Here is a 115,343-nt window from a genome sequence, read left to right on the forward strand (position 1 = left end):
CGCACCGGGTGTTATCACCAAACTTACCTGTTTCCGTAGTGTACCTACACCCCACTACTGGTATGACGGAGGATTCGGTGGAAACGGCGTCTACTTTAATTCGGGAAACGCTTACCTGGTAATTGTTGACATTGCATTGCCGGATTACAGCGCTATGCAAGTCCACTACTGGATTACGTATTAGAAAACTGAGTGTGGATTAACTGAAAGATGCTTTCTCCGTTTACAATTCCGTTCTGTTCAGCGACCGCGCATCTTCTACGCGTGTACCGCTGTGATAAAAGCCGTTAATCGACCGGCTGCGCCAGTATTTGGTAGAGTCGTAATAAGTTTTAGCGGGATCGATTTCTGAAAAGAGTAAGGCGGCTACATTCTTTTCGAGCCTGCCGGTAATTACACCATCCGGCCGTACCATGAAAGAGGCCCAGCAGCTTTCTTTGGCAGAACTGTTGGCACAACTGATCCACAGGTAATTATTGGCTGCGTAAGACACCATGGTGGCGGGCATCGTAATCTCGGGATAGGTATGCCCCGTATTCCATTTAAAGTTTTCCTCACCTACTTCGGCTTCCATCATCTTACGGCGATCGTGGTCCATATTAGCGGCATGATAAGAATGAAATATCACTTCCGCATTGCGCTGTTTGAGCTCGCGATATAATTCCGGGTAACGGTAGTCATGACAGATGAGCACCGCGCAGCAAATGCCCTTGATCTCGAACAAAGTGAAATGTGTACCTGGACTGTAGTGTGCCAGGTCGCCCGTTTCGCCGGACTCATCGCCGGCACAGAAAAGTTTGTCGTAACGGTCGGTAATAACGCCCTGGGGACTGATAATATAAAGGCTGTTATGCGGTTTATGTTCGCCGGTAAGCGGATGGCTGGAACCCAGCACTACCCAAAGGCCGAGTCTTCTCGCCGCATCCATCACGTCCAGCGTAGCGCTTTTCAGCGCAGCCCAGTCGAAGCCTGCGAAAGAGGGAAAATCGATGCCGGCGTAACCACTAAGGCTACCTTCGGGAAAATGAATCACGTCGCAGCCGTGCGTGGCGGCAATCTCCATCTGCCCAATAATATTTTCTTTATTACTGATAATGCTGCTGCTGACAGGAAACTGACTCGTGGCGATCTTAAGTGTCATATGCCGGGTATTAAACAACAATAACGCAAATATGCGAAAAAAAATCCGGCTAGATAAAAGTTCGTTGCCCCCGCTCCAGGTAAATCATGCGCTCCCGGGTAATCGGATCGGCTTCCAATATATGCTTTAAATGAGATTCAGATTCTTTGAAATGCGTCCAGCCGCGCTGGTGTACCGGAATGATTTTATTTGGCCTGATAACGCGCACTGCCCGCAACAGGTCAACACTATCCATCGTATACTTCCCCAAACCTGACAGGTACCTGAACTGCACGCTGCCCGCATGAAAAATGCCCACATCCACCTTAAACCGCTTCGCTACCTCGTCTATCCCTTTGAAATAAACCGTATCGCCTGAAATATAAATAACGCCGTCGGACTGTCCATCGTACTGTATCACAAAGCCTATTACCGGGCCGGAAATGATTTCCGGTATCCACCAGGGCCGGTGCTGCGCGGGTGTAGCAGTGATCCGCAGGTTGCTCACCTTTGGCGTGTTTACCGTATAGGTTTCCCAGTTGCTGAGCCCTATCACACCTGGTACCTCCCGGCTGGCCTTCCGGGTGGAAATAACGTTTGCTACGCGGCCGGTGAAAGCCTTACCCTGGGTATCGAAATTATCTTTATGCTGGTGATGACTTAGCAGTATCAAATCCACCTCCGGCAGTCCGCCCGCCGGCAGGGCCGGATCATCCGTTTTACGCGACAGCGCGCCGAAGCCGTGGTGATAAAGCTGCCCGCTTTTATCGAGCGTGGGATCAGTCAAAATCCGGAAACTGCCGATCTCCAGCAGGATGCAGGCGGTATCGATATGGGTGATGTGGATATGCATGCCCTAAAGTAAGGCTTCTGAGGGAGGCATGTTAGCATTGCCGTGAATGAGGCAACGCTTGCCGGGGATTATCCAAATAACAGAGCCTCCCAGGAATAGGAGGCCCGTCAATGTATTTTTTATGCAATAGAACGCTTGTTAGGGGCCAAACCTTTTGCTCGACTGCCGGCAAATCAGGGCGGGCTCCAGCACCAGCTTTTGTGGCTGGCCGTTGGGACTATGCCCCTTCCGCTGGATGTCGAAAAAAAGTTTGGCGGCCTCTTCCCCCATTACTACCGTTTGTTGATTCACGGTGCTGAGCGAGGGCGTGAGGTATTCGCCGAAGGCCTCGTTGGCAAAGCCAATCAAGGCAATCTCCTCCGGCATTTTTTTACCTGCGCTTTTAATGGCCTGCATGGCCCCAAGCGCAGTAAAGTCCTCCACGGCGAAAACACCATCCGGTACGTTGGTACCGGCCAGGAGGCGGTTCATACATTCGCGGCCTGATTCGATGCTCACTTTCCCGTACACAATCAAATCATCGTCCAACGCGATGTTGTGTACGTTCAGCGCATCGATGTAGCCTTTCAGGCGCTGATTAAAGATGTTCACATGTTGCTGTCCGCCGATATGGGCAATACGGCGGCAGCCTTGTTCAATAAGATGTCTAGTCGCATCAAACGCGCCCCGGTAGTCGTTGACTACTACGGATGAAACGCCCAGGCTATCGCTGGCACGATCGAACAATACCAGCGGAATGCCGCGTCGCTTCAACTCCGAGTAGTGATCAAGGTTGATGGTTTCTTTGGAAATAGATGCCAGTACACCATCCACCTGTGATTGTAAAAAGGTTTGTACTCCTTTCTTCTCGCTTTCATATAACTCGTTACTCTGGTAAATGAGCACGTTATAACCATTAATGTTCGCCACCTTTTCAATCCCATGAATCACTGAGCCAAAAAAGCTGATCTCCGCACTGGGAATGATCACCCCGATGATGTAAGACCTGCCCAACCGCAGCGATGAGGCGATACGGTTGGGCCGGTAATTCAGTTTTTCCGCCGTTTCCCGTACAATCTTTTTAGTCGCCTCTTTGATGGCGGGGTGATTGTGCAGGGCGCGCGAAACGGTTGCCGCGGTGATATTCAACGCTCTCGCTATATCTTCTATCGTCGTTTTGGATATACTTTGGCTCATCGGGGCAAAATTGATGAAAGGCGCTACTTGAGCTTATTTTCCAACACTTTGATAAAATAGCCGCCCACCACGCTGCGCGCCTGGAAGCCGACCTGTTTACCATTCGTTGTTTCGTGCCAGTCGCTCAAAGGCACGCGGCTGCTCGTTTCCAGTGCATACTTATACATTGGGTCCACCAGTGCATCAAATTCATTCTTTTTATCGGTGAGCACGGCGGTCCAAACAATCCAGTCAGATTTGGTATACGTTTTACGGCTGTCCAGCGGCAGACCGTATTGTTGTTGTTTGGTCAGGTAGTACTTAATTTCCTTCTCGTACACCGATTGTGGGAACAGGCCCATATGCAGCACCTTATCCCACACGAGGTTGTACTTCTGGCTCCAGGTGCCTTTTCCATCGAATGTGAGCGCATAGTGATCACCATCGTCGGCCATCGCCATCCATTTCGTAACCATTTCTTTTGTCATAGCGGTATACTTATCTGCCGTAGCCGTTTCGCCCAGCTGACGCGCCATTTGCGCATAACCGCCAAGTGCCACGATGGCTTTTACAGACAGATTCGCGTTACGCGCCAGGTGACCGGCAAAGTCGTCGGTACACAGCTGGTTCGCCGGATCTAAACCTTCTTTGGAAAGATATTCCGCCCAGGTAGTAAGCGTTTTCCAGTGCTGCTTCGCATAATCGGCTTTACCTTCTGCCTTTACGATAGCGGCGGTAAGGATGATCATATTGCCACACTCTTCCACCGGCATATCTTCACCATAAGTCTGGCCATTGGCGAGTGGATAAGTGCCAAGATCATGTGCAGCGAATGGTTTGGTCCATTTACCGCTTTCGCTGTAATAGAAGATACCGTTAAGCATTCCTTTCAGCAACTCCGGGTTGTATACGAGGTACAACGGCGCAGAAGGATAAGTTACATCCACCGTATTAATGGAACCATTGCTGAAGTTTTCTTTGGAGAAAAACAATGTTTCACCTTCCGGACTTTTCAGCAGTTTGTGCGCAGAAATGCTCTGGCGGTAAGACAGCTCACAGAGTTTAGCGTATTTCTCGCCGCCCGCCTGCAAGGCATCTTCCCGTAATTGTTTATTAAACGCCTCGCATTTGGCAATAACACTTTGATAATCCTTCGCCGCAGCTGCCAGTTCGTTTTCGATCGTCGTTGGCTGACCGAGCGTCCACCAGGCTTTCAGGTTTTTACCGAAGTACTGTACGCTGTAAATGTCATCGTAGCCTACCAGGAACGTTTGCTCTTTCGCCTCGTTGCTCACCTTTCCCAGGGAAGCTACGGTGCTGAGCATCAGCTGCCTGCCGGTTTGCGTAGCCTTCGCCGGCAACTGGAACGCCTGTGCAAAGTTTACGGGAGATGCCACCGTTTGTTTGATATTGGTCGCCGTGGGCACTGCTACATACATATACCCCCAGTCAATACGCAGATCGTCACCTTTTTTCTTCAGCACTTCCTGGGATACCGTGCCGGCTTTGAGGATAGACAAGCCTTTCGCAGTGTATAGATCGGCCTTTACCTGTTGTGCAGGCGTGTTCACGGCCACATCGGAAGACGCACCGAAATACACCTGCACGTCATGCGCCTCGCCGTCGTTGCTGTATGCTTTTACGTTCACGTACGACACCGGGCGGGAAAGTAAATGCAGGTCGGTCATCAGCAACGGACTGGTAAACGTCACCTGCAGGTTTGTTTTACCGGCAGCAAATTCATAGATAGTTTGCGTGGCATTAATGTCGACGCTCTTCTGTTCCGCCAGTTTGATCGTACCATCCGGAGCAACAATCTTTTCTTCCACGATGCCCGCATCGAGCCACTGTCCGCCGGCGGTGTTAGCCACATGCACGGCCAGTACGTTAGCACCCTTCTTTAATTGAGTAGTAATGGGAAAATACTGGTATTTGTTGTTCCATCCTTTGTGCGCATACACCTGTTCACCATTGAGATACACTTCCACGTTATCGTCATGGTTCAGTTTCAGGAACAATTTTCCTTTGGGCAGTTCAGATACATTAAAGCTTCTCCGCAGCCACAGGTCATTGCTTTTCCAGTAGGTTTTAGCCACCGAGCGGTTATCGCCGAACGGCGCGCCACCTTTCTTCCACTGCGCATCATTAAAGCCGGGCTTTTCCCAACCAGCTGCGGGTGTTGCTTCGGTGTACGCCGCCGTGTAGTTGCCATCATCAGCCGTCGGAGCGATCGCGTTCCAGGTTTTGTCTTCTTCCCCCAGGAAACGATACAGGCTGCCATCCACTTTTACGAAGCCTACCAATGATTGTGTAACGCCCGTCCAATGCCTGGTGGGCGATGCATTCAACTGATCGGTATTAGACCAGATACTGAAATAGGGATCGTGCGTGATAAGCGGGTAAGCCGGCGCCTTTCTCTCCTGTGCAGCTGCTGCGGCACAATGTATGAGCGCAACAGCTGCCATTACTACTTTCTTCATTCTACGTTTCTATGCTATGTTTAAAAAATCCTAGTACGTCACCTTTACCACCTGCGAAAACAGGCGATCTTCCACACCGGCGATCTTTATTCCTACCCTTGCGTACACGTAATTCTGCGTTACGTTATAGGTGGGAATGTTTACACTCAGCGCGATGTTATTCATATCGGTGATAGCACCGCCGGCGATCGTGGCAATGCCATCGTTATAATCGACCCCTTCGCCTACGAATTGCGTTTTATTCACGTACAGTGCTACGTTCTCCACGGCTTTGGCGGAAGTACCGGTAACGATCTGCTCCAGGCGGAACGTCGCGTTCACCTTACCGGCGGCGGCCGTAAACTGCGGCGTGCGCACCATGTAGTAAGGCATTACTTCGATATCCAGCTGCTGGCTTCCGGAAACAGTTATGTTGATGCTGTCGGGTTTACCGGAGGTAGCCTTTGGCACCCAGGGGCCTTGTGCAGCGGGTATTACAAGTTTGTACTCGCCGTTAAACAACAGCGTACTATAAGTGCCATCCTGCGCAAAAGTGTGCCCCATCGGGCCTACCTTACCAAATCCATATTGATACAATTCGAAGGAAACCTGGTTATGCTGCACGGCGATCGGTTCGCCCTGGTACACGACCCTGCCCGTCAGGGAAGAGCTGGGCGGATCGTAGTTATCTTTTTTACAGGAAAACAAGGAAGTACCGATAGCCAGTACGAGTATATAGGATGATCTGAATTTCATAACTGATAAGTTTTGCTTTTACTGGTTAGGTTGTCTTACAATCTTCGGGTTGTTGGCGCGGATATCGTCGCCGATGAAGGAGTAATAGTTACCCAGGCGGAACCTGCGCGCACCGGTTACACTGCTCAGCAACTTGCGCTGGAAGTACCATTTACCGTCGTTCGGGCTGCCAGGTTCGTATATTTTGTAAGGCCACAGTGCCCATGGCTGCGTGTTCCGGCGGGTAGCCGATCCCAGGTTGGTAGTCAGCTCGGCTTGTGAAAGCGGGTTACCATCCCATTTGATGTGTGCAATTCTCCAGCGTTTCATATCAAACAGCAGGTGGCCTTCAAACGCCAGTTCAACGCGACGCTCGTGCACAATACGATCGAACGTAACATCACCGCCAGTTAACGGCGTAACCAGACCGGCACGTACGCGCACCTGGTTCAGGTAGCCGGCAGCCACATCGGGCTGAGACAGTTCAAAAGCAGCTTCGGCGGCATTCAGCAGCACCTCTGCATAGCGGTAACGCATGTACGCCACTTCACTTTGTGTACCACGGGAGCCTGCGCCTGCAGTCGGATCGAGATATTTACGGATATAGAAGCCTGATTGCGCCACGTGTTCGAGACGATCGATCGGGCCATCCTGACCTACCACCTGTACGCCTGGTTTGCCGGGTAAGTCTTTGATTCCGCCGCGGGCATCGCTGGAAATGATGGTACCGTCGGCGAGCCTGTAACCAGCCCAGATGTCAACCGGCCGACCTTTAAACGCGCTGCCGGGGGTGATTACCGTACCGTGCAGACGGGCATCTCTGCCTTCGAAAAGCTGCTGCGGATTGGTGTACAAAATGGGAGTACCGTCTGCTGCATTTACCGGCAGTGGTGCAAAGGAATTATCCAGCCGCTCGAAAGCCTCTACAAAGTTGATAGATGGGTTGATGCGGCCACCCTCTTCTTCTTCTGACCCAAAGCGAGGCTGGTTAGCGATGGTAAACCCGTGAACGCGACCGCTTCTGAGTTTGTAATCCTCTACCCAAATGGCTTCCGGGTTGTTATTTTTATCCAGGAAAAGCGCTGCAAAGTTTTCAGCCAGGTTCGCATTCTTTTTATACAGGCTGTAAGGACCCACCTCTCCGTTAATGATCATCTCTGCGGCGGCCAGTGCTTTGGTATAATAGCCGTTCGCAAGGTTGGCCGGGATGCCCACTTCGCCGCCGGGTAAAGATACCTGTGGTGTGTTAACGCCGTATTTTGCGATAGAACCTGCGTACAGCGCGGCCCTGGCCACGACAGCAGTAGCCGCACCCTTTGTTACGCGACCAACGATAGCTGTGCCCGAAGCGGGACGTACAGGCAAATCTTCCCTGATGGCTTCCATTTCACTGATCACGAAATCATACATTTCAGACTCTTTCGCACGTGGATGTTGCAGATAGGTAGGATCGCCGCTGAAATCGTAGCGCATCGACTCCAGGATTAATGGAACACCGCCCATACGTTTAGTGAGTTCGAAATAAAAGTTAGCGCGCAGGAAACGGCCTTCTGCCAGCAGTCGTGCTTTATCGCCTGCAAGCAGTGTTTTGGACGCCTCGCAGCGCTCGAGGAACAGGTTCATCTCACGGATGTAACCATAATCCCAGTTGCCCCAGGTACCATATCCCCAGTCACTATCACGCACCATCCAGTCGGTACCGTTGTTAGAAGGATAGGCTTCACCAAAACCGGCAAAGTTTTCCCACGTTTCATCCAGCGGTGAAAAATCCAGTTGCCTGGTGTACAGGTTAGCAAGTACCGACAGTGCATCTGCCGATGTTCTAAATGCTTCTTCCGGTGTAATGATGGATGGCGGCTTCTGATCGAGAAAGTCCGCATCCTTGATACAACCGCTGGCACCCATGAGTGCGGCGATCGTTAATATGCTGATGATTTTTGTTTTCATAATCTGGAATCAAAGGGTTGATTAAAAAGAAAGGTTTACGCCCACGTTCACTACTTTGTTCTGCGGATACTGCAACCCGTTTTCTTCGGTCACTTCCGGGTCTACGCGGTATTGGTTAAGATTGCTGAAGGTGAACAGGTTGTAGCCGTTCACATAAAAGCGGCATTTCTCGATGCGAACCCGTGACAGAATGTTTTGTGGGATCGTGTAACCTAACTCGATGGTCCTGGCTCTCACGTAACGGGCATTGTGCGCAAAGAAGTCGTTACTGTTATTGTAGTTGGAGTGACCACCTTTATTGTAGCGCAGTGCAGGATATTTACCCGGGATCCATTTGCTGTTCGGGTCCCACATATCTTCGCGGTGCCACCTGTCGGTAAATAAAGTATTGAGGTTACCATTGTTCTGGAAAGGCCATTTCATTTCCCAGTTCTGGTACCAGGTGTAGCCCGCCGCACCAGAGAAGTCCGCGCGGAAGTCGGCACCTTTATACATCAAACCAATGGTGAAACCGAAGTTGATATTAGGCTGTGCACCAATACCCCAACCGATCGGACGCTCATCGTAGCCATCGATTTTACCGTCTTTATTCATATCCTCATAAATAAGGTCACCGGGCAGCAGGGTTACGTTACCCTGTCCGTCGATATTTACCGGGTGCTCATTGATCTGCTCCTGCGACTGGAACTGGCCAACTACGTGGCGCCCCCAGTTGGAGCGGGTAAGGCGCTGCGTTCTGGCAGTACGGTAGTGATCCCAGGAGTTGAAGCGCGTTTCGTTAAAAGGTTCCAGGAATTTGTAACGTGATATTGCAAAGTTGCCGGCCACCTGGTATTTTAGTTCGCCGATATTGTTGTTCAGCGCCAGCGAGAAATCTGCACCAAATTGCGCGTCGGATTCGAGGTTACTTTCCGGCAAGCCATAACCCAGTTCGTTTGGCACCAGTACATTGCCGGTCGCAGCCCTTAAACCGGTACGTTTACGATAATAGTACTCGGCGCTACCATTTAATTTTCCGTTGAAGAAACCGAAGTCCAGACCTACGTTCGACATTTTGCTTCTCAACCAGGTGATATTCGTTGTCGGCTCTCCGCGGTCGCGGGACCCAACTACCACGTTACCATCCAATACGGCTATACCCACATTGTAATCATACCCGGCCAGGTACCTGAATGGCAGCAGGCCTAATGCATCGCCATCATCACCCATCACACCGTAAGAACCGCGTAACTTTACCTCCGTAAGCGGGAAATTACCCAGCAGGTCTTTCATAAATTGCTCTTCGGTCAAACGCCAGCCGACAGATATACCGGGGAAGTAGCCTACGCGGTCAAGTTCAGGGAACAGGTAGGAAGCATCTCTACGTCCGTTCAGCTCCAACATGTATTTATCAGCGTAAGAGTAGTTGATACGTGCCGCGTAACCCAGCCTGGTCTGCCGCTCATCGCTATCGTTGTATTCATCCATGGTCGGGAAGTAAATCAGCGGCAGGGAGTTCGTAGTAGGCACAGCATGCAGGGTGTTCGTTAACCGCTGCCACCTGATACGTTCGGCAACAAAGGTGGCATTAATGTTATGCTTACCGAAAACACGTGCATAAGTGATCTGCCCCTGCATGTTTACGTTTTGTACTTTTTGCTGGATGCGCTGCCTGTAAGGGTTAGTACTACCGCCATATGGCGTGATGGTATCCTGTACAGGGTCGTAGCGGTAGGTCACGTAAGTGTACTCGTGGTTATTCAGCACCCGGTCGGCCAGGTAATAAGAATAAGCGCCGCGTAACGTAAGCCCTTTCACGTAAGGCACTTCATATTCCAGGTTGAAGTCATTCTGCAACACGCGCCAGTCCTCCCGGAATTTACCTGAGTTTTTATAGTTCAGGAACGCCCAGTTGGTTTCGTTGTGACCAATATCATTCAGGTAACGTGGATCATCGTTTGCATAGGGGCGCTCCATCGGTGTATTACGCATCAGCGCGAAACGGGCAACCCAGTAGTCATCGGGCTGCGGTACACCCGGGTTCTGCCGGCTTTCGATACGACCATTGATGTTCATGGAAGCCTTTAAACCTTCAGCGATCCTCGCTGTAATATTAGACTGTACGTTGTTCCTGTCGAAGCGGTACTCACGGCCCAAAACGGAGTTCTGGTGCAGTTTAGTGTAAGACAGGTAATACGTGATCCTGTCGGAACCACCGGAAGCATTCACGTTAAAAGAAGACAGGGGCGAATTACCTTTGATGATAAAATCTGTCCAGTCGAAACTTTTATAACCGTACTCGGTTCCTTGTTTGTATTTCTCCAGTTCTTCTTTGGTGATAGATGTACCGCCTTCGTTCAGTTCCGCTTCAGCCTTCAGGCGCATGTAGTCATAAGAACTGTTGAGTACTTCGGGGAAGGTGGTCCAGTTTTGCCAGCCCTGGTAAGCATTTATACCGATGGTATTACGGGAGTTGAGTTTACCCCGTTTGGTCGTAACCACCACAACACCGTTTGCTGCACGCACACCATAAATAGCCGCGGCAGCATCTTTCAGCACCGTAATCGACTCAATGTCGTTGGGAGCAATATTATTGAACTGACCGGCATCCTGCTGGATACCGTCGATTACGTACAGTGGGTTACCCATGTTACGGATCTGGATATTGGCGCTCGCACCGGGGCGACCGTCAGGCTGACGGAAAGTTACACCCGGCAGCTTACCGGCTAGTGTGGCGCTCACCGTGGAGTTACCATGCACACGATCGATATCATCGGAGGTTACCGACGCAACCGAACCAGTGATGGATACCCTCCTGGCCTGGCCATAACCCACTACCACTACTTCACTGATATCTTTATTCTGTCTTTCCATTCTTACGCTCAGGCTGCGTTGCGTACCTACCATTAATTCTTTTGTTGCAGAACCGATGGAGGTAAATACCAGCACAGCACTTTCGCCCGCTACATTGAGCGAAAACGATCCGTTGGCATCGGTATTGGTGGCATTTTTTGTACCCTTCTCCACGACGGTAACGCCTGGCATAATACCGCCTTCATTGTCCTGCACTACCCCACGCACCGTTATCTTTTCCTGCGAAAAGGCGGGCAATACGGTGGCAAGCCAGATAAAAAGGGTGAGCAAAAAAGGCAGGGGACGCCTGATAAGCACTGCCGAAACAGCATTACAGGCCCGGGGAAGCCTAGTAAATTTTCTCATAACGGGAACTAATTGTGGTTAATAAAATGAGCGTTTTTCACTGTGTGTAAACGTTTACATGCAATAATTTGTAAACAAGTACTACTTTTAAATCGTACTGTGAAGAAAGAACTTATTTAGCGATAGGGCCATTCACTACGTTTCATATTCTTTTCAAAATGTTTCATTTTTGGCTGCGGCTTACTTTAGGATGGTTGCTTTTGGCATCGGGCGCAAACGCGCAGCAATATTACTTTCGTCACTACCAGGTAGAGGCAGGCCTGTCTAACAATACGGTTTTCAGCAGCGTGCAGGACCAGCAAGGGTTTATGTGGTTTGGCACCAAGGAAGGACTGAACCGCTTTGATGGCTACCGCTTTAAACTGTATAGGCTGGATGATAAGAACGAGCAGCAACTCGACCAGATCTATAACTTATATAAGGACAGCCGGGGCACATTATGGATCGGTTCGCAAAAGGGTTTATATTATTTTGATGCAGTGAATGAAAAGCCGGTCAACTTTTCTGACACGCTGCGCGAAGTATGGAGCATTACCGAAGATGCCGCCGGGCAACTCTGGTTCATTGCACAAAACGCGGTGTGCCGTTATAATCCTGTCCGCAACAAAGTGACACGGTTCCCACATCCTACGGGCCGCATTCTCACCTCCGTTTGTATTACGGAAGATGGCACTACCTGGGCTTCTACGCACAGGGGCTTTCTGCAAAAGCTGGATACAGCCACCGGTGTCTATACCGGTTATAACTTATTCCCCGACCTGCCGGCAGGCAGCGGTTGCTACATTCACCGCGTGATGGCAGCAGGCAATCGTGTAATGGCCTGCACCTCCTGCCGGGGCGTTATCCAGTTTAATGCAAACGATTTCACAATTAAGAACCTGTTGACTTACAATGCCGATCTCACGAATGTATATGTGCATGATATCCTGCAGAACGGCCCCAACGAATTTTGGGTCGCCAGTGAATCGGGGGTGTTTATTTTAGATAGCGAAACCGGGCAAAGCATCAACCTGCATAAAAAATTTCTCGACCCCTATTCTATTTCAGATAATGCGGTGTACACCATTTCCCGGGATCGCGAAGGCGGCATTTGGGTGGGCACGTACTTCGGCGGCGTGAATTATTACGCATTTCCCTACACCCCTTTCCGTAAATACTACCCCGACTATTCCCCTAATGCGATCAGTGGCAGCGCCGTGCGCGAAATCCGGGAGGATAGTGATGGCATGCTGTGGATCGGCACCGAAGATGCCGGCCTCAATCGCCTCGACCCGAAAACGGGTGCGGTAACGAATTTTTCGCCGCTAAAAACGCCGAACAGTATAACCTACAGCAATATTCATGGTGTATTGGTAAACGGCGACGAAGTATGGGCAGGCACCCACGAACACGGCCTCGACATCATCCACCGGAAAACAGGAAAATTAATTCGGAACTATCGTATCGGCAGCGGCCCCAAGGACCTGAAGCACAACTTCATCGTTTCCCTGCTTAAAACGCGCAACGGCACTATTTACGTGGGTACCGGCGCAGGGTTACTCCGGTACGATGCGGCCTTCAAGGGTTTTGATCCTACCACTGCCCCTACCTTCGCGACCATCAGCAGCCTGGTGGAAGATCATGCAGGCGTTATTTGGGGCACTACTCACATGGATGGCGTTTTTTCCTACAACCCGGCCACCGGCGAAACCCATAAATTCGAGCACGATCCTGACAACCCGCAGAGCATATCCGCCAGCACCATCAACGCTGTTTGCGAAGACGCCGCGCACAACCTCTGGTTCGCTACAGAAGGTGGCGGCCTTTGTAAAATGGATACGCAGCGTAAAACATTCACCCGCATCAAAATGAAAGATGGGTTGCCCAGCAATTTCATTTTTAAGATCGTAGAATCGCGCGACGGGCAGTTATGGGTAAGTACCTCCAAAGGTTTGGTACAGCTGGACACTGCAGGTAAAGTACTGGCCGTGTATACGAAAGCCAACGGTCTGCTCAACGACCAGTTCAACTACAACTCTGGTTACCGCGACAGCACCGGACGCATGTACTTTGGTAGTATTAAAGGGATGATCAGCTTTAACCCGGAGGAATTTATCAGCAACACCTATCAGCCCCCGGTATACATTACCGGCTTCCAGGTGAATAATCGCGAATTGTCCATCAGCCAGGATAGCAGCGCACTTAAAAAGTCGATCCTGTTTGCGAACGAACTCACGCTCGATCACGACGCTTCCAGCTTCAGCATCGATTTTGCTGCCCTCAGTTTTAATGCGCCGGAAATTACCGCCTACAAATACATGATGGACGGCCTCGATCGGGAGTGGACCACCCTGCCTACGAATCGTAAAGTCTATTTCACGAACCTGTCTCCCGGCACGTACACCTTCAGGCTAAAAGCCTCCACCAATGGAAAATGGGGCAAAGCAGAAAAAACATTGACTATCCACATCCTGCCGCCGTTCTGGGCTACGACCTGGGCTTACCTGCTTTATTTTGTAGTAGGGGCTGCTATCTGTTATTATGTCACCATGTTTTTCTATCGCCGCGCGCAGGTCAGGAAAGAAAAAGAATTATATGAAGCGAAGATCCAGTTCTTCACCAATGTGACGCACGAAATACGTACGCCGCTGACGCTCATTAAAGGCCCGGTAGAAAACCTGCTGGAAAAGGCTGCAGAGGTGCCCGACATTAAACCGGACGTGGTAACGCTGGAACGTAATACGAACCGCCTCATCGCACTGATCACCCAGATACTGGACTTCCGGCAAACAGAAACACGCGGCTTTAGTTTAACGTTTTCGGAAGTGCGCATCGACCGGCTGCTGGAGGAGGAGTTTGAAAGCTTTATGCATCCTGCCACCAAAAAGAAATTACGCTACGAACTGGTAATGCCTCCAATGGCCATCAATGCGAGGGCAGACGAGGAGGCGATGCGTAAAATACTGAGCAACCTGATCAGCAATGCAGTGAAGTACGCTGCGCATACCGCTACTGTAATATTACATCCGCTATCGCCGGAAGATGTTACCTTTACGATAGAAGTCCGTAACGACGGGCATCTGATCGCTGCCGACATGAAAGACAAGATTTTTGAGCCCTTTTACCGCATGAAGGAAACCAGCAGGCAAACAGGCTCAGGCATTGGACTATCAATCGCTAAGTCGCTGGCCGAATTGCACCAGGGTCAACTATACCTGGGTGCGCAGGTGGATGGAATGAACGTTTTTATACTTAATTTGCCATTGCAGGCCGAATTGAAACAGCCGATAGCTAAAACTGGTAAAACCGCGAACAAATAGCACGTTATGCTGCCGACCGTATTAATTGTTGATGATAACGATGAAATCCTGGAATTTCTTTCCCGGACGCTGGCGCCTAAGTACACGGTGCTGACGGCGGAAAGCGGCGAGGCGGCCATGGACATCCTGCATACGGAGGCCGTTCAACTGGTGATCAGCGACGTGATGATGCCCGACATGGATGGCTTCGAACTGTGCACACTGATCAAATCCAACTTCGAATATTCGCACATTCCCGTGATCTTACTCACGGCCAAGAATACACTCACTGCCAAGATACACGGCCTGGAACTCGGTGCTGACGCCTATATTGAAAAGCCCTTTTCCAAAGAGCACCTGCAGGCACAAATGGCGAGTTTACTGGCAAACCGTAATATGGTGCGCGAATATTTTGCACAGTCGCCACTTGCACATATCAAGAGCATGGCACACTCTAAGGCCGATGAACGTTTCCTCGAAAGCCTCAACGAAACCATCTGCCGTAACCTGGAAGATGCCGAGCTGGATGTAGAGAAACTGGCCCGCGCCATGAACATGAGCCGTGTAACGCTGTACCGCAAAATCAAAGCAGTGTCGGACCTCTCCCCCATTGAACTGATCAACATTACCCGCCTGAAAAAGGCTGCAGAACTGCTCGCAGAGGGCGAATACCGCATTAACGAAATCTCCGACATGCTGGGTTTCAGCTCACAAAGCAACTTCTCCCGCAACTTCGCCAAACAGTTCAACATGACGCCCTCCGAGTACATTCATTTAAAAGGGCAGGAGCATAAAAAAATTTAGCCCTCCATGTAAACGTTTACATTGAATAGGTATCCTTATTTTTACGGCTTATGCGTAAAGAGGCTTTTTACCGAATGCAATACATGCTTTTGGATGGCGATGCCCGACTGGTGACTGACATCCTGAGCCTGTACCTGTACCCGCTGGAGAAATACCGGGTAACAGATGCAGTGAACCGGTTTAAGAAGATGGAACCGACCAAAGTGGCGGGTATACTCGAGCAATTACAACGCGCCCAGCTCGCCGCGCCTAATACGGCAGGCAACTTCGCCCTTGTGCCCGAGCTGGCCTTCCTGTTGTTCCCGCAAAACATTCAACGTGAAGAATACCAACGTTTGCTGCACGACGATCGCGGTAAACGCCCTTCCTTTTATAATACGAGCTTTAAACTGGCCGAATTACAGGAAACGCTGATGGCGTATTGCCTGGGTGATCTTTCCCTGATGTCGCTGCCGGTACGCAAAATTGAGCTGGACCTGGAAGATTTTCTTCCCTGGCTGCCTTACCTGCTGTACTACCCGGCTTACAAACAGCTGTTACAATTATTTTCAGAAGATAGTTTCCGGCGGATACAATCCCGCGCCATCTGGACTAACCTGTTAGAAATGGCCCCGCTGGCCGACCTGGAGGTATTCGACCGCGACACCAACGGCACTTCCTGCGAGCCGGCACTGTTACAGGGGCGCTTTCCCGAAACGGGCAGTGATTTTGAAATGGCCGTGACTCATCTGTACCGCAAACAGCCCGAACAGGCTTTCGCGGCGTTCGAACGTGGCATCAAACTGCAAAGGAAAACGGATAAAAAGAACATGTTGCCCGCCTCGCCGGCCATGGCCTTCTACTACGCCTACACGATCAGCCTGTTGCCACTCGCACAAACCAATATGCTGGTCGCGAAACTGATCGCCTTTTATGAAAAAAAACTCGCGCCGGCCAATATTCCCGCCATCTGCCTGCTCCACTATCACAGTGGCAAAAGAGAGCGTGCGGAAGATTTGCTGCGCATATTAATAGAAGCGCATGCTTTACCCGGCGGTAAAGACCTGCCAACGCTGCTGGCGCTGTTATGTCTGCGAGGATTTCATGCAAACAGCAAACTACTCGTACACCACGCCCATCTCTCCGAAAAGCTGTTAACGAAAGCCCTCGAGAACGGCTACCTGTTGCCTGCCTACGAATACCAGTTCCTGCTGGAAGATGACCGGTCGCAGGATATTTATGAAGTACTGAAAAGCAGGATCAGCGAGCCGCCTGCTTTTGCACAGATGCAGAAAATACCCGAATGGGAACGGCTGCTCGACTTACTACTTGCTCCCGAACGCCCGAACGCTAAAAAGGATAAGGCGACTGGAACCAACCGGCTCGTTTATCTCGTAGACTTCGACCGACTGAAGGTACAGCCTATGCTGCAAACGATGCAGGCAAGCGGTTGGAGCGCAGGCCGCATGGTAGCGCTAAAAAAGCTGAAAGAAGGCGCCGTACCTGCCATGCTGCCGCACGACCAGCGCATCGCACAAACCATTCTGAAAGAAACACACTTCAATTATTACGGTGGCGAGCAATATGTTTTCGACGATAACATCTGGACGGAACTTGCCGGGCACCCATACCTCTTCCTGATGCACGAGCCGACTATGCCGGCCGAAATCGAAAAGGGAGAGGTAGAGCTGGCGATATCCACCACCAACCGCGGGTACATCTTTAGCGCTAACATCACCGAAGCCAATGGCGACTTTGTTGTGCTGAAGGAATCCGAAACGAAGATGAAGATCATCCGGTTGAACCAGCAGCAGCGGTTTGTACTGAACACACTGAAACAGTTGGGCACTGTACCCGCGGAAGGAAAAGAGAAATTGCTGGAAGCGATCAAAAAAATGGGCTCGCATATTACGATCCATTCCGACCTTGATGAAAGTGCTATCAGCATCCGCCGCCTCAACAGCGACAGCCGCATCCGCATTCAGCTGCAACCGGTCGGCGACGCGCTGAAGGCCTCATTCTTCGTGAAGCCGCTGGGCGACAGTCCGCCGTATTGCCGTCCGGGTACGGGGGCGCGGAATATTATAGGCATTGTGAATGGCGAACGTTGCCAGGCCTCCCGCGACGTGGAGCAGGAAAAGGCGAATATGCAATTGCTGATGCAGCAGATACAACAGCACCTGGTGCAGGAAGTGCAGGAAGACGATGTGATCGTTTTCGAAGATCCTGCCGACTGCCTGCAACTGCTGGAAATCATACAATCGCTGCCTGACATCACCGTGGTGGAGTGGCCGGAAGGCACACGCTTCCAGCTACGCGGCAAAGCGGGATTGTCCGACCTGCGACTGATGGTCAAGGAAAAAGGCCACTGGTTCGCGATGCAGGGCGAGCTGCAGATTGACGAACGCACCGTTATCAACCTGAAACAAGTTTTAGATATACTGCCCAAACGCAGCAGCCGGTTCATTGAACTGGATAATGGTCACTTCCTTGCTCTGAGCGCAGACCTACGCGCCCGGTTAAACGAAGTATTGAACATCGGGGTGGCAGAAGCACAGGAAATTAAAATACCTTATTTCGCCGCGCATTTGCTGGACGAACTCCTGTCGCAGGCGGGCAGCGTACGAACGGATACGCCGTGGAAACAATTCAAAAAGAAGAAATCGGATGCCGCATTGGTGAAACCGGCCGTTCCTGCGGGCTTACGTCAGGTCCTGCGACCTTACCAGGAAGACGGCTTCCACTGGATGGCCCAACTGGCTGCCTGGGGTGCCGGCGCCTGCCTGGCCGACGATATGGGCTTAGGAAAAACCATACAGGCGATTTCGATACTGTTGCATCGTGCGGCAGACGGTGCGGCGCTGGTCATTAGCCCTGCTTCGGTACTGCCGAACTGGGCAAACGAACTGGCTCGTTTTGCGCCGGAACTCAACGTAATACAGCTGCAGCCGGGCAGCCGAGAAAAGCAATTACAACAGGCTGCCGCGTTTGATATCGTAATTACGACTTACGGCATCTTACAATCGGAAGCGGAGGCGTTTGAAAACATCACCTGGAACACTATTGTGCTGGACGAGGCGCATACCATTAAAAACTACCAGACGCGCACGTCGCGGGCGGCGATGAAGCTGACGGGCAACTTCCGGCTGGCATTAACGGGTACGCCTATACAAAATCACCTGGGCGAGATATGGAACTTGTTTACGTTCCTGAACCCCGGCTTGCTGGGCGATCTGCCATCCTTCCGTAAGCAGTTCGTAACGCCATCTGCCAATAACCCGGAAAGTATGGCCAAGAAGCACCTGAAAAAACTCATTGCACCTTTTATGCTGCGGCGTTTAAAATCAGATGTATTGGAGGAATTGCCACCTAAAACGGAGATCGTGAAACTCGTAACGCTTTCCGTAGCGGAGGCAGCGTTTTACGAAGCTATCCGCCGCCAGGCTTTGCAACATATGCAGGAGCGAGACTTGCTCAGCGCCGGGCAGCAGCATATTAAAGCCTTACAGGAGATTACCCGGCTGCGCATGGCCGCCTGTAACCCACAGCTCATCGAGGCCGAAACAGACATTGAATCGTCTAAAATGGCCGCGCTGAAAGAGATCGTAGAAGAACTAACGGCCAATAATCACCGCGCACTGGTGTTCAGTCAATTTGTAAAACACTTGTCGCTGGTAGCAAAAGCACTGCATAGCTGGGGCATTCCTTTCCTTTACCTGGATGGCTCCACGCCTATTCCTGCGCGCGAAAAGCTTGTGAAATCGTTTCAGGCAGGCGAAGCGCCACTGTTCCTGATCAGTTTGAAAGCAGGTGGATTGGGGTTAAATCTGACAGCGGCCGATTACGTTATCCATCTCGATCCCTGGTGGAACCCGGCGGTGGAAGAACAGGCGTCCGACCGTGCGCATCGTATGGGACAAACCCGGCCAGTAACCATTTACAGGCTGGTCGCGCAACATACGATCGAGGAAAAAATTATTGAATTGCATCACAACAAGCGAGACCTGGCCGACCAATTATTGGAAGGGACCGACCAGAGTGTGCACCTGAGCGTGCAGGACCTGGTGGCGCTGATTTCAACCAGTTAGGCGGTTACAACGCCGCCAGGTCCAGGCGCACCCGCTGTTCCTGCATTTCGGGCATGGCGATAATGAACGTAGCACCCTGGTTAATTTCGCTGGCAGCTGAAATTTGTCCCTGGTGCTGTTCCATGATCTTTTTACAGATAGATAGCCCGATGCCGGAACCTTCTATTTCGTGGTAGCTGTGTAGCCTTTTAAACACCACGAATATATCCGTCAGGTATTGCTGATCAATACCAATACCGTTATCCTTTACATAGATGTGATACCGCTGTCCGCCGTTTTCCGCCGCTACCTTCTCCGCATAAATGTGTATGTTCGGCGCAACTTCTTTCTTGCGGAACTTTAACGCGTTCCCGATCAGGTTGTAAAACACCTGCTGCATCAAAGTAGGAATGGCCTGCAGGGAAGGCAGCCTGTCCACCGTAATTACCGCACTGCATTGCTGCACCTGCACATCCAGCTCACTAATGGCACTGCGCACCACCTCGTTCAGGTCCACCTGCTCAAAGTCGCCGCCCTGTACGGAATGGCGCGAGAAGCGTAACAGGTCGTTTACCAGTTGCTGCATCCGTGTAGCCGCGTTAGTTATTTTCTGTATATGGCGGTGAACCTCCTCCGGGTCGGCGCGCTTTTGTAAGATCATGTCACTGAAAACGCGAATCTTACGCAGCGGCTCCTGCAAATCGTGGGAGGCGACGAATGCAAAGCGGTCCAGTTCTTCGTTTACCGCTTTCAGGTATACGTTGTTCTGCGTCAACTGCATGTTCAGCTCACGCACTTTTCGTTCGGAAGCCTCGCGCTCTTCAATTTCGCGCTGGAGGGTGGCGTTAATGTTCAGCAGGTTTTTTTCCTGTTCAACGAGCGACTGCGTTTTGCGGTACAACTCTACGAACAAGCCCACTTTCACTCTTAATAACTCCGGGTTGATGGGTTTGTAGATAAAGTCTACCGCCCCTACCTTATATCCTTTAAAGATCGCCTCATCCTCATTATGAGCGGTAATAAAGATGATCGGAATGTTTTTGAGTTTGTCCCGCTCGTAAATGAGCTCAGCCGTTTCGAAACCGTTCATGTCCGGCATCAGTACGTCCATCAGGATAAGGGAAAAATCATACTCCTGTAAAAGCACTTTTAACGCGGCGCGGCCGGAGTTTGCTTTTACGATATTATAATTTTCCTTTTCCAGTATGGATTCGATAGACATTAAGTTGTCAGGTCTATCGTCTACCACGAGGATCTTTATTGCGTCTTTTGCCTGCAAAGTGATTTATCTTTTTCTATTGCTATTGATGATTTACCTATACAACCACACCCTCATTAATGACAATAACTGGTCGATTTTCAGCGGTTTGGTGATATAATCGGATGCTCCGGCCTCCAGGCATTTTTCCCTATCACCCTTCATGGCCTTGGCCGTAACGGCGATAATCGGCAATGCGCTGTTCTTATGTTCGCGGCGTATCTTCTGCATTGTTTCATAACCGTCCATTTCGGGCATCATGATGTCCATCAGCACAATATCGATCTCATTATTTTCACTCAGGATGTTCATGGCTTCCTGGCCGCTTTCTGCCGTAATCGTATTAATATGATAACGTTCGAATGCCGTAGTCAGGGCAAACAGGTTACGTACGTCATCATCCACCACCAGCACATTTTTATGGCTTAACACATCCCGCTGTGAGCGCAGGTCTTCTATCAGCTTCCGTTTCTCGGGCAACAGGCTTTCATGATGAATATGCAGTTGCTGTACCGTTTCTTCCAGTAACAGATCGAGTGAATTTACATCTTTCAGCAGGATCTTGTTGGCATATTGTTTCAGCTTCGATTTTTCCTTACTTGAAAAATCCTTTGCCGAATATACGATAACCGGTGTAGAATTATAGCGGTTGATGGATTGAATGTTCGAGAAAAGATCGGCACCCTCTACATCAGGCAGCATGTAATCGGCGATAATACAATCGTAGGACCCATGTTCCAGCCGCTGTAACGCCTCTTTCCCGTTATCGACAAAATCCAGTTCGATCAGTTCCCCGTTGTCCAGTATCCTTGCGATCTGGGAAGCATCCGGTTCGTTATCCTCCACGATCAGTACACGCTTCTGTTTACGTAAGTGCTGCTCGATCACATTGTTGAACAATACAGACAGGTCTTCGTTCTTCAACGGTTTCAGGTTAAAGCTTCTTGCACCCCGATGCATGGCCAGCAGACGGTTTTCCTCGCCGGATATCAGGTGAATAGGGATATGACGAAGGTTAACATCGTTCTTGAACAGATCGAGGATACGCCAGCCGCTCGCATCGGGCAGCTTCACGTCGAGTGTAACCGCGATGGGCTGAAACTTGTTCGTCAGGTTGAACACATCGCTGAAGCCCGTCGCCACTACTACCTTCAGGCCTACCTCATGCGCTTTTTCCTGCATGATTTTCGCAAAACGCACATCATCTTCTACGATCAGCAACACCTTATCCGTATCGATCACATTGTTACGATCATCACCAATATCGTTGATGATTTCATTAATGCCTTCCAGGTCCTTTGTGTCAGACACTTTCACTGTTGGGACAGAAGCGCCCTCGCTGAGGTGATACTCAGACACGGTTAAACTGCTTGGCTTCTCTTTTTTAATCGCACCCGGATTGTAATGTAATGGCAGGTATAACGTAAACGTACTACCCAAACCAGCCTCACTTTCCAGTTCGATGGAGCCACCTAAGAGGTCGGCTAGACCACGGCTGATCGAGAGACCAAGACCCGTACCGCCATACTTACGGCTGGTGGAACCTTCCGCCTGTTGGAACGCTTCGAAGATGATGCCTTGTTTATCTTTCGAGATGCCGATACCCGTATCGCGGATTTCAAAGGCTACTACACGATCTGCACTGTCCAGACTATCGTTCAGCATTTTCCAGTTACGCTGCGCTTCGTAGATACGCAGTTTTACTTCCCCCTTCTCGGTGAACTTAAATGCGTTCGACAACAGGTTTTTCAGGATCTGGTTCAAACGCTGTACGTCGGTTTCCAGTGTTTGCGGCAGTTTATCTTCCACTTCAATACCGAAGCGCAGGTTTTTGCTTTCCGATATATGTTTGAAGGTAGTTTCCACGAACGCAATTACCTCGTTGAAACGTACTTTGATAAAGTCGGTAGAAATATAACCGGATTCGATCTTCGACAGGTCGAGGATGTCGTTGATCAGTTGGATAAGGTCATCACCACAACTGTGAATGGTTTTTGCGTAGCGTACCTGTTTCTCGTTCAGGTTACCGTCGTGATTTTCATAAAGTTGTTGCGCGAGAATGAGCAGGGAGTTCAGCGGCGTACGTAACTCGTGCGACATGTTCGCGAGGAACTCCGATTTATACTTGGAGGTCAGCTGTAGCTGTTCGGCTTTTTCTTCCAGTGAGCGGCGGGCTTCTTCCACCTCCTTGTTCTTCTCTTCCACTTCCTCTTTCTGCTTCACGAGCAGGTGCGCCTTATCCTGCAGCTCTTCGTTCGTACGACGTAATTCATCCGCCAGTGACTGCGATTGCTCCAGCAGGTCTTCGGTACGGGAGTTCGCCTCGATCGTGTTCAATACGATACCGATACTTTCTGTGAGCTGGCTAAGGAAGTCCAGGTGGGTTTCAGAGAAGGTATCGAATGAAGCCAGTTCAATTACTGCTTTAATTTCTGTTTCGAACAATACCGGCAGTACAATCAGGTTTACTGGTGGCGCCTGGCCAATGCCGGAGCCGATTTGTACATAATTGCCCGGCACATTCGTAATAAGAATACGTTCCTTTTCTACCGCACATTGTCCTACGAGCCCTTGTCCCATGGCGAACTCGCGGGAAGCTTCTATTTCGTCGCCGAATGCATACGCTGCAAACAGTTTCAGTTTCGGGTTCTTCAGTTCTTCTTCCTGTTCGAGGATGTAGAACATACCTTTCTGCGCATTTACCACCTGGGCCAGCTCCGAAAGGATACGTCGCGTTACCGTGTTCAAGTCTTTTTGTCCCTGCAGCATTTGTGTAAATGTTGCAAGGTTCGATTTCAGCCAGTCCTGTTCCTGGTTACGCAGGGTCGTTTGTTTCAGGTTGGCGATCATCTGGTTAATGGTATCTTTCAGCTCTTCCACCTCACCTTTCGCTTCCACGCGGATCATCTGTGTAAGATCACCTTTCGTTACTGCGGATGCTACTGCCGAAATCGCACGTACCTGTGTGGTCAGGTTTTCTGCCAACTGGTTTACGTTTTCTGTCAGGTTTTTCCAGATACCGGAAGCGCCGGGCACACTGGCCTGTCCCCCCAATCGTCCGTCAACACCCACCTCACGGGCCACCGTGGTTACCTGGTCGGCAAACAGTGCCAGCGTATCGATCATTTCGTTGATCGTTTCTGTCAGCTGTGCCACCTCACCACGCGATACGATGGAGAGTTTCTGTTTCAGGTTACCTGTTGCTACCGCGGTTACCACTTTCGCAATACCACGCACCTGGTTGGTGAGGTTGGAGGCCATCATGTTCACCGAGTCGGTAAGGTCCTTCCAGGTACCACCCACACCCTGCACTTCTGCCTGGCCACCCAGCTTACCTTCCGTGCCTACTTCACGCGCCACACGCGTTACTTCGAAGGCGAAGGAGTTCAGCTGGTCCACCATTGTATTGATCGTATTTTTCAGATCGAGGATCTCTCCTTTTACGTCGATCGTTACTTTTTTACTTAAGTCACCGGAGGCCACCGCTTTGGTTACCTCGGCAATGTTACGCACCTGCGAGGTAAGGTTACCGGTCATCTGGTTCACCGAGTCGGTAAGGTCCTTCCAGGTACCGGCAACACCCGGTACAAACGCCTGGCCGCCAAGTTTACCATCCGTACCCACCTCACGGGCCACACGCGTTACTTCCGATGCGAAGGCACGCAGCTGGTCCACCATCGTGTTCAGCGTTTCCTTCAGCTGCAGGATCTCGCCACGCACGTCCACCGTAATCTTGCGGCTCATGTCACCGTTCGCCACGGCGATCGCCACATCCGCAATGTTACGCACCTGGTCGGTCAGGTTACCGGCCATCTGGTTCACGGAGTCGGTCAAGTCTTTCCAGGTACCACCAACGCCGGGCACGTGTGCCTGTCCGCCGAGTTTACCTTCGGTACCCACCTCACGGGCTACACGCGTTACTTCGGAAGCGAATGCACGCAGCTGTTCCACCATCGTGTTGATCGTATTCTTCAGCTCCAGGATCTCACCTTTAACGTCCACCTCGATCTTACGGCTAAGGTCACCGTTCGCCACCGCCGTCGTTACTTCCGCGATGTTACGTACCTGCGAGGTAAGGTTAGAGGCCATGATGTTCACAGAGTCGGTCAAGTCTTTCCAGAGACCTTCCACGCCCGGTACATCGGCCTGACCGCCGAGCTTACCTTCCGAACCTACTTCCCGCGCTACGCGGAACACTTCGGAACCGAAGGCGTTCAGCTGGTCCACCATTGTATTGATCGTACTTTTCAATTCCAGGATCTCACCTTTAGCATCCACCGTAATCTTACGCGACAAGTCACCTTTTGCCACCGCTGTGGTTACTTCGGCGATGTTACGAACCTGGTTGGTCAGGTTCGATCCCATCTGGTTTACAGATTCAGTCAAATCCTTCCAGGTACCGCCCACACCCTGCACTTTCGCCTGGCCACCAAGTTTACCTTCGGTTCCTACTTCCAATGCCACACGCGTTACTTCGGAAGCGAATGAATTCAGCTGGTCCACCATCGTGTTGATGGTCTTCTTCAACTCCAGGATTTCTCCTGCCACATCCACCGTAATCTTTTTAGAAAGATCACCCAGAGCCACCGCCGTCGTTACCTCCGCGATGTTACGCACCTGGTTGGTAAGGTTGGAAGCCATCTGGTTTACGGACTCTGTAAGGTCACGCCAGGTACCTCCCACACCCTGTACTTTCGCCTGGCCGCCCAGCTTACCTTCCGTACCTACTTCCAACGCCACACGCGTTACTTCGGAAGCGAACGAGTTCAGCTGGTCCACCATCGTATTGATCGTATTCTTCAGCTCAAGAATTTCTCCTTTTACATCCACTGTAATTTTACGGCTCAAGTCACCGTTAGCTACCGCAGTGGTTACATCCGCGATGTTACGCACCTGCGCCGTCAGGTTACCACCCATCTGGTTTACCGAATCCGTCAGGTCTTTCCACACGCCACCAACACCTTTTACCGTTGCCTGTCCGCCCAGCTTACCTTCCGAACCCACCTCACGCGCCACACGCGTTACTTCCGAGGAGAACGAGTTCAGCTGGTCCACCATCGTGTTGATTGTATTTTTCAGCTCCAGGATCTCTCCTTTTACGTCCACCGTAATCTTACGGCTCAGGTCCCCTCGCGCCACCGCCGTTGTTACCTCCGCGATGTTACGCACCTGGCCGGTAAGGTTCGCCGCCATCTGGTTCACCGAGTCCGTCAGGTCTTTCCAGGTACCACCTACACCGGGTACGTGAGCCTGACCGCCCAGCTTACCATCCGTACCCACCTCACGCGCCACGCGCGTTACTTCGGAGGAGAACGAGTTCAGCTGGTCCACCATCGTGTTGATCGTATCTTTCAGTTCCAGGATCTCACCCTGTACGTCTACCGTAATTTTTTTAGACAGGTCACCCTTTGCTACTGCGGTCGTTACGTCCGCGATGTTACGCACCTGCGCGGTAAGGTTACCTGCCATCTGGTTCACCGAGTCGGTAAGGTCTTTCCATACACCCGCCACATCTTTTACCTTGGCCTGTCCGCCCAGTTTACCTTCGGATCCCACTTCCCTCGCCACACGCGTTACCTCACGGCTAAACAGGTTCAGCTGTTTCACCATGCCGTTCACCTCCGTGGCGATACGTGCAAACTCGCCCTGCAATACGTGCCCTTCGATCTGCAACGTCATTTCCTGCGACAGGTTACCTTTTGCTACGGAACTGATTACGTGTGCAATCTCGATCGTGGGATGCACCAGGTCGGATATCAGTGTATTAATAGAACTTACCGCTGTATTCCAGGAGCCTCGGGCCGTCCTGGGCAGTGTAACGCGGTGGTTAAGCTTTCCCTGGATGCCAATGGTGTTGCGGGCCAGGTTCAGTTCTTCCACCAACGTTTCGTTCAGTGATATAATGTCATTAAGGGTGTCGCAGATTTTGCCACTAATGCCTAAGCTGTCGATGGGCATGCGGGCGGAGAAGTTGCCGTTTTTTACCTCGGCCAGTACCTGCAATAAAAGGCGCAGGTCCAGCTCGTCGGTTAATATTTCGGGCACAGGCTTCATGGGTTGACGGTCGGGCGTTGTGGATTTTTGTGGAGCAATTTCCACAACTTCCGCAGGTGAACCGTTCTTCCCCGGAACTTTCTTACGGCTATTCATGATGGGCGATTATTAGCGTATGAGGATTTTACGATATCAGTTTATATGTATGATGGCAATCAACTTCAAATACGGTCATTGGCTTAAGCAAGAGTTTTTACCTTTCTGGATAGGAATTATTACTTTTGATTCAAACTCTACCTATACATGCAATTTTTAGGCCATTCGAACAGGCTGATCCTTTTGGCGGAAGATGATACCGATGACCATGAATTATTGAAAAATGCCTTTAATGAGATAGACCCTGCCTGGCAGGTGCACTGTATCGCCAACGGAAAAAAATTCGTTCAACACCTCGATACGATTCAAGATGATCAGCTGCCTGCGTTATTAGTGCTGGACTATAACATTCCGGAACTTACGGGCGTCGAGATCGTGGAAGCACTTAATCACCGCGGCCGTTATCTGGGCATACCGAAAGTGATATGGAGTACATCCGCCAGCCCTGTATACAAAGCGAAAAGCATTGAACTGGGCGTGGCCGATTATGTAATCAAACCCAGTGACATCGCCTCTTTCCGCGATATCGCGCAACACATGTTATCTTTCATCAAAAGCTGATTTGTCCATATCACCGATTTTGTTGCCTGCATACGCGCGGTCCCGCTTAATATGGCTGGAATAGTGCACCTTTGCAGGAATACAAATACAGGGCAATGCACAGCAAACAAATTATTACTGCCGGCACGCCGCTGGCTTCTGCTAAAAAAGCGCTGATCATGATACATGGTCGCGGAGGCTCCGCACAGGACATCCTCTCGATTGCGCAATACCTTAACGTGAACGACTACGCGCTGATAGCGCCGAAAGCGACCAACAATACCTGGTACCCTTTTTCTTTTATGGCTCCTCTTGGCCAAAACGAGCCCTGGCTCAGTTCCGCGCTGCAGGTGTTGGAAGATGTGGTGGATGAAGTGATTGATAGCGGCATTCCAAAAGAACATATTTACTTCCTCGGATTTTCACAGGGCGCCTGCCTTACGCTGGACTTCGTTACTCGCCACGCTGCCCGTTTCGGTGGTGTTGCTGCGTTCACCGGCGGATTGATCGGCGATAAGATCTATCCCGAACATTACACGGGCGACTTCGCACAAACCCCGGTATTCATTGGCACCAGCGATCCCGATCCGCATGTTCCGGTGGAGCGTGTATATGCGACCGTTAATATCATGAAGAATATGAACGCCGAGGTAACGGAAAAGGTATATACGAATATGGGCCATACGATCTCTCAGGATGAAATCGACCACGCTAACAGATTAGTCTTTAAATAGGATGGAACACGCTTACCCGGTTACCCGTATTTACAGCGACGCCAACGGCGACAGCCGTTTCGAGGATGTCACCGTACCAATGAACGATGCCGGCGAGATCGGCTGGATGTCGGCTCAACTGCCTGTCAAGTCGATCATCTTCCGCGAGGTGGAGCCATCGTACGATTACGATTTTCACAACGCACCGCAGCGCCAGTACCTGGTGATGATCGACGGTGAGATAGAGATTACCACCTCGCTAGGTGAGATCAGGACGTTCAAAGGCGGTGATGTGTTGTTACTGGAAGATACGGAGGGCAAGGGTCACCGTACGCGGAATTTGCAAGCGATACGCAGGAAGTCAATTTTCGTGACGTTGTAGGCTGCAGCGAAGCGAAGACCAACGCGAAAAGTTTGCTTCACCGCGGTCGCCATTACTAATAAACAAGCGCCTATTCCTCGTCGCCGTGGTGATGAAATGAAGCAAACTTCGTGTGTAGTTACGTCACCCGCCCACCCGCTTCTTCATACAAACACTATCCTTCGAATCCACATACTGCCCGTACCGCGGAATGTCTTCGTACTGGTGTTTGCGATACAGACTAACAGCATCAGGCATAAAACTGCCCGTCTCCAATATACACTCGTCGTACCCGGATTCTGCTGCCCAGGTTTCCAATGCTTTTAGCACCTCACCCGCAACACCCTGACCACGATACCGGGGATGCGTAAACATCCTTTTAATTTCGGCCATGCCCTCGTACGGTTTGAAAGCACCACAACCCACCGGCACCCCATCTATATATGCTACGATCACGTGCTTAAGCTGGTCGATTTTATTGTAAGCCGCGAAGAAGTCGTTCTGTTCGCCATTTACGACGGCCAGGTATTTATCTAATTGGATCACCAACTCCCGGAAGTCGGCATTATCGGAATCGGTGCGTTTAAAAGAAATCATGTTCCCAGTTTTGTAGTCAACAAAAAAGCTGATGCAATATGCACCAGCTTTCTGTCATATTGAAAGGCTGAGTTAATCTTTTAATCCGAGATACGCTTTCACGGCTGCATAATTATTCCAGTCGATCGGCGATTTCCTGGCCGTAGTGCCGCCCGGAATCAATATATACCTGTACTGTTGGTATTTTGCACCCTGGTCCGTAACGGTGCCGAAGTTACCATTCGCCCATACGGTGATTTTATTCAGCGAGAATGTCGTAGTAATGAAAATACCGAAGAAGGCATCTGTCAATGGCAGCGGATCGATTTGCGGCGCTGCGGCGGTTCCCCAGTTTACAAACACTTTCATTTCTCCTGAAGTCAGTATTTCCTGCGTAAGTTTCGGCGCCGGAATATCTACCCCGTAAGCAAATACGCCGCCGGTATCATCCGGGATAGGCGCGTAGGTAACATCTAACCAGGCAGAATAAATAACATTCGCCGTTCCGGCTGCACCTGGCGCGCCAGCAGGGCCGGCAGGACCAGCGGGACCAGCAGGACCGGCAGGACCCTGATCGCCTTGAGGGCCGGCACTTCCATCTTTACCACATGAACTTAGAAAAGCGGCAACCGCAAATACCATCATGGGGATATATAAAATCCTGAGCGTGATTCTTTTCATAAAAACAAGTTTAGATATTTGATGTTAGTGTTAAACGTATTGATTATCTCACCCAGGTAATCCACCTCCGCGAGTCTGCAGCGCTCACCATGTCATAGCTGCCGGCACTGGTCTGAACAAGGTAGTAGCCCTGTGTACTTAAGAACTGTAGACGGGTATTATCGAAGGGCGCTCTGTTTGCCGGGATATTCGCTGCTCCCAGCACCCCGAAATTGGTAAAATAGATCCGGCCATTGTTGAAAACAGGCGGTTGAAATGCAGGACCATAATACAAGCCAGGCCCCTGACTTCCATTCAAATAGAATCCAGCCAGGTCAACGAATAAACCGCCTCCTACATCCTGGTATTCCGAGAAGAAAATGATAAACTGGAAACCAGGCAACGTTTTCACACCAAATGCATCCGTTATTCCATTCGCCCTGAACCCGTCAAAAGATCTCCAATAACCCGCTCCGGTTGCGCCATTCCACCAGCGCAGCGGGGCTCCGGCATCATTCGCCACCGGCGCGTTCGCACCGGCAATCGTACCGGCCAAATTACCATTCGCATTCACCTGGAAAATGCCTGTACCGGTATTCCAGCTAAGGCCTGACAGGTAACGGATAGTCGTATTGCCATTCACCAGCGGCTGCGTAAACTCGATACCGGAACTGGAGAAGTAGTAGGTCGTTGTAAATGCCTTCGGTGTTCCCCCATCAATCCAAATGAAAGTAATGGTGCGCGTAAGTGGGTTGATGCGGATCTCATACGGCGTGCCGCCTACGGTTAATACTTTAAAGTATTGCTGAATGAACGCCGAGGTAGACTGGAACAGGATCGATGAACGCCAGGTACCGCTGGTCCACGCCTGCAAATCAGCCTGGGTCGATTTCCGGAGGATTAGTTTACTACCCTGCTGGCGGCCTGTCAGTTTGATGCTGTCTGCTGTCAGCGTATCGAGACTAAACTCGAAATCGGAATACAGGCCGGCTCCATAATCACCGCCATTTACAGCTGCATCCGGGTCGGCCAGGATGTGCAGGTAAGTGTAAGTATCGAATAACAGGCAGGGTTGCTGCAAGGCTTTTAACCGGTAGCTGCTTTCTTTTTCAACAGATGCGGTGGTCGTATCAATATCGCTGAAGGTCTTAACGCGGTTGGCGTTATTGAACGAGAAATGGAAGTTGTAGATGCCTCCCTGCGAGGTGACCAGTTGCGCATTCCAGCCATACTGCGAGGTTTCCAGCGCCTGCTGGTAACTGGCCAGGGCCGCGTACATGCGTTCGTTGGCCGACTGCTCAAACAGGTTGTTATCGTCCTTATCACAGCCGGAGAAGGCCAGTAAAGCGGAGAGCGCGTATAATAAAACTCTTTTCATTCGTCTTTGATTTAATCGGTTACTTGATCAGGCGTTCCACAGCAGCACGTGTACGGGCTTGCAGACTGTAAAAATCAATGCTCCAGGTATCTTTGAAGTAAGACACCACGATCGCTTCCTTCTGGCGCAGTTTAGCCCTGGCCTGGTCTGGCGTAGTGCCGTTGGGACCATTCGTTGTGATGCTGGCGAGTAAGTTGTTAAATCCTCCCCTGCCTTCTATGAGCATCAACGATATCATTTCTACAAAATCTTCATCGGGACTGCTCATCGCATAAGCGCTGATAAAGCCATCTGCCTGTGCCTGCCTGTCACTGATATTGTTCCAGTTGGAAGTATACATGCCCACCGAAATACGTTTAAAGTCCGGCGTGTACAGGATGTTCTGATGCAGGATGTGCCCAAACTCGTGTTCGATCGTATGGAACATCTCCTTCACGTTGAATGAATCCGAAGGTACATATCCCGTCATCCCCCTCACCCGGAAGTCATTGATAACATACAGCAGTACGCGGCGGCCACCTTCTGCAGTACCCAGCGTAATCGTACCATCCGTATTGTAACTTGCACTTCCCACCAGCACAAAGAACTTTGGCACCAGGCGTTTTACGAAAGGCAGGCCTGCTTCGGCGATATAAGTATCTAACCACACGCTGCGAATAGTGCTTAATACGGGGATGATATTTTCCTCTTTGGGAGGTACCAGGTTCTTGCCAAAATCAAGTTCGGCCTGGTCCCATTTGTATTTCACAGCCACATTGTAGTTTTTTGTGAGGCTGTCGCGAATCCAGACGTCTATCGGTCCGTCGGCCCATGTATCCCTGCCGAGGCCGGGAATATCGGCATCACTGAGGTCCTCCTCCTTGCAGGCTACAAAAGCACTGCAAAAAGCCAGAAGTAATATTGCCAGGTATTTAGTATTCATACGAAACATCTTTAATTGGGTTAGCGGGGATTTAATTCAATGCCTGAAATCTTGGCGGACTGCGGTATCTGGAACAGCCGGCGTTTATCGTCGCCCGTCAGTTCTTCGGTTTCACCTTCTGCCGTGTTGTGGATTACAGGAATGTGATAACGCAGGATATCGAGCCAGCGCATACCTTCCTGCGCGTACTCGGCACGTTTGAAGTCCAGGATTGTCTGGATAAGCGCGAGCTGCAGGTTATTGGTGCCGTAGTAAGTGCGTAACCTTTGAGCCGTAAGCGTGTGCGCGGCCGGGTTGTAATCATCGATCCTTGTAGATGCGTAGATGTTAAGGTCTGCCAGAGCCGCATCCGTTAAACCGAGATAAGTATTAGCTTCTGCACGATTAAACAGTACTTCTTCGGCCGTGAGCGCAGGCACAACGACGTTAGCCGTACCAATATCTGCGTTTACGGATGAGCGGATGAAATGCTCGTTCACTTTCGGGATCAGGTAATTATTGGTACCGACCGTATACGTCTGATTTTCGAATGCCCAGCCGCCACCAGTCGGGTTGCTGGCGAATATTTCATCCCTTACATCAGCATCCATCGAGTAACGGAAGGTGTAATAGTAACGGCCCCAGGTGGATGGTGTGTGAATGAGCAACAGGTTGGCCGGTTCGGTCGCTTTCGCATACACCGCCCACAGCTCGTTATAAGTAAGGGTTTTGTAAGTCGTATTCCACGGGCGCAGCATACCGGCGATGTTGCCGGATGAAAATACTACGCTGGCATAACTTGCGCAGGTGGTCCAGTCCTGCTTAAACAGGTAGAAGCGGGCCGCAAATGCATTGGCCGCCGCCTTATTAAAGTGATAACGCGGCACCGTGTACAGGTTATCGTTGATCAGCGGCAAACCAGTCAGCAAATCCTTTTCGATCATCTCGTATACGTAAGCGACGGTTTTACGCTCGTATTGTTTGATCACTTCCTTTTCAGGCGTGGTTACATATGGTATGCCCGGGCTGGAAGCTGCCGTAGCCGGATCATAGGTTTCGCAAAACACGGTTGCCAGCATGAAATGTGCGTATGCGCGTGCCAGCAGCGCCTCTCCTTTTTGCGCGGCGTAATCGGCGGGTTTCTCTGCTTTCGAGATGGTTTCCAGCGCCTGGTTGGCCGCAGCGATGGCCGTATAACAGGCGTTCCAATAATACTCGGGAGAGTCTTCCTGGTCTTCCCGCACATCCTGGAAGAGGTAGGCGTCTACGTTAGTATTCTCCGTATAAAAACCAAATCCTTTATCGTTCGCGTTATCAGAAGCCGATTCAAAAAAGCACATGTAATTCGCCCGGGGATAAGCGGTTCCTAGCAATTGCGCCACCTGTTCAGGCGTTTCGAGGGAAGCGCGGTTGTCGGGCGACTGCTCCAGGAACTTCTTACAACCGGTAGCTGTAAGGCCGAGTGCAATGAGTGTATATAGCGTTAATTTCTTCATAGTCAAATCGATTAAATACCAACTTTCAGCGACAGGGTATATTGTTTCTGGATAGGCAGTGCAACACCGCCGGCGTTAAAGAACTCGGGATCCTGGCCGTACAGGCGGCTGTCCGAGTAAATCAGCCAGGGGTTAGTGGCCACGGCGCTTACACTAGCGCTGTTCAGGTGAATGCGGTTCAGGAATTTCGGCGGCAAGGTGTAAGCCAGCGAAATTGTTTTCAACCTGATGAAATCACCTTTTGCCACCCGTTGCGTAGAATAGTTATAGTTGTTATATGGATACACACCACCGCCTAAACGGGCCTGTGAGTAAGCATCCAGCAGCGAAGGCACAGTGGTTACTTTTTCATCGCCACTCAACACCCAGCGGTTCTCAAATTCACGCGGTAACGCATCCAGGTCGGAGTAGGTAGTCTTAAATACCGGGTTCAGACGAATGGTATTACCCCATTGATAAGTGATAAAGAAGTTGAACGAAAAGTCTTTATAGTTGAAGGTGTTAGAGAAACCGCCTGTCACGGTCGGATCCACTTGTCCTTCATGCTGCAGGTAACTGATGTTCTGGTCCTGCAGGTACACCGCATTATTTTGTTTACCGGTTTCGTCGATAAACAGCGGGCCGCCATCCACCGGACTTAAGCCGGCAAACTTGATAGAGAACAGGCTGCGAACCGGGTAGCCTTGCACGTTACCACCTTCAGGCACTACGAGATCGAATATCCGCGGACGATTTTCTGCCCGGGTGATCTCGTTGTGATTGTAACCAAAAGTGAGGTTCGTACGCCAGCCCCAATCACGTTTTTTGATCACTTGTCCGCCGATGAGCAACTCCGTTCCCCATGAATCCATATCTGCATAGTTGGCCGCTTTTTCTGATTCGCCACCAATACCGGAAGTTCGGATAATGCTGATCAGGTCAAAACCTTTACGCTGGTAAGCATCCAGGCTAACATTCACGCGCTGCCCGAAGAAACCTGCATCCAGACCTACGTTAGCCGTGTATGACTTTTCCCACGTAAGCTCTGAGTTTTCGAGGTTCGCAAGTTGTATTACCGATTCGGTTTCGGTCAGGTAAGGACGAGTAGCGTTGATGTTGCGCAACACGATGGTTGAGTTGGTGGCCGGTCCCATACTGGCGGTGAGGCCGTAAGAGGCGCGCACAGTCAGGTAATCCACTTTGTCCACATTATCCATAAAATTTTCGCGGTCCAGGTTCCAGGAACCGGCGAGGCTCCAGGTGGGCAGCCAGCGTGCGCTGCGGGAGCTGCCTAGGCGGTTGGACCCGTCATAACGCACGGTACCGGTAAAGTTGTACTTCGCATCAAACGAATAACCCGCCGATCCGTAAAACGCCACGAAGCGGTCATAATCCTTACTCATACCGTAATACGGGAAATTGCTTTCGATGGTTTGCTTCAGGATGCGATAATCTACGAAAGGCACACCACCGTTTCCATATTGGTATCCGTAGCCAGTATTGTTGAAATTCTGCCGGTCGGCCGATTTCACCTGCATACCCGCCAACACGTTGATGGAATGCACCTCGTTAAACGTCTTATTATAATTTAAGCTGTTACGGAAGTCATAGCTCAACAACTGGTCTTCGGTACGATTGTAAAAACCACCATAAGGCAGCACTACTTCCGGCTCTGCTTCCGGGTTATCCGGGTCGCGGTACAGGAAGCGGTTGCGCGAGCGGATGGTGGAGTTGCCTGCCGCACGGTACGCATTCGCCATGTTCGCATCCTCCGTGATCTGGTGTTCGCGGGAAGACTTCACATACCGCAACGCACCTACAAACTCGTAGCGCAGATCGTTCGTCAGCTTATAATTCAGATCGCCCTGTAAACGCAGATCGATCAGGTTGATGTCGATATAATTATTATCCAGTTCTGACAAAATATTGAACGGTGCAAAGTTGCGGGTAAAGAACTCGCGGCTGCCATCGTCATTGAACGCGCTCACCGTACGGCTGCTGTTCAGTGCAAAACTGAAAGGATTGATATCGAAGTCGCGGTCGAACTGGCCTTCTACCGGGTTGGGATTACGACCCAGCGAGCCGGCGGCCTTTTGCTGCCTTACAGAAGCCAGGGTAGAGAAACCTACTTTCAACCGGTCCGAAAACGTGTAGTTGTTGCGGAAGTTCAGCGTATAACGACTCACCCGATCAGATATCGCCCAGCCGTTATCATTATAAAAGGAAGTGGAAAAGTATGACTGTGACTTATCCGTACCAAAGGAGATCGCCAGCGAGTGTTCCTGCAACAGGTTGTTGTTAAAAAGCAGGTCGAACCAATCGGTATTAACGCGTGCATAACGTTGCAGGTAGGCCAGTTCCGCTTCAGGCGTGTTCTCATAAACAAAGTTGCCATCGGCGTCGAGTTGCGTCACACCGGCCCAGTACTTTCCATAAACGCCGTAGTTGCCCGCATCGAGCATACTAAGTTTCAGCGCACCTTTATCTTCCAGTTCTGATAATACCCCCATCTGCTCGGCGGAGTTCATAATATTATATTCCCGGTAGGAAGGCTTTAATTGCGTACTGAAGTTGCCAGTGTACGTCACCAGCGGTTTACCGATGCGGCCTTTTTTAGTAGTGATCACCACTACCCCGTTCATCGCGCGGGCACCGTACAGCGCCGTAGCAGCCGCATCCTTCAGAATGGCGAAGCTTTCGATATCGTTCGCGTTCAATCCCGCAACGGCAGAACCCAGCAAAGTGGTAGGGTCACCGCTGGACAGCTGGTCGTTGGAGATGTTCACGATATCTTCCAACACCACGTTATCCACCACCCAAAGCGGTTTATTATCACCGTTAATGGAGGTAGCGCCGCGCACGCGCACTTTAGGCGCGGCCCCAAAGGAGCCGGACACGTTTTGTACCGACACCCCGGCAGCGCGGCCTTCGAGCATGCGGCTTACGTCTACCACGCCGTCCATTCTTACGTCGTCGGCTTTAAGCGTAACGGCCGATCCGGAAAACTTGCGTTTATCCAAGTCCTGGAAGCCCGTTACCACCACTTCGGACAGCACGCCCTCCTGTTTGGCGAGGCTTACATTTAACGCTGCACCGCGGAACACCGCGATGGTCGGACGTTTACCGATGTAGGAAAAGCGCAGGCTGTCGCCGATGCTGGCAGCAATGGCGTAATCACCGTTAGCGGTGGTCAATACGCCTTTACGCCGGACCAGGTTTTCGACCGTTACACCGGGCAGCGGGATGTTTTCTTCTTCGTCCATTACTCGTCCCCGCGCCATTTGCTGGCGGGCGGTATCCTGGAAAGCAATATCTCCCGTGGAAGCATGCGTATCAGAAGGAATAGAGGCCAGGGCTGGTAGCATGAGTAGGGCCAACGGGAACTTTTTAATCCATCCCCGGATAGAATAGGAGTGTACCATTAAATACATGGGCATACATGGTTTTGTATATACGTTCTCTGGTTGATACTATTTAGCGCTCGAAAAAGCCTCTTTGCGAAGCCGGTAGCCTCCCGCTTTCCACATGCCTCTCCACGATTGGGGTTTCGGACTACCTCTATTAAGGTACGTAATATAAACCAATGTTTTAACATTTTTTTAAGGATTGACGTATAGCCGGTATTAGAGAGGCCCGGCGTAAACAAAACAGAGTGCCGGCAAACGCCAGCACCCTGCATAAGCATGGTTTTCCGTGTAGAATTATAATCCGGCAGCTGCCGTTTCAATCACTTTTGCTACTTCTCCTGGTTTAGAGATAAATGCGCAATGGCTGCCTTTTACTTCCGTAATGGTGGCGCCGGCACGTTTCGCCATATACCGCTGCGCATCCGGAACGATGGTTTTATCTTCCGTACCCAGCACGTACCAGGATTTTTTGCTTTTCCAGGCCGCCTGTTTCACCGACGCACCAAACACGCTTGCATTGATAGGCAACTGTGAATCGGCCATAAATGCCGCCAGGTCTTTCGGTAAATCGGCACAAAAGCTCGCATGGAACCGCGCTTTGTCGAACCAGGCGTATCCATTTGCATCGGGCGGCAATACCGCGAAGTCGGGGTTCGGCGGGCCGGATTGCAGTAGTTGTGCCAGCGTTTCGCCTTCAGCAGGCACAAATGCATCTACATACACCAGTCCCTTTACCTTGGGATCGTTGCCAGCTTCCGTAGCCACCGCACCGCCATAAGAATGTGCCACCAGCAGTACCGGTCCGTCAATACGATCGAGTGTGCGTTTGCAGGCAGCCACATCTTCGGCAAAACCTAGATTGGGATTGGTAGCCACACTTACGTTGTAACCTTTTTTCACGAGCGCTTTATACACGCCCTCCCAGCCGGAGCCGTTCGCGAATGAACCATGTACCAGCACAATGTTTTTCACCTGTGCCTGTGTTATGGTGAAAGAAAGACCGATGAAGGCCAGCAACATCGTCAAGTTCTTCACGCTGATGATAATATTTCTCATTTTTTTAGATTTAGATGGTGTAAAACTACCGCATCGCGCTACCGGCATCAATGGATAATGACCGGCTTCTATTGTATATTATACCGATGCCGTGCGTGACATTGCCGCACTATTTCCACAATGCGCCGGTACAGTCGGGCGAGCCTCCCTCCTGCGGCCGCGTTGGCATGATTTTATACCCCGTAATGCTAAACATACACCATGGACAGCATCAACAAACAACAGCCGGAAGACAACCACGAAGACCTCCGCGGGCCGGAGGCTATCGAAAAACTGAAGGCGTTAAGCGATAAAGCGAAAAGCTGCTTTTTCTGTACCCGCATCATCGGTGGCGAAGCCTTTTCTACCCGCCCGATGGCTGTTCAGAAAATAGATGATGCAGGCAACCTCTGGTTCCTGAGTGCGATCGACAGTTATAAAAACAAACACCTGCAGGCCGATCCTTACGTACAGTTGCTATTCCAGGGAAGCGCACATTCTGATTTCATGAGCATTTATGGTCATGCAACCGTGAACCAGGACAAAGCCATCATCAAAGAATTGTGGAACCCGATCCTGAAAACCTGGTTTACCGAAGGTGAGAACGACCCACGTATTACCGTGATCAAAGTAACCCCACGCAAAGGTTATTACTGGGATACCAAACACGGGCAGTTCGTCGCTTTTGCCAAACAAATCGCGGGAGCGATCACCGGTCAAACCCTGGACGATTCTATCGAAGGCAAGCTGACTATATAGCACGTATATAAAATTATGATACGGGTCTGCGACTTTTCTAAGTTCGTTGCAGATGCGGCAATTGCAAACTGCGGATGATATGGTAAATGTGAGTAACCACTAATGACTTTTTAAGCTGATATACGGACAGGGATGGGCAATTGCCTGTCCCTTTCTTTTTTGCCGTGCGTTGCGTACATTTAAGATAGTTCTTAAACTGATACCGATGACAGACAATGTAATTGCACGTTACCCCGGGGCCTATGCACACATCGACGAAGCTACCCGCCAGTCGGGCTTCAACATGGCCTCCGACCCCATGACCGGCGCGCTGCTGCGTACTTTGGCGGCTTCCAAACCCGGTGGCAGGTTCCTCGAACTGGGCACGGGTACCGGGCTTTCCACTTCCTGGATATTGGAAGGGATGGATAGCTCCGCTCACCTGATTTCTATCGACAATGACGCCAACCTGCTCAACATCGCCCGTACGCAGCTGGCAGACCGGCGCCTGCATCTGGAACTGGCCGATGGCGGCGAGTGGTTGCAACAGCACCGCGATCAACAATTTGACTATATATTTGCGGATACCTGGCATGGTAAGTACCTTTTGCTGGAAGAAGCGTTACACATGCTGCGTCCCGGCGCCCTGTACATCATCGACGACATGCTTCCACAGCCCAACTGGCCCGACGGCCATGCGGAGAAGGCTACCAACCTGCTGAAAACACTCGACGAACGCGAAGACCTCGTGTTGACCCGGCTTTGCTGGGCCACGGGCATCGTAATCGCAACCAAAAAAGCATAATGCCTGATGGCATCAAATATGTATACACACCGATATGAAAATAGCTACCTATAACGTGAATGGTGTAAACGGGCGACTGCCTGTATTGCTGCGCTGGCTGGAAGAGTCGGCCCCGGACGTAGTTTGCCTGCAGGAATTGAAAGCACCACAGGAAAAGTTTCCTGAACAGGCTTTGCTGGATGCAGGTTACAACGCCATCTGGCACGGGCAAAAAAGCTGGAACGGTGTAGCTATCCTCGCGAAAGGTCATACGATAACCGAGATTGGCCGTGGCCTTGCGGGCGATCCGGAAGATCTGCACAGCCGTTATATAGAAGCGATGGTGAATGGCGTTCATATCGGCTGCCTGTACCTGCCAAACGGCAATCCGGCCCCGGGGCCCAAGTTCGATTACAAACTCAGCTGGTTCCGTCGCTTTACCGAGCATGCCGCTAAACTTGTAGACAGTAAAACACCTGTTATACTCACCGGCGACTACAACGTGATGCCCACCGAAATGGACGTATACAAACCTGAGAGTTGGGTAACCGACGCTCTCTTCCGGCCTGAAACCCGCGCCGCCTTCGCCGGTGTAATGGGACAGGGCTGGACCGATGCCATCCGCACATTATATCCGGATGAAAAGATTTACACCTTCTGGGATTACTTCCGCAACGCCTTCGCCCGTAACGCCGGCCTGCGCATCGATCACTTCCTGCTGAACAAAGCCATTGCAGGCAAACTGACCGGCGGCGGTGTGGACGGATATGTGAGGGGCTGGGAGAAGACGAGCGACCATGCGCCGGTGTGGATTACGGTTAAATAAAAGGCAAGGTCGATAATCCCCTTTTTCTATTCCCGATATGTAAAAGAACTTACGCCGCCTTTCGCGGTATGTATTTGCATCATTTTACAACGATACATTCCTGGTTGCCGCTACCAGACTTTTTCCGGAGACGACAAAACAAATTTACGACCGTGAAATACCCGTTTGAGCGACGATATAACGAAGCTCGGAAATTGCTGTTACGAACCCCGGAAGTTGCTGTCATTAACAGCGTACTCTTCCGCTACGATCAGCCACAGGAAAGGCGAAATGTTGAATTACTGGATTTAATATCTGTATTGGATTAGTTACCCGCTGATTGTTTCACGCTTGAAGGGAGAGCGTATATCCAGTGTATATGCTTTACAGGTACCGGGGCTTGACTGGCTTGGGTTTCAGCGAATTTATGTACACGCAGGATATACACTGGGTATAGAAAGGGTTATTGCGCAAGCATTGCCTTTATGGCGTTCATATGCCCGACTAACTTTTGTTGTTTTGCTTTTGGCAGCCCGTCAATCAACGATGCTACCTGCCGGTTGGAGGCGTCGTTGAGTTCATCGAACAGCTGGCTGCCCTTTCGGGAGAGTGATAACAGGCTAACCCTGGCATCTTCGCTCGAAATATGTTTGGTGATTAATTTCTCTTTTTCGAACCGTTTTAATACCCGGCTGAGGTAACCTTTGTCGATATCCGCTTCACTCGTAATTCGCGAGGCGCTGACAGGCTGGTGAGCCTGAATTTCATACAGGATCCTCGCCTCTACCAGCGAATAATTACTGTTAAGCAAATGGTCGTCTAAGAGACCAATTAAGCCCGTGTAATAGCGGTTGAAGGCGCGGATCTCTTCTATGATATGTTTTTTATCACTCATAAGGAAGTACTGAGGGTTAGATCGTATCTGCGTTCAATCAATTCCTTATCGAAAGCATTGGATGCTTTTTCTTCCGTAAGTGCGAATCCATAGCGGGTGTAGAGTGCAATGGCAGCGTGCTGATCGTTGGTGGTCCAGAGGTAGGCTTCTTTAAAACCCCTTTCGTGCATAAAGCTGATAAACCCGTCCATTAGTTTCTTTCCCAGGCCGATACCCCGGTATTCGGGCAGGAACAGGAAATAACGGAACTGCACCTGTACGCCCCTGTGTTGTGCCACCAGGAAACCGATAATGCGTGCGTCGTGTTCACATATCCATACACGGTCCAGGACGGGATCGTATTCTTTGGCAAAATCTTTCAGGCCGTCCAGCACATAAGCTTCGAAGTTACGGCCATAGCCTTGTTCTTTGGCATAGATGAGGCCATGTAAGTATGCGATGTATCCTAAGTCTCCCGGCTGGAGCGTGTTTCTTATTTCGATGTCTGCTAACTTCACGGTGTTCATCTGCTGATATTTTAAAGGTTGACTAAGTCAACTATTATGCAAAGTAATGGAATATAGTTGACAAAATCAACCATATTTAAGACTAGCAACCGTTGAGTAAGTGGCTGAAAAAGTCGACAAGATAAATCCAATCGGTCGGCCTCTTCCGTAAGTGAATTAATAAATTTGCGTGCGAAGCACTCATTCTGCCAGAAATTAGAATTAATCTTAAATCATATTTGGTTTACTATAAACACCAGGACAGTACAATTACGGACACATCCGCCAGGAAAAAGATGCCCAAAAGACAGGAAGCCCAAAAAAATTCAGTGCGGAGTATTTGCAGTCATCATAAGAATTATTTAACTTTCAGATACCTTAGTGAGTTACCAAACCGGGCATAACACCGGTTTATACCTTAAGTATTCACCTTGCGTATTAACCCTCCATTTTGCTATTGACACTATTTTATTTGCAGTTTTTGTATTCACAATAACGGCCCGGCGTGTTTATCCGTTTAGCGCTGGCGACTTTCGCATTAAGATATGACCGACTACCGTGTGTTACTGGATGAGGAATTACTGGATTTGCTGAGCAGCAAGTCAGATCATGCTGCGTATGCCGAACTGTATCACCGATATTTCCACAAACTCTGTTGCTTCGTTAAACGCGCTTGTCCAGAAGAAGACGTTCCGGCCGACATCGCGCAGGACATCCTGTTGTACCTGTGGGAACAACGCAAAGAAATTCACATTCACAGTAAGCTTGTATATTTTTTATACCGCGCCGCATTTAACCAGGTACTGAAAAGGCAGCGAAGGGAAAAAGTGATTAACGCGTTCGAAACGTACTTCAAATCGCATTATGATGAAGCGTACGAAAGTACAGACAACGCGATCGCGTTAAAAGAAATTAATGAAACAGTGGATCGTGCATTGGAATATATGAGTCCTAAAATGAAGCTGGTATTTACTTCCAGCAGATTCAACCACATGCAGAATGCAGAGATCAGTGAACAATTCGGCATTCCGCGAAACACAGTAAAAGACCAGGTGAAAGGTGCATTAAGGATACTCCGCAAAATGGGCCTGAAGCTGAACGCTATCTTCTTTTAATCTCCACGTAACAGCGACGACAACCTCCCTGCAGGCTCAAAGAGCTTGCTATTTTTGTTGTACGTATGTCCGTAACCGTTCCCGAAAAATAATTCATTTTTTTCCACCCACCCCCTATCGTTAAGGTACTTATAATTATAAGGGTAATTGGAAACACCTACAGCTAATGGATAAACGTGAATTGGAAACATTATTGGACCGATACGAAAAAGGCCAATGTACACCGAGGGAAATAGCCGCACTTGAGAAGGTGCTGGCCGTTGCTGCGGAAGACAGTGTCACCGACGAGCTGGAGGTTGATACCAACACCTTTAAGCAGAAATGGGCGCTGGCGAAACAGAAAACGAACGCGGCATCCAGGCGTGCAAGAATATTACGCATATTGCCGTATGCAGCCGCCTCTATCGTCATAGCCGGAAGCCTCTTTTTTTTCGGGGACCGGTATTACGGCGCCACCAAGCAGCAACCACAGGTAACTATTATAGAGAACGTGGAGCCTGGCCGTAACCAGGCTTATCTTACTTTAGGCGATGGTCGCAAAATATCTTTAGAAGAAGCTAAAGACGGGCTGCTCGCTTCACAGGGATCATTTAGCCTTTACAAGACCGGCAACGGACAGTTGAAATACGTTCGTCCTAATGATAAGGCGGGCATCAACCCCATGCAGACGAATACCATCAGCACCCCACGTGGCGGTGAGTTCTCAGTGGAACTTCCCGACGGATCCAGGGTTTGGCTGAATGCAGCATCATCCATTACCTTCTCAACGGATATGGCCACCAGTGCCACCCGGGAACTTTCTATCCACGGCGAAGTATATTTTGAGGTAGCGACTGACAAGTCGAGACCATTTCGTGTAAAAGCCGGCATCCAAACCGTGGAGGTATTGGGCACACACTTTTCGATAAATTCCTACGCAGATGAACCTCAGGTAAAGACTTCTCTTCTTGAAGGCTCCGTCCGCATTACTTCTCATACACTTGCCACCGGCGTCATTCTCAGGCCGGGACAGCAAGCCCTTTTAAGCCAAAACAAAAAGATTGAAATTGTTCCGGTGAACGAGTCAGCACTCGCCTGGAAAAATGGCCTGATCCGCTTCCGCGGTGCGGACCTTCACACCGTCATGCGTCAGCTGTCCCGCTGGTATGACCTCGACGTAATTTATGAGGGACAAATATCAAATGAACTCATCAACGCCACTGTACCTAAGACCAGCCAGCTTGCCACTGTCCTGGATCTATTAAGAGGTATCGGCGTTGAATTTACCATTGAACAAACAGCCACCGGCAAGAGAATTATTGTAAAAGGAAATTAGTTATCGGTTTTACCAACTAGCATTTTAAGCCAAACCATCATTAGTAAACAGAAGGAAGCGTCAAGTTATTGTTATCGGTATTAAACACACAAAAGAGCCCGCACAGAACTAAAAAAATACCCGGATGCGATCATACTCGCACCCGGGAGAATAATTCTGGCGGTAAACATCCCTAGCAGGACTATTTATTCACCAAAGTCAAAACAAAAGTATGGAAAATTCTACTCTTCAGGGTGGAGCAAGCAATCCATTTGCCTACGACCGGCGCTTATTTTCAACCAGAATTATTATGCGCATACAAATAATTTTCATCATGATGTTCGTTATTGCAATGCATAGCTTCGGCAATGCCAATGCGCAATTTGTGAGCATCTCTGTGAAAAAAGAGCCGCTCACCAAAGTATTCGATCTTTTAGAACGCCAGAGCGGCTATTATTTTACCTACAAAGTACAGACTGTCGAGGGCATGATGGTGAGTGCCGACCTCAAGCAGGTGCGGATACAGGACGCGTTGGATGTGATTTTGAAGGGGTTGCCGTTGGAGTATAGGATATCGGAGAAGACGATTTTGATTGTGAGGAAGGTGCAGGGGAATGGGCAGGTGGTGAGTGTGGAGGTGGAAGAAAAGATTCCTCCGGTGACAATTACGGGCACGATTACAACTGCAGATGGTGTACCGTTTCCCGGAGTAACAGTTAGAGTAAAGGGAACTAATAACGGGACGGTTACGGATAAGGATGGGAGATATTCGATAGTCGCTGAACGTGGCGCGGTATTAGTGTTTAGTTATGTGGGGTATAAGGCTAATGAAATAGCAGTGACAGCTGGACAAACGGAGATAAGTTTCGCCCTCCTGGAAAACCCGAATCAACTGAAGGAGACGGTTGTTAAGGGTTACTATTCGACTACAAAAGAGCTTAATACAGGCGCAGTAAATACGCTTAAAGCAAATGACATCTCAAAACAACCGGTGAGCGACCCTCTTATGACTCTGCAAGGCAGGGTGCCAGGACTCTATATTAACCAGACCTCGGGAGTGCCGGGTGCTGGATTAAAAGTAAACCTGAGAGGAAGAAATAGTATGGCTAATGGAAATGAACCATTATACATCGTGGACGGTATCCCCTTCAATTCCTCTAGACAAAACCAGAACCCGAATGCCGCTGATTTTTCTAACAATGGGTTAAGTCCATTTCAAAGTATAAGGCCAGAAGATATCGAAAGTATAGATATACTTAAGGACGCCGATGCCACTGCTATCTATGGCTCACGCGGAGCCAATGGCGTTATTATCATAACGACCAAAAAAGGGAAGTCAGGCAAAACACAAGTCGATGTGAACCTGAGCAGCGGCATTGGCAAAGTAACCCGAACTCTGGACTTACTGAATACTGAGCAATACTTAGCAATGCGCATGGAGGCTTTTAAGAATGACGGCATAAACCCGGGAGCAACTGCCTATGACGTAAACGGACGATGGGATAAGAATAGATTCACTGACTGGCAAAAGGAAATGATAGGCGGCACAGCGAGAATAACCAATGTTAGTACTACGTTGTCTGGCGGGAACAAGCAGACTCAATTTTTGCTGGGAAGCAGTTACCGGAGGGAAAGCACTGTTTATCCCGGCAATTATGCAAACAGAATCGCGTCAGCAAACCTAAACATTAACCACACTTCAGAAAGTCAAAAATTTCGAGCCGACGTTAGCGCTAATTATGCAAATAATAACAATCGCCTGCCCACAACTGAGCTAAACATTTTTTCGACACTAGCACCGAACACTCCCAACTTATACAAGCCAAATGGAGAACTAAATTTTGAAAATGGAACATTTGACAATCCTTTGAGACTGTTAAAGCAAAAATCGACTGCAGTAACAGACAATCTAATAAGCAATATTGTTCTATCCTACAACTTAACATCTTCATTACAGCTAAAGTCAAATCTAGGCTACTCAACTAGCACTGTTAAAGAGACAAATATATCACCTCTTAATTCATTTAATCCTTTTACAGTGAATCCTGCGACTGACCGAACCCTGATACTGGGGAATAGTCAAAGAGTTTCCTGGATTGTTGAGCCTCAAATCAATTACTCGTATGCTCTTGGAAGTCACGTTGTGGATGCGACGATTGGGACCAGTTTCCAGAATAGCACACAAGAGGGCATTAAACAAACGGGAACAGGGTTTTCGAACGACCTATTGCTGGAGGATATCTCAGCAGCTCCAAGCATCTATAACGAAACTAATTCTTCGACTTACAGATACACAGCGCTGTATGCCCGGTTGGCTTACAATTTTCAAGAAAAGTATGTTTTAAACTTGACTGGCAGAAGGGACGGAAGTAGTCGATTTGGACCCAACAAACAGTTTGGAAATTTTGGTGCGGTCGGCATCGGCTGGATATTTTCAAAAGAACAATTCATCACTTCGAGATTGCCGTACATCTCGTTCGGAAAGATCCGAGGTAGTGTAGGAACGACAGGGAATGATCAATTAGCAGACTATGCATATTTGAATCAATACTTAGCGAATCCATCCGTTTACTTAGGGGGCACAACTCTCTATCCGCTCGGGCTCACCAACCCCTTTTTCGGCTGGGAAACGATCAACAAGATAGAGGCAGGGATTGACCTAGGATTTTTAAACGACAAGATCATGTTCAATGTTAGCGTTTATCGCAACAGAACCAAAAATCAATTGGTTGGCTACTCTCTTCCCTTTGTAACAGGATTTAATACCATCACAGGAAACCTTCCAGCGACTATTGAAAACAGAGGAGTAGAACTAGAGGCCTCATCTAGCAACATAAAAAATGAGTCTTTCTCATGGACGACAAATTTTAACATCAGTTTCCCAAAAAACAAGCTTGTTTCCTATCCAAACATTGAAGGCTCAAGCTACAATCAAGTCTTTGTTGTTGGGAAGCCACTAAACGTTCAATTTGTTTACAAATTTAAGGGAATAAATCCGACGACTGGAATCTTCACCTTTGATGACTTGAACAAAGACGGATTAATCACCTCCGATAAAGACAGGTATGCGATAGTAGTAGGACAAAAATTCTATGGAGGCATTAACAACACTTTTGCTTACAAAGGAATCACTCTCGATTGCTTCGTACAATTCGTCAAGCAAAATGGCTTCAATGCTGACGTCAACTCCTCTCCCGGAATGTTCACAGCAGGCGGCCGCAATCAACCGGTGGGCGTATTAGACCATTGGCGCAGTGTGACCAATTCTGGCAGATATCAAAAATACAGCACCCTCTTTACTACTGTCTACCGTGCAAGTCAAACATACAATAATAGTGATGCAAAAATAACGGATGCATCGTTTGTAAGATTAAAAAACATTCAGGTTTCATGGACCACGCCACTCGATCTACAGCAACGCTGGCGCGTCCCGGCAATTCGTCTTTACCTACAAGCCCAAAATCTTATCACGATAACAAATTATAATGGAACCGACCCAGAAATTCCTCAATATCAGCTGGTAACGGCCCTTCCTCCATTGAAAATCCTGATTGCGGGGATTCAAATTAAGCTTTAGAACCATCACAATTGCACTAACATGAAACAGTTTCATACTAGATATAACATCCGATTCAAAGAAATCTGTATCAGATCAGTAAAAACGAACATCGTTATAACGAGCTTGATTTCTATTTTTTGCCTCTCTTTATGGTCATGCAAAGACTTTTTAGATATCGATCCACCTAAAAACAGGCTTATTACTAAATCTGTTTTCAACACAGGTGAGACTGCGAATGCCGCAGTGCTAAACATCTACTCTGCCATGGGAAATCCCTATGAGTCTGCCACAACATTCTCAATTGCAGCACTCGCAGGATTATCAGCAGATGAACTTAACACTTTTGCCGGAACTGAAGCAATTTCTCAAGTTCATGTAAATGACATTACGCCTGCGGGTGCTGCAACAAACACCATCTGGAACAACGCATATCTTCATATTTTTAAAGCAAATGCCGTAATTGAGGGTTGTTCAGCCTCCACGAATCTAATCAGCGAGGTCAAACAACAATTGATCGGAGAAGGCCAATTCATCCGAGCATTTTGGTACTTTTATCTTATCAATCTGTATGGTGATGTACCACTAGCTCTGTCCACAGAGTATACAACGAACAGACAGTTGCTACGTGAAAAAAAAGCAACTGTGTATGGACAAATCATTAGTGATTTATTAGCCGCTCAAGCAAACTTAAGTGAGAATTATGTCGGTTTTAATGGTACATCGATTACTCAGGAAAGGGTTAGGCCGAACAAATCCGCAGCAACAGCCCTACTGGCAAGAGTATATCTATTTACCGAACAATATTCAAAAGCCGAGGAACAGGCAACTACTATCATCAGCAAAAGCGCGACGTATTCGCTAGCATCGTTAGATAGTGTCTTTCTAAAAAATAATAAAGAAGCAATTTGGCAGTTGATGGTGACCTCCCCGAATGATGTCAACACCTCTGAGGGCTTCGGTTTCATCCTTACGTCCCCACCCAATATATCGTCCCTCAATAACTCAAATACAATAAGCTCCAATCTTCTTGGAGTATTCGATATACAAGACAGCAGAAAAGAGCATTGGATCAATACTTATACTGATGCTTCAGTAACTCCAAACGTAGAATACTCCTTCCCCGCCAAATACAAAGTCAAAACCGGGTCCGAAGTGACAGAGTACTCCACAATTTTGAGACTTGGCGAGCAATATCTTATCCGGGCTGAGGCCAGGGCTCAGCAAAACGACATCGCCAATGCTGTCGCAGACCTCGACGAGATCCGCGGGCGGGCAGGACTGCCATCAATAAACGCAACACATCCGAATATCCAGAAGGCAGCGCTACTAAATGCAATCCTTGTCGAGAGACAATTAGAACTTTTCACTGAATGGGGACACCGGTGGCTCGATATTAAAAGGACTAAACTGATCGACGAAGTAATGACTCATGCAGCATTAGAGAAGGGCGCCACATGGGATACCCGAAAACAATTGTGGCCCATTCCCCCAGCAGAAATTCAAAACAAATTAAATCAAAACCTAAGCTACAATTAGACGATAGCTGTAAATAATTAATACCGTTCTCATTTTAAACAAGGGATATATGAAACCACTAATTCTCCTTCTATTGACCATATTTTGTCAAATCTCATCATCATACGCTCAAAGGAATCAATCTTACTATCCAAAAGAAGGGGACACCATCCCGGACTTCACGTTTAACAATGTAATTAATCATCAAAACAAATCGCTTTCCATCAGTGACCTGAGAGGAAAATGGCTTGTCTTGGACTGGTGGGCACTTGGTTGTTTAGGTTGTATAAAAAGCTTCCCTAAAATGAATAGACTTAGTGAAACCTTCAAAGACAAGGTGAATTTTATAATGATTGGCGAATATGGTAAGAGGCGCTCAGTTTCTGGGAGTAGGGATTTTTACCTTATGAAGCAACGAAAAGACAATCTAAATATGATTGCAGCCTTCGATAGTAGCTCTTTCGATAAATATGCTATCAGAGCGGTTCCCTTAATCTTAGTCGTTAATCCAAACGGAATCATAGTGGCAAAAACCTTATATCTAGACTCTACACAGCTTGAATGTTTTATTTCAGGGGATCCCGTGAATTACGAATATGCCTATTCTAAGGGGGAAAAATATCGTGACATCCCCTATAATCAAAATCTTCCTCTTTTAGCTACTGGCGGGCCTAGCAATGGCGGAATAGACACGTGTGTTTTAGCCCGATCGGTCTTGACAAAATGGAACCCAAAGCTTATGCCGAGCTCCAGTTTCTATGGGTTTGATGAATTTTCATTTCTGCAAAAAAATGACTATGCATTTGCGTCGGGAGTCGACATTAATCAACTCATTAGGATCGCATATTTAGGCAAAACTCAAATTAATTATGATGACCCCTCATACGGTAAGATTAGTCCTGCAATCATTTTCGAAACTTCAAAAGGCGCAGCACTTTTCACACCTAACATTAAAGCCGGTACAAACTTATTTAGCTATGCTATCAGCTCTAAGGCTCTAACGGCAAAAATAGCTAGAGAATCGTTACTGCATGATTTAGAAAGCACATTTTCAATCGAGACTACATTGGAAAATAGAAAGGTGCCGGCATGGACCCTAATAGTCACCGATACTCAGAAAGTAAGTCGGCTTAGAACCAAAGGTGAGAAAAAGAAAAGTATACCGCCAGGTGCATTTGGCGGAATTAACGTAAAAAATTGGCCAACAAATCAACTCTATTCTGCGGGTCTATTCTCATCACTGCTTTTCAAAGAAGGCGACTTCATAAACGCGCCAATATTTGTAGACAAAACCGGTATTGACTTCAATATCGATTTATCGCTCAAAGCTGACATGACAGACCTTGAGGAGGTCAAACGGGAACTCCGTCAACGGGGGCTGGATATTATTATTGAGCCGTACGAAATGACTTGTATAATCGTACGAGACAAAAAAACAACACCAAACTCAACGGCAAAAAATTAGACCCTAATCGTAAACCATTTAAACGCAATTAATTAGAACCAGTTCCATCCATTGAAATAATTGATATCTTCATTATTGTGTGAAATAGATTGTCTTGGGCTTAGCCGAAAGTCGTTAATCAATCATACATAAGGCTTACAAATCAAAAACGTTGACACTCCTCAAATAGCTTTCTTCACGTTTTCAGTTAACGATTATAGCCTACAGCTTATTCTCGCTGTAGGCTATAAAAAATTAAGGCTTAACTGGTTGAATTGCATTTCCTGCAGCAGGATTTCGCCTGTAAAGCTGATACTGCAGGCCATCAATTTCCGCTAAACAAACGCCATTGAAAGCAGGGCAATGTTTCTCAACAGAAACTGTTACTGGTGGCTGAGTTGTTCCATTAGGATAATATAAATAGTCTTCAGGAACGAGTTTAGCCGATGCGTAAGCGCCTACTGCTGCAATAGCAAATAAAGCAGATGCAAACAAGATTTTTACTTTTTTCATGAAACTAAATTGTATGATTAAAAAATATGCCTACTCTCAAGGTTTTCGGCTACCCCTTATTGCAATATCTTTACTGATAGCTCAAACTGCGAAAATCTGATTATCTAACGATTCATCCGGCTCACTGTAATGTAAATATTAAGAATTCAAGCTACTGTACAGTTTTCCGGAATCGTTAGCTGAGTCATGACGGCGCTTAGACGATCGAGACATGACAAGAATTCCAAATACAGCCAAAAATGTCGAAGCACTATTAAAATACATGTGATTTATCCAACTCATATCTCGGAAAATCCCCCCGCATGAGCATGGCCTATCACTTGTCATACCTAAAACATAGCCAACATAAATAGTGAATCCCAACATAAGAAGTGCGCTACAATAAAGTGCTACCTTTCGAGTCTTGTCAAACAAGAGCGATAATGCAATCGCAAACTCTAATGCAGGCACGGTAAGCGCGAAAAAAACGGGGTTCATTGATGTAAATGGTGCACGGCTTAAATCTCTTATAAAAACCGGAAAAATCATCCATTTACTTAACGCCGTATAAACGAACAATAAGAAAAAAATAAGAGATCACTAGTATAATGGTTTGCCTTTTCATTGACGAAGCGTGATTAAAAGGTAACGAAAAGAAACTCCCTGTCTATCGAAGCCTATTGCGAGCCGAATCAAGGATAGAAAATGAGACGACGAAAACATTAACCGAAAGCATTTTTACATTTACTATTCATGGATACACACTCAACAAATCAAAAAACACCAAACAGCAAATCAGATCGCCATAGCGCGTTCAAAAAAATTACAATTCATTCAGGCACAGCCCAAATACAAAACCTCTCCAAAACACCACAACAGTGCTTAGTCGGTCGTGAATAAAAAAGAGGAATTATTTCGATGGCGCCGGGTTCTCAATCTCGTCTTAAGCTATTCTTAAACTTTAGGGTTCCGGGCTCACAATTGTTGCGTCATCTATAAATGTGGCTTCATAACTTTATTGGTTAACTGTTCTACTCTTTCTGTGTTTCTACATCTAAATTACTCCTGATAAAATTCACAAACAAAAAATGTTGGGTACAAAAAAAATCTCTTCACTGCGTTTTAACTTCGGTAGGATTTATTTTATAAACGTCTTTGAAGGCTCTCCTGAAACTACCTGTAGTACTGTATTTAAGGCGTGAACTAACTGCTTTGATCTGGGCTCCCTCTTCAATCATCGCCTTGGCAATGGCCATCGACTGCTCTAACCAATATCTGTAAATGGTAGTGTTATACACAGTCCTGAATCCGCGGATAAGTTTTGTTTTGTTAAGGTTTGATACTTTGGTTAAATCATCAACATCAATGCGCTCTGGAATAGTAAGATCTATGTGTTGCTTAACCTGCTGCAGCGCGTTTAAGTAATCTGGGTTTAGGTACATAGCTAACAAATTTGAAACAAATCTATACAGCTACACTGAAGTATGACTTCCAGTCAAAGGAAGACCAGGCTCCTCAGATCATTAATCCACCATCTTCTCATTCACTTTCACATTATCCAACCTGAAACCCTTTACCACACTCTTATCATACGCCGCATTCTTAGCCGTAATGTCCAAATTCTCAAAATTGAACTTCGACAGCTTATCGTATTCACCCGGACTCACATCAAAAAATACGTCGCATTTTAAATTGATGTTTTTTAAGCTGATGTTTTCGCAGAACGAGAGCGGCACGTCTTTTCTCCCCTTAAGATCGAAGAATTGCTTCCAGGGCTTTACGTAGATCAGGCTATAAGCGTAGCCGTCGATGTTTTCGACTGTTACGAATTCGTATAACTGTGGGGTATCGGGGCGCATTTTGAGCCACAGCACACGTTTGGCATCTGTGATATGGCAATTACGCATGATCACGTTTTTATTGTGGATAGCTTCACTACCGCAGGTAAGCGCGGCATGGCAAAAGCCAAATTCACAATCTTCTATGATGATGTTGGTATTACTGCCGTTACCGGGATCTTTGTCTGCATAAGGGCCCTTGCCGCCTTTGAGGGCGATTGCGTCGTCGTTTACCGCGAGGAAGCAGCCTTTGATCAGCACGTTGGAACAAACGTCGAGGTCGATGGCGTCGGTGCTTGGTGCTTTTATTGGTTCGTGTGGGGCGGTGATATGGACGTCAAGTATTTTTATATTATTACATTGATAATAGTGGCTGCTCCAAAAGCCTGAATTGCGCAGTTTTACGTCCTGCACCTGCACGTCGTTGCTCTTCCAGATGAAAACCAATCGTGGGCGCGACACTTCGAGGTTGGTGCAATTGGGATTCTCCGCCCGCCTTTGCCAGAATGCTTTCCAGTATTTTAGTCCATTGCCGTCGATCGTACCTTTACCGCCAATCGTAAAGCCGTTTACGCCATAGGCATTAACCAATGCCGGGAAATAGTCGAGGTTCTGTCCTTCCATCCTGGAAGCCATCTTTGGATAATCTTCTATGTTATCGGATCCTTTCAGCACTGCCCCTTCCGACACGAATAAATGGGTGTTGGGTTTGAAGAAAAGGGCACCACTGAGAAAAACGCCTTTGGGCACTACGATGACGCCACCACCCTTTTTATGGGCGAGATCGATGACCTGCTGAATAGCGGATGTCTGTACGATCGTGCTATCATTCTCAACACCATGTTGTGTAAGAATGAACTGTTTGCTACGCTTGCCCAGATCAACTTTATCTGCCTGTTGAAACCAGGCAGGAATCTTTGTACCATCGGGAAATACAGTAGACCGACTTCCTTGTGAACAGGCAAATAGCGGTAGCAAATACAGCAACATGGATAACAGATACCATTTTTTCATAACAGAAGACGATTGACGTACATGGAATTTACATTCCGGCTTCCGGCAAAACGAAAGCGCGGTATCGCCAAAATATCATAAAAATGGAGGACTGGCAACCGGTACTGTACTGTTCCCGTCACTTTTAAAGCGACAGCGGGTTTACCGTTGCCGGCAAACCCGCTGTGAAAGGGACGTTTATGATTTAAGCCAGTATCGTGGACTGCTGATGTTACCTGTATCCAGGTCCCATATGTAGCCAACGATATCGGTATCACTGACGATATGTACTTCCCAACGATCATCTTCCAGTTTCTTTGCATAGGTCACTGTTTTGAACATGGCATTCCGGGCCAGCCGCAGCCCAATCTTTGCAGGATCCTCATCAAAAAAAGCTCCGGTCGTATTATACACTACATTCATCCAATCGCCAGGCTGCAGGAACGCCTGTCCGCCATAACCGCCTTGCGCATTCACCACTTCATCCGCTTTTGTTTTCTCTGAATAACCTACGAATGACGGGCTGCCCTGCTTTGCCTGCTCCAGCTGCGTTTCGCGGATGCGCTTGAATTGCTCCTGGTGCTTGTTATAATAAGCCTGTAACGTGATGTTGCGTTGGGTCTCATACATTGCATATTGGGCAGGATCAAAACTTTTATAGTTTTCCCACATCAGCTGGCGCATCTCGCCCGCCATTTTCGAGGTCTCGTCGAGCGGCTTTACGACGGAAGCTGTCCACTGAATATTGGCATAAGCAGGATCTTTGGGTTGGGTATAACGGATATCACGTACCGTGTAATCCGAGAGCTGTAGCAGGAAAGTAATAGCCATTGTGCGATCTGCCAACCAAACCTGATATTTACCCTCGCCAGCAGGTTCAGCGTACACCTGGAAAGCGAATATCTCCCTGGCCCGATAGTAACCGTTAATTTCTTCCGCCGTATAGTAATTCTCGGCAGCCAGCCCGGGTAAAATCATGTTAAATATGGTTTGCCCCGGCCCGAATGGCTCCCAGGAGCGCAGAAATGAAAGGGAGATCACGTCAAAGGTCGCTTTATCTTTTTCCAGCCAGCCCGGCGTATGCCATTTAACGGACTTCAGCGCGGCCGGCGACGGCGCGTATTGCTCCAGGCGTGCGGTACGAATTTTCGTATATAGTCCGTTGTTATCTTTCAGGAAAGCCTGGTAGGATTTATAGAAAGGCTGCTGCCTGAAACGGTCGGCATTTGCCGCAGCACTGGCCGAATCCCCGGGAACATCCGCTATAATATTTTCGAAAGCGTCCCACTCCTTCCGATGGTCTTCCATGAACTGGTCGACCTTAGCAGTCAATTCCTTTTCATCCCTATTATCTTCCTGCCGGGAGCAAGCCTGCAAAGAAAATAGGGCGCAGACGGCTATGAGGGTATATATCCTATGCATGGGTGTGTTTTGTATGCACGGGTGGATGCAAAATTTAGTCCAAAATTAAAAAAGGTATCAATCTTACTATCTATGAGAAATGATGATAAAATCATCGCCGATCAGCTTTTGCCTGATTACCTCACCCATTGGCAACTAAGTTTTATACTAACTGCAGCCTGTTACGTAAAACGTCAACGCCGCTATGCTTAAATACCCATGGAGCAGGAAGAACAACAGGGAAGCCGAAGGATGGCCTGGTTCACCAGCCCGAAAAGATCATCCTGCTCTTTTCATTATCCGAGTTCTATCTTTTATCTGAAAATGTCAGCCATAAGGTCAACAGCCCTATTACGGCAAAACCAACAGCCATCGAAATCAGTCCGAATGACATAAAATAGCTGATGAGCGTACCAATCATCGCTCCACCGAAGAAAAAACAAGTACCATAAAGGGCTGATGCGGTGCCTGCATTATTGCCCACATTCTGCATAGCCAGCGAACTGCTATTAGGCTCCACTGCAAGATTGATACCCAGCAGCAAAGCAATGCAGCCGAAGAAGAAGTACATGCCAGGCAACGGCATTAATATAAAAACGCCAGCTAAAAGTACACAGGCGATCGTCAGGTACAATACCAGCAACCCCTTCATCGTTTTTCTCGAACCGTATACAGAAACCAGCTTAGCATTGAGTAACGCACCCATAGCCATCACCACCCCGATACATCCGAAAACCCATGCGAACAGGCCAGGCTTATTGTAAATATCGCTGACAATAAATTCAGCATTTGATACATAAGCGCTGAGGCCTCCAAACAACAATGTCGTAATGCTTGTATACCGTAGAAATGATCGATCCCCGATCACGCTACGAAACAATTCAAACAGTTCACCAGCCCTGATGTTAGACCGTTTGTCGGGAGGCAATGTTTCCTCCATCCGCAATGACCAGACAAATACAATGATGGCAAACACTGGTGGCACCATAAACACGATCCGCCAACTCGAAAATGTAAGAATCGCCATCCCTAAAAAGGGCGCCGCCACCGGCGTGAACAAGAAAATGGTGAAGATGAAAGACATCACACGCGCCATATCATCACCCGAAAATTTATCCCGCACGATCGCCAGAATGGTCATAAATACGGCCGACGCCCCTGTACCGGCGATGAAACGCCCGATTAACATATACGTAAGATTGCCCGATAATGCAGCCACCACACTCCCAACCAGGTAGAGAAAGAAACCTATGCGAAGCACGTATAATCTGCCGAGACGGTCGGACATGGGGCCAAATACGATCTGAAACAATTGTCCGAGAAAAAAAACAATAACGATATAGGCGGTATCGGTCGAGTGCGCATGCAAACCAAAATCCCGGCGAATTTCGCCAAAAGCAGGCAGCATTACATCGATGCCTACTGCAGTGAGCATCATACAGCAAGCGGATAAGGCTATGAATTCTACGGATCTCATGTAGTCTTCCATTTCGTCAAATTTATAACGAATTGGACCCGGCAAGGCGGGGCTAAAGAGACAAAATAAGGGGCAATCAAGACAAATGCGTCAATTCGGTAGAGATTAGTCACCCCGCTCCCGGGGGTAAACTGCTATGGAATAAGTAAAGATGACTAGAAACTAAAAAAGGTTTACCATTTCTGATAAACCTTTGATGCGGACCGGACGGGACTCGAACCCGCGACCTCCGCCGTGACAGGGCGGCATTCTAACCGACTGAACTACCGATCCATTCCCGCGTTGAACGGGCTGCAATATTAATACAGTTTTTTCAAATCCGCAAAATCTACTCAAAACTTTTTTATGTATTGCCGCAAATCGGCATTCACATCGATCTTTGGCTCCCGCAGCAAATACACGGTGGTACCGTATTCCAGCGAATGTGGATTAGTGACCGAGCCTATCTTCTCCATACTACCGTAACTCAATGCATCCTCAGCAGCATCGGCGTCAGACCCTTTCTCCCGAACGCGAATCTTTGTTTTGATAGGCACATCGAGGTTAAGCCAGTTTGCGTAATCGGCACTGAAGGATGCGGCGCCGATATTACCGAATGCCGAGTAATAATTGACGGCACCAGCTTCGCCGTAGTTGTCGCACAGGATCAATAAATGTTTTTTATCGGGCACGAGTCGATAGGCACTATCCACGATAGTGGCCAGTTCCCGCCAGCCGGTCATATCCGCATAATCCTGGGGCAGGGCGTGATCCTTACCATCATTCCATTTTAGTAATCCCACGCGCCGAAACTGCTCCTGGCGCGCCATGATCTGCTCCGGGGAATACACCGGCATAATCAGCGGCAGCAAAAAACTGAAAGAGCCGATCACCAATACCACTAATGTTACACGAAGCCAAAGGCGTTTCGCCACCTGCGACAGGTAAACGCTACCAAAGGCCAGCAGCACAGGATACAGGCCCAATGCATAATAATCCTTGGCGTTAAAAAAGCTGAAGAGCAGCATGGTCGCGACGTAGGTAATCAACACCCATAAATGCTGGCGTTCGATCGAAAGGCGAATGAAAGCGGCGATTATCACGAACATGCAGCAGATAAAAAACAATAACTGGTGAATGAAAAAATCGGCGCGGTTGACGTGCACCAGCTGTGTATCGTGTAGCTCTTTCATGTGGATTAACACAGGGAAGTGATGCACGACCTGCCAGATAAGATTTGGCGAAACGATCACCAGCATCAGTAACAGGGCGAAATAAAAATGCCTGTCCGCAAATATCTTCCGTTTCGCCGTGAGCACCAATGCCGGCAGCAAACCCAAAAACAGGAACAGGATATTATATTTATTCAGGATTCCGCATCCTGCCCAAAGTGCCAGCCAATAAAGCGGGGTGGCCTTGCCGGTTTGAAAATACACTAACAGGTAATAGAACACGGCGGTCCAGGCGAGTACGTCGAAGGAGTTAGGTTGATACAGGGTGTTCAGCCGCAGGTAGGCGGAACAAAGGCAGCTGACGGCGACGAGCAGTTTGGCATACAGGTTGCCGCCCAGCAGATGCACCATCTTCCAGCTAAAGAAAATAGTCGCAGCACCGAACAGCGCGGGAAAGAAACGCACCCAAAACTCGGAATTACCCAGCCATTTGATCAATAATGAAACAAAGGCCGTGAAGGGCGGAACGGATACGTATCCGGCTGCCAGGTGGTTGGCCTGGTCCAGGTGAAGGAATTCGTCGCGGTGCAATTCGTATACGTCGTTCACCAGCAGAAAACTCAAAACGATCTTCAAAACGAGGAAGAAAACGAGCAGGCCGCTTTCGCGATTGAGGTTGACTTGTGCCATTGGAATTGATTAGTCTCTATTAAGATAGTATTTTTATAGCCCATGAAAAAGCAAACATTCGCCGAACAGGTTATTGCGTTCAATCGCCACCTGCAGTACAATGGCTCGCTGCCGCCGGGCATCCGGATTATGAACCCCTTCCGCGAGCAGCCGCAGGTGATGGACATTATGCAGCAATTCTACCGCAAATACTACAGCGATCAACATCCACGGCGGATGATCATGGGCATCAACCCAGGCCGCCTCGGTTCGGGGGCGACCGGCATACCGTTTACGGATACGAAAAGGTTGGCCGAGGTGGTAGGCATTCACATAGAAGGATTAAAAACGCATGAACCGTCTTCCGTGTTCGTGTATGATGTGATTGCCGCTTACGGGGGGCCTGAGGCTTTCTACCGGGACTTCTACTTCGCGTCGGTATCGCCACTGGGGTTTACATCGGTGCAGGCGGACGGCTCAGAAATCAATTACAATTATTACGACAGCAAGGCGCTCACGAACGCGGTATATGAGTTCATGGTGAGCAGCATCCGCCAGCAGTTAGAATTTGGGATCGATACGCGGGTGTGCTATTGTTTTGGTACTGGCAAGAATGCGGCATTTCTTTCTAAACTGAATGAGCAGGAACGTTTTTTTGATAAGATCGTTCCGCTCGAGCATCCACGATATGTGATGCAGTATAAATTGAAGCGGAAGCAAGAGTACATTGATAAATACCTGGAGGCTTTCGAAGCGTACAGCTCATAAGAATGAGCAGTCAAGTGTCTTTACCAAAGTAAAAGCTTTCGGGAACTGGTCCGTCTGCATCCGAATAAAATAGGGCTGACCATTACTTTCTGGCCAGCCCCATTTCAGTTATTTTTTGCTTTGATACAGCTTCTGACTGATATTATATCACCGGATTGGCAGCATAAGCGCTCCACAATTCCTTCACATCTTTACCTGTCCACTCTTTCCAGATACCATCGTTGTATTTGCCTTCACGCATGGCTTCATTCAGTTTTACGACGAAACCAGGCGTTACGTTCTTTTCTATCCAGGCGAAGAAACGAGCGGTAATACGGTAGGCATTATCGTAGTTCTGGCTGGCAGAAAAAGGGGTCAGCTTCCAACCGGCACCGGCATTGTCTACGCCCATCGTGTAACGAACGTAATCCGCAATACCCTCGGTTACCCAACCCGGGCCGCCGCGGCGGTAAGACTGTACAATATGCATTGCTTCGTGCGTTACCACGTCGATGTCGCCGGGATGTTTATCGAACCAGGCCGGATTGTAACGGATGATGGAACCGGCCGTAGCAGCCACGCCGTCATATGCAGGATCTACCAAAAAGATCACTTTCTTACGGGTGTTAGGGTTGTAGGTTTTCGCCTGCACAGGGTACACGGTAAAGAACGTCTCGATCATTCTTTGTTTAAGGGTATCGGAAAAACCCTCTTTCTTATTGATGAAGATGAGGGTGTACTCGCCACGGGTGATAGAGTCTTTGGAAACAATACCTTCCGTACCAATGTAATTCCAGTCGTTCCTTCTTTCCTGTGCGTTAGCTGCAAAGGCAGCTACGGTCGCGAGTATGCAGAATAATACTTTTTTCATATTGACTATTTATTTACAGAGAATGAATAAGGATAAGCAGCTTTAGTAGTACCACGCGTTTTTTCAGGCGTAGCGCTCATGTTTACGTTCATTTTACCACCGGCCATCACGTCGAAGTGGCTGATCCAGTTTTTGTCCAACGCTTTACCATTGAACTGAACGGCTTTCACGTAACGATTTTGCTCACTGTTGGCAGGTGCCGTAATGGTGAACGTTTTACCGTTCTCCAGGTGTAGCGTAGCCTTTTTGAACAATGGTGCGCCTAACACATACTGGTCTGTACCCGGACAAACAGGATAGAAGCCGAGTGCGGAGAACACATACCAGGCGGATGTTTGCCCGTTGTCTTCATCGCCGCAATAGCCGTCTGGTGTGGCTTTATACAGGCGATTCATTACCTCGCGTACCCAGTACTGCGTTTTCCAGGGTTCGCCGGCGTAGTTATACAGGTAAATCATGTGCTGGATGGGCTGGTTACCGTGTGCGTACTGCCCCATGTTAGCGATCTGCATTTCGCGGATCTCGTGAATTACGCCACCATAGTAGCTATCATCAAAATCGGGCGCCATGATGAATACGGAATCGAGCATACGTACGAAAGACTCGCGGCCACCCATGAGGTCTTGCAGACCTTGAATGTCGTGGAACACTGACCAGGTGTAGTGCCAGCTGTTACCTTCTGTAAATGCATCACCCCATTTCAGCGGGTTGAAAGGTGCCTGGAACTTACCATCTTCGTTTTTACCACGCATCAGTTTTGTTTCCGGGTCGAAGAGGTTACGGTAGTTCTGGCAACGTTTGGCGTAAGTCTCAATTTCGGCTGCCGGGCGTTTCAGCGCAATCGCCAGCTTCCAGATGGTGAAGTCATCGTAAGCATATTCCAGCGTACGGGCGGCATTTTCATTTATACCTACGTTGTAAGGCACATAACCAAGCGTCGTGTAATACTTCGCTCCCCTCCTGCCTACCGCATCAATAGGGCCTTCATTGTTGGCGCCTTTGATCATGGCTTCGTACAGCGTTTCGATGTCGTAACCACGCAAGCCTTTCAGGTACGCATCAGCCACTACAGAAGCGGAGTTGTTGCCCACCATGATGTTCTGGTAGCCAGGGTTCGACCACTCAGGCAGCCAGCCGCCTTCTTTGTAATCGTTGATCAGGCCTTCCTGCATTTCTTTATTGATGGATGGGAATACCAGGTTCAGGAAAGGGTATTGCGCACGGAACGTATCCCAGAAGCCAGTGCCGGCAAACATATAACCAGGTGTTACTTTACCGGTGTAAGGGCTGTAATGCACGATGTTACCTTTCGCATCTTTTTCATATAATTTTAATGGGAAGAAAAGCATGCGGTACAGCGCAGAGTAGAAAGTACGTACCTGGTCCACGGTACCACCTTCCACCGCAATTTTGCCCAGGGTCTTATTCCAGGTATCTTTTGCTTTGTTCTTTACGGTTTCGAAATTATCATTACCAATCTCCTTCAGGTTGGTTTCTGCCTGTTCAAAACTGATGAATGACGATGCCACTTTCGCGTGCACCTGTTCACCATTGGCCGTTTTGAAACCTACTACAGCACCGGTATGGTTGCCCGTTTGCTCAGGATTCTTTTCTTCTTTACCATCTTTCCATGCGAAAGACTGATCAAAATCTTTATCGAAGATGATCACGAAGTAGTTACGGAAATTTTTGGTAACGCCGCCACTGTTACGGGTGCTATAGCCAATTACTTTTCTTTCTGAAGGAATTACTTTGATGTAGGAGCCACGATCGAAAGCATCAACCACTACATATGCCTTATCCGTTTTAGGAAAGGTGAAGCGGAAGGATGCAGCGCGCTCAGTAGGCGTTAATTCTGCCGTTACGTTATGGTCGGCCAGGTAAACGCTATAGTAATAAGGCTTTACAACTTCTGCTTTGTGTGAAAACCAGCTGGCGCGCTCTTTCTCATTAAACTTGGGTGCGCCGGTAACGGGCATGAGCGAAAACATTCCGTAATCGTTCATCCACGGAGAAGGCTGGTGTGTTTGTTTTAACCCACGGATTCTACTGGAGCCATAAGTGTACTGCCAGCCGTCACCCATACCGCCCGTTTGCGGCGTCCAGAAGTTCATTCCCCATGGCAGGGCAATGCTGGGATAGGTGTTACCGTTGGACAATTCTCCACGGGAGTCGGTGCCCATGAGCGGGTTCACCCACTCTGCCGGGTCTGTTACCGGCCCCTGCACGTACTGCGCGGAAGCTTTGATGGACATTAACGCGAATGCCGCTACTATTAGTTTCTTCATACTTTTGGCTGCCTCCCGGCTTTTTACAGGCCAGGGCACTATTTTGCTTTTGATAAAATGTTGAATGATAAAGACACGCTTACTCTAAAGCCCTATTCCTGCTATTGCTGAATCGGTTTTGCTATTGTTCAGCAAGATACACATAACTGCCTGTTTTCAAAGCCCCCTATCCCCCCACTTTTTACGGCCGCCCGGCGGCAAATGCAGCATCGGCGGGGAAACGGGCACTGGTAAATGTTTAGCGGCTTTTATATGATTGGCAAATATCCTTTATGGATGCAACCCAATTCCCGCTAAAAGCAAGGGCGCAGTGACCTGCGCCCTCCACAGCTGAACGCTGCCGCCCTTTCTATTAATAACCAAATCATATGAATCATTACAGATGCCGTTAGCCGTGTTGTAGCTAACGAACTTCTTACATATAAAGATGATGGACCAGGTAGTTGCTTCAGGCCCGGAACAGGGGTTGGGCAGCAGGCGCAGCTGATTACCGCTACGCCCCCACCCGTTGTTCAGGCTGATTTTATAATTAGATTGTTATTGCGTATTTGTTCCGGACCTAAAATTAATAAGGGTTTTAGCGGCAAGCTGTTAACGGACCTCAAACACATTGTTAACGAATATTAAATGGCGGTAAAATAGTATTACACTACGGTAAGAATATCTATCTTCAACGCCGGTATGCTTAATTTACGCTCTCCCATCGTTGTGCATGCGTTAATCGCGATTACCAGTTTCCTGGTATTATCTTCGGTTTTGTTCTTCCTGCTCTATAATACTTACGAGCTTAAAAACCAGCACTATTACCTGGCGGAGAAGAAGTCGATCGAGGAAGAATATGGCCGCAACGTGCGGGACGACAAACTGTTTCCCGGCGGCGCGCACATCATCGAAAGCTACGTCATACCTCACATGCTCGAACTGGAGCAACAGTATCACACCAACCCTAAAGGTTTTAATGAACTGCGCCAACGGTTGATGGACAGCATTTTCGCCGCACTTAAGAAGGCCAACTCCGTCGACAGCATCCTGGAACAGGCCAGTCAGAAGTACCAGCTGCGCCGCGACTTATCATATGCACTCACCTTCCAGGTGCTGAATGTCAACTTCCGCAACAGCGAGAAAGGAATTACACTTTTTAATATCCGCGAACAAAATCCGTTGATCAAATCGGTGCCGCTAATGCAGGACGGTGCCCTGGTCGGCGGTACGCTGCAGGAGCGTAACAAGCAGAATCAGATTACCAACCTGACGGTGAGTTCGGGCGGCGATTATACCTATACGATTGTATACAGCCTCCATGTAGATACGGCCAACCGTAAAGTAGCCATCTTAAGGTTGATGTTGCCAAACCTGCTGCTGTCGCTATTTTCTATATTGGCGGTGGTAACGATTTACTTTATCACTTTCCGCAACTGGCAAAAACAAAAGAAGCTGTCCGAAATGAAGTCGGATTTCATTAACAGCATTACGCACGAATTTCACACGCCTTTATCAGCGATTTTTGTCGCGAATAAGAGTTTGCGTAACGAGCGCATTATCGCCAACCAGCAAAACATTCCGGCGCTTACAGATGTCATCCAGCGGCAGGCGGAGCGTTTGAAACACCTGATCGGTCAAGTATTGAATATTACCACGTTGGGGCAAATACCGCTTAACGCCAAACCGCATTCACTACACGCTTTGCTGGAAGAAATTATGCTGGACTACCGGCTGAAGGTGGCAGGCAGCAATATCCACCTGACTTTTATTAAAGAAGCTACGCGCGATGCAGCCATGGTGGACCAGTTCTGGTTCACTACGCTTATGCTTAACATGCTCGATAACGGCGTGAAATACAATACACAGTCCGAGAAATTGCTGACCGTTAAAACCACTTCCGATAAAAAGTATTGCTACATCAGCATTGCCGACAATGGCATTGGTATGAACAAGGAAACGCGGGAACGGGTCTTCGAAAAATTCTACCGCAGCATCAAAAACAACAACCAACAAATTAAAGGATTGGGACTGGGTTTATATTACGCTAAACAAGCTGCAGACGCGCATCAATGGAAAATAAACGTGCAAAGCACGCCGGGCGAAGGCAGCATGTTTATCATCACCATCCCTTTATAAATTGTGATCATGAAACCGAAGATATTACTGATAGAAGATGAAACGGACCTGGGCAATGTAGTGCGCCAATACCTGGAGATCATGGATTTTGAGGTCACCTGGTACCAGTCGAGCGTAAAAGCATTGCAACACTTTCAGGCCGATCCACAGTTGTATCACATCCTGCTCATCGACGTGTCTATTCCCGATATGGACGGATTTACGCTGGCGCAGGAAGTGGTGAAGATCAACGAATATGTCCCCTTCCTGTTCCTCACCGCCCGCAACGAGCGCTCCGACCGGCTTTTCGGTCTCAAGATCGGCGCGGACGATTATGTGACCAAACCCTTCGACATTGACGAACTGGTATTACGCATACGCAACATTCTCAAACGCAACCAGCATACGCCGGCCGACTTATCCAGCCGCAACTTTATTGAGCGCGGCGATGTGAAGTTTTATAAAGATTCGTTCAAGCTGTATATCGGTTCTCATAAGGAAATCACCCTTACGCCCAGGGAGGCGGAGCTGCTCGATTTTTTATTCCGGAACGAGCATCGCATCCTCAAACGCGAAGATATTTTAAAGCAGCTCTGGGGCGACAACGACTATTTCCTCGGCCGCAGCCTCGACGTGTTTGTATCCCGCCTGCGCAAACACCTTTCAAAGTCGGGCATGGTGAGTATCGACAATGTATATGGGGTAGGGTTCATTTTCAACGTGAAAGGCAAATCGTAAATCTTCTTTTTATCCATCTCTATCACCCTCTTCAGCCGCCGTTGTGTCACTCACTTCAGCGGCAACGCGCTTTTCAGCAGTTATCAATTTCATCAATGTGCACATAACAGCAATCAATATTTGCGTAAGCAAAAAGCATCTACTTTAGCGTCATAATTCCAAAACATATGGCACTCACATTCACCGACCAGAATTTTGCAGCTGAAGTACTGCAGTCAGATAAATTAAGCGTAGTAGATTTCACCGCCGCCTGGTGCGGTCCGTGCCGCGCGCTGGGCACTATCATTAACGACCTGTCGGACTCATACGCAGGCAAGGTAAACATCGGCAAGCTGGATGTTGATACCAACCCCGAAGTATCGGTGAACTTTGGCGTCACCAATCTGCCTACCGTGTTATTTATCAAAGGTGGTAAAGTGGTGGACAAACAGGTAGGCGCAGTACCTAAATCCGTACTGGAAAAGAAGATCCAGGCAAACCTGTAACAGAACATCCAGGCAGGCGAAACATAGCAAAACATAGAAAAGAAGATAAGATTTAAAGCCGCCGGCCTTGTTCATAAAAAAAGCCGCTTCGTTTACACGGAGCGGCTTTATCATTTAAGAATGGCGGAATCTTACTCGGAACGTAAGCTTTTTACGGGGTTAACAATGGCGGCTTTAATCGCGTGGAAACTGACGGTGAGTAGGGCAATTGCGATAGCGAGTACACCGGCTACCGCAAACACCCACCAACTGATCGGCGCACGATATGCAAAGCCATCAGCCCACCGGTCCATGGCATACCAGGCCACCGGCGAGGCAATACACAGGGCGATCAACACCAGCACTACAAACTCCTTCGACAACAACGCGGTAATATTTCCCATAGACGCACCCAACACTTTGCGTATACCGATTTCGCGGGTACGTTGTACGGTGCTGTAAGCCGCGAGGCCCAGCAAACCCAGGCAGGAAATAACGATGGCCAGCCCGGCGAAGTAGAAGAACAGGCGTGAGAAGCGTGTTTCGGCAGTGTATTGTTTATCGAAGTTTTCGTCCAGGAAAGTATAGTCAAACGGACGATGCGGCGCTAATTCCTGCCACTTTCTTTCAACAGCGGCCACCATCTTTTGCGGATCGCCGGCTTTCAGCTTCAGCAAAAAGAAGGCACAATTTTCCGGCGCCACCCTGATAGACAAAGCTTTGACCGTATCGCGAAGAGAGCGGTAATTGAAGTCTTTCACAACTCCGATTACGCGGCCATTACGACCCCACTGCGAAAACTTCTTGCCGACTACCTCTTCCGGGTTGGGATAGCCGAGTACCCTCGCGGCCGTTTCGTTGATCACGAGCGCCTCCGTTGAATCTGTCGAATATTTCACATCGAACATGCGGCCGGCCCGCATTTTTACACCTAGTTGTTCGAGGAAGCCGAAGTCCACATTGTACAAATCGAGATTCGCAGATTGCAGTTCTCCGTTGCGATTTTCGATTTCGGTAAAGGCGCCCCATTGCGGGGTACCGGGACCAGCCATAGACGCACTCACCGCTTCCACTCCAGGAATCTGTGCCAGCTCATGTTTGAATCGGGGCAACTGTTTGTTCACCTGCTGATCTTCATAATAACTGACGATCAGTTGCTGTCCATTTGCAAAGCCCATTTCCTGGTGGCGCATGAAGTACAGTTGTTTGTATACGATGATCGTTCCTGCAATAAGAATGATCGATACCGTAAATTGCACTACCACCAGCGTTTTTCGCAGTCCAAGCCCGCTCCTGGTAGATACGAAGCGGCCTTTCAATACCGATATTGGTTTAAACTGCGATAAAACTAATGCAGGATACACACCGGCCAGCACACCAATCAGCAGGGCAATGGCGAGCAACATTAATAACAGGCGGCCATGACTAAACAGGTTAACGCTTACCTGTTTTCCACAAAGCGCATTAAACAAAGGACTTACCAATGCGGCGAGCATAAGTGCCAGAAAAAAGGAAATGACGCAGATAACGATTGACTCACCCAGGAATTGCGTAGCCAGTTCGCGCCGGGTGGCACCTATCACCTTACGAACACCCACCTCCTTCGCACGCTCCGAAGCCCGTGCGGTAGTGAGGTTTACGAAGTTGATACAGGCAATGACCAATATAAAAATCCCTACCACCGAAAAGATGTATACGTTCGTGATATTTCCGCTTTCGTAACCTCCCCGGTCCGATACCAGGTATACATCCTTCAACGGCTCCAGGTGCAACGTATAACTCATTACGCGCTGGTCTTTCGGCACGCGATCTTCCAACATGCCCGGGAGTTTTGCTTCCAGTTTTTTATAGTCCGCTCCCGGCTTCAACAGTATGTATGCTTGCCATCCGAAGTTACCCCAGGCGGTTTCCAGGCCGCGCGACATCAGCGACATTGGCAGGAGTACATCTGTTTTGAACTGGGAGTTTTCGGGCATGTTTTTCATCACACCCGTTACCTTCAGTGCGGTACTATCATCCAGTGTTAAAACCCGGTTGATCGGATCTTCGTTACCAAAGTACTTTTCCGCCGCCCGTTCCGACAATACTATTTCATAGGGGGTTTTAAACACCTCCGCTGCTGTACCACGCGAGAGTGGCATATTAAACATCGTAAAACAGGTAGAATCTGCCAGCAACACATCCTTTTCCTGGAACTTCCGCTCGCCGTTTCGGATCAGCATCTGCGCCTTATAAAAGGACGTGGAGAGCTCCACTTCCGGAAAGTCCCGCTTAATACTCAGCGCCATGGGAAAGGACGTAGACGAGGTGGGAATGATTTCTGAAGCGGTCTTGATATCGGTCGTTATGCGGTAAATGCGGTCGGCTTTATCATGAAAACGATCATAGTTGCATTCGAACGATACATATAAAAATATCAGCAGGCAGGCAGTCATACCGACGGACAAACCGACAATATTTATCGCCGTAAAACCCCGATGGCGCCAGAGGTTGCGAAGCGCCGTTTTAAGATAGTTCCTGAACATAAGTTTCGTATTGCAGTGACGCAGCTAATATATCAAAATGGTGCCAGCCTTTCCGGAAGCTGATTATCAATGCATTAAACAAAAGACATTGTCCGTTTTTAGTACAACAAATGACCGCTTGCGTACAGACATTCCAAATAAAAACCCGGCCTGAAGAGGCCGGGGACTCAGTTTAGCAAAATCTAAATCCTGTCTGGAGCTTCATGTAAGCATATGCCATGATAAATAAGTCATCCCGGCGTTTGGTAGAGCTAGTTGCTCCAGTACATGTTGTCAGTGAAACTATATTAAAGACGCTGAAAACGCGTTTGCGGGTGAACGTGAGGTAGGCCTGGCACTAAAAATTTTCAGGATAAAGTCTTATTTTGACACAAAGCCTCTCCAAGCATGTTTAATAAGTCGATTGCCACGTTATGCGCTATCCTGGGCATACTGCCTGCCTTTTCACAACAAATTGCCATCAACCAGGTTGGCTTTTATACCAATGGCCCGAAAAAGGCAATCGTAAAAACTACGGAGCCAGGCACTTTTTACCTGGTACAACTGCCAGGCGGCGACACGGTATACACCGGCCAGCTGCATGGACCACTGAAAAACAGCTATTCCCCGCAAACGACTTATGCCGCCGACTTCAGCCAGTTTAAACGTAACGGCAAATACCAGCTAAAAACAGGCAAACTTACCTCTCCAACGATTCACATCAGTGCAAAAGCGCACCATGACGCCGCCAAAGCTGCCATGAAAAGTTATTACTTCCAGCGCCTGTCGATGCCGCTAACCGAAACCTACGCCGGTAAATGGAAACGCCCGGCAGGCCACCCGGATACGTTGGTATACATTCATCCGTCCGTCGGCGGAGGTGGCAAGATCAGTGCCCCGGGCGGCTGGTACGATGCAGGGGACTACAATAAATACATCGTGAATAGTGGCATTACGATGGGCACTTTGCTTTCGCTGTACGAAGCATATCCCGCTTATTGCAAATCCGTTCAGCTCAACATTCCCGAGAGCAACAACCGCTGGCCCGATCTGCTGGACGAGTGCGCCTACAACCTTCGCTGGATGCTGCGCATGCAGGATCCGACCGACGGCGGTGTTTACCATAAACTCACTAATCCCTCTTTCGACGGCTTCGTGATGCCCGATAAAGCTACTGGCCCGCGTTACGTGGTGCAGAAATCTACCGCCGCCGCACTCGATTTTGCTGCTGTTACCGCGCAGGCAGCGAGAGTATATGCGCCGTTCAGCCGTGTGCTGGCAGACTCCTGCCGCAAAGCCGCCATCAAGGCCTGGCGGTGGGCGCTGCAACATCCGAAAGTATTTTACCAGCAAGAGGAACTGAACAAACAGTTTGAACCAAAAATCACGACGGGGGAATACGGAGACCGCTCTGTAAACGACGAATGGATATGGGCCGCTGCCGAGCTGTATAAGACGACCGGCGACACACAATACCAATCTTATATTACGAATGTACCTGTCCAGCAATGGCGTTTACCGGCCTGGGCGCAGGTACAGGTGTTGGCATATTATACACTGGCGCAAAAGGCGGCTATAATCGCCTTCGCTGACGGCTTTCTCAGCGGCAGCGACAGCACTACGTACCAGAATGCGATGGGCAAAAAAGCAGGCAACTTCATCTGGGGCAGCAACTCCGTAGCTGCAAACCAGGGCATCGCATTATTGCAGGCCTACCGGCTTACGAAAGACCGTCGCCATTTGGATGGCGCGATAGATATAGCGGACTACCTGCTGGGGCGCAATGCGACGGGATACTGCTACCTTACCGGCTTTGGCAGCAAACAAGTGATGCACCTTCATCATCGCCCTTCTGATGCGGATGGTGTGGCCGAGCCGGTACCTGGTTTCCTGGCAGGAGGGCCAAATCCCGGCATGCAGGACAAATGCCCGTCGTACACGTCGCGCGTGCCGGACGAAGCTTACACCGACGACCAATGCTCTTATGCCAGTAACGAGGTGGCCATTAACTGGAACGCACCGCTCGTGTACCTGCTATGGGCGATTGAAGCATCGGCAAAGCAGGCGGGTTTATAACTGTTTAAATGCGTGAATCCGGATCTCATCGGACGTAGCCTTACGCAGGTTACTGCCCTTCACCCCGTCCAGCTCACTGCGGACGATGTTGATGGGCATATAGTACTCACCGGTTCCGGGAATGGTGACGTACGGGTAGTCGCCACCGTAGTTTTTGACGTTAATGTCCCAGGCACCGCTGATGCGTTCCACAATGATTTGACCAATGTAAAATACCAGTGCATCGTACAATACCTCCCACGCCCTTGAAAGATCGTAATTGATAATAGCATTATCGATCAGCGCGAGGCTTTCGTAGCCGTAATCAAGTTCGGCGGGAATATCGAGTTCGGTGCTGATCACCGTCAGCAGGCTATCGCCGGCTTCGATAAGGCGGTTGCCCAGGCGGGTGTAGTGGCGCCAATGGTCTACCGAGGCGGCGCGGCCATGTTTATAGTCTTCGTCCACGCGCTTTTTCCAGCTCACAAACCGAAGGAATGCATCCTTTTGCCAATAGTTGCCTTTACCGGGCACACTTTGGCTGGCGGGATCAAAAACATAAATAAAATCGCCGTTGGGCAGCTCGTACACTTCATCACGCTTCTCTGTGCCGTTGCGGTATTTTTCATAAAAATCGAAGGTATACTCGCGGTGCAGCTTTGCGCCGCCACTTTCGATAAAGGCTTTTACTTCGCCTTTCTTTAATCTTCTATTAAGCGGAAAATCTTTACTCTTGGGCATAACGGCCTGTCTCTGTCTTTAGGGTTATCTAAATTGGAGCCGACTTCAAACTGCTACTAATCTTATCGGGTTTAAAAAATGATGGTCGGGGCGGCAATTTATACAAATTCCCGCTAAACACATAATGATATTTTGATATTTCTATAAATTATACAAAATCCTCGCGCATTGGGCTAAATACGTCTACCAGCATCCCTTGCTCGATGCAACGGCAACCATGATCGGTATTTGGCGGTACGAAGAATGCGTCGCCAGCCTTGAGGATTTGTTTATTACCAGCGATATCGACTTCGAACACACCTTCCTGCACGTGCGATATCTGGGTATGTGGATGTTGGTGGATGGAGCCTACGCCCCCTGTTTCGAAGGCTACCTTTACGAGCATTACGCGGTCGTCGTAAGCCATGATCTTACGGCGTAAACCGCCGCCAAGGTCTTCCCAGCCTATACTTGCATCATCTATAAAAACCTCCTGTGCCATGTCTGATGTTTTATGATGCAAAGAACGGCAATTACCGGGTAAAAAAATAGGGCCGCCCTGAAGAGCAGCCCGTCAACCTAAACTTTGTTTATGAGAAAAAAAGCGATAAGTCAATATTGAAAAGATATAACCTTACTTCTCATCACCCCTGTAGTGGTGGCGACTGGCTGGAATAGTTGCGCTATGTTTAATACGGAAAATAGCATAGGGAAATTCCGGCTGAAAAGTTGGTAAATCTTGGTTACGATGAGACCGGGTTAACGGCCTTAAAGGATTTCTCGAATCTCGTGCATGATATAGGACGCGGGGACTTGCTAACACACTCTATCTTTGACTCGGGACGTTACACACGGCAATCCCATAGAAAAAAGCGCCTTTTCCACGATTGGTTTTTGAAATCGGGTGCAAAATAATACAATTCTTACGCTTTTCGTGGAAGATGTGAGAAAGCCCTCAAAAAAAATTTAAAAGGCACATTAAGTTCCTGAGCGGCAAGCCTTCATGAAGGTGACTGCAATACAGCTTCAGCGCGGCCGGGAAGGTATTATGGCGATTTGGGGGCTAACCGGTGCATCGTTGTAGTAAATTTCAGAGCCATACCCCCAACTTTCCGAGCACGAAAAAAGCGCAACCAAAATGGCTGCGCTTCGATCATTATAAGGAGAGGTTGGTTTTACAACCGGCCGCGGTCCCTGCCACGGTCGTTCCGGTCGTTTCTATCATTTCTGTCGTTTCTATCATGCCTGTCGTTGCGGTCGTTTCTATCGTTGCGGTCATAGCGGTCGTTACGATCATTACGGTCCCACCTGTCACGGTTGTTGGAAGCATACTCGCGGCGGTCGCGGAGCAATACCTGCTTAGTGCGGCCGCGGTAACCTACGTACTTGTTACGGTAAACATCGTGGCGCAACCAGGGGTTCCTGTCGTTGATCACTACTTTATAATGATCGTAAAAGTTGTAGTTACGGTACCTGGCTGGCAGGTTGTTCTGCCTTACCCAGTTACGGCCATCGCGGTAGATAAACTGTTTGGAGGGCACGTAGTAGTAGGTTTCTATATCAGGAAAATAGTAGTACTCAGCGTAATCGTAACCGGCAGGGCCCCACTGAGGCTGGCTACCGATGTTTATATTGATACGGACCTGCGCGCTGGCTGGTTTTACAAAGGCCAGACCTAATAACATCATCCCAAAGTAAATCATCTTTTTCATGGCTATTGTTTTTAAAGGTGAAAGGAGCTTTTTATTTTCCTTACTTGACCTGTATAAGGCGAAAAGGATGCCAGACAAGGGCTGAAGCAAAATGTTGCGGCGAACGGCCATTTTTTGTGTACATGAAGACCGGATGTGTCGATGATCGGGTTTTCCTTTACAATTACATAACCTTGCCGCAACAATGATCCTTGTATTTTTGCCGCTGTCAGCTTAAAATGAGACCGGGATATGGAAGATGTACGCGCTGCTATACAGCAATTTGACGTCCTATACCAGGAGTATCACCAGGCAGTGTACGCCAACATCTCTAAAATGATACGGCAGCCGGAAGCCGCCGAAGACATTCTGCAGGAAGTATTTATGGCATTATGGGAACATTACCAGCAACTGGACGCCGACCGCGTGCCCGGCTGGCTGTTCGTGGTGAGCTATAATAAGTCTGCCAACTGGCTGAAAAACAAACTAAAACAACCCGCCCTCGTATTACAGGAAGCCGCCGATCACCTGCAGGCGCCGGAAGATGCGCAGGAAGACGAAGCACTGTATCAATTAAAGCTTTCTATCGTAGAAGAAGCCGTATCCCGCCTGCCGAAAAGAAAAAAGAAGTATTTCGCCTTTGCCGTTTCGAAAGCCGCTCGTACGACGAAGCTGCCGCCATGTTAGGCATCTCCGCCACCTCTGTAAAAGATTACCTGAAACAATCCACCCGCTTCATCCGCGAATATGTAACCACGCACCATGCCGCGTTAGACGCCACTGGCGCTGCTTTGCTGATCCTTTACATACAGCAGTAAAACAGGTAACAATTCCGTAACACCAAAAGGCATCCCCTTTTTCGCCTTCCGTTGTATTTACTGGTGAGATGACGAAGAAACACCAGGAATTACTTGACCAATATTGGCAGCAGCCGCACTCCGACACCACGAGGCAGCAACTAAGCGACTATCTGCAACAGCACGATGCAGCCATGCAGGAAGCTATGCAGCGCGAATTCGAGTCATCGCTCCGCGATGGCAGTGAAGCTATGAACCCGGCTCGCTCGCAGGTAATACTGGAACGGATACACGCAGCTATACAGGCAGACGTACAGCCGCAACGCCGTACCAGGATCATCTCAATCGCACGTTGGGCTGCAGCAGCCGCGGCATTGCTGATAGTGGGCGTCGCTGGTTATCAATATCACACAAAGCCTGCTGCCACGCCGTTAGTGGCTGCGACGACTATCGTTAAAGAACAACTGATCTTAAAACAGAATACCGGTAAAAAGCCGCTGGAAATAACACTGTACGATGGATCGCAGGCCACGCTGCTACCGGGTGCCGCGCTCCGTTACTACGAGCCGTTCCGCGACGGGCGACGCGATGTAAGCCTGGCCGGTAATGCAAAATTTAAGGTGAAGGCCAGTGCGGACAATCCATTTACCGTATATGCGAACGAGGTAGCGACTACCGCGCTCGGAACCGAGTTTTCGGTAAACACAGAAGCGCCGGGCAGCCATGTACAGGTCAAACTCTTCTCCGGAAAAGTAAAGGTGCATACCACTTCGCTGAAGATGAAAGACGTGGTATTAAAACCGGGGCAACAATTCAATATAGACACGATACAACACCAGTTTGCCGTAACGAGCTTTGGCTCACAGCAAACCACACCAACTAAAGAAACGATCAGCATTACAGGCAGCGATGGCCGCCTCGCATTTAACCAGCAGCCATTAACGGCCGTGCTGGACCAGGTGAGCAAACGTTACCAGGTGCATTTCATTTACCAGCAAAAAGCCATAGGACGAGTGCAGGTAACCGGCGAGTTCCTGCCAAACGATTCGCTGGACTTTATTTTATCGGTGTTAAGCGCCGCCAACAACCTGCAGTTCTCCCAACAGGGCGACACTATCACGGTACGCAGGATGAAATAATTACGATCAAACAAACCCGATTAACGCACCGCCGCCGGTGTGCGGGGATACTATTGTCAATATCAAACCACTGTATATGTCAATTTCGAGAATTTTAAATTATGGCTTAGGGCTGATAGGGTTGCTATGCGCCCTCTCGCTGCAGGCCCAGCAAAAAACCGTGTTGAACGGGGTTGTGAGCTCCGAGAAGGGCGAACTGCTGTACGGCGTGTCCATCAGCGTTACGGCCGAAGGCAGCAAAGACAAACTATCCGGCACCACCAACGAAAAGGGCGCCTTCAGCATCAACACGCTGAAGCCAGGTGTAAAGTATAACCTCACCTTCAGTTTTGTAGGTTATCAACCTTACCTGTTAAAAAGTTTTACCCTGAAGGCCGACTCCGATAATTCACTCATCATCCGTATGAAGGAAGCGCCATCGAACCTGAATGATGTAGTGGTAATCGGCTATGGGTCGATGAAAAAGAAAGACCTTACCGGTGCAGTAGGTTCCATCAAATCGGATAAGATCACGGAAGTAGCGGCTACGGATGCTACACAGATCCTGCAAGGCCGCATCGCCGGTGTGATGGTAACCTCACAAACCTGGAAGCCCGGCAATCCATCGGAAGTACGCATTCGCGGCAGTCGCTCGATCGAAGGCACCAACGAACCATTGTACGTGGTAGACGGTATCCCTTTTACGGATGCCATAACGCAAATCAGTCCGAATGATATTGAGTCGATAGAGGTACTGAAAGATGCGTCTGCAACGGCAATTTACGGTAACCGTGGCGCTAATGGCGTAATTTTGATCACCACCAAAAAAGGAAAGAAAGGCAAAAGCATGGTAGAATACAACGGCTACTATGGCATCCAGGAAAACCAGCCCATGCCCGAACTGATGGACGCTGCCGCTTTCGTAGAATACTCCCGCGAAGCACAACGTAACTCACTCGGCGGCGTTTACGACGCTACACCTAACCGTGAGCTGGATTTCAAGAACGAACAACTGGTTGCTACACCCTACATGCTCGCCAACATGACACGTGCCTGGGAAGGCGGCGCGTATGACCCGTCTAAACTGCAAAGCACCGACTGGCTCGGCTACGGTCTGCGCCAGGGCGTTATGCAAGACCACCAGGTGAGTGTACGCGGCGCCAGCGAGAACTCAAGCTTCTTTTTATCGGGCGAATATTTTAATAACAGCGGCGTGGTGAAAGACCAGGACTACACGCGTTATTCCGTTCGCCTCAACGCGGATCATGAAGTGCGCAAAGGCGTTAAGATCGGTACACAGACCGTCTATTCCAACTCCGCACAGAACGCGGGCTGGGCCGACATATTCAGCACCTACGGCCTGAAAAGCTTTAACCCGCTCGCATCCCCATATGGCGAAGATGGCGAAACGCTGGTACTGTTCCCGACTAACAATACACGCACGCCTAACCCGGTAACCAACTTCGGTAAAACCAAAAGGCTGCGTAAGAACGATCGTTTTCTCGGTAACTATTTTACAGACATTACTTTCCTGAATGACTTCAACCTGCGTACCAACTTCGGCATCGATTACCGTAATGTGCAGAACTATGATTTTAACGCTTCCAACACAGCGGCGGCAGGCGGTGAGGCACCGGCCAGTGCGGCAAACGGCGGTGCTAAAAGATTTATGTACTCGCTGGAAAACATCCTGAGCTACAACAAAGCGCTGGACGGCGGTCATACGCTGTATGCTACACTGGTACAGTCAGTACAGGCCGATCAGACAGAAGCTTATAATATTTCTGTGAGGGACTTACCGTACGAGCAGCAACTGTATTACAACGTAGGCACTGCGCTAACGATTAACGGCGTGAGCAGCGGTTTTTCCAAATGGAGCATGGCATCGTTCATGGGTCGTATTAACTACAATTACCAGGGTAAATATATGGCGACGGCATCTGCGCGTTACGATGGATCTTCCGTACTCGCTAATGGCCGCAAATGGGTCATGTTCCCATCACTCGCACTCGCCTGGCGTTTGAAGAACGAAGCATTTTTACAGGACGTCACTTTCCTGAACGATCTGAAGCTGCGTGCTGGCTGGGGCAAAACAGGCAACGCAGGTGTAAACCCTTACAAAACGCAGGGTAAGCTCAATACCGTACGTTATGTATTTGGTGAAACATCTGTACTGGGTTTTACACCCGCAGAAATGATCAACCCCTCGCTCACCTGGGAAACTACCGGGCAATACAACCTCGGCCTCGACTTCTCCCTGGCAAAGAACCGTGTATCCGGTAGCCTGGAAGTATACCAGCAAAACACCTACGACCTGCTGCTGATGCGCCAGCTGCCAACCGTTTCCGGCTTTGAAGAGGTACTGTCGAACATCGGCAAAACGCGTAACAAAGGTATTGAGCTGACGATCAACACTATCAACTATTCCAACAACGATTTCGAATGGCGCAGCGACTGGATATTTTCTGCCAACAAACAGGAAATTGTGAGCTTGTACAATGGCGCAAAGGACGACATCGCGAACCAATGGTTTATCGGTAAACCCGTAAACGTATTGTACGACCTGGGCTTCAATGGCATCTGGCAAAATACAGAAGCCGATAAAGCTGCCATGGCGCAGTATAACGCGAACGGCGCTACGTTTAAGCCCGGCGATATTCGTCCGCTCGATCGCCAGAATGACTACAAGATCGATGCGAGCGACCGTTACATCATCGGCCAGCGCGATCCGAAATGGACCGCCAGCTGGGGCAACAATTTTCGCTACCGCAACTTCGATGCGTCGGTGTTTATGTACGCCATGGTAGGTCATACCATCGAACATAACCTGGATATGCGTTTTGACGGCCGTTACAACCAACCTAAGCTCAATTACTGGACACCTGACAATGCCAGCGCCGAATATCCGCGCCCACTGCTGGGTACCGCGAGCGTGAACTACCTGAGCACATTGAATTATTATGACGGATCTTTCCTGCGGGTGAAAAACATTTCTCTTGGATATTCTTTGCCCAAACAGGTGTTGAACACGTTGAAGATCGACAAGTTCCGTGTTTACGGCAGTGTGCAAAACCCGTTCCTGATTACCAACTTCCCCGGCACCGATCCTGAGGGCGCTTCCGGCTTCAGCGAACCTAGTGCGACTACTTATTTACTTGGTGTAAATCTTACCCTCTAAACAGCAATCAATATGAAGCATATATATCAATGGGGATTAGCGGGCTTGTTACTGCTCTCCGCTACCTCCTGCAAAAAGTACCTGAACGAAGAAATTATCTCCGATGTTTCTTACCAGCTTTATACCACCGAAAAAGGCATTGAGGGCGCTTTAACGGCCGCTTATAACACCATGCGAATTGGCGTAATGGGCGAACGCGCGCTCACCTTCAGCGATGCCGGCACCGACCTGTTCGCATTGGGCTCCGATGGTAATCCAGCGTTCAATCAATACCTGGCCACCTTATCCTCCCTGGAAGCGAAGGTTTCGCAATATTGGGATTATCATTACAAAGGCATTTCTGAATGTAATGTAGCCGTTACTTATCTTCCTAAGGTAGATATGAATGCCGCCCGTAAAATACAGATCGAGGCAGAAGCAAAGTTCCTGCGCGCTTACTACTACTTCGACCTGGTGCAACATTACGGTAAAATACCCCTGGTACTGGAATCGACCGATAAAATCGTGACCAGCTACAAACGCGCTGCGGTAAAGGATGTATACGCGGCGATCATCAATGATCTGCAGTTTGCCTATGCCAACCTTCCCATACCGGCCCCGGCACAAGGTAGAGCCAATAAGGCCGCCGCAGCACACCTGATGGCCAAAGTGTACCTGGTAAAAGCCAGCGCCACCTCATCTACCCAAAAAGAATTACGTGGCAGTACCGCTACCGATGCCGACAGCGTGATTCATTATGCGGGCAAGATCGTCAACAAGGAACTAGGTAACTACAGCCTGGTGGCCGATTATGCTAAACTGTTCGATGCAGCTAACCAGGTGAACAGCGAAGTAATTTTCGCCGTACAATTCACGCCCACGCTGCTTAACAATGGCAGCGGCAACCAGATGCACCTGTACCACGTACCACAATATGATGGCGTAAATACAAAAATACTTGCCCGCTCTACCTACTACGGTCGTCCGTATCGTCGCGTTAGGCCAACACCCTATGTGTACAATGGTTTGTTCGGCGCCACACGCATGTATGACTCCCGCTTCGCAAAATCCTTTGTATGGGGTTATATCGCGAACAAAGCGGCAACCGGCATTACCACTACCGCAGGTAACAAGATCGATGTAAAGGTGGGCGACACCGCTTTATATTTCTCGCCGGTGATGTACGGCAACACGACCGATCTGAACGCCGCTATCCAGGACAATAAACGTTTTGCACATTACTATCCGCAGAACACTTACGCACCTTTATCGATGAACTACATCTTCCCGGGCCTAAACAAGTGGCTGGACGGTGGGCGCCCTACAACAAACGAGGTGAACGGCTCCCGCGATTGGATGGTATTCCGCTTCGGTGAAACATTACTGCTGCTGGCCGAGGGCTATGGATTGAAAGGAGATTTCACCAACGCCGCCCGCTACATTACACAGGTTAGAGAACGCGCCGCTTACAAAGAAGGAGAAATGAAAACCACCCAGTACTGGACGTTTGAAGGTGGTGACTATGCCGACCGCACCAAATCGACCGTAGACCAAATGAAAGTGACCGCCGCCGACATTAGCGGCGACTTTACCAACCTCATCCTGGAAGAAAGAGGCCGCGAAATGTTAGGTGAATTAAACCGCTGGGAAGACCTGGTGCGTTGTGAAAAACTGGTAGAACGCGTAAAACTATACAACCCGGACGCCAGCAACATCCGCGAGTTCCACATCCTGCGACCGATCCCGCAAACACACATCGACCGACTGGACCCGGCCGGCCCTATGTCAGAAGAACAAAATCAAAACTATTACTAGCATGAAAAACTGGATATTCGTCTTCGCCCTGTTGGCAGCCGGTACGGCACAAGCGCAAGACCGCTACGAAAAGATCACCAAAGCTTTTGCGGATGCTGAATCTAAAACTGTACTGATCGCCGCCCACCGCGGTGCACATCTCGAAGACCCGGAAAACTCCATGGCCTCCTTTAAGAAAGCCATCGATATGGGAATCGACATTATTGAACTGGACGTACGCTGCACGAAAGACGGACAGCTCGTAGTGATCCACGATAAAACCGTTAACCGCACCACTAACGGCAAAGGCGATGTAGACAAACTTACCTTCGCTCAAATCCGCGCCCTGCGACTGAAACACGGGGGAAAGCTAACTAACGAGATCGTACCTACGCTGGAAGAGGCTTTGCTGTTCACGAAGGGCAAAATCCTCGTAGACCTGGACATTAAAACTGAAACCTGTGTAGACAAGATTATGGAAGTGGTGCGTAAAACTGGTACCGAAAAGAACAGCCTGTTCTTTTTATACGACCATCGTTTCGCAAAGCCTGTAAAAGATTCCGGCTTTCAAACGCTGGTGCGTACGCACTCCGAAGCGGAAGTAGACGAGGTAAGTGCCGCCAACGCCTTTCACCTGGACGATGATCATTACACGCCGGCTGTTATAGAGAAAGTGAAAGCAAAAGGTGCCCGTGCATGGATCAACTCTTTGGGCGATACGGACAAACGTATTGCTGCCGGCGACAAAACTGCTTTTGGTGAGCGATTGAAAGCAGGGGCTAATATTATTCAAACAGATTATCCTGCCATGTGGAAACAATATCTGCAGGAAAATGGTCTATATCATTAATGACAAACCCTGTTTTTTGCGGAGCGCGGCCACCTGGCTGCGCTCTTTTATTTTTGAAAATGCCCGTGGAATAAACCACGGGCATCGCAGGTCCTATGGCAAGAAGGACCTTCATTCAACCATCGCCATTCTTTTTCTTTTTTTATGAGAGATTGCAGCGATGACGAGCAGTCCTACCGCTGCGGCAATCAGCCCCTTCTTGATAACAGCAGGCCGGTTGTATTTCCATTCAGCCGCATATCCCTTTTCGCGGAACAGGTTGGGTGGCGTACCTTTTTTGAAATCATTCACGACTTCTTCCACCATCTGTACGCGATCGGCTAACAATAATGGCAGCCAGTGCGCGAAGCTGCCCTCACTGTACCGGAACGCATAACGGCGAATGGCGCCGCTGATGCCCGTTGGCGGGTTTGGCGTACCGAATACTGCCGTTACGCCAGGCCGTTCGTTGGAATGCAACACTTCTACATCCACCGCCTGCTGCGTCGGCCGCTCGTAGTTCAGGCGTTTATGATCGTCGCCGGTATACTTTTTCATCGGGTAGGTGGGTTCGTTCGCGGGATCTGCATCCACGCCCCAGCCTTTGATATGAGCGAATAATTCTGCGTTTTCCATAATGGTACTTTTTTAAGATGGAATGAGCACTGTTTTCAGGCAGTTATCCAGCTTGGAAGAAAAGATGCGGTAAGCATCGGCTACTTCTTCCAGCGGCAATTTATGGGTAATCAATCCTTTCGGATCGACATGACCATTTTTGATATGTTCGATCAGCCTTGGCAGCAGGCGTTTTACAGATGCCTGGTTCGCGCGCAGCGTGAGCCCTTTGTTCACCACGTTACCGATGGGCACCATGTTCATCGTCGGGCCGTACACGCCAACGATCGAGACGATGCCGCCCTTCTTCACCGAGTTGATCGCCCATTGCAACGCCGTAGCCGAACCTGCCTGTAGCATCAATTTACGGCCGGTGATCGTTTGCAATGCGCTACCAGCGGCCTCGCAGCCAACCGCATCAATACAAACATCTGCGCCATAGAAGTCCGTCATCTTCTTAATAAAAAGCACCGGATCTTCAATCGAGCGGAAGTTGTATGCTTCACATTGCGCATACTGCCTGGCGAAATCTAACCGGTATTCGATATGATCGATGACGATTACGCGCGCTGCCCCGAATAACCAGGAACATTTGGCGGCCATAATACCAACCGGTCCGGCGCCAAACACGACCACCGTATCTCCCGGTTTAATACCACCCATTTCTGCAGCCTGGTAGCCGGTGGGGAATACGTCGGTAAGCATTACTGCATCATCGTTATCCATCCAGTCCGGAATAATTTCAGGTCCTACATTCGCAAATGGCACACGCACATATTCTGCCTGTCCGCCATCGAAGCCGCCCGCCGTGTGCGAGTACCCGAAGATGCCACCTACTGCGGTAGCCTGCGGGTTAGATTCATGGCAATTGCCAAACAACTCCTGCTTACAGAAAGAACAGGAACCACAGGCCACATTGAAAGGTACCAGCACATGATCACCAGGTTTGAGTTTCGTTACTTCTGCCCCCACTTCCACCACGATGCCGGTAAATTCATGTCCAAACGTAGTCCCGATGCGCGTATCCGGCACCAGGCCATGATACAGGTGTAAATCAGAACCACAAATACAGGATCGGGTTACCTTCACAATGGCGTCGCCCGGGTGCTGTATTTCCGGGTAAGGCATGTCCCTGTCTGCGCGTATGCGGTAGGGACCGCGGTAATTCATTGCCAGCATAATATCAGCTTTAAGGTGAAAAATGGTTGTGTCTTTAAATAGTGAGCGCTACGAAAACAGCGCCCGTTTTCTCTTTATCCATAGCCGTTTCGAATGCCTCATTGATATCGTCTATCGAAAAACTATGTGTAATCATCTTTTTTGCATTGATCCTGCCCTTCGCCAACAAATCGAGGCACATCCTCATTTCTGAGTCAATGCCCCAGAACGAATAACTCGCACTTGGGATCAGTTGTATTTCTGCGATCTGGATATGTTGCCAGGGCAATGGGATCGCTATATCTCCGGGGTCGAAGCCGCCTACGATCACTATCTTACCACCAATGCGCGTGTAGAGCACCGCCTGTTTCAGCGTTTCGGGCATCGATGGACCGCCGGCACATTCGAATGTAATGTCCGCCCCGCGCCCATGTGTAAAGCGACGTATTGAATCTTCTCCATTTTCTTTTTTCGTATTGATAACAAGATCTGCCCCGAGTGATGTTGCCAGCTCCAGCGAACTGTCCACCACGTCAGTAATGATCACCGTAGCACCCGCCACCTTAGCCAGTTGCAGCTGGCCTAAACCGATAGGTCCCGCACCAATGATCACTACCGTATCATTTATGCGGATGCCGCTCAACTGCATGGCATGCATGCAAACAGAAAACGTATCCAACACCGTCGCTTCTTCAAAACTTACATGGTCCGGCAGCTTGTGAAACTTCGTAGCCGGACCGGTTACGTACGATGCAAAAGCCCGCGACACCGTTTTCATCCGCACTTTGTACAGATTAGGACAAAGATTGTATTGTTGCACCCGGCACCAATCGCAGTCACCATCACCCAACACAGTTTCTATCACCACGCGATCGCCGGGCTTTACATGCTTTACTGCGCTGCCTATCTTCACTACCTCACCCGCCATTTCATGACCCATAATCTCGTGTACCAACTCGGGTTCCTTCTTTTTCCAGTGACGAAGATCCGTACCACAGATACCTGCAACGCGAATACGCGCCAGCACCCAATCGTCGCCGGGTATTTCCGGTATATCTACATCGGTTACTTCGAACGTTCCTTCTTCTGTTTTCAGCGCGGCTTTCATGGTCTGTTCCATCGTCAAATGTGGTGTTTACATGTAATACGTTAAAAAACTATCATGCCAAAACCTTACAGCACAGCTGTTGTAGAGACAATGTAGGCGGGCGTTTGCGGATGGGCTGGCCGTGGAGATTGGGGAATGCGAGGGACTGTAGGGTGACGGGGTTACACAGTGGGGGAAAACAAAAGAGACTGCTAATCCAGCAGCCTCTTTCATTCATTAATCTTCAAAAGGTTTATTCGAAACGATCTTACACCGATCGCACTGATAATCGAACTGATCGAATAACCGTGTCTCTAACTCCCATTGTCCACCGCAAGATGGGCAAACGGGAATCTCACGCTCATAGTTGAACAACGAGTAGTAACAGTCGACGCCGGTCTTTTCTTCGATGCGCTGGCGCAGGGCAAGACCTTATTTGTTGAAATCGCTGTCAGGCGATGAAAGGTAGTAATCGAAACGCGATTCGTCTACCTTGCCGCGCATCCACAAACTATATAGTTGCTCAAAGTCCTTTTTCCAGAAATAGATATCGCCGTGGCCTTCATTGTCGGCATCCGTGGGTGGAATGAGATACAGCGGCAGGTAATCGAACGTTTGCATGGAGCGGAGTGGCAGGTAACTTCCCCACAGTAACAGGCTGTGACCTTTAAACTCGGGAGGCTGCCAGGTGAAAGGATTTTTACCGACTACGCGGTGATGCATTTCCACATTGTATTCCGTCTTGAGGCGGTTAAGATGCCGTAATACCATTCCCCCAAAACTCGTTGCTTCCATGGAAGAAACGAACGGGCAGTTCACATACACTTTTACCTGTCCGTCATCATAAATTAAAACCGGATCGTCAGTTAGGATATGTTCATTCCGGTAAAGCTCATCCAACAAACCATAAATACTGTCCTCCAGATTTGCCAGTTCTTCGGCCGCTAACTGGGGCCGGGAAAAAATCAACTCGATTGCCGTCATTTACAAAACTTTAAACCCTCCATCTGCCGAACATAGCCGGCATGCTCCCTCACTAATTTTCGAAAGAATAAGACCGTAAAACAGTAAACATTACGCATGGGTTTCCGGATAGCGGGACGGCGTAGGTTTGTGTCTCGTGGTACAGATGAAAAATAAATACTGAAATTCAAATATATAGAAAAAAAATTTTATTCGCTGATGTAATGCCTGCACTTACTCCTTCTTGCCTTCACTCCTGCTTAACCATATTCTCGCCAACTCCTGGTCTGCCTCGACACCAACGCCATGATAAAAGCAACGTCCTACTTCATAAATAGCACCTTTGTCGCCGAGCAGCGCCGCTTCCATATAATGCAGAAATGCTTTACGCACATCCTTTTCAATACCCTTGCCGGTTTCGTAACAAACGGCCAGATCAAAATGCGCTTCCGCGATATCCCCTTCCGCAGCAAATTGCAGAAACTTCACGGCCGTCTTCATATTTTTCTTTACATGTTTGCCGAACAAATACCAGGTGGCAAGTGTGTAGGCGGCTTCGTGGCTGCCAGCATCGTGCGCCTGCGTTAACAGGTCGAACACCGCTGGAAGGTCGGCTTGGCTATGCTGAATGGCTGCGCGGTATAATTTATCCTTCTTTTTCATGACTGGCGATCAAGATAAGCGATTTTTTTAATTGCTTTTTAAGGAGATAGATTAAATATATTATAAAAAATAATCTACCTTTCCATCCTAATTCCTAATCATCTATGAAAAAACTTATCACCGCTGCACTGGCATTGCTGATGACTGCCTCCGTCGCTTTCGCGCAGGAAAAACAGAAAGCTGCAAAAGCAAAACCTGCTACCGAACATGTGAAAAAAGACGGTACGCCGGATAAACGTTACAAAGAAAACAAGGAAGCAAAATCCGAGGGCCCGAAGAAGAAGGATGGCACACCGGATATGCGTTATAAAGAGAACAAAGAGAAGAAGCCGGCTAAAAAAGAAACGAAGCCGGCTGCGAAGAAAGCGGCATAATATGCAAAGAGGCTGCCTGAACGGGCAGCCTCTTTTTTATCTTAAACGCCGGAGTAAATACTAAACCCACCGTCTACACTAATCACCTGTCCGTTCACAAAAGCACTCGCATCGCTTAACAGCCAAACCAGCGCGCCAATCAATTCATCGGGCGCCCCGAAACGGCCGGCTGGCGTGTTGTTAATCACTTTGCCGCCACGTTCGGTGTACGTACCATCTGTATTTGTCAGCAACGAGCGGTTCTGATGCGTCACAAAAAAGCCCGGAGCAATAGCATTCATCCTCACTTTATCACCATAACGTTGAGCCATTTCCGTTGCCATCCATTTGGTGAAGTTATCGACAGCCGCTTTAGCCATGGAGTAACCCAGTACGCGGGTAATGGCCTGCGAAGCGGCCATGGAAGATATATTGATGATACTGCCACCGTTCTTTACGATCGCTTCGCCAAAGATGCGTGTAGGCAGAATGGTACCGAAAAGATTCAGGTCAAAGGCTTTTCGCATACCGTCAATGCTAAAGCTAAACAGGTCGTCGCCGGGTGCTACCACGGCTTCGGGCATGTTACCGCCGGCACCGTTCACAAGTCCGTCGATGCGGCCCCACTTAGCCAGTACGTTGTCGCGGATCTGCAGCAGGGCTGCTTCGTCCAGTACATCCGCCGCTGCTGCTATGGCTTCACCGCCCGCGTTATTCACTTCATCGGCGCGTTGTTGCGCAATGTCGAGTTTACGTCCGATCAGCACCAGCCTGCCACCTGCGGCCGCGATGCCATTTACAAATGCTTCTCCCAGCACGCCCGTGGCGCCGGTAACGATAATTACTTTCTTGTCGAGGCTAAAAATGTTCATACGTGTATTTTATTGTTCCATCACCTACTAGTGTGCTGGTAAGATACAAAGTGTACGTAAACGAATGGTGATTTTTTGGGGACGGGCATTTTCTCCGCTATTCATCCCCCGTTGTGTCACTCACTTCAACGGCTGTCACACTGGCCCGGCGGGCTTTTTGCGATAGTTGAAGTGAGTGACACAACGGCGGATGAGAAAAGTTGATATAGATGGCTAACTCTTAATTTCTTTCTTCTCCTTCACCCTGAACAAGGCTGGCAAACGTTTCGGGTTACCCACGATCCAGGCGATGTCGCCTTCCTGCAATACAAGGGTGCTGTCGGGATTGAGGATGCGGTTGCCATTGCGCTCGATGCCTACAACCAGACCATGGCCCTGTTCGCGGATGCCGGAGGATCGGATGGTTTTGCCCATCACATGCGATCCGCCAAACACTTCGTAGCTGCGTAACACCACTTCGCTTTTACGCTGCGGCTCGTCCTCGCGGGATACCGGTTCGAGGAAGGCGGAGAATTTTTTCACCTGTTCGTCCGTACCGATTACATCCAGTTTATCACCGGGGTACAAGCGTTCGTCTTTGTCGGGCAGGGTAAGCATCATTTTACCACGTTCGATCATGGCGACGTTAACGCCATATTGTTCACGCAAACCGAGTTCCAGCAATGTTCTGCCGACAACGGGCGATTCGGGGCGTACTTCGAACGAGGCTAAGTGAGCGTCCCATGGAGCCAGCGCATCGCGGCGGGCCTGGGCTTCCAGGGCTTTGGCTTCGCGTTCGTTGAAGTTGCTGATGAATCGGTTTTCGAGTTTATCGTAAAAGCGTTGTATCTTTTTAGTAAACAGCAGCAGGATGCCTAATATGCCCAAAGTAGCCAGCAACGCCACATAGAAGGCGAAGAACTGGTCCACCACAAATCCCACGAAAAACACCGCCACTAGCAAACGCGATGTGCGCAGGATGGCGATAGGCCCGCGGTATTTGGATTGCTGCCATAATTTAGCGGTAGTGTCGGAATGCACCTGCCGTACTGCGAGCGCCCAAAGGAAAGGTGACATCACCAGCAGGGCTAGCGCCACCGTAGCAATCGTGGCATAACCATTACCCGCCAGGTTACGCTCTACCCACGGGCGCAGGTAAGACGAGGCGACCAGGGTAATGGCCAGCAGGATCACGGAGTAAATGAGCACGTTCACAATGTATCCGCGCAACACTCGCTGCCAGTCACTCACAACGGATATGGACTGCGCACCACTACTGTATCGCTTTAACGCGCTGCTCCATTTTTCGGGCAGTGCGGCCTCCAACCAATTATAAAACGGCTCTGCATATTTGATAAAGTAAGGGGTGGTAAAGGTCGTTAACGCGGACACGGCTACAGCTATCGGGTACAGGAAGCCGCTCGTCACTTTCAGGTCCAGCCCGAGGGTGGCGATAATGAAAGAGAACTCCCCGATCTGCGCAAGGCTCATACCTGTTTGTACGCTCGACTTCAACGGCTGCCCGGAAATCAACGCACCGCCGGTCGACGTGATCATCTTACCAATAATCGTCACGGCGGAAATTAATAACACCGGACCAATATATTCCACGAGCATTTTCGGATCGATGAGCATACCAACGGACACGAAGAAGATCGCGCCGAACAGGTCTTTCACCGATTTTACGAGGTGCTCGATCTTTTCTGCCTGCGTGGTTTCTGCCAGGATGGACCCCATAATGAACGCACCCAAGGCCGGTGAAAAGCCCACCTTCGTGGCCAGTATCACCATCAGGAAACACAGGCCCAGTGAGGTCACCAGTAAGGTTTCCTCGCTCATGAGTTTACGCGTTCTTTTTAATAAAGTAGGAATAAAGAAGATGCCGCCAACAAACCACAGCACCAGGAAGAATACGAGTTTTAGCACAGAGATGAGCATCTCCGTTCCGGCAAACTGCTGGCTCACGGCCAGGGTGGAAAGTAATACGAGCAATACAATCGCCACCAGGTCTTCCACGACCAATATCCCAAATACTAATCCTGCAAACTTCTGGCCTTTCACGCCCAACTCCTCGAAAGCCCGTATGATAATCGTGGTGGAAGAAATAGATAGTACGCCACCGAGAAATATACTGTCCATCGTTGACCAGCCCAACATCTGGCCTACGCCATAGCCAAGCCCGAGCATCCCTATCACTTCGACAAGCGCCGTGATGGAAGCGGAGCCTCCCACCTTCATCAATTTTTTGAAACTAAACTCGAGACCTAAACTGAATAAAAGAAATATCACGCCAATCTCCGCCCATACCTTAATATTGGCTTCATCCGAAACACTGGGAAAGAAATGAAAATGCGGACCGACGAAAAATCCCGCGATCAGGTAGCCTAAAACGAGTGGTTGTTTAAGCTTTTTAAATATAAGTGTGGTTAAAGCTGCTGAACCTAATATTAAGCCAAGATCAATTACCAGATGCGGAAGATGAATCATTAAAAACCGTTTTTTTACACATGCCAATGGTTATACACCAACTACTAAAATAGGTAAAATCCGGCGTGGCGGCAAACGCATCCATAACAAAGGGATGGCGAACTGCCATCCCTTTATCATATAGAAGCCCGTCAGTTGGGCACATCAGATCGCGTGATCCTTATTTACTTTTTTCCGCTCCAGGCCTTCTGGTTCGTCCATTCGGCCGCCGGGGCGGCCCAATACGGCGCATCGGCCGGTAAACCCAGCGCCAGGAAACCGACCAGGGTCAGATACAGGCTGCCCGTACAGGTATATACATCCGCAATTTCCGGTTGGTGACCATAAAACCCAAGTTGTAGCCAGCCCTTACTATCAAAGGTGCCGGGCGCACTGAATATTTTTTTGGTCACGGCGGTCAGCGCGCTCCGCACCTGGGCAGGACTGATTTCTTCGGGCAGCTGTCCGGCCAGGGCGAGTTGCGCCAGTGGCTGAAATACGGCTGTCCGGTACGTCATCGACCGCCCTACCACGGGGAAGGTGCCCTCCGGGGAGATCATCCGTTCCAGGATAACGCCATAACGTTTCATGCGGGTGAGCGCCAGTTCGTAATCGGCCCTGGAGCCGCGACGGGCGTCCATCAGTTCTTTCAATATATCCACCAGCATAGGCTGGATCACGAATGCGTTGTAATAGTCAAAATGGAAGTTGGCACCGTCGCCGTACATACCGTCGCCTTTGTACCACTCGAAGTGTTTCATTACCGCGAAGTCGATACGTACCCTGTCCCAATCCGGCTCGCCGAATTTGAGCAACGCAATTTCCAGCATGGCCATGAACAATAGCCAGTTGGAATGCCCGGGCTTCACGTAACGCAGTTTGCGGAACATCGCGAACACTTGTTGTTTCGTGGTACTGCTCAAAGGCTCCCACAAGGTTTTAGGTGCGCGAATGAGGCCATGCGCCAGGAAAGCGGCATCCACGAGGTGTTGCCCGTCGTCGCCATGTGCAAACGCATAATCAGGCGAGGCGGGATCTACAAGGTTCGTAATACTCTTCTGCGTCCAGTAAATTACCTTCGCACGTTGCTTGCCTTCCGCGGTATTGTCTGCGCCCAGTTCGAGCCAGGGAGCAATACCGGCGATGGTGCGACCAAAGCCTTCGAGGTTTTGCACGACGGCGGTCTTTTTGTTGTAGCCGGGTGCTTTCTCTTCCGGCATTACTTTCCGCAGCTCTCCTTTGCTGAGGGCTTCCAGCAGCGGACTGCTGATCTTCAACATTAACTTTAGCCAATATTCACGGTCGCTTTCCGATTTCGCAGTATCTAAAGGCGCTTCGGCAAACAATTTGCCGCTGCCGGGTATCGCTGTAGCCACGCCTGCCAGCGGCACCGCCCTGATAAAATTTCTTCTGTCCATACCGGGATGTTTATTTTTTACCTTCCATTTGCTTGTAACGCACGAGCGCTTCTACAAAATAGTAGTCCGCATAGGAAAGTGGTTTATCTACTTCTGAATTGGCCATTTTGTGACCAGTGCTGTGCATCAAAATAAAGTTATTGTTCTCCCCTTCTTTCGCACGGTAAGCCGGGCTGCTGAGGCTTACGAGCATTTTCACCGCGGAGTTTTTGTATTTGGCGGATGCGTTCTTCGGCACAAAGGTGCTTAATTCCAGCAACGCAGAAGCCGTTACTGCCGCCGCAGAGGCATCACGTACAGCGTTCGGAATTTCCGGTGCATTGTAATCCCAATAAGGGACGAGGTCAGCCGGCATGTTTGGGTGATTGAGAATGAATTCCGCAATTTTCACAGCCTGATCGAGGTACGCTTTCACTTTGGTTTCGCGGTACATCATGGTGTAACCGTACAGTCCCCATGCTTGCCCGCGTGCCCATGCAGATGCGTCGTTAAACCCTTGTGCCGTCTTCTTTGCATTCACAGCGCCGGTTTCCGGGTTGTAGTCAATTACGTGGAACGAGCTGTTATCCGGACGAAAATGATTGGCGATCGTTGTATTAGCGTGTGTCAACGCAATATGTTTGAAAGACGTATCGCCGCTGATCCGGGTGGCCCAGGTGAGCAGTTCGAGGTTCATCATATTATCGATGATCACCGGGAACTTCCAGGTGCCGTGGTCCCAGGATTTGATGCAACCCACGGTTGGATTAAAACGGGTAGAGAGCGAACGGGCACTGGTCAGCAGCACTTCTTTCGCTGCTTCATCCTTATACCAGTTGTACTGCGGCCCCCAGCTGCAATACATCATAAAGCCGAGATCGTGCGTGCCTTTGTTGTTCTTTTCCTTTTCTACCAGCTTCATGCTGCGAATGGCTTCCGCTTTGATCTTTTCATCTTTGGAAAACTCGTACAAATACCACAGGGTACCCGGATAAAAACCACTGCACCACCAGCTGGTGCCACTGGTTTCCAGGCCGCCTGTTTTAGCATTGGTGGTTTTAGGCAGGCGACCTTCGGGCAAACTGTCCATCATGTGTTTGTATTGTTTCACGGAAAAGGCCAGGCTTTCATCGGCAATTTTCAACATCTCTTTCCTGGAAACCTGTGCGCTGGCGCCGAGTGCGCCAAATAATAGTGCAAATGCGATTAGTTGTTTCATGCTGTTCATTTGTGGAAAGGTTATTTAATTATTCACGCAAACGATTGCGTAACGGGCCCGGCAACTGCGTTTACGCATGATGTGGGCTATTTTATTTTTTGGTTGCTTTATTTTTTCCGTTCGTGGAATCCCGCTCTATCAGCTGGATAGGTATAATTTCCTGTGAATGCCGGTAGGCCGGCGGATGTTTGGCTTGTATCAGTTCCATTAATGATGCCACAATGCGTTCGGCCATGGTGGCGGGGTACTGGTCAACAGAGGTAATGGAAGGCGTAATAATTTCTGTACGCGGATCATTACTGTAACCAACGATCTTTAACTGTTCGGGCACTTTGATGCCTTTATCGCGGCAATACTGCAGAATGGTGATAGCCGTGGTATCATTCGTTGCGAACACTGCATCCGGATAAGGCGCCTGCGCAAATATCTTCTCACAAGTTTGTAATGCATTCTCCTTAGTTAGCTCGTGAAAGAACACGCGCTGCTTTTTGAAGGCAACCTTATGTTCCTGCAACGCCGCCTTGTAACCAGACAGCCGCTCGGTATATAAACTACAACTGAGCGGTCCGCCAATGAACACGATATCGCGGCAACCCTTATTCAGCAAATGACTGGTCGCTTCAAAACCACCTGCATAATCATCTCCACGAATCACTTTCACGTTGTAATCTTTCGGCGCACGGTCGAAAAACACCAGCGGGATGTTTTGCTGTTTAAAGATGTCGAAGTGCGAAAAGTCGGTCGTATACAGGGTGGTGGAAACGGCCAACCCTTCTACCCTGGCCGAGTACAAGGCATTTACCAGTTCCACCTCCTGTTCGTACGAGTCGTTACTCTGACAAATGATCAGGTTGTAACCGACTTCGTGTAATTTATTCTGTATGATCGTGCTGATGGTAGCAGGGAAGAACATAGAGATCTTCGGCACTACCAGCCCGATCGAGCGGCTTTTGTTGCTGCGCAACCCCGCTGCCAGCGCGTTGGGCCGGTAGCCCAGTTTACGCGCCATCTTTTTCACCCGCTCCTTAGTTTTTGCACTAATGTTCGGATGGTCGTTCAGCGCGCGCGAAACGGTGGATACGGAGAGTTTTAACTCCTCCGCGATATCTACAATGGTTTTAGACCGGTTGCTCATGATCGTAATGATTAACGGCCCATCCAGCCACCGTCGACAGTCAGCACGGTACCATGTACATAATCCGATGCAGCAGATGCGAGAAAAACGGTCGGTCCTTTAAAATCTTCCGGTTCGCCCCAGCGTGCAGCGGGAATGCGGTCGAGGATCGACTTACTGCGACCTTCGTCCGCTCTTAATGCCGCGGTGTTATCGGTAGAAATATAACCTGGCGCAATCGCGTTTACGTTCACGCCTTTCGATGCCCATTCGTTCGCAAAGGCTTTCGTCAGTGAACCGACTGCGCCCTTGCTGGCCGCGTATCCTGGCACGGTAATACCACCCTGGAAAGTGAGCAGCGATGCCGTGAAAATCACTTTACCACTACCACGTTCGATCATTCTTTTACCGATTTCGCGGGTAAGAATGAACTGGGCGGTCTGGTTGATGTTGATCACTTCATCCCAGTACTCATCAGGATGTTCTGCCGCCGGCTTACGCATGATTGTACCCGCGTTGTTCACCAGGATGTCGATTATGGGGAACTTCGCAGTTACTTCTTTGATAAAGGCGTACAGCGCTTCCCGTTTGCCAAAATCGCACTGGAAGCCGGTGAACTCGCGACCCAATGCCTTTACTTCTTTCTCTACTTCGCTGCCTGTCAATTCCAGCGAAGCCGATACGCCGATGATGTTAGCGCCCGCTTCTGCCAGCGCCAGTGCCATCGCTTTACCGATACCTCTTTTGCAGCCCGTTACCAGGGCCGTTTTACCGGTAAGATCAAATTTATTGATGATGCTCATAGTTGTTTATTTGACGTCTGTTCTAACGGGACTTTTAATTTTTGCAGCATATTCCTGCAGGTACGTAAACCATTGCTGGTCGTTGGTTACAGCGCCTGCTTTATTCCAGGCGGCACCGTTATAGTATACGAAAGGAGCACTACTGGTGGTAGAACTTACGGTGAGCAAATGCACCTTATCCGTACCCATCTGCTTCACCGGCGTGGTGAAAATACAGCCAGCGCCGATGGTGCCATCGTCGCCGTGCTGCGGTTCCCAGTAACCCATAATGCCTTCTTTTTCGTTCAGCAAAATGGTTCCCGGCTCGGCGCGACGGATGATGCCCACCGCTACGGGCAGCGCTTTATTTCCATCGTAGGAGAACTGTGCTTCTACTTTGTTCATTTGCGAACCGGCATCCAGCGTAAAACGCTTTACCACGGTTACCGGCGTGCCGCCTACGTTCCAGTTGTCGTACGACAATTCAAACGAGATGCGCAACGCACCGCTGTCCAGTATTTTGTAGTTGCGGTAATTTTTCGGATAAACGATCGTGTCGGCGTTCATGGGCGCAATGTTGCCTGCACCAAGCGTGTAGCCTACATGATAATAATCAAGTCCTTCCCCGTTATCCTTGTGATAATTTCCGAGTTTATACCATTTGTTGATGACGAGCGCGCTGGTGCGTTTGGCCCAAACATCCATACCATTGGCATTTTCACTGGGTTTCGCTTCAAGCGCTTTGCCATACATACGGAAAGCCACTTTATCGTTCTCCCATGCAAAGTCGTCGGCGCGTTCTGGTACGTAGCGGCCGAACGTCTTGGCCACAACGGCTTTAGGCGTACCCGGAACGATGGCCAGTTGCAGCGAACCGGAAGCAGGAATGCTTACCTGCACAAGCAGCGCTTGTGGGGTAGACTGTCCCTTGTATACCAGTTGATGGGGCACTTCTTCTCCCCGCCTGTTCACTACTCTGAACGCGCCGTTTTTAATGGCGCCGATACGGGTGGCTACGCGGCTGTAAGGTATTTCTACTACTTCCGCGGTGCGGGCAATCTTCAGTTCATTCGTGAGTACAATATCCGTCGCGTAGGTTTCCTGCCTGGTGCCTGCGAATGCGGCCGATGTATAAACCGCTAACGCAAACAGAAAAAATATCCTCTTCATGCTGATGTTTTAACTTGATCCTATCGGAGGTCTGTCGTAGCACAAACGTCCATATCTCCATAATCCAGGTTTTCGCCCGCCATACCCCAGATGAAAGTATAGTTGCTCGTCCCTGCACCGCTGTGAATACTCCAGGGCGGAGAAATCACCGCTTCTTCATTCTGCATCCAGATGTGACGCGTTTCCTGCGGCTGTCCCCAGAAGTGACAAACACTCTGCTTCTCCGGTACTTCGAAGTACAGGTATACTTCCATACGGCGATCGTGTGTGTGCGCCGGCATGGTGTTCCAAACACTGCCTGGTTGTAGTTCGGTCATCCCCATCTGCAGCTGGCAGGTTGGCAGTACGGAGTTTACCAGCAATTTATTGATCGTACGGTGGTTGCTCGTTTCCAATGCACCCAATGTTACCACTTCCGCATCTGCTTTGGTCACGCGGCGCGTAGGGAACGAATGATGTGCGGGAGCTGAGTTGATATAGTACTTAGCCGGATTGGCCGCGTCGTTGCTAGCAAACACGACGTCCTTTTTACCCTGGCCAATATACAGCGCTTCTTTAAAACCGATCTCGAACACTTCGCCGTCCACGGTGATAGTACCCGCACCACCAATGTTGATGATGCCCATTTCACGGCGTTCTAGGAAGTAGGTGGATTTCAGCTGGTCGGCTGTTTCCAGTTTTACCGGTTTAACGGGTTTTACGCCGCCTGCGATATAGCGGTCGTAATGCGTATACACCAGGTTGATCACGTTCTCCTCAAAAATGTTGCTGATGTGTAATGCTTGCCTGGTTTGCGCCGTATCCCAGGTCCGCGTTTCGGCAGGACTGCTGGCATATCTTGTTTCGATATTGATGCTCATACTGGTGAGTGATTTGAATACTTTTAGTGAATGATTTGGCTACGTGGAAAACAACTAATGTGGTACCGAAGTTAGCGCATCATCATCAACTTTGCAAACGTTTGCATAAAAATTGCTTTCGGTTATCAAAATTTGGCTTAAACTAGCTAAAAAAACGGGCAGATAAGGTCAGCATTCCGCGTTAAAATCACATTATGGATTAAGGATATAATATTAAAAGCGCACGGCCTTATTACCTACTTTAGCATATCATGAACACGTATCTTCAAATTCATCCCAAGGATAATGTACTGGTGGCGTTGCAGGACCTTCCCGCAGGCAGTACGGTGCAGTTTAACGACCAAACGATCCAACTTGTAAAAGATATTCCCGGTAAACATAAATTCCCTATTGTCGACCTGGCCACCGGCGATGCGATCGTGATGTACGGCGTGCTCGTGGGTAAAGCCATGAGCCCTATCGCAAAGGGCGACCTGATCAGCACGGCGAATACCGAACACATGGCCGAATCCTTCCACGAGAAGGACGCCGCCTTCAACTGGGCCGCGCCGGACGTAAGCAAATGGCAAAACGCTACGTTCATGGGCTACCACCGGGCCGACGGACAAGTGGGCACACGCAACTACTGGCTGGTGATACCAATGGTTTTCTGCGAAACGCGCAACGTAAATGTGATCAAAACCGCCTTTGAAAAAGGCCTCGGTTTTGCACCTCCTGAAAAATATAACGAGCAGGTAAACGACCTCGTAAACCTGTATAAAAACGGCGGACTGGATGCGGTAAAAGACTACCAGGCGAAGGAAAGTAACACCACCGTTAAACGGAACGACATTTTCCCGAACATCGATGGTATTAAATTCCTGATCCATGAAGGCGGCTGTGGCGGCACGCGCCAGGATGCGGACACGCTCTGCGCCCTGCTGGCCGGTTACATCCATCACCCGAACGTGGCAGGTGCAACGGTATTGAGCCTTGGCTGCCAGCACGCACAGGTGAGCATCATGCAAACCGCCCTCAAAAAGCTGAACCCGAACTTCAATAAGCCATTGCTGGTGTTTGAACAACAAACCAGCGGCTCCGAATTTAATATGCTGTCCACCGCCATTAAGGAAACTTTCCTGGGTATGGCCGAAGCGAACAAAAATGCCCGCAAACCCGCGCCTATCAACAAGATCGTGATCGGACTGGAATGCGGTGGCTCCGACGGCTTCTCAGGTATTTCTGCCAATCCTGCGGTAGGTCACACTTCCGACCTGCTGGTTGGTTTAGGCGGCACCACCATTCTGTCAGAGTTCCCTGAACTGTGCGGCGTGGAGCAGGAGCTGATCAACCGTTGCGTGAACGAAGACATTTCCAACAAGTTCATAAAGATCATGCGCGCCTACGAAAGCCAGGCGGAGTCGGTAGGTTCAGGTTTTTATCAGAACCCTTCTCCAGGTAACATTAAGGACGGCCTGATCACAGATGCGATCAAGTCTGCCGGCGCAGCTAAAAAAGGCGGTACCTCTCCTGTGACCGATGTGCTGGATTATACTGAGTACGCCGTAAAACCCGGACTGAACCTGCTTTGCACGCCAGGCAACGACGTGGAAAGTACATCTGCAGAAGTTGGCTCCGGCGCCACGGTGGTGTTATTTACAACAGGCCTCGGCACCCCTACAGGTAACCCGATCGCCCCGGTAGTAAAACTCAGCACAAACACCCGTCTCGCGCAACGCATGCCTGATATTATCGACATCAATACCGGCACCATTATCAGCGGCGAAAGCAGCATCGAACAAATGGGCGAAGACATTCTCGAACATGTCATAAAAGTGGCCAGCGGGGAAGTGCTCACCAAAGCCGAAATCCTCCACCAGGACGACTTCATCCCCTGGAAACGCGGAGTAAGCCTTTAATCATCATAGTGAACTATAAAAAACGCAGTGTGCCCAGGCATGCTGCGTTTTTCTTTTGGTACCAGCTTTAAATCTTCCATCAGCCGCCGTTGTGTCACTCCCTTCAACGGCAGTTTCTTTACCCTTCATCACGAGCGCAGCGAAGTGAACATCCGCTTCAGCAAATAATGGCTACCGGTCGTTACTGCCGCGAAGACTGGAGCGGATGTTCGCTTCCTTTCAGTCGCGATGACGGAGACTGGAATGCCCGGCCATTTCGTGGATGCTATTCATCCTGAAACGTAATACAAAACAAAAACGCAGCGCCCATCGGCACTGCGTTTCATCTATCCATCTAAAGAAAAAATTACTTGACTTCAACCATTTCCATCTTCGGTGCGAACAGGTGCATCAGCAGCCAGGCCAGCAAATATGCGAAAGCACAAATGGTGAACAGCAGGTTATAGCCGGTGTTGATATTGCCCAATACTTTATAGTGATCGAGCATGGCACCCACGACGAGCGGGAACAACATACCACCAACAGAACCCGCCATACCGCCAATACCTACTACAGAGCTCAACGCGCTTTTCGGGAACATGTCGGAAGCAGTGGTAAAGATATTGGCAGACCACGCCTGGTGCGCCGCAGTGGCAAGGCTCAGCAGCAATACGGCTGTCCACAGGTTATCTACGTATTGAATGAGCATTACCGGCAATACACATACTGCGAAAATGAGCATGGATGTTTTCCTCGCTTTGAAGATCGGCCAGCCACGCTTGATCAGGTAAGAAGACAACCAGCCGCCACCGATGCTACCTACGCTCGTAATCGTATAAATAACGATGATCGGCAAACCTAGGGAGTCTTTCATGTTTACGTTGTACGTATTGGAAAGGTAAGAAGGCATCCAGAAGAGGAAGAACCACCAAACAGGATCGGTAAGCAGTTTACCGAACAGGAAGGCCCAGGTTTGACGGATACCGAACAATTTTACCCATGGAATTTTTTTCTGAGGTTCCTGGATAGCAGCTTCTGTAGCCACCGGATCTGCTGGAGTTATTTCATCGCTGTGGATATAATCAAATTCAGCTTTGTTGATTTTCTTGTGCCTTGCAGGTACTTCATAAAACACCCACCACAATACCAGCCATACAAAACCGATAGCACCTGTCCAGAGGAAAGCACTCTCCCAGCCCTGCTGACGTGCTATACCGTATACGATTGCGGGACCAACCACAGCGCCGATGTTTGCACCTGCGTTAAAGATACCCGTAGCAAATGCACGTTCTTTTTTTGGAAACCATTCAGCGGTCGCTTTGATCGCCGAAGGAAAGTTACCACCTTCACCGAAGCCAAGGGCCACACGGGCGGCGCCAAAGCCGAAAGTACTTTTCGCTGCGGCATTCGCCATAGCAGCAATACTCCATAAGGTGATAGAAATAGTGTAGCCCATTTTAGAGCCTAATTTATCTACGATGCGACCAAAAGCCAGCAGGCCGATCGCATAAGCGGCGGAAAAAGCAGTTACAAGGTTGCCATAGTCCGTTTCTGTCCAGTTGAAAGCCTTGGCAAGGTCATCCTTCAGCAAACCCATCACCTGGCGGTCTATGTAGTTAATGGTCGTGGCAAAGAATAGTAAGGTTACAACGTTCCAGCGGTACCTACTCATTACGGTGGAATTCATGATATCAATTTTGTGGAAAAAGTTATTCGATCAATTTACGCTAATGCTTTGATATATGCAAACGTTTGCACAATATTATCCTTTATCGAGGTCCAGTCTTTCGTATCCACCGCTTTTTTAGGAATCAGGTTGGAGCCCATACCCACACAAACAACACCTGCATCGAACCAGCTTTTCAAATTTTTCTCCTCGGGCTCTACGCCGCCTGTAGGCATAAATTTCATGTTCGGGAACAAAGGCTTAATGGCCTTCACGAAACCAGGTCCGAGCGAGCTGCCCGGGAACAATTTTACCAACTGCGCTTTATGCTCTTCCGCCACTGCGATTTCTGTAGGCGTCATACAGCCGGGTACCCAGAAAATACCGGCTCCGTTGCAATAGTCTGCTATCTCCGGTTTAATGATCGGGCTCACGATAAAATCGGCGCCCATCTCCGTAAACGTTTTCGCGTCTGCTGCATTTTTGATCGTGCCGATGCCGAGGTACATATCTGGCATGCTTTGCAGCTTTTTATCGCGCATGATCGAAAAATTCCTGCGCGCATGTTCGCCGCGGTTGGTAAACTCAAATACCCTGATGCCGCCGTCGTAACAGGCCTGCATAACTGCACAACATACTTCCGCATCGTCGTGGTAAAACACCGGTATCACTTTACTGCGCTCAAACGCGGCCAATATGGTTTCACTTGCTACTGCCATCTTTTTTTATTGAATAAGTTGAAGAATCGATTCTTTCGGAGTGAGATTAAAATCGCCCTGGCGGAACAATTTACTATACGCTGCCGCTGCTGCAAAGTCGATGGTCTGCTGCGGATCGAAGCCGTTCAATTGCGCGTGAATTAATCCGCCCATAAAGCTATCACCACTGCCCACGCGATCTACCACGTCGTTGGTTTCGCGCTGGCGGCTTACATATAATTGATCGTTTTCGTAATAAGTCGCGTAGTACAAATTGTGCGTGTCGCCTTTGCTGAAGCGGAAGGTGAAGGCCACACGATTACACTGGCGGTAATGCTCTACGATTTCCTGCGCTACTTTCTGTGCCGCACCCAGGTAAATATCTTTCTCGTCCACTTCCATCGCCTGCTCGTCCAGCTGCGTACCAAGCATCATTTTCGCTGCCCATATGTTACCCATGATCAGGTGACAATAGTGTGCAAGTTCAGGCATTACTTCCACCGGATCTTTACCATATTTCCACAATTTACTGCGGTAATTGAGGTCGACGGAAATGGTCATGCCTTTACGGGTAGCGGCTTCCAGCACTTCTTTACAAATGATGGCCGCGTCCGGGTTCAGGGCGGGACTGATCGCGCTCCAGTGGAACCATTCGGCATCGCCGAGGGCTTCGTCCCAGTTTACGGTGCCGGGTTTAATATCTGCAAAGGAAGAATATTTGCGGTCGTACACCACTTCTGCATGTTTCAGGTCGCTGCCCTGTGCCAGGTAATAAGCGCCGATACGGTCGCCGCCGAGTAACATGCGGCTGGTATCAACCCCCACATTTTCCAATTGTTGCAGCACCTGTCGCGAAAGGCCATTGTCCGGCACTTTACTGATATAGGTGACGGGCGTGCCCCAGGTGGCCAGGGAAGCGGCTACATTGGCTTCGGCGCCACCCACAAAAATAGCGGCCTTGTTCGAGGCCCAGTCGGGCGACAAGCGCAGCAATATTTCTCCAAACGTGATAACTTTCATCTTTTGCATCAGCAGTTAAAGTAGGCTTTGGCGTTAAAATAAGAAATATCCTGCACCATTTTACCCAACCACTTAACATCGCCCGGTAATTCGCCATTTTCCACGTCGTTGCCGATGAGGTTACAGAGGATGCGACGGAAGTACTCATGACGGCTGTAGGAAAGGAAACTGCGGCTGTCGGTGAGCATGCCCACGAAGCGGCTGATCAGGCCCATATTACTGAGGGCATTCATTTGTTTTTCCATCCCATCTTTCTGGTCGAGGAACCACCAGCCGCTGCCAAACTGCATTTTACCGGCTACGCTGCCGTCCTGGAAGTTGCCTACCATAGTGGCGAACATCTCGTTATGAGACGGGTTCAGGTTGTAGACGATCGTTTTCGCCAGCTTCTCTTCTTTGTCCAGCCGATCGAAAAAGGCCGACATAGATTGCGCGGTGTTCCAATCCCCGATGGAGTCAACGCCCGCATCGGCACCGATCTTTGATAACAGGCGGCTGTTGTTGTTACGCAGCGCCCCTACGTGAAACTGTTGCACCCAGCCTCTTTCATGGTTCCAGGTACAAACGAAATGCAGCGTGGCCGAGCGGTGCATATCTGCCGCCTCGGTGCTGATCTTTTCGCCCGCCATTACTTTTTTAAAGTTCGCTTCCAGTTCTGCCGAAGTGAACGGCTTGGCGTAGAAGAAACTGATGCCATGGTCGGACAGGCGGCCGCCCTGCTCATGGAAATAATCGTGGCGCTTCTTCAAAGCAGCCAGCATATCGTCGAAAGTATTAATCGTTAAACCGGCAGCGGCGCCCAGCTTTTCCATATACGCCTTAAAACCGGTCGGATCGTCGATCGCCAGCGCTTTGTCCGGACGAAAAGTAGGCAACACTTTCGTGCTGAAGCCTTGTTCGCGGATGGCAATATGATGTTCCAGCGAATCGGTCGGATCGTCTGTGGTGCAAAGCGATTCTACTTTAAAATGTTTGAGCAGCGCCTTCGTGGTCCACTTCGGGAGCTGTGCGTTACAGGCGTTGTACACACTTTCTGCGTTACTATCGTTAAGTTGCTCCGTGATGCCAAATGGATTTTTAAGTTCCATGTGCGTCCAGTGATAGAGCGGGTTGCGCATGGTGTAAGGCACGGTAGCTGCCCAGGCCTTAAACTTCTCCAGGTCACTGGCATCGCCGGTGATCAGGTTTTCTGAAACACCATTGGCACGTAACGCCCTCCATTTATAGTGATCTCCACGCAGCCAGGCGGCCGTGAGGTTTTCGAACTGCCTGTCCGCCGCGATCTCATCCGGAGGCAGGTGGTTGTGGTAATCAATTACCGGCATATCTTTCGCATACTCAAAGTATAATCGTTTAGCCGTTTCGGTTTGTAATAAAAAATCTTCTGACAGGAATTGCTTCATACTAATGGACCTTTGAATAATTAGAAACATACACACTCACGCCCTGCTGCAACATACCAAACAGGTGTTCAGCAATCGCATCGGCGAAGCCCGGCACTTCATGCAAACCGGTTTCCCACAGGCGGCTGTCGCCCAGCACCTGCTGTACCATTGCGGCTACGGCAGCCTTATCGACTATATTTACGCCATGCCAGTAAGCGGCAAAGATGGCAATATTATCATCATTGTAATCATAAAAAGTATCGCCACGTTTACCCTGGAACTTGCCTCCCTCCTGCCTTGCAGGTTTCAGGAACAGCAGGCTCGCCGCAAAACCGATGGTGATCATCGGCGGCAGCATTTTATACTGATCGTAATACCGCATAATGGTACGTACGTTACGGGCGTTAGTTTTAGAACTTTGCTGGAACGTAATGCTGATCAGTTTATGCTCTATGAACGGGTTGGCAAACCTGTCCAGTACATCCTTTGCGAAAACTTCCGTTTGCGGGCCCAGGTCTTTGAGCGTGGGCAGAATTTCCTCCAGCACGACGGTGTCGAAGAAGCGCTTCATCACCGGGTTTTGCATACACTCGTACACCGTATTCAATCCTGAAAGATAACCTACCGTTACCGCTGCGGTATGACTGCCATTGAGGATACGAAGTTTTTGCTCGCGGTAGGGTGTAATGTCCTCCGCCACGAGCATACGCTCGTCGGCCTGTTTAAAGCTTAACCGCTCTGCCACGGCTGCATTGCCTTCAATCGCCCACAGCAGGAAAGGTTCCGCATCTATCCAAAGCCCATCTTCGTAACCTGCCGCCTCGTTTTGTGCCGCCAGGTCCTTCGGTTTACCCGGCACGATCCTGTCCACCAGCGAGCTGCAAAACGTGTTCGCCGTATTGATCCACTGCACGAACGCATGTTCCATTTCGTTGAACAGCGCCAGTTTCAGCACGATGTCCTTCAGCAAACGCCCGTTATCCACTACCAGTTCGGTAGGCACGATCACAAAGCCTTTATCGGCCGCGCCGTTAAAGTGACGATAGCGCTCCAGCAACACGGCCAGCAGTTTGCCCGGGTAAGAGGCGGGTACTACCCCATCTACCTTCTCTTCCACATATTGAATGCCCACTTCCGTGGTATTAGAGATGATGATATTCAACTGTTCCTGCCTTACCGCTTCCAACACTTTGCTCCAATCTGCATTCGATTGCAGAACACGGGCAATAGAAGCGTTGATAAGGCGGCGATTTACCAGCTGGCCTTTCTCCTGGCCTTTGATGTTCGTGGTGTACAGGCAGTCCTGGCTATCGAAATCGGCGGTACTGCCGTCGGTAGATTTCACCACTACTACACGTCCCTGGAAAATACCCTGCTTGTTGGCCTTGTCAACGAGATAATCTACGAGTCCGCGCAGCAGCACTCCGGTACCGAATTGCAGTATCTTCTCAGGATAATCGAAACAGGCAGGGGGAATGCCTGATGCCTTATCGGCAATAACGTGGTGCTTGCTAAGTTTAGGCAGCATGTATTCTAAATTTACTTAATAACTAAACGATTCGCCGATAAATATAACATCCTGCGGCTAATAATTTGCCGGTGCGGGGAAATATATTTTAAGCGGAAACAGGGGCGACGATGCATATAAGAATTGTAATTCAGGTACATAGGTGGCTTGACGGTCGGGTGACAAGCCCATAGGCAATAAATGATTACCTTTGCACCCTAATTATGACTATAAGATGAGCAGACATGGAAAAGTGCTGGTAGCCATGAGCGGTGGGATTGACAGTACCGTTACCGCCCTCATGCTGCATGAGCAGGGATATGAAGTGGTGGGCATCACCATGAAGACCTGGGATTACGCATCCGCCGGCGCTTCCAAGAAGGAGACCGGCTGCTGTAACCTGGACAGCTTCAACGACGCCCGCGCAGCTGCCGTGCATCACGGGTTTCCGCATTTCGTGCTGGACATTCGTGAGGAGTTCGGCAACTTTGTAATTGACAATTTCGTGGACGAATATATGGCTGGCCGTACCCCCAACCCGTGCGTGCTTTGCAACACCCATATCAAGTGGCGCGCGCTGATGAAACGTGCCGATGCGATGGATTGCGAATTTATAGCCACCGGCCACTACGGCCAGGTACGTATCGAAAACGACCGCGGCGTTATCAGCAAGGGCATCGACGAGCTGAAGGACCAGAGTTACGTGCTTTGGGGCCTGAAGCAGGACGTGGTAAAACGTACGCTCCTGCCCCTGGGTAAATACCGTAAAACAGAAATCCGCCAGATGGCGTTCGACTTTGGTTACCCGGAACTGGCGAAGAAGGCGGAAAGCTATGAAATATGCTTTGTGCCGGATAACGACTACCGTGGTTTCCTGAAGCGCCGTATCGAAGGGCTGGAAGAACAGGTCGACGGCGGCAATTTCGTGCTGCGTGACGGCTCTATCGTGGGTAAACACAAGGGTTACCCCTTCTACACCATCGGTCAGCGTAAAGGGCTGGATATTGCCCTTGGCAAGCCGGTGTACGTAACTGAGATCATTCCCGAAACCAATACCGTGGTATTAGGTGATGAGGAAGACCTGAACAAGAATGATATGCTGGTTAACGGCATCAACATGATGAAATACGAAACGATTCCGGATGGAATGGAAGTAGTGACCAAGATCCGTTATAAGGATAAAGGCGCGCTGAGTAACGTATACGACGAAGGCGGCAACGCCCGCATCCGGTTTTACGAGCCGGTGAAGGGGATTGCACCGGGACAGTCGGCTGTGTTTTACGAAGGCGACGATGTAGTTGGCGGCGGTATTATCCGCAGCGGCAGCATCTTTGGTTAATCTTTACCAGCGAAAATTATAACAGGAGTTGTACGGTTATTTTAGTAACATTGTACAACTCCTTTTCTTTTTAGCCATCCTATGAAACGAAACCACCTGCTAACGGCTATTTTTACCCTCCTGCTGCTCGCAGGTACCGCCCCCCGCATACAAGCCCAGACGTTTACCAAACATGTGATCACGTTCAACGATAAAAACGGGAGCCCGTACACGATCGGCAATCCGCATGCGTACTTATCCCCTAAAGCCATTCAGCGCCGGCGCCGGCAGGGCATTGCCATCCAAACCAGCGACCTGCCCGTTTCGCCGCGTTATGTCGATAGCCTGAAAGCCGTGCCCGGCGTAGATATCTTGTACACGTCGCGCTGGTTCAACCAGGCGGTGATACAGGTGGCAAATCCGGCCGCGCTGCAAAAGGTACAGACGTTTTCATTTGTGAGTGCTACTTCGGCTATTGCAGGCAGAGTGGCAGCGCCTAATGGTGAGGCCGCGGTGAAGTTCAATGCCCGCACCGCTTCCTATGATTACGGTTCTGCCACGGGGCAAATCAGCATACATGAAGGTGCTTACCTGCACGACAAAGGTTTTACGGGAGATGGGATGCTCATCGCCGTACTGGACGCCGGTTTCCCGGGCGTGAACACGGCAGCACCGTTTAAACATCTTTCAGAACGGGGCCGCATCAAAGGCACCCGCGATTTTGTAAGCGGTGGCAATAACGTGTACACTTCCAGCACGCACGGTACGCTGTGCCTGTCCACCATGGCCGCCCGTTCCGCACAGATGACGGGCACCGCGCCCAACGCTTCGTACGTTTTGCTACGCACGGAGGAAGACGGCAAAGAACAGCCGATCGAAGAAAACAACTGGATCGCCGGCGCGGAATATGCAGACAGCATCGGGGCGGATGTGATCTCCTCCTCGCTGGGCTACACCACTTTCGACAATCCCTCGTTCAACCATACTTACTTCGACCTCACCGGCGATGCCACGCAAATCACACAGGCAGCGGATATGGCCGCCGCCAAAGGTATGATCGTGGTAAACTCAGCTGGTAACGAAGGAAACAGCAGCTGGATATACATCACACCACCCGCCGATGGAGACAGTGTACTGGCAGTAGGTGCAGTTAATGCAGCGGGACAAGCGGTGAGTTTCAGCGGCTACGGCCCCACCGCAGATGGTGTAATAAAACCGGACGTTGTAGGCGTGGGCGCAGGCACGCAATTAATTGCACCGGGCGGACAACTGACTGCCGGCAACGGCACCTCATACGCCACGCCGATCGTAGCCGGACTGGTGACCTGCCTCTGGCAGGCATTCCCGCAACGCACGAATATGGAAATCATCAACGTCGTAAAAGCCAGCAGCAGCCACTTTCAAACACCGGAAGACCAGATCGGTTATGGCATTCCCAACTTCCGTATGGCTTACGATAGTTTGTACCGCCGCTCGCAGCAGGACACGGCCTTCATTCGCGGGCTGTTAAAAGAGGAAACGCTGAAAGTAACGCCGAACCCGTTTTACAGTCAGCTTTACATCTATTATCAATCTGCATCAAACGAAGATGTACATCTGCGATTGGTAGACAATAACGGCAAAACATTGGCGCAGCGGAAGGTGTTTGGTACCGAAGCAGCATACGGGTATTATTCCTGGCAGGAAGCGACGTTCAGCGGTTTACCGGCGGGCATTTATTATCTGCAGTTTATACAAGGGAGAAAAAAGCGGACGGCGAGGGTGTTAAAATTGTAGTTTACACCTTCACAAACCTCGCTGCAAACATCGTATCCGCCGACCGGTCATACCCCTTAATCACGCCGCCCTGCTGCAATTGCAGGCCTAACTCTTTCTCTATGTAAGCTACCACCTCTTCATTCTCTTTCCTGAACACAGAACAGGTGATGTACACCAACGCCCCACCGGGTTTCAGGCATTTCACCACGTTGGAGGCAATTCGTTTCTGCAGGGATTGATAGTGTTCGATTTTCGTGGTTTCGAAATAGTATAAGTTTTCCGGTGTACGGCCCCAGGTGCCCGAGCCACTGCAGGGTGCATCGAGTAGGATGTTGTCGAACTGGTTGCGCGGCAGGATCGCGTCTACCTGCTCGTCGGTGAGGTCGAGTACTTTAGCGTGGTAGTTTTTGATGCCGGCTTCCTTGAAGCGCCGTTGAAGGTTTTCGAGGATGGACGTGCGTACATCGCTGACGAGCAGTTCTATATTAGGTTGGATATCTTTTAGTAAGATGGATTTACCGCCGCTGGCAGCGCAACAGTCCCACCAGTAACTTTTCGCGGCCGGCTGCAACAGCTGACCGGTTTCCTGGCTCGACAAATCCTGGATCTCGTACCAGCTTTTGTCGGTGATAATGGCATCTACTTTCGTTCCGTTAGGAAGCGCGATGGCAGTACCCCCAGGCAAAGCGTAACTAATACCGGCTTTCTCCAGCAGCTGGATGATGTCCTGCTGCTTGTTGTAACGGGCGCGGATGTACAGGTGCGGTTGCTGTAAAAAAGAAGCGGAATAAGCTGCAGCATCTATGCCATCGGACAGTTCCTTCGCAAAAGGAAAAACGTCGTCAACGGCAGGTAATTCCAGGAACTGCAGCTTGTCCTTAAGCGATAACGCGGTTTGCGCGTTCCAGGCGGGGCGAAAGAACTCCAGCAACGGATTAGGAGCTATTTCGCAAAGAAAAAGCGCGATCAGGATACGATCGTCGCGCTGCATGGTGGCGTTGTTCCAGTGACCGAGACGGAAATAATTATACACCAGCTGGCTGATCTGCTTACGGTCACGACTACCCATTTGCGGGTTGGCTTTGAAAAACGTTTTCAGGAAGTGATGCAGGGGCAGGCTGCCGTTATACTGGTCCAGTATTTTTTTGGTAGTTAGGAGATAATTTTCCCATCTTGTCATGCCCGCAAAATTAACGCGTTTCCGGGGGATTTGCGTAAAAGAAACGTCCCCCGGATTTTGCAGCCGGGGGACGAATATCATGTTCAAAAAGTGGAGCGGTTTGTTGCCGTACAAGAGTGCGACGCAACGGCAGCTTTATTGGAAAGCTGATGCCGGGCTCCCCCTTTTATTATTTTACGTTCAGTAAAGTTTTTACCGGATCGCGGCCGAACAGCAGCTGCTCGGGGTTTTCCAACATTTCTTTTACGCGTACCAGGAAGCTTACAGACTCGCGACCATCGATGATGCGGTGGTCGTAGCTGAGGGCGATGTACATCATCGGGCGGATCACCACCTGGCCGTTGATGGCCATTGGGCGGTCCTGGATTTTGTGCATACCGAGGATCGCGGATTGAGGGATGTTGATGATCGGGGTGCTCATGAGTGAGCCAAACACGCCACCATTGGTGATCGTGAAGGTACCGCCGGTCATTTCGTCCATCGTTAACTTATTGTCACGGGCTTTGGTTGCCAATTCTACCACTTTCTTCTCGATCTCGGCCATGCTCAGGCTTTCCGCGTTGCGGATCACCGGCACTACCAGGCCTTTTGGCGCAGATACCGCGATGGATACGTCGGCGTAATCGTGGTACACCAGCTCTTCGCCGTCGATGTAAGCGTTTACCGCCGGGAACTCCGCCAGGGCAAAGCAAACCGCCTTAGTAAAGAAGCTCATGAAACCGAGGTTTACACCATGTGCGGTTTTAAAAGTCTCTTTGTATTTCGCGCGGATCGCCATGATCTCGGTCATGTCCACCTCGTTGAAAGTGGTGAGCATCGCCGTTGTATTTTTCGCTTCTACCAGGCGGCGGGAAACGGTTTTACGCAGGTTGCTCATTTTTTCGCGGCGCTCTTTGCGGGTATTCAGTTCGTGCCCGATCGCTACGCCCGGGTTCTGCAAAGCAGCCCAAACGTCGTCGCGCAGGATTTTACCACCCTGGCCGGAACCTTTGATTGAGGTTGGATCTACGTGTTTGTCCGCGATAACGGCAGCAGCCAGCGGCGTCGCTTTAATATCGTTCGGGATAGCCGTAGCCGGGGTTTGCTGTGCAGCCGGTTTTGCATCCTGTTTAGGTGCAGCCGGAGCAGTAGCAGGTGCAGCCTGACCCGCTGGTCTTGCCGCATCGGTATCGATTTTACAGGCGATGTCGCCGATGTTCAGCGTATCGCCTTCTTTTGCTATAGTAGTGAGCACGCCCGCTTCTTCCGCGTTCAGCTCAAAGGTTGCTTTTTCTGATTCGAGTTCGCAAAGCACGTCGTCGCGCTCTACATAATCGCCCGTCTTTTTCGTCCATTTTACGAGGGTTACCTCGCTGATAGATTCGCCGACAGTAGGCACTTTGATCTCGATCACACCTTTGCCTGCAGGGGCTGGGGCAGCGGCAGCAGCCGGAGCGGGAGCAGCTTCCTTCGCGGGAGCGGCATCAGGGGCTGAAGCAGCGCCGGCCGGGGCGGCAGCGGCAGTGTCTATGGTACAGGCCACGTCACCGATGTTAAGGGTGTCGCCTTCGTTAGCCTTTATCTTCAATATACCGGGCTTTTCGGCATTCAGTTCAAACGTTGCCTTCTCAGATTCCATTTCGCACAACACTTCGTCCTGTTGTACATAATCGCCATCCTTTTTCAGCCATTTTGCTATTGTTACCTCGCTAATAGATTCTCCTACCGTAGGAACTTTAATTTCGATAACCATATTTCAGTTTTGATGGTTCATAGCCGGTGCTTGCCTGCTATTAATATGTTCAAATGTAACTTTTCCTGATTAAATGCTAAAAGCCGTTTCGATGATCTCTGCCTGCTCCTGTGCGTGTACTTTAGCGTAACCGGTAGCAGTGGCGGCGCTTGGGTTACGGCTGATCACACCGTAGTTCAGTTGCTTCAGGTTCATTTGCAGGTAGCTGGCAGCGCCCATATTGAGCGGCTCTTCCTGTACCCAGAACCAGGTAGCGCCTTTGTACTTCTGCGCGATCGCTTCCAGCTGCACAACCGGCAGTGGGTACAATTGCTCCATACGCACTACGGCAACGTCTTTACGGTTTTCTTTCATTTGCTTCTCGCTCAGGTCGAAATACATTTTACCGGAGCAGAGCAACACTTTCTTCACTTTGGATGCATCGTCGATATACGGATCGTCCAGTACTTCTTTAAATCCACCGCTGGTAAACTCGCTGGCCGGGCTGTAGCTGCGAACATGGCGCAGGTTGGCTTTCGGTGCAAAGTTGATCATAGGCTTGCGGAACGGGAACGCCAGCTGGCGGCGTAACGCATGGAAGAAGCTGGATGCAGTGGTACAGTTGGTGATGATCATATTATACTCCGCGCACATCTGTAGGAAACGTTCGAGGCGCGCGCTGGAGTGCTCCGGACCCTGACCTTCGTAACCATGCGGCAGCAGTAGCGTTAAACCGCTCATCTTACCCCACTTCGTCTCCGCTGAGGAAATGAACTGGTCGATCAGGGTTTGCGCACCGTTGCTGAAGTCACCGAACTGCGCTTCCCAGATGGTAAGCGTTTCGGGATTGGCGATGGAGTAACCATATTCGAAACCTACTACAGCGAACTCGCTGAGCAGGGAGTTGTAAATTCTGAACTGACCTTGTTTGTCGTCGATCTTACTCAGACGGCTGTATTCCTGGTCATTTTCTTCGCTGCGCAGTACGGCGTGGCGGTGCGAGAAAGTACCGCGTTTAACGTCCTGGCCGCTGAGGCGAACGTCATGACCTTCGTTCAACAGGCTGCCGTAAGCCATCAGTTCACCTGACGCCCAGTCGAGCAGTTGTTGTTCCTGGAAAAGTTTCTGTTTTTCAGCCAGCAGTTTTTCTACCTTTTTCAGTGGCTTAAATCCTTCGGGGATGGCCATGATGGCTTTAAACACCTTATCGAACTGCTCCTGCGAAATAGCCGTATCGGGTGATTTATGGAAATCTTCCGGGGTTGACTTACGCAGTTCCAGCCATGCCTGCTCTGGCTTCTGGCGGCTGTAAGGCAGCGGGTGCTGTTTTACTTCGTCCAGGCGCTCCTGCAGTTCTGACCAGAACACTTTTTCCATTTCCGTTGCGAGGGCAGCATCCACATCGCCATTGGCGATCAGTTGTTTGCTGTATACTTCGCGCGGATTGGCGTGTTTGTCGATCGCTTCGTACAGTTTAGGCTGCGTGAATTTCGGATCGTCGCCTTCGTTATGTCCATGGCGGCGGTAGCACACCATATCTATATAGATGTCGGAATTAAACTCCTGACGATAACGGGTAGCGATTTCGGCTATTTTCACAACCGCTTCGGCGTCGTCGCCATTTACGTGAAACACCGGCGCCTGTACGATAGCGGCTACGCTGGTACAGTAGTCGGAAGAGCGGGCGTCTTCAAAATCGGTGGTAAAACCGATCTGGTTGTTGATCACATAGTGGATGGTACCGCCTGTATAATAACCTTTCAGTTTGCTCATTTGCGCCACCTCGTACACTACGCCCTGGCCTGCAATGGCCGCGTCGCCGTGGATGAGGATGGGAAGGATCTTATCGTAATCGCTGTTGTAGATCACGTCCGCCTTGCTGCGGGCGAAGCCCACCACCACCGGGTCTACCACTTCCAGGTGGGAAGGGTTAGGCGTCAGTTGCAGGTTTACGTCTTTACCGCCCGGCGTTTGGATCTGCGCGCGGAAGCCCAGGTGGTACTTCACGTCGCCGCTGCCCATGGTCGTATCGGGAATGGCGCTGCCTTCGAACTCAGAGAAGATCTGCTCGTACGTTTTGCCAAGAATGTTGGCCAGCACGTTCAGTCGGCCGCGGTGTGCCATACCGATCACCACTTCGTTCACCGCGTTATCGGCAGCCGTGTTGATGATGGCATCCAGCGCCGCGATGGTGGTTTCACCACCTTCGAGCGAGAAGCGTTTTTGTCCTATATATTTGGTGTGCAGGAATTTTTCGAACATCACCCCCTGGTTCAATTTCAGGAGGATGCGTTTTTTCTGTTCAACGCCCAGCGGTTTGCTCATGGTCGTCTCCATTTCCTTCTGGAGCCATTCCAGTTTCTGGAAATCGTTGATGTAGGTAAATTCGATACCTACAGAAGTGGCGTACACGCGTTTTACATGCTCCAGGATCTTTTCGAGCGGGGCTTTACCCAGTCCGATAATCTGCCCGGCGAAGAACTCAGTTTTCAGATCGGCGTCGGAGAGGCCGAAATGAGCGAGATCGAGGTTAGCCTGACGATCTTTCCTTTCCCGGATGGGATTGGTTTTAGCGATCAGGTGACCTTTTTTGCGGTAGGCCTGTATCAGGCGATAAGCACCCAGCTCTTTCACCAGCTGCTCATTGGTCACCGGTAATCCAGTACCTGCGGCGGCAGGGGCAGTTGCGGCTTTACCATTAGTGTTGGTAACCGCAAAGTCAAACCCCTCAAAAAACTTGATCCACTCAGGATCTACACTCGCAGGATCTTTTCTGAAATCCTGATACAACGATTCGATATACGCCGGGTGTGAATTGGTGACAAATGAAAAGTCCTTCATTTACAACGAATTTAAGCTTGGTCCTTGATTCAATAAACGTTCTGTTGCTGCCCATTCAGGCCCAGTACCGATACGCATATGATATGTTTTGTCGTGGTTCTTTTGCATCTCGTATATACTAAGTTATATGAACGGGACTGCAAATATCGCTTGTTTTTTGTTAATCCCTTAGCAAAAAAAAACCAATATGTGCGTATTTTTGCCCTTTCCCGGCAAATCGAAAATGGTTCCCGATTTATTTTGTTTGTTTCAGGAATATCTTTACCTTTGCCGTCCGAAACTTTTGAAAATTATACAATGGCAAACCATAAAGCAACGAAAAAAGACGTACGTCAGAGCAGAAAGCGTAATGAGCGTAACCGTTACTACGGTAAAACTACCCGTAATGCCATACGGGATCTGAAAGCAATCACCGATAAGGCTGCTGCCGGTAACGAGCTGCCCGAAGTATTGTCTATGATCGACAAACTGGCTAAACGCAACGTTATTCACAAGAACAAAGCTGCTAACCTGAAGAGCAAACTGCAGAAGTCAGTTAACGCGCTCGCCTAATCAGTTGGCTGAAGATATACAGCTCTTCCTCACAAGGGAAGGGCTTTTTTCATTTCTGGTCGGTACTGGTCAATGGGTTATATATTATTGGACCGGCTTTCTCTCACCTTCTCAGCCGCCGTTGTGTCACTCACTGCACCGGCCGGTTTTCTACCCAACCATTAGGGATCCTTCGAGGCTCCTTGCTGTCACCTTGGCGCAAACAGTGGGTAACTCAAGCCTGGCGGCAACCTGACAACAACCGGCAGCAAGATGGTCGGAAGATCCTGGGAGGATGCGGGTACCCAGTATGATTCACACGTCGCAAAGCGTCTCCGAGGGGCGAAATACGTCGAAAAGTGTGGCATCAAAGCAAAAAATCAATCCCTCCTTCGTATTTTGGCACCCATGAAGCAATTAACTGCCTTTTTGTGCTGCCTGACCACCCTGGCAGCCAGCGCACAAGACCTCACCACCAAATTTGAAAGGACGAACGCCCGGGAGACCGTTACTTACGAAGAATGTATCGACTACTACAAACTGCTCGACAAACGGTTTACGCAGATCAAACTGCAGGAAATCGGCGCCAGTGACGCAGGCTTTCCCTTACACCTGGCCACCTACTCTGACGATGGCGACTTCAATTACGCCAGCCTCCGGAAGAAAAATAAACGTATCATCCTGATAAACAATGGTATTCACCCCGGAGAGCCGGATGGGATCGACGCTACGATGATGTTACTGCGCGACCTGGCCCTCGGCAAGAAGAAACTGCCCTCCAACATCGTGCTGGCCGTTATCCCGCTGTACAACATTGGCGGCGCACTCAACCGTAGCCCGTATTACCGGGTCGACCAGGACGGTCCTGCCGAATTCGGGTCACGTGGCAATGCCCAAAACCTCGACCTGAACCGTGATTTTATTAAGGTCGACTCCCGCAACGCCCGTACTTTCCAGCAAATTTATCACCTCACCGACCCGGATGTGTTCATCGACAACCACGTAAGCAACGGGGCCGACTACCAGCATATTATGACGCTGCTCTGCACGCAACACGATAAACTGGGCGGGCCGATGGGCGAGTTCATGAGCAAAACCTTTGAACCCGGGCTTTACCAGCTCATGAAAGAAAAGGGCTATGACCTTATCCCCTACGTTAATCACTTCGGCAACACGCCGGACAGCGGCTGGGTAGAGTTTCATGACGGCCCACGTTACTCCAGCGGTTATACGACGCTCTTCCACACTTTCGGCTTCGTACCGGAAACGCATATGCTTAAGCCGTACGATCAGCGGGTAAAAGCAACTTATGCACTCATGGAAAGCTTCATCGCCTTCACCAGCGAACATGGCGAAACGATCAAAGCCTTACGCGCCCAGTCGAAAGCTGCGGTAAAAACACAAAAGACTTTCCCGCTGGAATGGACGGCCGATATGACGAAATTCTCGAACCGCCTGTTCAAAGGTTACACGCCAGGCTACAAGCCGAGCGCCATCTCGGGTTTGCCCCGCCTGTATTACGATAAAACGAAGCCTTACGAGCGGCAGATCAAGTTTTACAACTACTTTAAGGCCGGCAACATCGTTACCAAACCTGACGCCTACATCATTCCGCAAGGCTGGTGGAAGGTGACGGATCTGCTAAAAAATAACCAGGTAAAGATGGAACGCCTGAAACGGGACACTACCATGGTGGTAGAAGCTTATCACATCGAAGATTATAAAACGGCCGCCCGTCCTTACGAGCAACACTACATTCACAACAGCATCAAGGTTTCTCTTAAAAAGCACACACTTCATTTCCGCAAAGGCGATTACCTCATCCCCATGAACCAGGAAGCGAACCGCTACCTCATCGAAACGCTGGAACCTACCGGCGGCGACTCTTTCCTCGCCTGGAACTTCTTTGATGCGGTACTTGGACAGAAAGAATGGTACTCTACTTACGTGTTTGAGGATACGGGCTACGAATACCTGAAGCAACACCCGGAACTACAGGAAAAACTGGCGCAGCAACGCACGCAGGATACAACGTTCGCTAAAAGTGCAGACGCTCAGCTGAACTTCGTATTTAAAAACTCACCTTACTTTGAGCCGGACTTCAACAGGTACCCTGTCTACAGGATATTCTACAAATAAAAAATCCCGGCCTTGGCCGGGATTTTTTATGCTCATTAATTACTTCTTAAACTCTAACCAATCCAGCGTGAAGATGTGCTGATTCGGCTCCTCGTCTTTCTTAAACACAAAGTATAAATCGTTGGTGCCACCCGGATCAGTTACCGGTGCCATTACTTCGATATACTTGTTCCAGTCGCCGGTCTGCTTAAAGTTCAAGGTACTGATTACCGGACCTTTCGGGCTCTTCACATGCACTTCCAGCACACCATCGCGGTTAAGCGAAGAGTAGCGGTAAGTGATGCTGCGAACGCCTGCCAGATCGATGTTTTTGAACAGGAACCAACTCTTGTTATGAATGCTGCCCAGTGCGGAAGACTGGCGATTGATGTTTCGGATATCGTCCGCATCTTCTGCCTGTACTTTCGCGGAGCGAAGGTTTAACAAAGCGGTTGTACTCA

At 49.5% G+C, this 115,343-nt stretch carries 87 protein-coding genes and 1 tRNA gene (2 of these 88 running past the window's edge); 33 read left to right on the top strand and 55 right to left on the bottom strand.

Going from position 1 to position 115,343, the window contains the following annotated elements; all coding sequences use genetic code 11:
- On the top strand, positions 1–184 hold the 3' portion of the coding sequence (locus tag MKQ68_RS16765; protein ID WP_244840754.1) for a hypothetical protein. Its footprint begins 149 nt before the window's first position; only the last 184 of its 333 coding nucleotides appear in the window; its start codon lies beyond the left edge, outside the window; the stop codon is at positions 182–184.
- 39 nt (positions 185–223) lie between these two features.
- Here the strand turns inward: MKQ68_RS16765 and MKQ68_RS16770 are convergent, their stop codons facing one another.
- The 7 genes from MKQ68_RS16770 to MKQ68_RS16800 all read right to left on the bottom strand — a co-directional run bounded on the left by MKQ68_RS16770 (position 224) and on the right by MKQ68_RS16800 (position 11,467).
- Positions 224–1,141, bottom strand: a complete 918-nt coding sequence (locus tag MKQ68_RS16770; RefSeq protein ID WP_264280118.1) for a carbon-nitrogen hydrolase family protein — start codon at positions 1,139–1,141, stop codon at positions 224–226.
- 49 nt (positions 1,142–1,190) lie between these two features.
- On the bottom strand, positions 1,191–1,973 hold the full coding sequence (locus MKQ68_RS16775) for an MBL fold metallo-hydrolase (protein WP_264280119.1): 783 nt from the start codon (positions 1,971–1,973) through the stop codon (positions 1,191–1,193).
- A gap of 138 nt (positions 1,974–2,111) precedes the next feature.
- Positions 2,112–3,149, bottom strand: a complete 1,038-nt coding sequence (locus MKQ68_RS16780; RefSeq protein ID WP_264280120.1) for a LacI family DNA-binding transcriptional regulator — start codon at positions 3,147–3,149, stop codon at positions 2,112–2,114.
- A 23-nt stretch (positions 3,150–3,172) separates the two neighbouring features.
- On the bottom strand, positions 3,173–5,608 hold the full coding sequence (locus MKQ68_RS16785; protein ID WP_264280121.1) for a glutaminase domain-containing protein: 2,436 nt from the start codon (positions 5,606–5,608) through the stop codon (positions 3,173–3,175).
- Between the two features lie 30 nt (positions 5,609–5,638).
- A complete protein-coding gene (locus MKQ68_RS16790; RefSeq protein WP_264280122.1) occupies positions 5,639–6,343 on the bottom strand; it encodes a DUF3823 domain-containing protein in 705 nt (234 codons plus the stop codon).
- Between the two features lie 18 nt (positions 6,344–6,361).
- The gene (locus tag MKQ68_RS16795; RefSeq protein WP_264280123.1) at positions 6,362–8,269 is read right to left on the bottom strand and encodes a RagB/SusD family nutrient uptake outer membrane protein; all 1,908 of its coding nucleotides are present in this window, start codon (positions 8,267–8,269) and stop codon (positions 6,362–6,364) included.
- 21 nt (positions 8,270–8,290) lie between these two features.
- Entirely contained in the window at positions 8,291–11,467 is a 3,177-nt protein-coding gene (locus MKQ68_RS16800) for a SusC/RagA family TonB-linked outer membrane protein (protein WP_264280124.1), read from the bottom strand.
- A 158-nt stretch (positions 11,468–11,625) separates the two neighbouring features.
- On the opposite strand from MKQ68_RS16800, the gene MKQ68_RS16805 reads away from it, so the two are divergent.
- From MKQ68_RS16805 to MKQ68_RS16815, 3 genes are all read left to right on the top strand, one after another.
- Positions 11,626–14,766: a ligand-binding sensor domain-containing protein gene (locus tag MKQ68_RS16805; protein WP_264280125.1), complete on the top strand. Its 3,141-nt coding sequence runs from the start codon at positions 11,626–11,628 to the stop codon at positions 14,764–14,766.
- 6 nt (positions 14,767–14,772) lie between these two features.
- Positions 14,773–15,549 carry a response regulator transcription factor gene (locus MKQ68_RS16810; protein WP_264280126.1) on the top strand — a complete coding sequence of 259 codons (777 nt, stop codon included), beginning with the start codon at positions 14,773–14,775 and terminating at the stop codon, positions 15,547–15,549.
- 74 nt (positions 15,550–15,623) lie between these two features.
- The gene (locus tag MKQ68_RS16815) at positions 15,624–19,616 is read left to right on the top strand and encodes a DEAD/DEAH box helicase (RefSeq protein ID WP_264280127.1); all 3,993 of its coding nucleotides are present in this window, start codon (positions 15,624–15,626) and stop codon (positions 19,614–19,616) included.
- A gap of 4 nt (positions 19,617–19,620) precedes the next feature.
- Here MKQ68_RS16815 and MKQ68_RS16820 read toward each other — a convergent pair whose 3' ends face one another.
- Positions 19,621–20,817, bottom strand: a complete 1,197-nt coding sequence (locus tag MKQ68_RS16820; RefSeq protein WP_264280128.1) for a sensor histidine kinase — start codon at positions 20,815–20,817, stop codon at positions 19,621–19,623.
- A 90-nt stretch (positions 20,818–20,907) separates the two neighbouring features.
- Positions 20,908–27,003, bottom strand: coding sequence for a hybrid sensor histidine kinase/response regulator (locus MKQ68_RS16825; RefSeq protein ID WP_264280129.1), 6,096 nt, complete (start codon positions 27,001–27,003; stop codon positions 20,908–20,910).
- A gap of 147 nt (positions 27,004–27,150) precedes the next feature.
- On the opposite strand from MKQ68_RS16825, the gene MKQ68_RS16830 reads away from it, so the two are divergent.
- The 3 genes from MKQ68_RS16830 to MKQ68_RS16840 all read left to right on the top strand — a co-directional run bounded on the left by MKQ68_RS16830 (position 27,151) and on the right by MKQ68_RS16840 (position 28,638).
- Positions 27,151–27,564 carry a response regulator gene (locus MKQ68_RS16830; RefSeq protein WP_264280130.1) on the top strand — a complete coding sequence of 138 codons (414 nt, stop codon included), beginning with the start codon at positions 27,151–27,153 and terminating at the stop codon, positions 27,562–27,564.
- Positions 27,565–27,659: 95 nt separating this feature from the next.
- On the top strand, positions 27,660–28,277 hold the full coding sequence (locus MKQ68_RS16835; protein WP_264280131.1) for an alpha/beta hydrolase: 618 nt from the start codon (positions 27,660–27,662) through the stop codon (positions 28,275–28,277).
- Position 28,278: 1 nt separating this feature from the next.
- Positions 28,279–28,638: a cupin domain-containing protein gene (locus MKQ68_RS16840; RefSeq protein WP_244840818.1), complete on the top strand. Its 360-nt coding sequence runs from the start codon at positions 28,279–28,281 to the stop codon at positions 28,636–28,638.
- Between the two features lie 123 nt (positions 28,639–28,761).
- Here MKQ68_RS16840 and MKQ68_RS16845 read toward each other — a convergent pair whose 3' ends face one another.
- The 7 genes from MKQ68_RS16845 to MKQ68_RS16875 form a co-directional block, all read right to left on the bottom strand.
- A complete protein-coding gene (locus MKQ68_RS16845; RefSeq protein ID WP_264280132.1) occupies positions 28,762–29,214 on the bottom strand; it encodes a GNAT family N-acetyltransferase in 453 nt (150 codons plus the stop codon).
- Between the two features lie 72 nt (positions 29,215–29,286).
- A complete protein-coding gene (locus tag MKQ68_RS16850) occupies positions 29,287–29,874 on the bottom strand; it encodes a hypothetical protein (RefSeq protein ID WP_264280133.1) in 588 nt (195 codons plus the stop codon).
- 43 nt (positions 29,875–29,917) lie between these two features.
- On the bottom strand, positions 29,918–31,231 hold the full coding sequence (locus tag MKQ68_RS16855; RefSeq protein WP_264280134.1) for a DUF4302 domain-containing protein: 1,314 nt from the start codon (positions 31,229–31,231) through the stop codon (positions 29,918–29,920).
- Between the two features lie 19 nt (positions 31,232–31,250).
- Positions 31,251–32,153 (bottom strand): zinc-binding metallopeptidase, encoded by a 903-nt coding sequence (locus MKQ68_RS16860; RefSeq protein WP_264280135.1) that lies wholly within the window; start codon positions 32,151–32,153, stop codon positions 31,251–31,253.
- Positions 32,154–32,173: 20 nt separating this feature from the next.
- A complete protein-coding gene (locus tag MKQ68_RS16865) occupies positions 32,174–33,628 on the bottom strand; it encodes a RagB/SusD family nutrient uptake outer membrane protein (protein ID WP_264280136.1) in 1,455 nt (484 codons plus the stop codon).
- Between the two features lie 11 nt (positions 33,629–33,639).
- Complete coding sequence (locus MKQ68_RS16870; protein ID WP_264280137.1) at positions 33,640–37,044, bottom strand: SusC/RagA family TonB-linked outer membrane protein; 3,405 nt, start codon at positions 37,042–37,044, stop codon at positions 33,640–33,642.
- 264 nt (positions 37,045–37,308) lie between these two features.
- Complete coding sequence (locus MKQ68_RS16875) at positions 37,309–38,070, bottom strand: alpha/beta hydrolase (protein WP_264280138.1); 762 nt, start codon at positions 38,068–38,070, stop codon at positions 37,309–37,311.
- A gap of 201 nt (positions 38,071–38,271) precedes the next feature.
- Here MKQ68_RS16875 and MKQ68_RS16880 point away from each other — a divergent pair, with 201 nt between their 5' ends.
- From MKQ68_RS16880 to xth, 3 genes are all read left to right on the top strand, one after another.
- Positions 38,272–38,808 (top strand): pyridoxamine 5'-phosphate oxidase family protein, encoded by a 537-nt coding sequence (locus tag MKQ68_RS16880; RefSeq protein ID WP_264280139.1) that lies wholly within the window; start codon positions 38,272–38,274, stop codon positions 38,806–38,808.
- A gap of 205 nt (positions 38,809–39,013) precedes the next feature.
- Positions 39,014–39,592: an O-methyltransferase gene (locus MKQ68_RS16885; RefSeq protein WP_264280140.1), complete on the top strand. Its 579-nt coding sequence runs from the start codon at positions 39,014–39,016 to the stop codon at positions 39,590–39,592.
- Positions 39,593–39,626: 34 nt separating this feature from the next.
- The gene (gene xth / locus MKQ68_RS16890; RefSeq protein ID WP_264280141.1) at positions 39,627–40,397 is read left to right on the top strand and encodes an exodeoxyribonuclease III; all 771 of its coding nucleotides are present in this window, start codon (positions 39,627–39,629) and stop codon (positions 40,395–40,397) included.
- Between the two features lie 442 nt (positions 40,398–40,839).
- Here xth and MKQ68_RS16895 read toward each other — a convergent pair whose 3' ends face one another.
- Both MKQ68_RS16895 and MKQ68_RS16900 read right to left on the bottom strand, forming a co-directional pair.
- Positions 40,840–41,271 (bottom strand): MarR family winged helix-turn-helix transcriptional regulator, encoded by a 432-nt coding sequence (locus MKQ68_RS16895; protein ID WP_264280142.1) that lies wholly within the window; start codon positions 41,269–41,271, stop codon positions 40,840–40,842.
- Positions 41,268–41,777: a GNAT family N-acetyltransferase gene (locus MKQ68_RS16900; protein ID WP_244843052.1), complete on the bottom strand. Its 510-nt coding sequence runs from the start codon at positions 41,775–41,777 to the stop codon at positions 41,268–41,270. The genes MKQ68_RS16895 and MKQ68_RS16900 overlap by 4 nt, the downstream gene beginning before the upstream one ends.
- 524 nt (positions 41,778–42,301) lie before the next feature.
- Here MKQ68_RS16900 and MKQ68_RS16905 point away from each other — a divergent pair.
- From MKQ68_RS16905 to MKQ68_RS16925, 5 genes are all read left to right on the top strand, one after another.
- Positions 42,302–42,871 carry a sigma-70 family RNA polymerase sigma factor gene (locus MKQ68_RS16905; RefSeq protein WP_264280143.1) on the top strand — a complete coding sequence of 190 codons (570 nt, stop codon included), beginning with the start codon at positions 42,302–42,304 and terminating at the stop codon, positions 42,869–42,871.
- A gap of 166 nt (positions 42,872–43,037) precedes the next feature.
- The gene (locus MKQ68_RS16910) at positions 43,038–44,186 is read left to right on the top strand and encodes a FecR family protein (protein WP_264280144.1); all 1,149 of its coding nucleotides are present in this window, start codon (positions 43,038–43,040) and stop codon (positions 44,184–44,186) included.
- A gap of 211 nt (positions 44,187–44,397) precedes the next feature.
- Positions 44,398–47,742, top strand: coding sequence for a SusC/RagA family TonB-linked outer membrane protein (locus MKQ68_RS16915; protein WP_264280145.1), 3,345 nt, complete (start codon positions 44,398–44,400; stop codon positions 47,740–47,742).
- A 21-nt stretch (positions 47,743–47,763) separates the two neighbouring features.
- Positions 47,764–49,260, top strand: a complete 1,497-nt coding sequence (locus MKQ68_RS16920; protein ID WP_264280146.1) for a RagB/SusD family nutrient uptake outer membrane protein — start codon at positions 47,764–47,766, stop codon at positions 49,258–49,260.
- 49 nt (positions 49,261–49,309) lie between these two features.
- On the top strand, positions 49,310–50,704 hold the full coding sequence (locus MKQ68_RS16925; protein ID WP_264280147.1) for a TlpA family protein disulfide reductase: 1,395 nt from the start codon (positions 49,310–49,312) through the stop codon (positions 50,702–50,704).
- A gap of 234 nt (positions 50,705–50,938) precedes the next feature.
- On the opposite strand, the gene MKQ68_RS16930 is transcribed toward MKQ68_RS16925, so the two are convergent.
- The 8 genes from MKQ68_RS16930 to MKQ68_RS16960 form a co-directional block, all read right to left on the bottom strand.
- Complete coding sequence (locus tag MKQ68_RS16930) at positions 50,939–51,196, bottom strand: hypothetical protein (protein ID WP_244843039.1); 258 nt, start codon at positions 51,194–51,196, stop codon at positions 50,939–50,941.
- A 138-nt stretch (positions 51,197–51,334) separates the two neighbouring features.
- Positions 51,335–51,724, bottom strand: coding sequence for a MauE/DoxX family redox-associated membrane protein (locus tag MKQ68_RS25950; RefSeq protein ID WP_432803747.1), 390 nt, complete (start codon positions 51,722–51,724; stop codon positions 51,335–51,337).
- A 563-nt stretch (positions 51,725–52,287) separates the two neighbouring features.
- Positions 52,288–52,617, bottom strand: a complete 330-nt coding sequence (locus MKQ68_RS16935; protein WP_244843038.1) for a helix-turn-helix domain-containing protein — start codon at positions 52,615–52,617, stop codon at positions 52,288–52,290.
- Between the two features lie 81 nt (positions 52,618–52,698).
- The gene (locus tag MKQ68_RS16940; RefSeq protein WP_264280148.1) at positions 52,699–54,027 is read right to left on the bottom strand and encodes a rhamnogalacturonidase; all 1,329 of its coding nucleotides are present in this window, start codon (positions 54,025–54,027) and stop codon (positions 52,699–52,701) included.
- 177 nt (positions 54,028–54,204) lie between these two features.
- Entirely contained in the window at positions 54,205–55,428 is a 1,224-nt protein-coding gene (locus MKQ68_RS16945; RefSeq protein WP_264280149.1) for a hypothetical protein, read from the bottom strand.
- 286 nt (positions 55,429–55,714) lie between these two features.
- Entirely contained in the window at positions 55,715–56,896 is a 1,182-nt protein-coding gene (locus tag MKQ68_RS16950; protein WP_264280150.1) for an MFS transporter, read from the bottom strand.
- Positions 56,897–57,083: 187 nt separating this feature from the next.
- Positions 57,084–57,157 (bottom strand) — tRNA-Asp (locus MKQ68_RS16955).
- A gap of 59 nt (positions 57,158–57,216) precedes the next feature.
- Positions 57,217–58,725: an ArnT family glycosyltransferase gene (locus MKQ68_RS16960; protein ID WP_264280151.1), complete on the bottom strand. Its 1,509-nt coding sequence runs from the start codon at positions 58,723–58,725 to the stop codon at positions 57,217–57,219.
- Positions 58,726–58,767: 42 nt separating this feature from the next.
- Between MKQ68_RS16960 and MKQ68_RS16965 the strand changes: the two genes are divergently transcribed.
- Positions 58,768–59,472, top strand: a complete 705-nt coding sequence (locus MKQ68_RS16965) for an SMUG2 DNA glycosylase family protein (protein ID WP_264280152.1) — start codon at positions 58,768–58,770, stop codon at positions 59,470–59,472.
- Between the two features lie 142 nt (positions 59,473–59,614).
- Here MKQ68_RS16965 and MKQ68_RS16970 read toward each other — a convergent pair whose 3' ends face one another.
- Complete coding sequence (locus tag MKQ68_RS16970) at positions 59,615–60,322, bottom strand: basic secretory family protein (RefSeq protein WP_264280153.1); 708 nt, start codon at positions 60,320–60,322, stop codon at positions 59,615–59,617.
- 5 nt (positions 60,323–60,327) lie between these two features.
- Positions 60,328–62,610, bottom strand: a complete 2,283-nt coding sequence (locus MKQ68_RS16975; RefSeq protein ID WP_264280154.1) for a GH92 family glycosyl hydrolase — start codon at positions 62,608–62,610, stop codon at positions 60,328–60,330.
- A gap of 681 nt (positions 62,611–63,291) precedes the next feature.
- On the opposite strand from MKQ68_RS16975, the gene MKQ68_RS16980 reads away from it, so the two are divergent.
- The 3 genes from MKQ68_RS16980 to trxA all read left to right on the top strand — a co-directional run bounded on the left by MKQ68_RS16980 (position 63,292) and on the right by trxA (position 65,930).
- Positions 63,292–64,728, top strand: a complete 1,437-nt coding sequence (locus MKQ68_RS16980; protein WP_264280155.1) for a sensor histidine kinase — start codon at positions 63,292–63,294, stop codon at positions 64,726–64,728.
- Between the two features lie 9 nt (positions 64,729–64,737).
- Positions 64,738–65,445: a response regulator transcription factor gene (locus tag MKQ68_RS16985; RefSeq protein WP_264280156.1), complete on the top strand. Its 708-nt coding sequence runs from the start codon at positions 64,738–64,740 to the stop codon at positions 65,443–65,445.
- A gap of 167 nt (positions 65,446–65,612) precedes the next feature.
- Entirely contained in the window at positions 65,613–65,930 is a 318-nt protein-coding gene (gene trxA, locus MKQ68_RS16990; protein WP_244843024.1) for a thioredoxin, read from the top strand.
- Positions 65,931–66,061: 131 nt separating this feature from the next.
- Here the strand turns inward: trxA and MKQ68_RS16995 are convergent, their stop codons facing one another.
- Positions 66,062–68,434 carry an ABC transporter permease gene (locus MKQ68_RS16995; RefSeq protein WP_264280157.1) on the bottom strand — a complete coding sequence of 791 codons (2,373 nt, stop codon included), beginning with the start codon at positions 68,432–68,434 and terminating at the stop codon, positions 66,062–66,064.
- Between the two features lie 387 nt (positions 68,435–68,821).
- On the opposite strand from MKQ68_RS16995, the gene MKQ68_RS17000 reads away from it, so the two are divergent.
- Complete coding sequence (locus tag MKQ68_RS17000) at positions 68,822–70,489, top strand: glycoside hydrolase family 9 protein (RefSeq protein ID WP_264280158.1); 1,668 nt, start codon at positions 68,822–68,824, stop codon at positions 70,487–70,489.
- Here MKQ68_RS17000 and MKQ68_RS17005 read toward each other — a convergent pair.
- From MKQ68_RS17005 to MKQ68_RS17015, 3 genes are all read right to left on the bottom strand, one after another.
- Complete coding sequence (locus MKQ68_RS17005) at positions 70,484–71,209, bottom strand: hypothetical protein (RefSeq protein ID WP_264280159.1); 726 nt, start codon at positions 71,207–71,209, stop codon at positions 70,484–70,486. The genes MKQ68_RS17000 and MKQ68_RS17005 overlap by 6 nt on opposite strands.
- A gap of 148 nt (positions 71,210–71,357) precedes the next feature.
- A complete protein-coding gene (locus MKQ68_RS17010) occupies positions 71,358–71,690 on the bottom strand; it encodes a cupin domain-containing protein (protein ID WP_244843015.1) in 333 nt (110 codons plus the stop codon).
- A gap of 673 nt (positions 71,691–72,363) precedes the next feature.
- Positions 72,364–72,900 carry a hypothetical protein gene (locus tag MKQ68_RS17015; RefSeq protein WP_264280160.1) on the bottom strand — a complete coding sequence of 179 codons (537 nt, stop codon included), beginning with the start codon at positions 72,898–72,900 and terminating at the stop codon, positions 72,364–72,366.
- A 231-nt stretch (positions 72,901–73,131) separates the two neighbouring features.
- On the opposite strand from MKQ68_RS17015, the gene MKQ68_RS17020 reads away from it, so the two are divergent.
- The 6 genes from MKQ68_RS17020 to MKQ68_RS17045 all read left to right on the top strand — a co-directional run bounded on the left by MKQ68_RS17020 (position 73,132) and on the right by MKQ68_RS17045 (position 80,595).
- Entirely contained in the window at positions 73,132–73,566 is a 435-nt protein-coding gene (locus tag MKQ68_RS17020) for an RNA polymerase sigma factor (RefSeq protein WP_264280161.1), read from the top strand.
- The gene (locus tag MKQ68_RS25955) at positions 73,482–73,697 is read left to right on the top strand and encodes a sigma factor-like helix-turn-helix DNA-binding protein (protein ID WP_432803748.1); all 216 of its coding nucleotides are present in this window, start codon (positions 73,482–73,484) and stop codon (positions 73,695–73,697) included. The genes MKQ68_RS17020 and MKQ68_RS25955 overlap by 85 nt, the downstream gene beginning before the upstream one ends.
- A gap of 68 nt (positions 73,698–73,765) precedes the next feature.
- Positions 73,766–74,815 carry a FecR family protein gene (locus MKQ68_RS17030; RefSeq protein ID WP_264280162.1) on the top strand — a complete coding sequence of 350 codons (1,050 nt, stop codon included), beginning with the start codon at positions 73,766–73,768 and terminating at the stop codon, positions 74,813–74,815.
- Positions 74,816–74,891: 76 nt separating this feature from the next.
- On the top strand, positions 74,892–77,972 hold the full coding sequence (locus MKQ68_RS17035) for a SusC/RagA family TonB-linked outer membrane protein (protein WP_264280163.1): 3,081 nt from the start codon (positions 74,892–74,894) through the stop codon (positions 77,970–77,972).
- Positions 77,973–77,984: 12 nt separating this feature from the next.
- Positions 77,985–79,766 (top strand): RagB/SusD family nutrient uptake outer membrane protein, encoded by a 1,782-nt coding sequence (locus tag MKQ68_RS17040; RefSeq protein WP_264280164.1) that lies wholly within the window; start codon positions 77,985–77,987, stop codon positions 79,764–79,766.
- Between the two features lies 1 nt (position 79,767).
- The gene (locus tag MKQ68_RS17045) at positions 79,768–80,595 is read left to right on the top strand and encodes a glycerophosphodiester phosphodiesterase family protein (RefSeq protein WP_264280165.1); all 828 of its coding nucleotides are present in this window, start codon (positions 79,768–79,770) and stop codon (positions 80,593–80,595) included.
- A 111-nt stretch (positions 80,596–80,706) separates the two neighbouring features.
- Here the strand turns inward: MKQ68_RS17045 and MKQ68_RS17050 are convergent, their stop codons facing one another.
- From MKQ68_RS17050 to MKQ68_RS17070, 6 genes are all read right to left on the bottom strand, one after another.
- The gene (locus tag MKQ68_RS17050) at positions 80,707–81,210 is read right to left on the bottom strand and encodes a hypothetical protein (RefSeq protein WP_264280166.1); all 504 of its coding nucleotides are present in this window, start codon (positions 81,208–81,210) and stop codon (positions 80,707–80,709) included.
- A 12-nt stretch (positions 81,211–81,222) separates the two neighbouring features.
- Complete coding sequence (locus MKQ68_RS17055; RefSeq protein ID WP_264280167.1) at positions 81,223–82,368, bottom strand: zinc-dependent alcohol dehydrogenase; 1,146 nt, start codon at positions 82,366–82,368, stop codon at positions 81,223–81,225.
- 34 nt (positions 82,369–82,402) lie between these two features.
- Complete coding sequence (locus MKQ68_RS17060; protein ID WP_264280168.1) at positions 82,403–83,467, bottom strand: zinc-dependent alcohol dehydrogenase; 1,065 nt, start codon at positions 83,465–83,467, stop codon at positions 82,403–82,405.
- A gap of 204 nt (positions 83,468–83,671) precedes the next feature.
- Entirely contained in the window at positions 83,672–83,809 is a 138-nt protein-coding gene (locus tag MKQ68_RS26015; protein ID WP_490715590.1) for a DUF8594 domain-containing protein, read from the bottom strand.
- A 57-nt stretch (positions 83,810–83,866) separates the two neighbouring features.
- Positions 83,867–84,418 (bottom strand): DUF2310 family Zn-ribbon-containing protein, encoded by a 552-nt coding sequence (locus tag MKQ68_RS17065; RefSeq protein WP_490715591.1) that lies wholly within the window; start codon positions 84,416–84,418, stop codon positions 83,867–83,869.
- A gap of 213 nt (positions 84,419–84,631) precedes the next feature.
- Positions 84,632–85,060: a tetratricopeptide repeat protein gene (locus MKQ68_RS17070; RefSeq protein ID WP_264280169.1), complete on the bottom strand. Its 429-nt coding sequence runs from the start codon at positions 85,058–85,060 to the stop codon at positions 84,632–84,634.
- Positions 85,061–85,164: 104 nt separating this feature from the next.
- On the opposite strand from MKQ68_RS17070, the gene MKQ68_RS17075 reads away from it, so the two are divergent.
- On the top strand, positions 85,165–85,434 hold the full coding sequence (locus MKQ68_RS17075) for a hypothetical protein (protein WP_264280170.1): 270 nt from the start codon (positions 85,165–85,167) through the stop codon (positions 85,432–85,434).
- 41 nt (positions 85,435–85,475) lie between these two features.
- On the opposite strand, the gene MKQ68_RS17080 is transcribed toward MKQ68_RS17075, so the two are convergent.
- The 8 genes from MKQ68_RS17080 to kduI all read right to left on the bottom strand — a co-directional run bounded on the left by MKQ68_RS17080 (position 85,476) and on the right by kduI (position 95,272).
- Entirely contained in the window at positions 85,476–86,285 is an 810-nt protein-coding gene (locus MKQ68_RS17080) for an SDR family oxidoreductase (RefSeq protein ID WP_264280171.1), read from the bottom strand.
- Between the two features lie 213 nt (positions 86,286–86,498).
- A complete protein-coding gene (locus tag MKQ68_RS17085) occupies positions 86,499–88,751 on the bottom strand; it encodes a monovalent cation:proton antiporter family protein (RefSeq protein ID WP_264280172.1) in 2,253 nt (750 codons plus the stop codon).
- A 164-nt stretch (positions 88,752–88,915) separates the two neighbouring features.
- Positions 88,916–90,148: a DUF2264 domain-containing protein gene (locus MKQ68_RS17090; RefSeq protein ID WP_264280173.1), complete on the bottom strand. Its 1,233-nt coding sequence runs from the start codon at positions 90,146–90,148 to the stop codon at positions 88,916–88,918.
- Positions 90,149–90,158: 10 nt separating this feature from the next.
- Positions 90,159–91,346, bottom strand: a complete 1,188-nt coding sequence (locus MKQ68_RS17095) for a glycoside hydrolase family 88 protein (RefSeq protein WP_264280174.1) — start codon at positions 91,344–91,346, stop codon at positions 90,159–90,161.
- A gap of 91 nt (positions 91,347–91,437) precedes the next feature.
- Entirely contained in the window at positions 91,438–92,481 is a 1,044-nt protein-coding gene (locus MKQ68_RS17100) for a LacI family DNA-binding transcriptional regulator (protein WP_264280175.1), read from the bottom strand.
- An 11-nt stretch (positions 92,482–92,492) separates the two neighbouring features.
- Positions 92,493–93,257 (bottom strand): SDR family NAD(P)-dependent oxidoreductase, encoded by a 765-nt coding sequence (locus tag MKQ68_RS17105; RefSeq protein ID WP_264283654.1) that lies wholly within the window; start codon positions 93,255–93,257, stop codon positions 92,493–92,495.
- Positions 93,258–93,269: 12 nt separating this feature from the next.
- Positions 93,270–94,412 (bottom strand): BT3233 family polysaccharide utilization protein, encoded by a 1,143-nt coding sequence (locus MKQ68_RS17110; protein WP_244842983.1) that lies wholly within the window; start codon positions 94,410–94,412, stop codon positions 93,270–93,272.
- Between the two features lie 20 nt (positions 94,413–94,432).
- The gene (gene kduI, locus MKQ68_RS17115) at positions 94,433–95,272 is read right to left on the bottom strand and encodes a 5-dehydro-4-deoxy-D-glucuronate isomerase (RefSeq protein WP_264280176.1); all 840 of its coding nucleotides are present in this window, start codon (positions 95,270–95,272) and stop codon (positions 94,433–94,435) included.
- A 251-nt stretch (positions 95,273–95,523) separates the two neighbouring features.
- Here kduI and MKQ68_RS17120 point away from each other — a divergent pair, with 251 nt between their 5' ends.
- Together MKQ68_RS17120 and MKQ68_RS17125 are read left to right on the top strand one after the other, a co-directional pair.
- Positions 95,524–97,170 carry a UxaA family hydrolase gene (locus MKQ68_RS17120; RefSeq protein WP_264280177.1) on the top strand — a complete coding sequence of 549 codons (1,647 nt, stop codon included), beginning with the start codon at positions 95,524–95,526 and terminating at the stop codon, positions 97,168–97,170.
- 39 nt (positions 97,171–97,209) lie between these two features.
- The gene (locus MKQ68_RS17125) at positions 97,210–97,338 is read left to right on the top strand and encodes a hypothetical protein (protein ID WP_264280178.1); all 129 of its coding nucleotides are present in this window, start codon (positions 97,210–97,212) and stop codon (positions 97,336–97,338) included.
- A gap of 178 nt (positions 97,339–97,516) precedes the next feature.
- On the opposite strand, the gene MKQ68_RS17130 is transcribed toward MKQ68_RS17125, so the two are convergent.
- Genes MKQ68_RS17130 through MKQ68_RS17150 form a run of 5 tightly spaced genes read right to left on the bottom strand, consistent with a single transcriptional unit; the run spans position 97,517 to position 103,446 of the window.
- Positions 97,517–98,836 (bottom strand): MFS transporter, encoded by a 1,320-nt coding sequence (locus tag MKQ68_RS17130; RefSeq protein ID WP_264280179.1) that lies wholly within the window; start codon positions 98,834–98,836, stop codon positions 97,517–97,519.
- A 35-nt stretch (positions 98,837–98,871) separates the two neighbouring features.
- Entirely contained in the window at positions 98,872–99,534 is a 663-nt protein-coding gene (gene eda / locus MKQ68_RS17135; protein WP_264280180.1) for a bifunctional 4-hydroxy-2-oxoglutarate aldolase/2-dehydro-3-deoxy-phosphogluconate aldolase, read from the bottom strand.
- A 6-nt stretch (positions 99,535–99,540) separates the two neighbouring features.
- Positions 99,541–100,533, bottom strand: a complete 993-nt coding sequence (locus tag MKQ68_RS17140) for a sugar kinase (protein WP_264280181.1) — start codon at positions 100,531–100,533, stop codon at positions 99,541–99,543.
- 8 nt (positions 100,534–100,541) lie between these two features.
- A complete protein-coding gene (gene uxaC, locus MKQ68_RS17145) occupies positions 100,542–101,936 on the bottom strand; it encodes a glucuronate isomerase (protein WP_264280182.1) in 1,395 nt (464 codons plus the stop codon).
- A gap of 1 nt (position 101,937) precedes the next feature.
- Positions 101,938–103,446 carry a tagaturonate reductase gene (locus MKQ68_RS17150; protein WP_264280183.1) on the bottom strand — a complete coding sequence of 503 codons (1,509 nt, stop codon included), beginning with the start codon at positions 103,444–103,446 and terminating at the stop codon, positions 101,938–101,940.
- 214 nt (positions 103,447–103,660) lie between these two features.
- Here MKQ68_RS17150 and mnmA point away from each other — a divergent pair, with 214 nt between their 5' ends.
- Together mnmA and MKQ68_RS17160 are read left to right on the top strand one after the other, a co-directional pair.
- Positions 103,661–104,764, top strand: a complete 1,104-nt coding sequence (gene mnmA, locus MKQ68_RS17155) for a tRNA 2-thiouridine(34) synthase MnmA (RefSeq protein ID WP_264280184.1) — start codon at positions 103,661–103,663, stop codon at positions 104,762–104,764.
- 81 nt (positions 104,765–104,845) lie between these two features.
- Positions 104,846–106,519 carry a S8 family serine peptidase gene (locus tag MKQ68_RS17160; RefSeq protein WP_264280185.1) on the top strand — a complete coding sequence of 558 codons (1,674 nt, stop codon included), beginning with the start codon at positions 104,846–104,848 and terminating at the stop codon, positions 106,517–106,519.
- 1 nt (position 106,520) lies between these two features.
- Here MKQ68_RS17160 and MKQ68_RS17165 read toward each other — a convergent pair whose 3' ends face one another.
- The 3 genes from MKQ68_RS17165 to MKQ68_RS17175 form a co-directional block, all read right to left on the bottom strand.
- Positions 106,521–107,681 (bottom strand): RsmB/NOP family class I SAM-dependent RNA methyltransferase, encoded by a 1,161-nt coding sequence (locus tag MKQ68_RS17165; protein WP_264280186.1) that lies wholly within the window; start codon positions 107,679–107,681, stop codon positions 106,521–106,523.
- Positions 107,682–107,850: 169 nt separating this feature from the next.
- Positions 107,851–109,413 carry a 2-oxoglutarate dehydrogenase complex dihydrolipoyllysine-residue succinyltransferase gene (gene odhB, locus MKQ68_RS17170; protein ID WP_264280187.1) on the bottom strand — a complete coding sequence of 521 codons (1,563 nt, stop codon included), beginning with the start codon at positions 109,411–109,413 and terminating at the stop codon, positions 107,851–107,853.
- A 69-nt stretch (positions 109,414–109,482) separates the two neighbouring features.
- Complete coding sequence (locus tag MKQ68_RS17175) at positions 109,483–112,233, bottom strand: 2-oxoglutarate dehydrogenase E1 component (RefSeq protein WP_264280188.1); 2,751 nt, start codon at positions 112,231–112,233, stop codon at positions 109,483–109,485.
- A 297-nt stretch (positions 112,234–112,530) separates the two neighbouring features.
- Here MKQ68_RS17175 and rpsT point away from each other — a divergent pair, with 297 nt between their 5' ends.
- Positions 112,531–112,785, top strand: coding sequence for a 30S ribosomal protein S20 (gene rpsT / locus MKQ68_RS17180; RefSeq protein ID WP_264280189.1), 255 nt, complete (start codon positions 112,531–112,533; stop codon positions 112,783–112,785).
- 387 nt (positions 112,786–113,172) lie between these two features.
- Positions 113,173–114,903, top strand: a complete 1,731-nt coding sequence (locus MKQ68_RS17185; RefSeq protein WP_264280190.1) for a M14 family metallopeptidase — start codon at positions 113,173–113,175, stop codon at positions 114,901–114,903.
- A gap of 39 nt (positions 114,904–114,942) precedes the next feature.
- Here MKQ68_RS17185 and MKQ68_RS17190 read toward each other — a convergent pair whose 3' ends face one another.
- Positions 114,943–115,343: the final stretch of a ThuA domain-containing protein gene (locus MKQ68_RS17190; RefSeq protein WP_264280191.1), read on the bottom strand. It continues 2,932 nt past the right edge of the window; the window shows 401 of its 3,333 coding nt (coding positions 2,933–3,333); the start codon falls outside the window, past its right edge; its stop codon occupies positions 114,943–114,945.

Origin of the sequence: Chitinophaga horti (assembly GCF_022867795.2) — a bacterium.
GTDB classification, from domain to species: Bacteria; Bacteroidota; Bacteroidia; order Chitinophagales; family Chitinophagaceae; genus Chitinophaga; species Chitinophaga horti.

Excerpts from the sequence above, each read along its gene's own strand:
- MKQ68_RS17130 (WP_264280179.1), bottom strand. The coding sequence starts at position 98,836 with ATGAATTCCACCGTAATGAGTAGGTACCGCTGGAACGTTGTAACCTTA.
- MKQ68_RS16975 (WP_264280154.1), bottom strand. The coding sequence starts at position 62,610 with ATGAAGAAACTAATAGTAGCGGCATTCGCGTTAATGTCCATCAAAGCT.
- MKQ68_RS16895 (WP_264280142.1), bottom strand. The coding sequence starts at position 41,271 with ATGAGTGATAAAAAACATATCATAGAAGAGATCCGCGCCTTCAACCGC.
- MKQ68_RS16920 (WP_264280146.1), top strand. The coding sequence starts at position 47,764 with ATGAAACAGTTTCATACTAGATATAACATCCGATTCAAAGAAATCTGT.
- MKQ68_RS17055 (WP_264280167.1), bottom strand. The coding sequence starts at position 82,368 with ATGCTGGCAATGAATTACCGCGGTCCCTACCGCATACGCGCAGACAGG.
- MKQ68_RS16810 (WP_264280126.1), top strand. The coding sequence starts at position 14,773 with ATGCTGCCGACCGTATTAATTGTTGATGATAACGATGAAATCCTGGAA.
- MKQ68_RS16845 (WP_264280132.1), bottom strand. The coding sequence starts at position 29,214 with ATGATTTCTTTTAAACGCACCGATTCCGATAATGCCGACTTCCGGGAG.
- MKQ68_RS16805 (WP_264280125.1), top strand. The coding sequence starts at position 11,626 with ATGTTTCATTTTTGGCTGCGGCTTACTTTAGGATGGTTGCTTTTGGCA.
- MKQ68_RS17110 (WP_244842983.1), bottom strand. The coding sequence starts at position 94,412 with ATGAAGAGGATATTTTTTCTGTTTGCGTTAGCGGTTTATACATCGGCC.
- MKQ68_RS16850 (WP_264280133.1), bottom strand. The coding sequence starts at position 29,874 with ATGAAAAGAATCACGCTCAGGATTTTATATATCCCCATGATGGTATTT.
- MKQ68_RS16935 (WP_244843038.1), bottom strand. The coding sequence starts at position 52,617 with ATGTACCTAAACCCAGATTACTTAAACGCGCTGCAGCAGGTTAAGCAA.
- MKQ68_RS17185 (WP_264280190.1), top strand. The coding sequence starts at position 113,173 with ATGAAGCAATTAACTGCCTTTTTGTGCTGCCTGACCACCCTGGCAGCC.
- MKQ68_RS17085 (WP_264280172.1), bottom strand. The coding sequence starts at position 88,751 with ATGATTCATCTTCCGCATCTGGTAATTGATCTTGGCTTAATATTAGGT.
- MKQ68_RS16970 (WP_264280153.1), bottom strand. The coding sequence starts at position 60,322 with ATGAAAAAAGTATTATTCTGCATACTCGCGACCGTAGCTGCCTTTGCA.
- MKQ68_RS16795 (WP_264280123.1), bottom strand. The coding sequence starts at position 8,269 with ATGAAAACAAAAATCATCAGCATATTAACGATCGCCGCACTCATGGGT.
- odhB (WP_264280187.1), bottom strand. The coding sequence starts at position 109,413 with ATGGTTATCGAAATTAAAGTTCCTACGGTAGGAGAATCTATTAGCGAG.
- MKQ68_RS16930 (WP_244843039.1), bottom strand. The coding sequence starts at position 51,196 with ATGAAAAAAGTAAAAATCTTGTTTGCATCTGCTTTATTTGCTATTGCA.
- MKQ68_RS16995 (WP_264280157.1), bottom strand. The coding sequence starts at position 68,434 with ATGTTCAGGAACTATCTTAAAACGGCGCTTCGCAACCTCTGGCGCCAT.
- MKQ68_RS16840 (WP_244840818.1), top strand. The coding sequence starts at position 28,279 with ATGGAACACGCTTACCCGGTTACCCGTATTTACAGCGACGCCAACGGC.
- MKQ68_RS17075 (WP_264280170.1), top strand. The coding sequence starts at position 85,165 with ATGAAAAAACTTATCACCGCTGCACTGGCATTGCTGATGACTGCCTCC.
- MKQ68_RS16910 (WP_264280144.1), top strand. The coding sequence starts at position 43,038 with ATGGATAAACGTGAATTGGAAACATTATTGGACCGATACGAAAAAGGC.
- MKQ68_RS16800 (WP_264280124.1), bottom strand. The coding sequence starts at position 11,467 with ATGAGAAAATTTACTAGGCTTCCCCGGGCCTGTAATGCTGTTTCGGCA.
- MKQ68_RS16770 (WP_264280118.1), bottom strand. The coding sequence starts at position 1,141 with ATGACACTTAAGATCGCCACGAGTCAGTTTCCTGTCAGCAGCAGCATT.
- uxaC (WP_264280182.1), bottom strand. The coding sequence starts at position 101,936 with ATGAAGCAATTCCTGTCAGAAGATTTTTTATTACAAACCGAAACGGCT.
- MKQ68_RS16860 (WP_264280135.1), bottom strand. The coding sequence starts at position 32,153 with ATGAATACTAAATACCTGGCAATATTACTTCTGGCTTTTTGCAGTGCT.
- MKQ68_RS16980 (WP_264280155.1), top strand. The coding sequence starts at position 63,292 with ATGCTTAATTTACGCTCTCCCATCGTTGTGCATGCGTTAATCGCGATT.
- MKQ68_RS16865 (WP_264280136.1), bottom strand. The coding sequence starts at position 33,628 with ATGAAGAAATTAACGCTATATACACTCATTGCACTCGGCCTTACAGCT.
- MKQ68_RS16855 (WP_264280134.1), bottom strand. The coding sequence starts at position 31,231 with ATGAAAAGAGTTTTATTATACGCGCTCTCCGCTTTACTGGCCTTCTCC.
- MKQ68_RS17005 (WP_264280159.1), bottom strand. The coding sequence starts at position 71,209 with ATGCCCAAGAGTAAAGATTTTCCGCTTAATAGAAGATTAAAGAAAGGC.
- MKQ68_RS17160 (WP_264280185.1), top strand. The coding sequence starts at position 104,846 with ATGAAACGAAACCACCTGCTAACGGCTATTTTTACCCTCCTGCTGCTC.
- MKQ68_RS16780 (WP_264280120.1), bottom strand. The coding sequence starts at position 3,149 with ATGAGCCAAAGTATATCCAAAACGACGATAGAAGATATAGCGAGAGCG.
- MKQ68_RS17095 (WP_264280174.1), bottom strand. The coding sequence starts at position 91,346 with ATGAAACAACTAATCGCATTTGCACTATTATTTGGCGCACTCGGCGCC.
- MKQ68_RS16965 (WP_264280152.1), top strand. The coding sequence starts at position 58,768 with ATGAAAAAGCAAACATTCGCCGAACAGGTTATTGCGTTCAATCGCCAC.
- MKQ68_RS17045 (WP_264280165.1), top strand. The coding sequence starts at position 79,768 with ATGAAAAACTGGATATTCGTCTTCGCCCTGTTGGCAGCCGGTACGGCA.
- MKQ68_RS17015 (WP_264280160.1), bottom strand. The coding sequence starts at position 72,900 with ATGAAAAAGATGATTTACTTTGGGATGATGTTATTAGGTCTGGCCTTT.
- MKQ68_RS17030 (WP_264280162.1), top strand. The coding sequence starts at position 73,766 with ATGACGAAGAAACACCAGGAATTACTTGACCAATATTGGCAGCAGCCG.
- MKQ68_RS17165 (WP_264280186.1), bottom strand. The coding sequence starts at position 107,681 with ATGACAAGATGGGAAAATTATCTCCTAACTACCAAAAAAATACTGGAC.
- MKQ68_RS16945 (WP_264280149.1), bottom strand. The coding sequence starts at position 55,428 with ATGCATAGGATATATACCCTCATAGCCGTCTGCGCCCTATTTTCTTTG.
- MKQ68_RS16825 (WP_264280129.1), bottom strand. The coding sequence starts at position 27,003 with ATGAATAGCCGTAAGAAAGTTCCGGGGAAGAACGGTTCACCTGCGGAA.
- MKQ68_RS17175 (WP_264280188.1), bottom strand. The coding sequence starts at position 112,233 with ATGAAGGACTTTTCATTTGTCACCAATTCACACCCGGCGTATATCGAA.
- MKQ68_RS17070 (WP_264280169.1), bottom strand. The coding sequence starts at position 85,060 with ATGAAAAAGAAGGATAAATTATACCGCGCAGCCATTCAGCATAGCCAA.
- xth (WP_264280141.1), top strand. The coding sequence starts at position 39,627 with ATGAAAATAGCTACCTATAACGTGAATGGTGTAAACGGGCGACTGCCT.
- MKQ68_RS16925 (WP_264280147.1), top strand. The coding sequence starts at position 49,310 with ATGAAACCACTAATTCTCCTTCTATTGACCATATTTTGTCAAATCTCA.
- mnmA (WP_264280184.1), top strand. The coding sequence starts at position 103,661 with ATGAGCAGACATGGAAAAGTGCTGGTAGCCATGAGCGGTGGGATTGAC.
- MKQ68_RS16940 (WP_264280148.1), bottom strand. The coding sequence starts at position 54,027 with ATGAAAAAATGGTATCTGTTATCCATGTTGCTGTATTTGCTACCGCTA.
- MKQ68_RS17010 (WP_244843015.1), bottom strand. The coding sequence starts at position 71,690 with ATGGCACAGGAGGTTTTTATAGATGATGCAAGTATAGGCTGGGAAGAC.
- MKQ68_RS16830 (WP_264280130.1), top strand. The coding sequence starts at position 27,151 with ATGCAATTTTTAGGCCATTCGAACAGGCTGATCCTTTTGGCGGAAGAT.
- MKQ68_RS16885 (WP_264280140.1), top strand. The coding sequence starts at position 39,014 with ATGACAGACAATGTAATTGCACGTTACCCCGGGGCCTATGCACACATC.
- MKQ68_RS16820 (WP_264280128.1), bottom strand. The coding sequence starts at position 20,817 with ATGTCTATCGAATCCATACTGGAAAAGGAAAATTATAATATCGTAAAA.
- MKQ68_RS17080 (WP_264280171.1), bottom strand. The coding sequence starts at position 86,285 with ATGAACATTTTTAGCCTCGACAAGAAAGTAATTATCGTTACCGGCGCC.
- MKQ68_RS16950 (WP_264280150.1), bottom strand. The coding sequence starts at position 56,896 with ATGGAAGACTACATGAGATCCGTAGAATTCATAGCCTTATCCGCTTGC.
- MKQ68_RS16775 (WP_264280119.1), bottom strand. The coding sequence starts at position 1,973 with ATGCATATCCACATCACCCATATCGATACCGCCTGCATCCTGCTGGAG.
- MKQ68_RS16815 (WP_264280127.1), top strand. The coding sequence starts at position 15,624 with ATGCAATACATGCTTTTGGATGGCGATGCCCGACTGGTGACTGACATC.
- rpsT (WP_264280189.1), top strand. The coding sequence starts at position 112,531 with ATGGCAAACCATAAAGCAACGAAAAAAGACGTACGTCAGAGCAGAAAG.
- MKQ68_RS17090 (WP_264280173.1), bottom strand. The coding sequence starts at position 90,148 with ATGGACAGAAGAAATTTTATCAGGGCGGTGCCGCTGGCAGGCGTGGCT.
- MKQ68_RS16785 (WP_264280121.1), bottom strand. The coding sequence starts at position 5,608 with ATGAAGAAAGTAGTAATGGCAGCTGTTGCGCTCATACATTGTGCCGCA.
- MKQ68_RS17150 (WP_264280183.1), bottom strand. The coding sequence starts at position 103,446 with ATGCTGCCTAAACTTAGCAAGCACCACGTTATTGCCGATAAGGCATCA.
- kduI (WP_264280176.1), bottom strand. The coding sequence starts at position 95,272 with ATGAGCATCAATATCGAAACAAGATATGCCAGCAGTCCTGCCGAAACG.
- MKQ68_RS17040 (WP_264280164.1), top strand. The coding sequence starts at position 77,985 with ATGAAGCATATATATCAATGGGGATTAGCGGGCTTGTTACTGCTCTCC.
- MKQ68_RS17000 (WP_264280158.1), top strand. The coding sequence starts at position 68,822 with ATGTTTAATAAGTCGATTGCCACGTTATGCGCTATCCTGGGCATACTG.
- MKQ68_RS16835 (WP_264280131.1), top strand. The coding sequence starts at position 27,660 with ATGCACAGCAAACAAATTATTACTGCCGGCACGCCGCTGGCTTCTGCT.
- trxA (WP_244843024.1), top strand. The coding sequence starts at position 65,613 with ATGGCACTCACATTCACCGACCAGAATTTTGCAGCTGAAGTACTGCAG.
- MKQ68_RS16880 (WP_264280139.1), top strand. The coding sequence starts at position 38,272 with ATGGACAGCATCAACAAACAACAGCCGGAAGACAACCACGAAGACCTC.
- MKQ68_RS16870 (WP_264280137.1), bottom strand. The coding sequence starts at position 37,044 with ATGCCCATGTATTTAATGGTACACTCCTATTCTATCCGGGGATGGATT.
- MKQ68_RS16875 (WP_264280138.1), bottom strand. The coding sequence starts at position 38,070 with ATGAGAAATATTATCATCAGCGTGAAGAACTTGACGATGTTGCTGGCC.
- MKQ68_RS16915 (WP_264280145.1), top strand. The coding sequence starts at position 44,398 with ATGGAAAATTCTACTCTTCAGGGTGGAGCAAGCAATCCATTTGCCTAC.
- MKQ68_RS17125 (WP_264280178.1), top strand. The coding sequence starts at position 97,210 with ATGCTGCGTTTTTCTTTTGGTACCAGCTTTAAATCTTCCATCAGCCGC.
- MKQ68_RS17050 (WP_264280166.1), bottom strand. The coding sequence starts at position 81,210 with ATGGAAAACGCAGAATTATTCGCTCATATCAAAGGCTGGGGCGTGGAT.
- MKQ68_RS16985 (WP_264280156.1), top strand. The coding sequence starts at position 64,738 with ATGAAACCGAAGATATTACTGATAGAAGATGAAACGGACCTGGGCAAT.
- MKQ68_RS17035 (WP_264280163.1), top strand. The coding sequence starts at position 74,892 with ATGTCAATTTCGAGAATTTTAAATTATGGCTTAGGGCTGATAGGGTTG.
- MKQ68_RS17060 (WP_264280168.1), bottom strand. The coding sequence starts at position 83,467 with ATGGAACAGACCATGAAAGCCGCGCTGAAAACAGAAGAAGGAACGTTC.
- MKQ68_RS16790 (WP_264280122.1), bottom strand. The coding sequence starts at position 6,343 with ATGAAATTCAGATCATCCTATATACTCGTACTGGCTATCGGTACTTCC.
- MKQ68_RS25950 (WP_432803747.1), bottom strand. The coding sequence starts at position 51,724 with ATGATTTTTCCGGTTTTTATAAGAGATTTAAGCCGTGCACCATTTACA.
- MKQ68_RS16960 (WP_264280151.1), bottom strand. The coding sequence starts at position 58,725 with ATGGCACAAGTCAACCTCAATCGCGAAAGCGGCCTGCTCGTTTTCTTC.
- MKQ68_RS16905 (WP_264280143.1), top strand. The coding sequence starts at position 42,302 with ATGACCGACTACCGTGTGTTACTGGATGAGGAATTACTGGATTTGCTG.
- MKQ68_RS16900 (WP_244843052.1), bottom strand. The coding sequence starts at position 41,777 with ATGAACACCGTGAAGTTAGCAGACATCGAAATAAGAAACACGCTCCAG.
- eda (WP_264280180.1), bottom strand. The coding sequence starts at position 99,534 with ATGGCAGTAGCAAGTGAAACCATATTGGCCGCGTTTGAGCGCAGTAAA.
- MKQ68_RS17100 (WP_264280175.1), bottom strand. The coding sequence starts at position 92,481 with ATGAGCAACCGGTCTAAAACCATTGTAGATATCGCGGAGGAGTTAAAA.
- MKQ68_RS17020 (WP_264280161.1), top strand. The coding sequence starts at position 73,132 with ATGGAAGATGTACGCGCTGCTATACAGCAATTTGACGTCCTATACCAG.
- MKQ68_RS17065 (WP_490715591.1), bottom strand. The coding sequence starts at position 84,418 with ATGACGGCAATCGAGTTGATTTTTTCCCGGCCCCAGTTAGCGGCCGAA.
- MKQ68_RS17120 (WP_264280177.1), top strand. The coding sequence starts at position 95,524 with ATGAACACGTATCTTCAAATTCATCCCAAGGATAATGTACTGGTGGCG.
- MKQ68_RS17140 (WP_264280181.1), bottom strand. The coding sequence starts at position 100,533 with ATGAAAGTTATCACGTTTGGAGAAATATTGCTGCGCTTGTCGCCCGAC.